Genomic DNA, 113721 nt, shown 5'->3' with positions numbered 1-113721 from the left:
CGGCAAGGCCGGCGCTTTCCGCAGCGACGAGATCCTTGCGGTTGGCGGCGAGGATCGCATCCTTCGAGGCTTCGATGGCGGAGGCCATGGCAAGCAGCGCACGGTTCTTCTGGTCCGTACCGGCAATCGACAACGGTCGCGAAGCAGCTTTCGCCTGAGCGCCGATGGTCAACATCAGCGCGTCAATATCATGGCTCTGCTTCACGGCCTGTTCAGGCATGGACCTCATCCTTCTTTGCATTCTTAACTTTGACGGCAGCGCCCGTCATGACAAGATCGTCACGATGGATCATCGCCGCCCGCCCGACATAACCGAGGATCGCCTCGATCTCGTTGGACTTGTGACCGATGATAAGACGCGCCTCTTCGGCATCGTAACCCGCAAGACCGCGCGCGACCTCACGGCCTTCGGCGCCGATAATGGCGATGGCGTCGCCGCGCCCGAAATTGCCCTTCACCTGCCGCACGCCTGCGGGAAGCAGGCTTTTTCCGGCATAAAGCGCCTTTTCGGCCCCTGCATCCACATGGATTTCGCCGGCCGGCTGCAATTGCCCGGCAATCCAGGTCTTGCGCGCCGTCACCGGCGTTCCCGATGGGGCGAACCATGAGGAGCGCGCGCCGTTTTCAATAGCCTTCAAGGGATTAAGCGTCTTGCCGGAGGCGATGATCATGCCGCAGCCGGCAGCGGTCGCGATCTTGCCCGCGTCGATCTTGGTACGCATGCCGCCGCGAGAAAGCTCGGATGCCGCACCGCCTGCCATGGCCTCGATTTCGGGCGTAATATCGGCGATCGTCTCAAGGAATTTCGCATCGGGATCGAGATGCGGCGGGGCGGTGTAGAGCCCGTCAATATCCGACAACAGCACCAGAAGATCGGCACCCGTCATGGTCGCCACACGTGCCGCCAGACGGTCATTGTCGCCATAGCGAATTTCGGTGGTCGCCACGGTATCATTTTCATTGATGATCGGGATAGCGCCGATCTTCAGCAGCTGGTTGATGGTGGCGCGCGCATTGAGATAACGGCGGCGCTCCTCAGTGTCGGAGAGCGTCAGCAGAATCTGGCCGGCGACGATCTCATGCCGTGACAGGCTTTCCGACCATGCCCGCGCCAGCACGATCTGGCCGACAGCCGCCGCCGCCTGGCTTTCCTCCAGCTTCAATGCGCCGGAAGGCAGGCCGAGCACGGTGCGGCCAAGCGCGATGGCGCCCGAAGAGACGACCTGGACATCCGCGCCGTTTTTCTTGAGCGCGGCGATATCCTCGCAGATGGCATCCAGCCAGTCTTTCTTGAGGCCGGTCTTCCGGTCCACCAGAAGCGCCGATCCGATCTTGATGACGATCCGGTGGTGGCTCGCCAGCGGCTTGCGCGTCAGGCTCATAGACGGTCGTCCTCTTCCTCGGCCTCGCTGTCCTCATGCGGCATGGACCGGTCGGGCAGGGCGGTTTCACCGCCATTGCTCGCCGAGACGATGACATCGCGAAGGGCGCGCAGCGCTTCCGTCATACCGATATGGGCGGCAGCGGATAGCAGGAGCGGAGGACGGCCGCAGGCCTTTTCCAACTCCTTCGCCTTCTTTTTCAATTCTTTTTCATCCAGCACGTCGATCTGCGACAGCGCCACGATTTCCGGCTTGTCGGTCAAGCCGCCGCCATAGGCATCCAGTTCGGCCTTGACTGTTTTATAAGCCTTGCCGACCTTTTCCTCCTGCGCGGAAACGAGGTGCAGCAGCACGCGGGTCCGCTCCACATGGCCGAGGAAACGGTCACCGATGCCCACACCCTCATGCGCACCTTCGATCAGGCCGGGAATATCGGCCAGCACAAATTCACGGCCGTCAATGGTCGCAACTCCGAGGTTCGGATGCAGGGTGGTGAAAGGATAATTGGCGATCTTCGGCCGCGCGCGGGTCACCGTCGCAAGGAAGGTGGATTTGCCGGCATTGGGCAGACCGACCAGACCAGCATCGGCAATCAGCTTAAGCCGCAGCCAGATGGTTTTTTCTTCGCCAGCCAGGCCCGGATTGGCATGGGTGGGCGCCTGATTGGTGGACGACTTGAAGTAGGCATTGCCGAAACCGCCATTGCCGCCGGCGGCAAGACGAAAGCGCTGACCTTCCTTGGTGAGGTCCATGATCAGCGTTTCGTTGTCTTCCTCGAATATCTGTGTGCCGACCGGTACCCTCAGAACCACGTCCGAACCCTTGGCACCGGTGCGGGTTTTGCCCATGCCGTGCTGTCCGATCGAAGCCTTGAAATGCTGCTGGAAGCGGAAGTCGATCAGCGTGTTGAGACCATTGACCACCTCGACCCAGACGTCGCCGCCGCGTCCGCCATCACCGCCGTCAGGACCGCCGAATTCGATGAATTTTTCGCGCCGGAAGGACACGGCACCCGCGCCGCCATCACCGGACTTGATATAGACTTTTGCTTCATCGAGAAATTTCATCGGACTGCCGTTCTATCGGTTTGCGGACGCAACAATCTTCCTGCCGCGTCGAACAAAAATATCGTCGTTTCGAATACAAGCGCTTCTCCACGAGGTCAAAGACTATCGTGCGGGAAGCCCATGTGCGAGACAAGGCCGGTTTGGGGTAAACCGGCCTTGTTTAGGGCATCGGGCCGAAAAGTGTATAGCGGTTTTCGGAAAACCCGATGCTCCTCAATGTCAGCGATGTGGCGGGATGAAATCCTCAGCCGTGATCACCGTATCGATATGCGCCACCATGGCGGCGCGCGCCGTGGCGTAGATCTGGTGGCAACCGGTCACCCGGAAGCCGAGTTTCTCCTGCACCCGTAGCGAGGCGGGATTATCCGCAAACACGCCGGAATGAAGCGTCACCCCCGGCATGCGGCGGAAGAACCGTTCCACCGCACCGGCCACCGCCTCGGTCATGTAACCCTTGCCCCAATAGAAGCGGTTCAGCCAGTAGCCGAGATGCCACTCGCCATGCCGCAACTCCACCGAGACGACACCGATCAGGGTATCGTCACCACTGGTGATGGCGAAATCCCAGTCGGGCAGGGTGCCCGAGGTGCGCAGGACCAGCCATTCCAGCGCATCCTGCTTGTGGTAGGGTGCGGGAACGCGGGCCAGCATTCTGGTCACGGCGAAATCGCCAAGCGATTCCGCAATGCTGCCGGCATCGGAAAGCCGCTGCGGCCGCAACACCAGTCGCCGCGTCTCAATGACGGGGCAGGGGCCGGGCGGCGCCACTGTCGTGGCAGTTCGCCGTCGGGTCAGTTCGAGCGCACTCATCCCATGTCCCCCCAGCTCTTCAGCGAAACCCAGGTCTTGCGGTCCAGCCGGTACCATTCGACCGGCACCATGCCGCCAAGCGCCAGCGAGCCGACCATGCCGGAACCCTGGAACTGGAAACCGCACTTCTGGATGACGCGGCGCGAGGCGATGTTGGTCACCCGGCAGCGGGCATCGATCTGGTCGATTTCACGCGTGCGGAAGGCCATGTCGATCAGCGCATGCGCCGCTTCGGTCATGTAACCCCGGTTCCAGTAGGGTTCCCCCAGCCAGTAACCGATTTCCAGCGTCTTTTCGTCTTCCTGGGGTTCGAGCGCGCAGCAGCCCAGAAATTCGCCATTGTCCATGCGGGTAATCGCATAGACGCACTTGCCAATCTCGCCAGCTTTGGAGCGTCGCACAAAATCCGCGGCGTCTTTGGCCGTGTACGGGTGCGGCATACGCGACACCATGGTCGCAATATTGGCATTGTTGGCAAGATGGGCAAGGGCGTCGATGTCTTCTTCGTGAGGCTTGCGTAAAACCAGCCTCTGCGACAGTAAAACGGGGCAATCGCTCCTCGACCGATCGGGCCTCGGCCGTTCCTCGGGTGACCGTGATTGGTCGACCCTTAACAATTCAGCTTGCATGGTTCAGTCCCTCCATGAGGTTAAAGAAAAAGGGGAGTTGGGTGGTGCCCCATCTCCCCTGTTTTCTTGACTGAACCTGATACGTCTCAGCCGGGTCGATGGGACACCGGCTGCATATGACGCTTACCGGCTTATTCTGCGGCTTCCGCTTTCGGAGCCACGGATACGAACACGCGGCCATTGGCCTTCGTGCGGAAGTTTACATTGCCAGCGGTCAGCGCAAAAATCGTGTGGTCCTTGCCGATGCCGACGTTGGCGCCCGGATGCCACTGCGTGCCACGCTGGCGCAGAATAATGTTGCCTGGAATGACGGCTTCGCCGCCGAACTTCTTTACGCCAAGGCGCTTGGATTCAGAATCGCGACCGTTACGCGAGGAACCGCCAGCTTTTTTGTGTGCCATTGGAGTTCTCCTTTAAACCTTGTTTCCCGTGTCGCGCCGATCAGGCAGCAACGATGTCCGTGATGCGGACGACAGTGTGATGCTGACGATGGCCGCGCGAACGCTTGGAGTTCTGACGACGACGCTTCTTGAAGGCGATGACCTTCTTGCCGCGGTTGTGTTCGACAACTTCAGCCTTGACGATGGCGCCCTTGACGAAGGGTGCACCGAACTTGGCATCAGCGCCTTCGCCGACCACGAGAACTTCGGTGAATTCTACAGTTGCGCCTGCCTCTGCTTCCAGCTTTTCGATGGTCAGCACGGCGTCGGCCGCTACGCGGTACTGCTTACCGCCGGTCTTGATGACTGCGAACATTTTTTATCCTTTCATGTTCGTTCCGGCTCTGCCCGCCAAAGCAAGCTGGCCGTCTTTTTATCAGTCGGAATTTGGTAGAAACCCGTCGGGACAAAATGTCCCTTTGAATATCTGCCGGTGAAGCCGCCTTTTGAGGGGCGGAATAAACGGAAGGCGCACTACGCCATCAATTTGGGTGCCGATTACGCGAGACGCCCATTTATGTCAAGATGACGACGGCCTGAAAAGTAACTGTAACGCCAAGAATTTCATGCTTTTTCGGCGGGTGAAGCAGACGGGTCTCGAAATTTGCCCCGCAAGTGTTTATATGGGCCTTCCAACAAGGAGCAGAAATGGCCCGCATAGACCAGACCGACGATTGGCGGGACCGCCATGCGCCGACACTTTCCGCCTTCGAGTCGCTTGCGATCGAGGCATATGGCCACCTGCCGGAAGAATTTCGCGCATTGACGAAAGATCTCATCATCGAGATCGCCGATTTTCCAACCGATGACGTGTTCGAGGACATGGCGCTCGAAACACCTTTCGACCTTCTCGGTCTCTTCGAAGGGCGCGGCATCTCCGAACGTTTCACCATGGAAACGGGCGAGATGGTGAACCGCATCACGCTCTATCGCCGTCCCATTCTCGACTATTGGGCCGAGAATGAGGAAACGCTTGGTGATATCATCACCCATGTTCTCATCCATGAAATCGGCCACCATTTCGGCCTCTCGGATGACGACATGGAGCGGATCGAGGAAAGCGCCGACGAGGCCGCCGCCGATCGCTGATCGGGGCGGCTACCACCGCTCATTGCTCGCCGAGCTTCATGTCCGGATGATATTCCCTGCCCTCAACCGCCTTGGTCACGGCCTGACCGCAATGCATGACGCCGCTTGCGGCGTTGAAGGCATAGCTGGGTGAGCCCGCAAGTTCCCATCCCTTGTTCAGCGCTTCGGTGACCCGGTGACAGAATTTCGCGTCATCAGGACCGGTTATGAAACGATAGACCTTCACGTCTTTTTTGCCTTTCTTTGTGCGATGATATCGGCCATGGCGACCAGCCTTTCGGCCTGCCCCACATGCAGCCGTTCGATCATGCGACCGTTCATGTTGATGACGTTCAATTCCACAGATTCCGGTTTTGCGAAAGCCGCAATGATCTCACGGGCTTCCGCAACCGCTGCTTCATCCGGGCCGAAGTGCCGGTTGGCCGCTTCGATCTGGGCCGGGTGGATCAGCATCTTGCCATCGAAGCCCATGGCGCGCGCCTGTTCGCATTCAGCTTCAAAAGCCTCGATATCGCGAAAATCATTCGAGACACTGTCGATGACATCCAGCCCATAGGCTCGTGCGGCAAGAACCACCTGCATCATCCACGGCACGAGATAGGTGCGGCCGGGAAGGCGCGGGACACGCGTTTCCTTGCGCAGATCGTTGAGCCCGATGACGAAAGCGGCAAGCCGGGCATTCGGCGTATGGGCCGCGTCGGCAATCGAGGCAGCATTCAGGACGCCGAACGGCGTTTCGATCATCGCCCAGATTTTCAGGTGCTCGGGCACATCAGTTTCGGCCAGAAGATCGGCCAACTCATGAATATCGGAAGGCTGCTCCACCTTCGGCAATAAAACCGCATCCGGCCGGCAGGAAAGCACGAGTTGCAGATCCGCTTTTCCATCCGGTGTCGAAAGCGGATTGATGCGGATAATGGTTTCCCGTCCGCCGAAAGACGGACCTGAGAACAGCTTTTCCAGATTGTCCCGCGCCTTGCCCTTCATATCGGGCGCAACCGAATCCTCAAGATCGAGGATCACGCCATCACAGTCGAGCGCCTCGATTTTTTCGAGTGCCCGGACATTGATGGCCGGAACTGACAGCAAGGAACGACGTGGTCTCACGGAAATATTTTCGGAAAAATTGACGATGCCGCACTTGTGTCAAGCTTTTGTGACATCTGCAAGCCGACAATCCACTGAATCCTCTTGCAAGCCGGAAGAAGAAGGCCCACATTCATCTGGATAGAAAGGTTTGGATCATGCAAGGCATACGTTCGTTTTTCATCGCCGCATCTGGCATTGCAATTCTGGCGATCGTCGCTCTTTTCACCGCGTCGCTTACGGTGGCTTTCATCGGCGTGCTCGCGGTTCTCAGCGCTGTCCGCCTGCTTTCCGCACGCCTGAAACCGGCCCCCATTCCGGTCAAGCCCCGTAACCAGCGCGACATGCGCGTCTGGAACGACGGCAAGGGCACGATTATCGATCTCTGAGGTCGTTTAATCCGGTCAGGATGCGACAACGCCCGACAAGGCGTACCGAAGAACGCGGGTTTGCGCTTCTAAAGCGCCGAGTTTTGCAGTATTTCCCGGCAGAGAACATCCGGCAGGCTTTTGTCAGTGCCGGATTTTGTTCAAGGGAAACACGGGAAGCGACAGATGGAAAAATTCACCAAGCTGACGGGCGTCGCCGCGCCCATGCCGGTCGTCAATATCGACACCGATATGATCATTCCGAAAGATTATCTGAAGACCATCAAGCGCACCGGTCTTGGCAAGGGTCTTTTCGCCGAATCCCGTTATCTCGAAGACGGTTCGCCCAATCCCGATTTTGTGCTGAACAAGCCCGCCTACCAGAACGCCCAGATTCTCGTTGCCGGTGACAATTTCGGCTGCGGCTCGTCGCGTGAACATGCGCCATGGGCACTGCTCGATTTCGGCATCCGCTGCGTGATCTCCACCAGCTTCGCCGACATCTTCTACAATAACTGTTTCAAGAATGGCATCCTGCCTGTTGTCGTCAGCCCCGAGAATCTCGAAAAGCTGCTGGACGACGCGTCGCGCGGATCGAACGCCGTTCTGTCCATCGATTTGGAACGCCAGGAAATCAGCGGTCCCGACGGCGGCACGATTACCTTCGAGATCGACGAATTCAAGCGTCATTGCATGCTGAACGGTCTCGACGATATCGGCCTGACGCTGGAACATTCCGGCGCTATCGACACGTTTGAAAAGGCGAACGCCTCAGTCCGTCCCTGGGCCTGACCCCATTTCCGCTCTTCAAAAAGCCGATCCCGTATCAAACCGTACCGGATCGGCTTTTGCTTTGCTTGAAAAGCCCTTGAGGCGGAGATAAGAAGCCCTCGATCCCGTCCGGCTGCGATACGACCAGGCATGTGCAGGACGGAACGAGTTAGACGCCGCGTTCGCCGCCATCGAAAACCCTTCGTGATGTTTTCCGGCGCGCCGCCCAAGGAGGGTTCTCATGACAGTCCGTTCGCTTTTCCTGCTGCCCGGTGATGGTATCGGCCCTGAAGCCATGACCGAAGTCCGCAAGCTGATCGATTATATGAATAGCGCGACAGGTGCGGGCTTTACCGTTTCGGAAGGCCTCGTCGGCGGCTCCGCTTATAACGCCCATGGCGTGGCGATTTCCGATGCGGACATGGAAAAGGCGCTCGCCGCCGATGCGATCCTGTTCGGCGCCGTCGGCGGTCCGAAATGGGATGGCGTTCCCTATGAGCATCGGCCGGAAGCCGGCCTGCTGCGCCTGCGCAAGGATCTCGAACTTTTCGCCAATCTGCGTCCGGCCATCTGCTACCCGGCGCTCGCTGCCGCTTCCTCGCTGAAGCCGGAACTGGTCGAAGGTCTCGATATCCTCATCGTCCGTGAACTGACGGGTGGCGTTTATTTCGGTGAACCGAAGCAGATCATCGATCTCGGCAACGGCCAGAAGCGCGGCATCGACACACAGATCTACGACACCTTCGAGATCGAGCGTATCGCCAGCGTCGCTTTCGAACTGGCCCGCACCCGCGACAACCGCGTCTGCTCGATGGAAAAGCGCAACGTGATGAAGTCGGGCGTGTTGTGGAATCAGGTTGTCACCGAAACCCATGCCGCCAAGTACAAAGACGTTCAGCTGGAACATATGCTGGCGGATGCCGGCGGCATGCAGCTCGTGCGCAAGCCCAAGCAGTTCGACGTCATCGTGACCGACAACCTCTTCGGCGACATGCTGTCCGACGTGGCCGCCATGCTCACTGGCTCGCTCGGCATGCTGCCGTCTGCCTCGCTCGGTGCACCTGACGCCAAGACCGGCAAGCGCAAGGCCATGTATGAGCCGGTGCACGGTTCGGCCCCTGATATCGCCGGCAAGGGCATTGCCAACCCGATCGCCATGATCGCGTCCTTCGCCATGTGCCTGCGCTACTCGTTCAACATGGTGGATGAAGCCACCAAGCTCGAGGCGGCAATCGCCAACGTATTGGACAAGGGCATCCGCACCGCCGACATCATGGCCGATGGTTGCCGTCAGGTCGGCACCTCTGAGATGGGTGACGCGGTTCTCGCCGAATTCAAGGCGCTTTCGGCGTAACGCTTGACACGGGCTGGGCAGGTGGCACCGCCGTCTGCCCGTCCTCTTTTGGCAGAAGATGCTCGTAACGCCGGTCAGTCAGCGTCTTCAGAAATGCCACAATGGCATCCACCCGCTTGTCATCCAGCGCCGGCGCGGATGTCAGTTCCGTCATGGCAATATTCTCGGGCACCTCGGGCGCATCCCACGTCTTGCCGGTTTCCGGATTGATCTGACGGCTCGGCTTCTTGCTTTTGTATTTCACATAAAACAGCACCACCGTGCGCAAATCCCTGAATACGCCATTGTGCATATAAGGACCGGTCACAGCGACATTGCGCAGCGTTGGCACCTTGAACTTGCCGCGCTGGGCGGCATCGCCGGCCACGGCGGGATTCTGCGCCAATCCGAGATCAACCGTACCCGGCTTGGAACCATTCACGGCCCTCACAGCCGTGTTGGCGGGAACACCGATGTTGAAATATTTATGGTTGGTGAAGAGGCCGTCTTCCAGACCCTTGGCGCCACGGATTTCATGGCACGTATTGCAATTGGTGAACTGCGTCGAAGAGATCAGAACGCGGCCCAGCTCCTCCTGATCGGTCAGCTTTTCTTCGCCGCGCAGGAAGCGGTCATATCTGGAATCGAAGGTGGAAAATTCATCCGAACGCTCGAAGCTCGCCAGCGCCTTGGTCATCGCGGCATAGGCGGTTTCATCGCTCTGGAATACTTCCTTTCCAAACTGCGTGCCGAAGGCTGCAACATAATCCGGGTTTTCTTTGAGCCGTTTGACGACCGAAGCCTCGTCCGGCATGCCCATTTCGAGGGGATTGAGCGGCGGACCGCCAGCCTGATCCTCGAGCAGGGAGGCCCGGCCATCCCAGAATTGCCCGCCGACATACTCTCCCGCCGCATTCCTGCCGAAAGGCGGCGTGAAGCGGGCATAAGCTGCAGTCGGCGCGTTGCGGTCGCCCAGCGAAATGCCGTCATCACCGAGCGATACGTCCCGACCGACCTTGTCGCTCTCCCGCGCATCGGAAAAACCGGCGGCCTGCATATGGCAGGTGGAACAGGCCATTGTACGGTTCATCGAAAGATTGGGATCGTCGAACAGCGCCGCACCGAGCTTTTCCAGCGTCGCATAATCTTCACCACCGTGGGCAGCCGTAGCGTCGACGCCGGCGCCAAAAGGGGCCAGCAGAATGGATGCGGCGAGAGCAGCGGAGACAAAAAATCCGGGTTTCATCATCGATAGGCACGCTCGATATAAAATGCGCGGGAGAGGTTCGGACCGGAAAATATGAAGCGGCTTTCGATCCCGCCGCGCTTCACCGGACATGGATCTTTGGAGACAACTCCGCTCTTCCATGCCCTTTAAAACGATCTATAGCACTTTCCCGTGATCCAGGCCTACAAACTTTCGCAGCTTGGTCCACTTTGCCGCAGGCCCACGGAGAAAACCGGAAACGATCAATCGCCTCTGGCTATGGCATGAAAAAAGGTGCCCGAGACAAAACCTCTCCTGCCGCCCGATGGCCCGAGCGGACGACCTTGCCCGTCAGCAATTTGGGCAAAGGGCTCATCGCGGCCGGGATCGGTAATCCGGGCATAATGAAATTCATGGCCGCGCAGAACATCGCCGGCCGCGCCGAGCGGTCCGCTTGCCGCGATTGTCGCCTGCCGGTAGCCGAGATTCATCTTGCGCGTCGCAAAGCTGGTGGCATGCGACAGAAGCCCGGTCATTGCATGGGTCACCCCATCCGCATCTTCCAGCGCCTCGCCAAGCACCATGTAACCGCCGCACTCGCCATGAACGGGCTTTGTCGAAGCAAAACTGGCGATGCCAGCCTTGAAGCGGGCCGCGGCGGCAAGCTTTCCGGCAAAAAGCTCGGGATACCCGCCGGGCAGCCAGCAAATATCGCAGTTCCCGTCAGGTGCCTCATCCGCGAGCGGTGAGAACGGCACGATCTCGGCCCCGGCCGCCTGCCAATGCTTCTTGAGGTGCGGATAAAGGAAAGTGAACGCCGCATCCTCCGCCAGCGCGATGCGCTGGCCGGGCGGTGCAATCGCCGCATTCGTCGAGCCGGAAGACACATCCACTGGTGCGGCGAGTAAAAGCAATGCGTCGAGATCGATGGATTTTTCCATTGCGTCCGCCAGCCGTTCTATATGCGCATCGATCTCCGGGTGTTCGCTGGCCTGCACCAGCCCCAGATGCCGCTCCGGCAGGATAAGCGACGGATCACGCAACACACAGCCGGCAACGGGGAGGCCGATTTTTTCAATGGCTTCCGTGCACAAGGTCCGGTGTCTTTCGCTGCCAGCCCGGTTCAGCACAGCTGCCGCCATGGTAACGGCAGGATCGTAATGGGCAAAACCATGGGCGATGGCGGCAGCCGTCTGCGACTGGCCGGACACATCCAGCACCAGCAGCACGGGAATGCCGAACAACCGCGCCAGATCCGCCGCCGAACCGGTCCGATTTTCCGCCACCGGAATGCCGTCGAACAGGCCCATGGCGCTTTCGATCAGAACCAGTTCCGCATCCTCGGTCTGCTGCAAAAACAGATGCCGCAGCAATTCCGGCCGCATGGCCCAGCTATCGAGATTAAGACCTGATGTGCCGGTGGCGAAGGCATGGAAACCGGGATCGATGTAGTCAGGCCCCGTCTTGATGCCGCGCACCTTGATACCGCGTCGGGCAAAGGCCCGCAGCAGACCGATGGTCACGCTGGTCTTGCCGGACCCCGAGCGCGGCGCGCCAATGATGATCGCCCGCGCCGTCATGAGCCGGAAACTCCAAGACGCTCCCGCATCGAAACAATCTCGCCGATGACGATCAAAGCCGGCGCTTCGAAATTTTCCCTGATTGCATCGTCAGCTATGCTTTGCAATGTACCGATGAAAATCCGCTCCTGCGCCGTCGTTGCCGACATGATGACAGCGACCGGCGTTTTTCCCGAACGCCCGCCTTGCATCAGAAGACCGGCAATCGTGCCGATATTCTTCAGCCCCATATAAACGACGATGGGTTCCCGTGTTTTCGCCAGCGCGAGCCAGTCCAGATCTTCTTCGGTGCCCGCTGCGTGGCCCGTGGCGAGTGTCACGGCGCGGCTGATCCCGCGCATGGTGGCGGGAATTCGCGCTGAAGCGAGCGCGGTGAACGACGAGGTCATGCCCGGCAATATGCGAAACGGAACGCCGGCATGGACAAGCGCCTCCGCCTCTTCACCGCCGCGCCCGAAAATAAAGGGATCACCGCCCTTCAGCCGCAGCACCTTTTTGCCTTGGCTGGCGAAATCGATCAGCGAAGCGGTAATGTCATCCTGTGTCGCAGACGGCTTGCCGCCCCTTTTGCCCGCAAAAACAATCTCTGCCTGCGGAGCGAGAGCAACGACATCGTCGCTCACCAGCGCATCACGCACGATGATATCGGCCTGAGACAGCGCGAGCGCCACTTCCAGCGTCAGATAACGCACATCGCCCGGCCCGGCCCCCGCGAGCCAGACATGACCGGCCTCGAAGACCGGACCTTTTGCGGCAATGCTGTTCAAAATCTGCGGTATCGACATTCTCTTGGCTGCTTTTTAACGATGACGGAAAAAGCCGTCCCGGCTATAGAAATTCATATGGATACGGATGGAAAGACCCTTCGCCGCGGCTGGACCACGGGTACCTGCGCGGCAGCCGCCACGAAGGCGGCCTGCGCCGCCCTTCTGACCGGCGAGTTTCCTTACCCTGTCGAGGTCGAACTTCCAAGCGGCGCGAGACCGGCATTTTCCCTCGCCACCGAGGAAAAAGGCGAAAACTTCGCCCGCGCCGGCGTCGTCAAGGATGCCGGAGACGATCCGGACGTTACCCACGGTGCGCTGATCGAAAGCACGGTCAGACGGGGCCAACAGGGAAGCGGCATCACCTTCAAGGCCGGAAAGGGCGTCGGCACCATCACGCGGCCGGGCCTGCCCCTGCCGCCGGGAGAACCCGCCATCAATCCCGTACCGCGCAAGATGATCGAAACCGCCATTCGCGAGGTGGCCGGAGAAAGTGCCGATTTCGAAGTCGAGATTTCCGTCCGCGACGGCGAGAAGCTGGCGGAAAAAACCCTGAACGGCAGGCTCGGCATCGTCGGCGGCATTTCCATCCTCGGCACCACCGGCATCGTTATTCCCTTTTCCTGCTCCGCATGGATCCACTCCATCTGGCGTGGCATCGATGTGGCGCGTGCCACCGGCTGCACCCATGTGCTGGGCGCCACCGGCAACACCTCCGAAAAGGCCGGGCAGGCGCTTTATGACCTGCCGGAAACCGCGCTGATCGACATGGGCGATTTCATCGGCGGCATGCTGAAATATCTGCGCAGCCACCCCGTCGAGCGGGTGACGATTGCCGGCGGTGTCGCCAAGATGACCAAGCTCGCCCAGGGCATGCTCGATGTGCACTCCAAGAAGGGGCTGGCCGATCTCGATGCGTTGGCGGCATTGGCGACGGAAGCCGGAGGAGATGAAAATCTCGCCATTGCCATCCGTCAGGCCAACATGGTCGCGCACGCCTTTGAGCTGGCCGAACGTGCGGGAATAGACCTCGGCGCGATCGTGGCGGAAAAAGCCTGGGTAACCGCAGCGGCGGCGCTGAAGACGCCCGCCATTGCGCTGGATATTCTGGTGTTCGATCGTCAGGGCGCGCTCAAGGGGCGCACCGCCTCCACGCCGTCGCATCAACCCTTCGCATCTTCCTTCGGAGACCGGAACCGCCTTACATAGTCGGTGCTATAAAGCGCGCTTTCGCGAAAATCCGTGGATTGAAGTCCACGCCCGACGAAGATCAGGGCCGTCCGCTCCACCGGTTCGGCGGCGAGCTTGTCCTCAATGTCGAACAGCGTGCCGCGAATGACCCGCTCATCCGGCCAGGAGGCACGAACGACGATGGCAACCGGGCAGTCGGAGCCGTAAAGCGGCGTCAGCTCTTCCACCACCTTGCCGATGGCATGAATGGCGAGATGAATGGCGAGCGTCGCACCCGTTGCACCGAAAGCCTTCAGCGTCTCACCGTCAGGCATCTTCGATGCGCGACCGGAAATACGGGTCAACACGAGGCTCTGCGCCACTTCCGGCACCGTCAGTTCCCGCTGCAAAGTGGCGGCTGCAGCGGCAAAGGAGGGCACGCCGGGCGTGACGGTATAATCGAGACCCAGCCGTTCCAGCCGGCGGATCTGTTCACCCATGGCGCTCCAGACGGAAAGGTCGCCGGAATGCAGCCGCGCCACATCCATGCCGGCCTTTGCTGCGGCCACGAATTCCGCCTCGATCTCATCCAGTGAAAGTGCTGCCGTATCGACGATACGCGCACCCGGCGGGCAATAGTCGATCAGCGCCTTCGGAACCAGCGACCCGGCATAAAGACACACCGGGCAGGCGGCGATAAGATCACGCCCGCGCACCGTAATGAGATCGGCGGCACCCGGACCGGCACCGATGAAATGAACCGTCATTCTTGTTCTCCATGTTCGATGACGCAGCCGCTATCATGTGGGGCATCGTCAGTCGTTGCGATGGCCACCGTCACATCACCAACCACAAGACGCGGCGCGACCAGCCTTGCATTCTCTCCAGCAGCGGCCAGCGCCGCCGCTTCGCTCACACTTGGCGATCCGGCATGATCAAGGCTTGCCTGTGAAAATGTCATTGTTTTCGAAGCAGCCGCATCGAGCCGCTCCTGCGATACGATTTCCAGCGAAAGCGACAGGTTTTTCGCCGCCTCCGCAAGACCGGCTTCCTCAGCTTTGAGCGGTGCAGTCGCCAGACAGTCTGCCGTCATGCCTAAAGCCTGCTCTGCGGCGCGCACGGCCAAAATAACCGCATCCGAACCAGTGCCTTTGCGGCAGCCTATGCCAGCCACGGTCACCATGGCTTGGCCCAGCTCCACTGCGTCACCGGCATCGCTGGACGCCAGCCCGACATGGAACCGACAGCCGCCACCCGCGACACGTCCAGACGGATCATCGATCCGCCATGCCGCGCATGGGCGGCATGCAGCACCGCCTCCATTTCCAGTGTTACCGCATTGGCAACCAGCCGCCCGCCCGGTTTCAGCGCGTGCATGGCGCCCTCAAGCACGCCCGCTTCGCTGCCGCCACCACCGATGAAAATCGCGTCCGGCTGGGGCAAGCCTTCGAAAGCCGCAGGCGCTGCGCCAATCATGACCTCAAGCGCCGGAACACCAAAAGCTTCGGCATTGCGGGCGATACGCTCCGCCCTTTCCGGGTGTTGCTCTATGGCGATGGCGCCAAGCGAGGGATGGGACAGCATCCATTCGATACCAATCGAACCCGAACCGGCACCGATATCCCACAGCAACTCGCCCCGCCGTGGCGCCAGTGAGGAAAGTGTCACGGCGCGGATTTCACGCTTGGTGATCTGCCCGTCATGTTCGAACAGGCTGTCATCCAGTCCCTGTGCAAAAGGCAGGATACGGGCGCCCTCGGCCGCGACGACGTCAATCGCCACCACATTCAGCGGGTCGATGTCTTCAAAGGCGAAATCAGCCGCCCTGCCCTGCCGCCGCCTCTCCCGCTCTCCGCCCAGGGCTTCGAGCAAAACGAATTCCGACTGGCCGAAACCCAAATCGGACAATAATTCCGCGATCAAGGCCGGGGCGTGGGCGTCCGAGGTAAGCGCGATGATCCGCGCACCGGCGTGTAGATACGGCCGCAAGAGATCGATGGAACGCCCGTGCAGTGAAACGCATTCGACCGATTGCAGCGCCCAGCCAAGCCGTGCGGCGGCCAGCGAGAAAGCGGAGGGCGAGGGATAACAAGCTGTCTCATCCGCCTCCACATGCCGCAAAAGCGTGACACCGACGCCATAAAAGAACGGATCGCCCGAAGCCAGCACACAAACGTGCCTGCCACGCAACGCCACGACATCGCTGACATCCGTATCGAACGGTACCGGCCAGCGCCGTGCTTCTCCACGAATCGCCGCGGCCGCCAGCTCCAGATGGCGTTTACCACCGAAAACCACCTCAGCCGCCTCTATCGCCTGGATCGCGTTCCGGCCCAGCCCCTCGAGCCCATCCTCACCAATGCCCACGATGGAAAGCCACGGCTTTTCTTTCTTTTCGGTGGAAGTGCTCTTTTCAGTAGAAGGACTGGCCGTTCCGGAATATTCAGACGTCATGACACGCTCCATACTCATCCTTGGCGGCACGGCGGATGCCCGCATTCTGGCCGGCAGGCTGGCCGAAGACTCCGGCTACCGAATTCTGCTCTCCATGGCCGGCCGCACGCTCTCTCCAGTCGAACAGCCGGTGCCAATGCGCAGTGGCGGTTTTGGTGGCGCGGCCGGGCTGGCGGATTTCATTCACACCGGGGGTTTCGATATTCTGGTGGATGCCACCCATCCCTATGCGGCGAAAATTTCCGCCAATGCCATTGAGGCGGCAGGGCTTGCCAGAGTTCCGCTGGTCATACTTTCCCGTGCTGCCTGGCAGCGTCAACCGGGCGACAGATGGCATGAGGTCGACACCGTCGAACAGGCTGTCATCGCGCTCGGCAGCGAAGGCAGGCGCGTGTTTCTGGCTTTGGGACGGCAGGAACTTCTTCCTTTCGAAGCCGCGCCCCAGCATGACTATCTCATCCGCAGCGTCGACCCGGTGGAGCCGCCATTGAAACTGCCCCATGCGCGCTACATGACCGCGCGCGGTCCCTTTGCGCCGGATGATGAAATCCGCATGCTGGAAGAAGGTCGCATCGAGACATTGGTCTCGAAAAACTCCGGCGGCAGCGCCAGCTATGGCAAGATCGAAGCGGCGAGACGACTCGGCCTGCCGGTCATCATGATCGAGCGGCCGCGACAGCGAAACGATGCGCGCCTGAACGACGTGACGGTGCCAGATATTGCAGCTGCGCTCACCGCCATTCGCCATCAGCTCTCTCTTCTTGAAAAACGCGGCGAATAGACCAGCGGTTCTTTGCCGGAACGTTCGATGAGACGGGTTTCAGTCGAACCGACGATGATGCAGGTAGCCATATCCGCCATGTCGCTCGATGCTTCCGAAAGAGGCACGACCCGGATACGTTCATCCGCCCGGCCTGCCGCGCGACCGAAGATCACCGGCACCGAACCGGGCAAATGCACCCGCAACAGATCAAAAGCGGTACCGAGCTGGTGCGGCCGCGCCTTGCTGACGGGATTATAGAAAGCCATCACAAAACCAGCTTCCGCCGCCGCGATCAGCCGTTTTTCAATGATGCCCCAGGGTTTGAGATTATCCGAGAGCGAAATGGCGCAGAAATCATGGCCGAGCGGCGCGCCGGCCTTTGCGGCGACCGCCAGCATGGCTGTCACACCCGGCACGACGGAAAAATCGATATCGCGCCATTCGGAGGGGCCGCTTTCGATCGCCTCGCAAACCGCCGCCGCCATGGCGAAAACGCCGGGATCGCCGCCGGACACCACGCAGACCTTGCCGCCCGAAGCCGCAAGCCGTAGCGCCTGCTCGGCGCGGGAAATCTCTTCGCGATTATCGGAAGCATGGCGGCGCTGGTGCGGCCCGAGCGACAGGCGGTCGAGATAGGGAATATAACCGAAGAAATCCTCCGATGTCTCGACGGCGGCAAGCGCCTCCGGCGTCAGCTGCGCCGCACTGCCCGGACCGAGGCCGACAACAACGAGCCTGCCGGTCATGGCTTCTCACCTGCAGAGGGTCTGGTTTTCCAGCCCGGCACCAGAACCAGCGAAAAATAGGGCGCAGGGGATGCATCGCGTTCGATGAGTCGCACCGCATGGCTGTTGGCCATCGTGCCGCGCTCGACATAAAGCGCGTCTTCAAGCTTGCCGGCCCTTTCCAGCGCCCGGCGAATCTTTGGCAGGTTGCGCCCCACCTTCATGATCACCGCGCCGTCAGTTCCAGACAGACGTTCCGTCAGAACATCTTCGCCGAGCGTACCGGGAAGCACGCTCAAAATATCGTCGCCCTGCACCAGCGGCAGGCCGGCCATGGACCAGCAGCCGGACATGGCCGTGATGCCCGCGACAACCTCCGCCGGATAGGACGGCGCAAGACGCAGATGCAGGTGCATATAGGAACCGTAAAACAGCGGATCGCCTTCCGATAACACGGCAACATTGCGCCCGGCCTCGAGATGCACAGCGATATCCTTCGCCGACTGATCGAAAAAGGCGGCGATGGCATCACGGTAATCGTTGCCGTTCTTGTCGCTTTCGACGGTTACCGGATAGACCAGCGGCATTTCCAGCGTGCCGGGGCGAATGAAGGCTTCGACGATACCGCGACCATTGCCGCTGCCACCCTTCTTGCAGAAGAAGGCGAGCACATCGGCATTTTCAATGGCACGCACGGCTTTCAGCGTCAGAAGCTCTGGATCGCCGGGGCCGGTGCCGACGCCCACGAGTTTACCCTTCGGATGTTCGAAAAGGGCCGCGCTCACAGGCCAGCCCTCGCAACGGCGTTGATGGCGGCAGCCGTCATGGCCGAACCACCCATACGTCCCTTGACGATGGCATAGGGAATGCCAAGCGAACTTGCCTCCAGCGCGTCTTTCGATTCCGCCGCACCGACAAAGCCGACGGGCATGCCGATGATGGCGGCCGGGCGCGGGGCACCTTTTTCCAGCATCTCCAGAAGATAGAACAGGGCCGTCGGCGCGTTGCCGATGGCGACCAGCGCTCCCTCCAGCCTCTCCGCCCAGAGATCGAGCGCGGCGGCAGAACGGGTATTACCGATCTTTTTCGCAATGTCAGGCGTGCGGGGATCGCGAAGGGTGCAGACCACATCATTATCAGCTGGAAGGCGGGCGCGCGTTACGCCATGGGCAACCATTTCCGCATCACAGAGAACAGGCTTGCCGGCTCGTAGAGCACCCCGTGCAGCGGCAACAAAATCCGGCGAAAAGCGGAAATGGCTGGCCGCCTCCACCTGCCCGCAGGCGTGGATCATGCGAATGGCGATATCCGCCTGCTCTTCGGTAAAGGCGGATAAATCCGCTTCTTCGCGAATGATGGCGAAGGAGCGCTCATAGATCGCATTGCCGTCGCGAATATAGTCATAGTCAGTCATCGGTCATCCTGTCGAAGCGCCGCACCGATCGCCTGTTTGCCCAGCCGGGCAAAAAGGGTGGCGGCGGTTTCCCCGGGCTTATGTTCTTTTTCGTAAAGACGGGCAAGCCGCGAAAGCGCCGTTCTCTGATGCTGGAAAGGTAAAACGCCGTCCGGCACGTCACCGGCGCGGCCCGAAATCGAAAAGGCCAGGCCGTCGGCGGTCCCGGACAAAGTGAGAAGCGACGGCGCGGGGTGCGCGCAGCCCTTGCCGCAGCCGGAAATATGCAGCGTGAAGGAGCCATCCAGCAACGGGGCGCATTGCTCAGAAGCAAAGGCAGCCAATTCATGGGTGGGAAGAAAAGCCGAAGCGCAGCCCGGCGCACCGGGACAGACGGCGATGGAAGAGCGTGCATCACCATCCGTCGTGATGAAACCGGACGCCCTTGCAGTATCAAGCAATGCCTCGCAGGCAGATGACGCTCCGAAAAATAGCAGGCTATGATTTGGTGCTGGCCGCAAGGACGTAATGCCCAGCATACCAGCCCGTTCGCAGAGATCTGACAAATCGCAGGCCCGGATTTGCCCGAAAGCAGGCGCAATACCAAGGGCGAAGCCATCCTTTCCCGTTGTCATCAGTCCCCAAGGGGTCGAAGCCGCCGTGGCGTCGTGCACGATCACCCGGTCCAGCAGGCGGTCGCCGCAAACTGCTTTTATCGCCGCGCGGTCCAGATCGCGGCCGCGGGCAAGCGGTCCCTTGCCGGCCAGATGGACGAGCAGCGACAGAACGGCACCCGCCGCCGCGTCCGTCTCGACCAATCCCGCACTCAGCGCCCTGCTTTCCGGCCCACCCACGAGCAGCCGCCAGAAGGTCCGATCGTCCAGAGAGACCGCTTTCAGGCGAATATCGGCCAGCAAATCTCCCATGGAGACACGTCCGCCGCCATCGATGACGACAGACATTTTGGCAGCAAGCTTTTCATGGAGAATGAGCCTTTCGGCCTCTTTGCGAATATCCTCCGCGAGGAAACGGCCGTCAGCAATTTCCGCGTCATCCCGACCGGCAAGAGGCGACGTCTCGACTGCCAGCCCCTCACGAAGCCGCAAATCCAGCGCGAGAACATCTTTTTCCAAGACGCAGGCGCTTTCCAGCGTCAGGCCGCGAAATTGCAGGCTGCCGCGGGCGGTGATGTCGATCAATCCGTTGCCATGCCGCTCGGCAAGATGGCAAAGCGCGACCATGTCACGCGGGGCGATATCAGCCTCGAAAGCGATCCGGGATAAAAAACCGTCTCCGGTACGCATGGGGGCAGACAGGGCCGGGCAAAGGCCGCGGCGGCCAAATGGCTGAACGGGATCGGCAGCGGCCATCATCACGCCTCCACCCTTTCAGAAGGTGGCAGGATCAACATTTCCAGTTCCGCGTCCACCGCATTGCGGCGGCTATGCCACAAGCCGCGACGGCGGGCGGATAAAAACCGTTCGGCCATCACCTGCGCCGCTTTCGGGTTTTCCCGCAGGATGAAATCGCGCACGTCCTCATTACCGAAATAGGCATCGTAAAGCGCCTCGATCAACGAGGGGGACACCGCATGGGTGGTTTCGGCAAAGCCGATCAGCCGATCCACCGTCTCGACGAATTCCGCCGCGCCGCGCGGACCGTGCCGCATCTGTCCGGCGATGAAGCGGGGATTGACGGCGCGCGCGCGCACCACCCGCGTCAGCGCCTGCGTCATCGACCTTGCGCGCGGGCGCGCCGGATCTGTCGTATCCAGCGCGACAATATCGGCGACGCCGCCAAGCACAGCCTTCGCGGCGGAAAAACCGCCGATGAAGGCGACATCGGAAGAACCGTCCAGAAGGTCGCGGCCCGGATCGTCGCCGCTATGAACCAGAAGATCGGCGCGCCTGACCTGTTCCACAAAACCGGTATCTTCGAAAATCTCCAGCCCATCCCCACCGCCGAAAGCGTGGCTCGCCGCATCGAGATAGGCCTGGCCCAACTCCTCGCGTTCCTCCCATTTACCGCTTGCAAGCTTTTCTTCGATACCGGCGCCATAAGTACCGGGCGCGGAGCCGAAAATGCGCGCCGGAATATACCCGAGCGTGGCGGCCTCTTCCGCCAGAGGGTTGTCGCCCGGCGCTTCCTCCCGCCGCGCAACGGCCTTGGCGGCGGCGTCAAGAAGCGCGATCAGCGCCGGAAACATATCGCGGAACAGGCCGGAAATGCGAAAGGTGACGTCGACACGGGGCCGCCCCAGGCTCGCCGGCGGCAGAACCTCGATGCCGGTGACGCGGCCTGTGGCGGGGTAGTGAATCGGTCTCGCCCCCATCAGATGCAGCGCCTGCGCCACATCCTCACCACCATTGCGCAGGCTGGCGCTGCCCCACAGATCGAAAACCAGATGTTTCGGCCAGTCGCCATGGGACTGCAGATGATGGCGCAGCACCTCTTCGCCCGCCATGCGCCCCAGCTCGAATGCCGTCGGTGTTGGAATGGTGCGCGGATCGGCGGAATAGAGATTGCGGCCGGTGGGCAGCACGTCGAGACGTCCGCGCGCAGGTGCGCCGGAAGGGCCGGGGACGATATGCCGACCGTCAAGCGCAGCAAGCAGGGCAGCCTTTTCCGCTTCGGCGCTTTCAAGCCGCAGAAGATCGGTCTCGCCCTCGGCGCAGCGGCCAAAAACATGCTGACCGTCCTTGATGGCGAAATCCTTGAGGTCGCAGAGAAAGGCGTCAATGCGCGACAGCGCCGCATCGGCATCGTCCTTCGCAGCCACGCCCGCCTCAGCCGCAAGCCCGGTCTCCCGCGCTTTTTCGACGATCAGCTTCGCCAGCCGGTCACGGCGGCGGCGATCCAGCCCATCCGCCTGCGCATATTCGTCGACCAGCTGTTCCAGCGCCGACTGCTCCGGCGAAAGCCCGGCATTCACCAGCACCGGCGGAACATGGCCAATGGTCACGGCCGCGATACGCCGCTTGGCGACCGCCGCCTCGCCCGGATTGGAAACGATGAATGGATAGACCACCGGCAGTGGACCGGTGACGATTTCGGGAAAACAATCGCGGGAAAGCGCTACCGTCTTGCCGGGCAGCCACTCCAGCGTTCCATGCGCGCCAACATGCACGATGGCATGCGCACCCGCAATCCGCTGCATCCATGCACCGAAGGCAATCAAAGCATGACGAGGTGGCAGGGCAGGGTCGTGATAATCCACCCGACGATCCTCGTTACGACCCCGGTCCGGCGCGAGCGCCACGAACACGTCGCCGAAACGGGCGGCGCGGAACCGGAACGCGCCGTCAACGAGTGCGTCGTCATCCGTTGCCACACCCCATGTCGCGTTTACGGATGCGGCGGCAGCCGGCGGCAAGGCGGAAAAATGAGCGTCATAAGCGGGAAGATCAATTGCCGCTCCCTGCTGTTCGATACGCTCGAGCAAAGCCCGTGCGGTTTCAGGAATATCCTCGACCGCATAGCTGGCCCCGGCCAGATCGCGCAGCATTTCGAGCACGCTTTGCGGCACGTCGAGGCCGACGGCATAACCGGTTCGCCCGGGTGCCGCACCGGGATAATCCGGCATCAGAATGACGATGCGGCGATCTCGAGGAGGCGCATTCCGCAGCCGCAGGAAAGCGGCGATACGATTTGCCACTTGCTCGACACGGTCAGGCTCTGGCACATTCAGGAGACTGACGCCGCCATCCATTCGCGTCTGTTTGAACGAGATCGCACCGGCGAGAATCCGGCCATCCAGCTCCGGCAGGACGACATGCATGGCAAGATCGGAGGGATTGAGGCCACGGGCATTTTCCGCCCAGCCATCGCGTCGCGTCGTCGCCATCACCACCTGAAACACCGGCACGCCGAGACGGTCGAACAGTGTTGCGCCGCCGTCATCCGTCTGGCTGGCAAAGGCTGTAGCGGTTATGATGGCGGCGGGCTTCAGATCGGGCAGCGCCGTTTCGAGGAACCGGACCGCCTCGCCATCCTTCAGGCCGCTGACAAAAATCGGCAAGGGCGCAAAGCCGCGCTGCGAGAGCGCCTCGAAAAGCGCCTCCACAGGCGCGGCATCCGCCGCCAGAAGCATGGAGCGGTAAAAGAGAATAGTCAGAACCGGCGCATCGGCGGGAAAACCCGCACAGGCTTCCAGCCGATCCACAACGCCCATACCGGGCCGGTAAAAACCGGCTTTCGGTAGCGGTTCGGCTTGGATATCCGGCCATGCCTCGCCCGTTGCAAGAGCGGCAAGACCAAAAGCAAGCCGGTCCATATTTTCCTGCCCGCCCTCGCGGAAGAAGGAGAGGACCGAGCCCAAAATCCGCCGATCGACGGTCGAGGCCGCTTCAAGCTTCTCGTCCCTTTCGCTGCACTCACCCGGCAAAAGTAGAAGCCTGATACCGCGCCTGCGGGCAAGAATGGAAAGCTGATCGACGCCGTACCGCCAGCGTTCCGCACCGCCGAGAATCCGGATAAGGATAACGCTGGCATGTTCCGCTGTCTTTTCGATCCAGAGATCGACCGACATGGGATGCCGAAGCTCGGACAGGTTGGCGGCTGACAGGGAGGGGAGTGCGCCCTCTGTTTTCCGCCACGCCTGTTCCACCCCTGCCAGATCGCTTGCCGAAAAGGACAGCATCACCACATCCGACCGGGGCTGGTTGAGATCAACCGGCTCTATCAGATCGTCCAGAGACGAGGACGTGGTGGCGAGAATATGCATCGTCAGGCGGCCAGCATCTGTTCGATCTTTTCGCGGTTCAGACCCTTTTCGCCGATGACGACGAGGCGGCTGCGGCGCTCTTCACCCGCCGCCCAGGGCCGGTCGTAATAGTGGTTGACGCGGCTGCCGACAGCCTGCACCTGCAGGCGCATCGGCTTTGCGGAAACCTCGATGAAGCCCTTGATGCGCAGGACATTTTCCGCAGCAGCCGTTTCGGCGATACGGGCTGCCAGCGCTTCCGGATCGGTCACGGCCGGCAGGTCGATGACGAAGCTGTCGAAATCATCGTGTTCATGGTCAAGTTCACCATCATGATGGGTGCGGCGGTTTTCGATATCCTCTTCCACTGCAAGGCCGAGACCGATCAGAACGGCGGGGTCGATGGCGCCATTCGAGGCCACGACGATCTTTGCCGCCTTCGGCAGATGTTCGAGAACATGCGCCCTGGCCTTGTCCAGACCGGCATCGTCAAGAAGATCGGCCTTGGTCAGCACGATAAGATCGGCGCAAGCGACCTGATCCTCGAAAACCTCTTCGACCGGGTCATCGTGATCGAGTGCCTCGTCATTGGCCCGCTGGGCGACGAGTGCTTCCACGTCATGCGCCACTTGACCTTCGGCAAGGGCGGCGCCGTCCACCACCGCCACGACGGCATCCACCGTCACGCGGCTCTTGATCGCCGGCCACTGGAAGGCCTGCACCAGCGGCTTCGGCAGGGCAAGGCCCGAGGTTTCGATGAGAATATGCTCCACCTTGGGCTGGCGGCTTAGAATCTGTTCGATGGCGGGCTGGAAATCATCCGCCACCGTGCAGCAGATGCAGCCATTGGCCAGTTCGACGATGTTTTCTTCCGGGCAGCTCTCAATACCGCAGCCTTTGAGAATTTCGCCATCGATGCCGATATCGCCGAATTCATTGACGATGATCGCCAGCCGCTTGCCATCCAGCTTTTCTAGAAGACCGCGCAGCAGCGTGGTTTTTCCCGCCCCCAGAAAGCCGGTAACAATCGTGCAGGGAACGCGGTCCAGAAGGGTGCTCATGATTTCTCCTCGGTAAAATCGAATGGGGGAATGCGCGCCACCATGCCGCGCTTTAAGGGTTCGGGGCGGCCGCGCCAAGGCATCAGGCCATCGGGGGCAACGGCCAGCAGCCGCGCGCCGGTCAGCAAATCTTCCGCATCACCGGGGGTCAGCCCGCCGAAAACATAGGACCAGCCGTTGGCACTGCGCAGTACGGCACTAAGCCCGCGCTTGCAATTGGCAAGGCAGTTGACGGAACGGACGGTGATACCCGTTTCCTCCGCCTTTGCGATGACGGCATTGACAAGATGCGAGCCGGGGCGCGGTTCGGCATTGGGATCGGCTTCATCGCGACAGCTTCTGCAAACGAAGACGGTCACGCCGGGCGCCGTTTCGTCCGGCGTGTTTCCGCCTGCAGATGAAGATGTCGCTGAAATATCCAAACCGTATCGTTTCCCGCGCCTTGCAAAAAATATCTCGGGGTGCGGATATCGAAAACGGCAGGCGGACAGGCGCAAACCGGATGTTCGATCTAACCGACTGACCGGAGCACCCCGCCCGACAGACGTTTTTCCTGAAACGGCAGGTCTCCTGGCTCGCGGCTTTACACCCTGACACCGCCTTCCCGAACCATCTTAGAGGTCCAGTGGCTTTACGGTGCGGGCTTACCGCTTACAGTTGCGGGGGCAGCCACGGAATGACCCGGTAATCGGGTTGGAACCGTGTTCCCTCTTAGCTTTTCCCGTTGCCGCGAAAAGACCGTCAGTTCGCTACCATTAGGCTGAACGGGCGTAAGGGTCAATGCCGCGGCCCCGTGGCCGGCGCATTGCCGGGTGCGGCAAATTGGGTATAGTCGCCGCTCCGAACGGCGGGTGGCAGCGGATCCCGCGCCACTGGATGAAAAGGAAAATGCAATGACACGCGACATCAGCGACAGCGAAGCCGAACGCCACCGGCAGAAAATGGTCAACCGCAAGACGGTGCAGGATGCCGAAGTTGCGGCAAAGACCATCGAAAAAGGCCTGCTGATGATCAATACCGGTCCCGGCAAGGGCAAGTCCACGGCCGCTTTCGGCCTTGCCCTGCGCATGCTCGGCACCGGACGGCGGGTCGGCGTCGTGCAATTCATCAAGGGCGCATGGTCGACGGGCGAACAGCAGGCGCTGACTTTGTTCGGCGACAAGGTTGTCTGGCGCACCATGGGCGAGGGTTTCACCTGGGACACGCAGGATCTGAAGCGCGATGTTGCGGCGGCCACAAAGGCCTGGGAAGAAGCCAAGCTCCTGATGGCCGACGAGACTATCGGTCTCCTGATCCTCGACGAGCTGAACATCGCGCTGCGTTACGACTACCTGCCGCTGGAGGAGGTGGTGGAAACGCTTTCTGCCCGCAGGCCCGATCTGCATGTGATCGTCACCGGCCGCAATGCTAAGCAGCCGCTGATCGACGCCGCCGACATGGTGACGGAAATGACCCTCGTGAAGCATCACTTCAAGGCGGGCGTAAAAGCGCAGGCGGGGATAGAATTCTGACATGGCGGCACGGGTGCTGATGTTTCAGGGAACCGGCTCGGATGTCGGCAAGTCGCTGATGGTGGCGGGGCTTGCCCGCGCCTTCGTCAGGCGCGGCCTCTCCGTCATGCCGTTCAAACCGCAGAACATGTCGAATAATGCGGCCGTCACCGCCGATGGCGGGGAGATCGGCCGCGCACAGGCGCTGCAGGCGCGGGCGGCGGGCGTGCCGCTCTCCGTTCACATGAATCCGGTACTGCTGAAGCCGCAAAGCGAGACCGGCGCGCAGGTGGTGGTGCAGGGCAAGATCGCCGGCAATGCCAGGGCAGCCGATTATCAGCACATGAAGGCCGGGCTGATGCCGCGCGTGCTGGAAAGCTTCGACCGCCTGAAACAACAGGTCGATCTGGTTCTGGTGGAAGGGGCGGGCAGCGCATCCGAAATCAACCTGCGTGCCAATGACATTGCCAATATGGGTTTTGCCAGAGCTGCGGACGCGCCCGTCATCCTGATCGGCGATATCGACCGGGGCGGTGTCATCGCCAGCCTCGTCGGCACGAAAGCAGTGCTCGAAAACGATGACGCGGCGATGATCGAAGGTTTCATCGTCAACCGCTTTCGCGGTGATCCGACCCTGTTTTCGGACGGCATGCGGATAATTGCCGAAAAGACCGGCTGGACCTCGATCGGGCTTCTGCCGCATTTTGCCGACGCCGCAAAATTGCCGGCGGAAGACGCTCTCGGGCTTTCCGGCCCGGCTGAGCGAAAACCGGGCGCGAAGATCCGCATCGCCGTGCCGATCCTTCCGCATATTTCCAACTTCGATGATCTCGATCCGCTGGATATGGAACCGGATGTCGAACTGATCCGCGTGCGGCCGGGCGAAACCGTTCCCGCCGATTGCCGGCTGGTCCTGCTTTGCGGTTCGAAATCCACCATCGCCGATCTTGCCGTGCTGAAAAACGCTGGCCTCGACATCGATATCAAGGCGCATGTGAGACGCGGCGGCTATGTCCTGGGCCTCTGCGGCGGATACCAGATGCTTGGAAGAACCATTGCCGATCCTGACGGTATCGAAGGTCCGCCAGCGACGGTCGACGGGCTCGGCCTGCTGGATGTCGACACTATTCTGACGGGTGACAAGAGACTGGTTTCCGTTACAGGGAAAAGTTTCGACGGAATTGATTTATCCGGCTATGAAATGCATGTCGGTGAAACCAATGCCGGACCCGACAACCTGCCTTTTTCGAAAATTGACGGGCATGAGGACGGCGCCATATCACCTGATGGCCGCATCTTCGGCACCTATATCCATGGCCTTTTTTCAGATGACCACCAACGCGGCGCGTGGCTTGAGCGGCTTGGCGGACAGGGCACGGCACTGAACTACGATGCGCAGGTGAACACCGTTCTTGATCGCCTTGCGGCGCATATGGAACAACACCTCGATCTCGACAGGCTGCTTGCTATAGCGCGATAAGGATTGCCGGCAATCCGAACAGGCCGATCAACAGCAGGTCGGCAACCCGCGCCAGCCTCAGCGCCGTGCGAATATCCCCCGCAACCAGCGCCGCCCTTCCGCCTTCGCCCATGAAACGCGCCTCGATCATCTGCCCGCCATAGGAGCGAGGCCCGGCAAGCGCAAAGCCAAGCGCGCCGGCCAGTGCCGCCTCCGGCCAGCCGGCATTGGGGGAACGGTGATGACGGGCATCGCGACGTATCGCGGCAACCGCCCCACTGGGCGACGCGCCCTTGACGAAAAATGCGGCGACCACGAAAAGACCGCCGCTGAGCCTCGAGGCTGGCAGATTGACCAGATCGTCCAGCCGGGCAGAGGCCCATCCGAAGGCCTCATGACGCGGCGAGCGATGGCCGATCATGCTGTCGGCCGTATTGATCGCCTTGTAGGCCGCGCCGCCCGGCAAGCCCATGAGTGCAAGCCAGAGGGCGGGGGCGACGATGCCATCGGAAAAATTCTCGGCCAGACTTTCGATCGCCGCCCGGCAGATCGCCGCCTCATCCAGCTTTTGCGGATCGCGGCCGACGATCATCGATACCGCCTTTCGGCCACCTTCCACCCCTTCGCGCTCCAAAGCGGTGGCGACAGCCTCGACATGCTGCTCAAGACTTTTCTGGGCCGGAAGCGAAGCGCCCAGCACGGCAACCAGCAAAAGACCGAAGGGGAAGAGAAGCAGAGCGGATTGCGCAAACCACGCAACAAGCAGCGTCAGCCCGACAAAAACGGCCAGAGCGGCCACACCTGCCGTCTTGCGCTGTGAAAATGACGCGCTCTCCCGGTTCCATTTTTTATCCAGCAGCGCGATAAGCGAACCGATCCAGGTGACGGGATGGCCGATGCGTTTGAACAGCCAGTCCGGATAGCCGGTCAGGCGTTCGATCACGAGCGACAGGAAAGCGAGAGCAAAGAACATGGGCGAGACAGTATCAGAAAAGGCGAAGGCTGCGATCCGTCACGGCGGCAATCTCGGCGGGGCGCGGCTGATGTTTCCGGAAGCGCCTGAACCGTGGATCGACCTTTCGACCGGGATCAATCCGCACTCCTACCCGCATTCGCCCATTCCCGCCAGCGCATTCGCCCGCCTGCCGGAACCGGATGCCGCCGAAGAATTGAAACATCTGGCGGCAACCCATTTCGGTGCACCCTCCGCCCGGCATTTGGCTCTTTCCCCCGGCACCCAGATGCTGATGCCATTGCTGGCTCAGATCGCTCTCGGCCGCGGGGCAAAAAGCAGTGCCGTGCTTTCGCCCGCCTATGCGGAACATGCCCGCACGGCGCGCATGGCCGGACTGGCTGTGACCGAAGTAGAAAACATCAATGAACTGTCGGCCCATGACTATGCTGTGGTCGTCAATCCCAATAATCCCGACGGCCGCATCGCCGATCATGCCGCATTGTTGTCGCTGGCCGAAGCCATGCACCGGAAGGGCGGGCTGCTCGTCGTGGACGAAGCCTTCATCGAGACGGGACTTGCCGAAAGCCTCGCAAATGCCGCCGGTCAGGACGCGCTGGTGGTCCTGCGCTCCTTCGGCAAATTTTATGGCATGGCGGGGGTTCGGTTGGGTTTTGCTATTACGGAGCCCGATATCGCGGCCGAACTGGAGGCAAGGCTCGGCCCCTGGGCAGTTTCCGGCCCGGCGCTTTTTATCGCGACGCAGGCTCTAGCGGACGGGGAATGGCAATCGTCCATGCGTCTGCGTCTTGCCGAGGAGGCCCGGCGCGTGAATGACATGCTGCAAAAGGCAGGGCTGGCGATTGCCGGCGGCACGTCGCTATTTACTCTGGTGCGGGATCCCCGCGCCGCAGACCTCTTCAGCCATCTTGGCCGACGCGGCATTCTGGTGCGCATTTTTGATGAAAGGCCGAACGACATGCGTTTCGGCCTTCCCGGGAGCGAAACGGAGTGGCTGCGCCTCGAAGAGGCGCTGTCATCCTTCGATTATTCCTCGAACGTATAAGTCTCGATCGACTCCGGCTTCATTTCGATGGAAAAGCCCGGCAGTTTCGGCGGCATGTAAGCGGCATTTCTGATATCGCAGGGCTCGATAAAGTGCTCATGCAGGTGGTCGACATATTCGATGACGCGACCTTCCTTGGTACCGGAAACCACCAGATAGTCGATCATCGACAAATGCTGCACATATTCACAAAGCCCGACGCCGCCGGCATGCGGCCAGACCGGCAGATTGTATTTGGCGGCGATCAGCAGCACCGCCAGCACCTCGTTCAGACCGCCCATGCGGCAGCTGTCGATCTGCACCACGTCGATGGCGCCTTCGGCGATGAACTGCTTGAACATGATACGGTTCTGGCACATTTCACCGGTCGCCACCTTCACCGGGCCGATGGCGGCGCGGATCTTGCGATGGCCGGCGACATCGTCCGGGCTCGTCGGCTCCTCGATGAAGAAGGGCTTGGCGAAGGCGAGCTTCTTGACCCAGTCAATTGCCTGATCCACTTCCCATACCTGATTGGCGTCGATCATCAGATAGCGGTCGGGACCGATCACCTCACGGACAATGGTGAGACGGCGGATGTCGTCTTCCAGATCGCGGCCGACCTTCATCTTAACATGGTTGAAACCGGCATCGATGGCTTCCTGGCAAAGACGGCGCAGCTTGGCGTCGTCATAACCGAGCCACCCGGCCGACGTCGTATAGCAGGCGTAGCCTTCGTTCTTCAGCGTCTCGATCCGCTCCTTCTTACCGCTTTCGGCTTTCTTTAGGATCGCAAGCGCCTCGTCACGGGTCAGCACATCGGTCAGATAACGATAGTCGACGATATCGGCGATTTCTTCCGGGCTCATATCGGCAACAAGCTGCCAAACAGGCTTGCCCGCCTTCTTGGCCAGCAGATCCCAAACCGCATTGACGACCGCGCCGGTGGCGAGATGCATCGCGCCCTTGTCCGGCCCGATCCAGCGCAGCTGGCTGTCGCTGGTCAGATGCCGCCAATATTTGCCGGGGTTCTCAGTGACGGTGGCAAGATCGGTGCCCACCACCAGATGGCGCATCGCCTCGATGGCCATGCAGCAGATGTCGTTGCCGCGCCCGATGGTGAAGGTCAAACCATGGCCCTTCAGGCCCGGCTCGTCGGTGTCGAGAATAACGTAAGCCGCCGAATAATCCGGGTCGGGGTTCATCGCATCCGAACCGTCGAGGCTCTGGGATGTGGGAAAACGCAGGTCGAAAACACGCAGATCTGTAATTTTGGTCATGGCCGGTCACTCACGGTCAGTGTCAAAGGAAATCATTCAATCGTGGTGGAAGGTTTCTTCCATCATCGCCCACCACTCGCCTTCCTTTCGGCTTTCGAGCGGTTGCTGGCAGGGAATGGTGAAAGACCACCATTCCTGATTCTTGGGGCTCGCGGCCATCTTCGCCATATCGGCGCCGAAATCGCTGCCGTGATATTCCCAATAGCCGAAGAGCAGATTTTCCGGCTCGCGCAGGAATATCGTGTAATTGCGGATATTGCAGTCGCTGATGAGCGCCAGAACTTCCGGCCAGACGGCGGCGTGCAACCTTTTATATTCTGCGATCATGTCAGGCTTGACGCCAATGACCATGCCCATGCGCTGCATGACGAACTCCATTATTGCTTGATGGTGGCAAGCGCCGCACGCAGCCGGCGCTGTGGCAGGTTCAATCCCAGCCGTTCCGCAGCAGCGATGATCGGGATGAATCGGCGACGCTTCTTTTCATCGTGATTGCCGGCGATATCGGCCAGCCGATGCGCGAGAAAGGGATTGCGCAAACGTTCGCGCAACACTCCGATATAGGCCTCAGCCTCATCTCCCATACCTTCAGCCGCAAAGACCGGCAGAACCTCATCCCGCCAGAGCGTTTCCAGATCCGCAACCAGCGCATCATCGGCCATTGCCTGACGCACCGTCTCATCCTTCGCACGCGCATCCTGCGACCAGCGTTCCGCCAGATAGGAATGGCCAAGATTGAGCAGGAAAAGCTTCAGCTTTTCATAGTGATCGAGATCGTCCGTCAGCACCACGGCAGGGTGCGTGCAGGGAAGGACAAGCGCGTCCTGCTTTTCGATCGCCCATAGCGCATAGGGCTCCGCCACCGCGCCCACCGGGTCGATAGGCTCGGAAACGATGCGATCCACCAGACTGTTGGCGAAACGGCACTTCTCATTCAGATAAAAGGCAAAGCCCGCCGGCAATTGCCATTCATCGGCAAGCTGGCGAATGATCTGTTTCAACTTTTCGCCGTTGCGCGGCACGAGCTCACAGGGGAAGATCGACACAGGCGCTTCCGGATTGGACGTGAAGCGCTCGAGCAGCAACATGCACAGCTTGGCCGGAAAGCTTTTCGGTAAGATCGTGAAATCGCCAGCAAGCCCGGCATTATCAGTCGAATCCAGCTCATAACCGCTATCGCCCGTATTGGATAGAATGACCTCGGCCTCGCAGGCAAGGCGGCGCACCTCGACCCAGTCGGTCGCAGCCGTCAATGCCCGCGCGACGGCCTTGCCTTGAATTTCCTCGTCCACCTCCTGCCCATCGCTGATACCGCGAATACGCACGGGGTAGGGTGCACCGCTGTTCAACGCCGCAACGCGCTTCAGGCTCTCCGCATTGCCCGTGGTCTGGACAATTGCAATGCGCCCGAGAGCCTCGCCTTTATCCAGCGCCTGCGAAACGAACAAGTCCGCATGTGCCAGAAGAAAGCGGCTGGTTCCGAATTGCAGAATAGGCGTATCGGGCGTCATGCGACCTCCACCATGCCCTTGATGACGCCGGCTTTCGGATCCGTCAGTCCGGCGAATTTGGAAGGCACATCGGCAAGTGTCATGCGGTGGGTAATCAGCGCTTCCGGTACCTTGCCTTCCCGCAGCGCCTGCAACACCCGTTCGAAATCCTCCGGCGTGGCATTGCGGCTGCCGAGCAGCGTCGTCTCACGCTTGTGGAACTCCGGATCGTTGAAGCTGATATCGCTGGCGACGATGGAGACCAGCACGTAGGAACCACCATGGCCGACGAAGGAGAAGCCGCGCTCCATGGCTTTCGGGTTACCGGTCGCATCGAAGACTGCATCGAAGAAATCGCCGTCGGTGATGTCGGAAAGACGGTCCCTGTCACCTTCGCCAAGTGCGACCGTATACGCGACGCCAAGATGTTTCCTGCAGAAATCCAGCCGGTCGGTGCGCCCGTCGATCATGGTCACTTCGCCGCCATCGAGAACCGCGAAAACGGCAACCGCCATGCCAATCGGGCCGGCGCCGACGATCAGAACCTTCTGCCCCTTCTCGACTGCGCCACGGCGCACCGCATGCGCACCGATAGCCAGAAATTCGGTCATGGCTGCCTGATCGAGGCTCAACCCCTCCGCCTTCAGCACGAATTGTTGTGGCACGCTCAGATATTCGACCATACCGCCATCGCGGTGAACGCCGAGAACGCCGATATTGCGGCAGCAATTGCTCTTGCCCTTCAGGCAGGCGCTGCATTTGCCGCAGGAGATATAGGGAATGACGGTGACCACGTCGCCGATGGAAAGATGGCTGCCTTCCGGCGCGTCTTCCACCGTGCCGGAAAGTTCGTGACCCATGATGCGCGGATAGGAAAGATAGGGCTGGTTGCCGGTAAAGATGTGCAGATCCGTGCCGCAGACGCCGATGCGGCGAATGCGCACCAGCACTTCACCTTCACCGCACACAGGCTTGGGCAGGTCCTTGGCGGTGAGTTGACCGGGAGTGTCGCAGAAAATCGCCAGCATGCATCACCTGTCGGAAAGGGAATAAAAACGGATGGCGTTGCCGCCGAAAACGGCCTCATGGTCCTCTGCCGGCACGACATCGCGGCAAAAATCCAGCCATGCCTGATAATCGCCCGCCAGCCGCAACACCGGCCAGTCGCTGCCGAAAATCACGCGGTTTGCGCCGAACAGTTCCAGAATGGTTTCGGCATAGGGCCGCACCGCTTCCGGCCGTTGATCGCCGCGTTCGGTCAGAAGACCGGAGAGCTTGCAATGGACATTGGAAAGAGCCGCCAAAGCGGCCATATCCCTGCGCCAGTCGCTGTAGTGACCGGTAGCAATCAGCGGCTTCGCACCATGATCGATGACAACGGGCAATTGCGGATGGCGGCGGGCGAAGGTGAGGAGATGCGGCAGATTGGGCGGCAAGACCAGCGCATCGAACGCCAAGCCTTGGTTCACCAGCGCCGCCACGGCGGGATCGAGTGCCGGATCATCGATCCAGGCGACATCCTCCTTACCCTGCAACATCGGACGCACGGCTTTGAACGCCTGATGTTTCGCCCGGCGGGCGATTTCACTCGCTGCATCGGCGGATTTCATATCCACCCAACCGACAACACCCTTGATGAAATCGGTCTTTTCCGCCAGCTCCAGCATGAAATCCGTGTCGGCCGCGGTCTCCATCGTCTGCACCAGCACCGTGCCGGAAACCCCGACGGCGGCCAGCAACGGCGACAGATCGGCCGGAAGAAAGTCCCGATAGATCGCGGCAAGCAATGGCGGCGGCCATTGCCCGGCGCGATCCTTCATCAGCCAGAAATGCTGGTGGGCGTCGATAATCATCGCCTCAGGCCTTTCCGCCGGGCACAGGCGCGCCTTCGGCGATCAGGCCGCGCTTGTGCAGCTCGGACCAGAATTCACCCGGGATCGACTGCTCGAACCATTCGATATTGGCGGCAAGCTGCTGCGCATTGCGCGCGCCTGATACGACCGTGACCGAAGCCGGATGGGCAAGCGGAAACTGCAGCGCGGCCGCCTGCAGCGAGACGCCCAGCTCCTCGCACACGCCCTGCAGCGCATCGACGCGGGTGAGGATATCGGCAGGCGCATCGGCATAGTTGAACTTGCGGTTGCCGGCCAGAATGCCCGAATTGAACGCGCCGGCCACAACGATGCCGACGCCGCTTTCAGCGCAGCGGTTCATGAAGGCGAGGCTCTGCTGTTCGAGAAGCGTATAACGACCGGCAAGCATGGCGACATCGATATCGAAGACATCCATGGCGTCGCTGACGATTTCCCACTCATTGACGCCGAGGCCGACGGCGCCCGTCGATCCTTCCTCACGCAGCTTGCCAAGCGCCCGGAAACCGCCGCCGGTGGTCAGCTGCTCCCAATAATGCCGGTGCTTTTCGCCATGGGTATAGGAGCCGATATCATGCACATAAAGAATATCCGGCTTCAGAACGCCAAGCCGCTGCTGGCTGGCCTCGAAGGAGCGCAAAATACCGTCATAGGAATAATCATAGACCGGGCGGAAGGGCAGCGGTGCAATATAGGCGTCTTCCTCCGGGCCGACGGTTTCATCGGGAACCATCACACGGCCGACCTTGGTGCTGAGTGTGTAGTCGCCCCGCTCATGCTCCGTCACCATGGTACCGAGACGACGTTCCGACCGCGTATAGCCGTAAAAGGGCGCGGTATCGAAATAACGCATGCCGCTTTCCCATGCCTTGTCGAACGCGCCTTTGGATTCCTCATAGGGCGTGACCCGGTAGAGATTGCCCATCTGGGCGCAGCCGAGGCCCATGACCGTGACATCAACGGCGCGGCGCGGCAATTTACGTGTATCGGAGACTTTCATCGCAGGGACTTTCCAGCTGGCCTTTGGAAGGACGCGCCGCCGCATAGCGGCGCGTCATCACGCAATCAGTAAAGCACGTTCTTGGCTTCCGGCTTCTCGATATTGTCCTTGGTGACAACAACGACGCCGGTATCAACGAACTTCTCGACCTTTTCCTTGTTGATGAGCTTGGAAATGGTCTCTACGCCCTTTTCACCCATCTGGTAGGAGCCCTGAACCACGATGCCAGCAAGCGTGCCGTCCTTGACGAAGCCCTGAAGGTCCTGATTGCCATCGAAACCGATGGCGACGACCTTGCCGGCCTTGCCGCTCTGGGCAAGCGCACGTCCGACACCGATGGCCGTCGGCTCATTGGCGCCGAAAATGCCCTTGAGGTCGGAATTGGCGGCCAGAACGTCGGTGGTCTGGTTCAGCGCGGTCGCCATCTGCGACTGCGAATAGAACGGGCCGACGATCTTCAGGTTAGAGTTCATCTGGATGTAATCGGTGAAACCGCCAACGCGGCCGATTTCCGAACCGGCACCGGCGACATAGGACATGACGGCGATCTTGCCTTCCTTGCCCACCTTGTCGATCAGCGCCTGTGCGGCCAGTTCGCCGGCTTTCTTGTTATCGGTCGCGAGGAACGACTGGTAATATTGCTCCGAGCCGCTCGCCAGCTGCGAGTCGATCAGCACCACGGGAATACGGGCCTCCCAGGCCTTCTTGACGGCAGGCACCAGCGCGTCCGGATCGGAAGGCGCAAGCACGATGCCTGCGACCTTACGGTTGATGGCGTTTTCAACCATGTTGACCTGGTCGGCAATGGCGGATTCGGCTGCCGGACCCTGGAAGGTCATGGTGTTGCCGGAAGAGGTCTTCATCGCCGCATCGGCGCCCTTCTGGACGTTCTGCCAGAAGGTGGAATTGACGGTCTTGACGATGACGGCGATTTCGCCGGCCTGCACGGTGGAAACGCTCCACAGCGCGATTGCGGATGTCAGAAGGGCAGTCGCAATTTTCTTCATTTCTTCCTCCGTGATGTCGGCATATCGGGCCTCCCCTTGCCGATCTTTTTGCGGAAAGGGTCCGCAGGCCCTTGATCAGCGGCGGTTGCGCAACTGGTCGATCCAGACGGTGACCAGAATGACGAGGCCGATGATGATCTGTTGCGTGAAGGCGGACACGCCGTTCATGTTGAGACCGTTGCGCAGGATGCCGATGACGAAGGCGCCGATGGCCGTGCCGGAAATCGTGCCCACGCCGCCGATCAGCGATGTACCGCCGATAACCGCGCTGGCAATCGCATCCAGCTCATACATCACACCCTCATTCGGCTGGGCGGTGACGAGGCGCGACATCAGCACGCAGCCCGTCAGGCCGGCGAGCGTGCCGGACAGGATGTAGGTGAAATTGGTGACGCGGGCGACATTGACACCGGACAGGCGCGCAGCATCCGCATTGGAGCCGACGGCATAGATGTGACGGCCGAGGATCGAGCGGTTGAGCATGAAGGAGACCGCAAGCGCAATCACCACCATCAGGATAACGGGGTAGGGGATGCCGGGAAACACCACATTCGGAAAGCCGTCGTCACCGATATTGACGATGCGGAAAAGGGCGCCATTGCCGAGTTCGCCGAAGGATTCGCCAAGACCGGAGACGGCGCGCGCACCGGTGATCTGCAGCGCCACGCCACGGGCGATCAGCATCATGCCGAGGGTGGCGATAAAGGGTGGCAGCTTGAAACGGGTGACCAGAAGGCCGTTGATGAGGCCGCAGAGCGACCCCGTCAGAATGCCGAGCAACATGCCGACCGGCACGGGCATACCGAGTTCCTTCACGGCAAGCGCGGCAACGACGCCGGCAAGCGCCAGCACCGAGCCGACGGAAAGATCAATGCCACCGGTGATGATGACACAGGTTGCGCCAATACCGAGAAGCGCGATGGATGTCACCTGCAGCGCGATCGTCATGCCATTATTGACGGTGAAGAAAGCGCTGCTAGTTGCGGAGAAGACCGCGACAAGGGCAAAGAGGCTACCGAGCGCCGCAAACTTCTGGATAATATCCTTCTGCCGGTCACTGACAGCAAAGCTCTTCTTGGGTTCTGCAATATTGGCCATGTCGTTCCTCACTGCGCGGCCCGGCCGTAACCGGACGCATACCGCATGATTTCTTCCTGATTGGTCTTGGCGGTTTCGAGCACGCCCGTGATACGGCCCTGATGGAAAACGGCGATACGGTCAGTCAGCCCCAGAATTTCCGGCAGTTCCGAACTGATGAGAATGACACCGATGCCCTGCGCGGCCAGTTCGTCCATGATCTTGTAGATCGCGAATTTCGCGCCAACATCGATGCCGCGTGTCGGCTCATCGAAGAACAGCACGCGCGACTGCCGGAACAGCCATTTGCCGATGATGATTTTCTGCTGGTTGCCGCCCGAAAGCAGCCGCACCGTCTGTTCGATCGAGGGGGTGCGGATATTCAGGAGATCGACGTAACGCTTCGCCACATCGTCATGTTTCTTGAAGTCGATCAGGCCGAAACGGTTGGAAACCTCGCCGAGATTGGCAAGGGTCGTATTGGCTGCGACCGACATCTTGATGGCAAGACCATCGCTTTTGCGATCTTCCGAGAGATAGGCAATACCTTCCCGGATGGCGTCCTGCGGCGAACTGATCGAAAGTTCGCGCCCGTTGAAAACGATCTTGCCCGCGTCGAGCGGATCGGCCCCGAAGATAGCCCGGGCGACTTCGGTGCGCCCCGCACCCATCAGCCCGGCAAAACCGAGGATTTCACCACGCCGCAGCGAAAAACCGACGTCATGGAACAGGCCACTGCGCGTCAAGCCTTCAACGGAGAAGATAATGTCGTCCGTCGGACGGGACGTGCGTTCGGGGAACTTGTCTTCCAGCGAACGCCCGACCATTCGTGTGACGATGTCATCGACGGTGATCGATGCGAAATCGTCGGTCGAAATATAACGCCCATCGCGCAAAACCGTCACCCGGTCGACGATTTCAGCCATTTCATCGAGACGATGGGAAATATAAACGATCCCGACACCGGATGCCTTGAGATCGCGGATGACCTTGAACAGGAGCCGTGTTTCCTGCTCGGTCAGCGAGGAGGTCGGCTCGTCCATGATGAGCACTTCGGCGTCAAGAGAGAGCGCTTTGGCGATTTCCACCATCTGACATTGCGCGACCGAAAGGCCACGCACGATCTGGTCGGGATCGATATCGACGCCCAGCCGGTCGAGACAGCGCTTGGCGTCAAGCCGCAGCTTTTTGCGGTCAACGAGGAAACCGCGGCGCGGCTCGCGTGCAAGATAGATGTTTTCGGCGACGGTAAGATGCGGAACGAGGTTGAGTTCTTGGTGAATGATGGCAATGCCGGCGGCTTCGGATTCCAGCGGCGATGCATATTGCACCTTCACGCCCTTGTGCAGGATGGTGCCGTCGCTCGGCTGATAAACGCCGCTGATGATTTTCATCAGCGTCGATTTTCCCGCGCCATTCTCGCCGCAGACGGCATGCACTTCGCCGCTCAGCAGATCGAAATGCACATTCGACAGCGCCTTGACGCCCGGAAATTCCTTGCTGATGTTTTCGAGACGCAAAAGCACCAAACGCTCCGCGTGCGCCATCTCCCCAGGCGAAAATTCGCCCCGAATTGTCGATGCGCCCTGCGACATCAAAAAAACCTCCACCCGCACTCCCCGCTCCACCGGGGGTCATGAACAGGCCAAATGGTTAGGCCGGTTTTGGAGGATGGTCAAGCCAATTAGCTCAAAAAGTGAAGAAGCACATTCAAGAGGAAGGATGACTGTCAAAGAAATATTTAAAATAATTACGTATTTTCAGTTATTTGAGTAAGTTCTTGCGTATTGCTGCACTTGGCGTTACGGTAAGGCCAAATACCAGCATCACAAAGGCGTCAGCAAAAAACACATGAGTGGTCAGGCCAAAATAGCGGAACCGCGCCGGCTTTATCAGCAGATTGCGGACCAGATACGCGAACTCATCGATCTCGGTGAATTCCTGCCCGGCACACGGCTCCCCGCCGAGCGGGAACTGGCCCAGAAGCTGGGTGTATCGAGACCCTCGCTGCGCGAGGCGCTGATTGCGCTTGAAATCGATAATACCGTCGAAATTCGCATGGGTTCTGGCGTCTATGTATCGGCCGAAGCGCTTCAGACGACCCATCACACCAAGTCGATGGGCGACAGCCCCTCCGAGCTGATGCAGGCGCGGGCTGCGCTGGAGGGTGCTACCATCGTTCTGGCGGCAAGCCGGATGACCGATGAAACGATCGCGACCCTCCGTCAGATACTTAATACCATGCAGAGGGAAATCGAGGCCGGTCGTAAACCTCTCGATCAGGATCGCCTGTTTCACGTCACCATAGCCGAACAGTCCGGCAACAGCGTCCTGGCGCGATTGGTGGCAAACCTGTTCGATGAGCGCCACAGCCCCATTTCGGCGCAGCTTCGCGTGAAATTCGAAGACCGCGACACCTGGACCTATGCGCTTCAGGAACACGAAGCGATTCTGGCAGCGCTGGAACTCAAGGACCCGCTGCTGGCGCAGGCGGCCATGCATACCCATCTCGAAGGCTCGAAGAGACGCTGGGTGGAAAGCTGATTTCAAAACATAGCAGGCGATATATATATCGGGAGGAGGAAAACCCGTGAGTGAGAATTCCGAGGCAACCATTTTGCTGAACGCCAACGACAATGTCGCGGTGGCGCGCCGGTCTATTCCGGCCGGCGGCGCGACGGGCAGGGGCAATCTGGCGGCGCTGGAGCTGATCGGGCGTGGTCACAAGGTAGCCCTGAAGTTCATCAAATCCGGAGACGAGGTGCTGAAATACGGGCAGGTGATCGGCATTGCGACTCAGGACATCGAGCCTGGCCGGCATGTGCACCTGCACAATCTCGCCATGGTGCCCTCCGAACACGCGCATCAGTTCAGCGTGGACATCGAGGAAAAGGGCATGGTGCCGGAAGCCGCACGCCGTACTTTCATGGGTTATGACCGTGGTCTCGGCGGCGTTGGCACACGCAACTATATCGGCGTCATCGCCTCGGTAAACTGTTCCGCCACCGTCTCGCGCTACATCGCCGATTATTTCAACAGGCAGGGCGGCCTTGACGGCTTCGACAATGTCGATGGCGTCGTGGCGCTGACCCATGGCGGCGGCTGTGCGCTGAATACCAAGTCGGAAGGTTACCGCCTGCTGATCCGCACCATTCAGGGCTACGCCCGCCATCCGAATTTCGGCGGCATTCTGTTGATCGGCCTCGGCTGCGAAACCAACCAGATCGCGCCCATTCTCGAACATTACAAGATGGAAGAGGGTGAACGGCTGCGCACCATGACGATCCAGCAGCACGGCGGCACCCGCAAGACGATCGATGCGGCGATTGCCGAGATCAAGGCCATGCTGCCGATGGTCAATGCCGCCCGCCGCACGGAGCAGCCGCTCTCCAAGCTGAAGGTGGCCCTGGAATGCGGCGGTTCGGATGGTTATTCCGGCATTTCCGCCAATCCGGCTCTGGGTTATGCGTCCGATCTCATCGTCCGCAATGGCGGCACCACCGTCCTCTCGGAAACGCCGGAAATCTACGGTGCCGAGCATCTGTTGACGAAGCGTGCCGTCACCCCCGCCGTCGCCGAGAAGCTCTTGCAGCGCATCGACTGGTGGCGGGATTACACCGCCCGAAATGGAGATGAACTCAACAACAATCCCTCCCACGGCAACAAGCTCGGCGGCCTGACCACCATTCTGGAGAAATCGCTTGGCGCAGTCGCCAAGGGCGGCTCCATGCCGCTGAAGGCGGTTTATGAATTCGCAGAGACCGTGACGGAACAGGGTTTCGTTTTCATGGATACGCCCGGCTATGACCCGGTTGCCGTCACCGGCCAGGTCGCCGGCGGCTGCAACGTCATCTGTTTCACCACCGGGCGCGGCTCGGTTTCGGGCTTCAAACCGGCGCCCTGCATCAAGATCGCCACCAATTCCGAAATGTATGAACACATGAAGGAAGACATGGATATCAATTGCGGCGAGATCGTCACCGGTGCCGAAACCATCGAAGAATCCGGCAAACGAATTTTCGAGCATATTCTGGCCGTGGCTTCCGGCGACAAGACCGTCAGCGAGATCTACGACTACGGCGACAATGAATTCGTGCCTTGGCAGGTTGGGGCAGTGACCTGAACCTGCAGCCGCACCAAGATTGTCCCACGTGAAACAAAAGGCCCGGAAATCGCTTTCCGGGCCTTTGTTATTCCTGACTATTTCCGCGCTTAGTGGCGGAAGTGGCGCATGCCGGTAAAGACCATTGCCACATTATGCTCGTTTGCAGCATCGATCACTTCCTGATCGCGCATCGAGCCACCGGGCTGGATAACAGCGGTGGCACCCGCGGCAATCGCAGCGAGCAAGCCGTCGGCAAAGGGATAGAAGGCCTCTGAAGCGACGGCGGAGCCGCGTGTCAGCGGTTCGGCAAGGCCAAGAGCCTTGGCAGCATCTTCCGCCTTCTGGGCTGCGATACGGGCCGAATCCACGCGGCTCATCTGGCCGGCGCCAATGCCTGCGGTCTGACCATCCTTGGCATAAATGACGGCATTGGATTTCACATGCTTGGCGATCTTGAAGGCGAACTTCATGTCCTCAAGCTCCTGCGCCGTCGGTGCACGCTTCGTGACGACCTTGAGATCGAGATCCTCGACCATGCCATTGTCACGGCTTTGCACAAGCAGGCCGCCAGAAACGGTCTTCGCCGTAATCCCGGCCGCGCGCGGGTCGGGCAGGCCGCCAGCGGTCAAAAGGCGCAGGTTCGGCTTGCGAGCGATGATGGACTTGGCTTCTTCGGTCACATCAGGCGCGATGATGACTTCGGTAAAGAGCTTGACGATCTCTTCCGCCGTTTCCGCATCAAGCGTGCGGTTCAAGGCGATGACACCCCCGAAAGCGGAAACGGAATCACATGCCAGCGCCCGCCGATAGGCTTCGGCAAGTGTCGGGCCAGTCGCAACGCCACAGGGATTTGCGTGTTTGATGATGGCGACGGCCGGCGCATTTTCCGGCAGGAACTCCGCCACCAGCTCATAAGCCGCATCCGTATCATTGATGTTGTTATAGGAAAGCTGCTTGCCCTGAAGAAGCGTCGCCGTTGCGACGCCGGGGCGCCTTTCGCCGGTCAGATAGAAACCGGCGCTCTGATGGGGGTTTTCGCCATAACGCATCTTTTCCTTCAGCGCGCCGCCGATGGCGCGATAATCAGGCGTCTCGATCGCCAGCGCTTCGGCAAACCAGTTGGAAATGACAGCGTCATAAGCGGCGGTGCGGGCATAGGCCTTGGCAGCGAAACGCTGGCGCAGCGCATAGGATGTCTGGCCGTCATCAGCCTGCAGCGCTTCAACCAGGTCAGGGTAGTCGGAAGGATCGGTAACGACAGTGACATAGGCATGGTTCTTGGCAGAAGCGCGGATCATCGCCGGGCCGCCAATATCGATATTCTCGACCGTCGTCGGATAATCGCCGCCCTTGGCGCGGACTTCCTCGAAGGGATAAAGATTGATGACCGAGAGATCGATCGCCTCGATGCCGTGCACCTTCATCGCCTCGACATGCTCCGCATCGTCCCGGATCGCCAGAAGCCCGCCATGTACATTGGGATGCAGGGTCTTGACGCGGCCATCCATGATCTCGGGAAAATTGGTCACGTCGGAAACATCCGTCACCGGCAGGCCAGCCTCGGCAATGGCTTTCGCTGTTCCGCCGGTTGACAGGAGCTTGACGCCAAGCTTCGACAGAACCGTCGCCAGCTCGATAATGTCGGTCTTGTCGGACACGGAAAGAAGCGCCGTACGGATTTTGACCTTATCGGGGGCGGGAATTTTTTTGGACACAACAGCCATCAGGCATACTCCGTTTAACGGGGAGGACAGGCTGGAATGGGATTGATCCAGCAATTGCCGCCGCGTTAACACAGCTTACCGGATTAATAAACAGCGGGGACGCCGAACGGTTAAAACTATGGTGGTTTTTGCCCTGCGCCGCCGGAATTTGTCTAAGCCTGGCGTTCGATCAGCCAGCGGATTTCCCGCGTATTCGCAAGATTGAAGGGGAGCTCGATCTGCTGCGACGGGCGCATACCGGATGCATCGGCCATGAACACATCCTCGGTGACGAAAAGCTCCAATCCCGGCGCAGAAAACAGCCAGACGGTTCCGTCCGCTGCTTCCAGATAGACCGACTCCTCATCCCGCTGGTGCAGCTGAATGTGGGGATGAATGTGGAAACGCGAAACCGCCGTGACCGACTGCAATTGCGTTTTTACCACAGTCGCATCAGCCCGAAGCAGATCCCGGCCCTTTATCTTGGTACCGGCCGCATTCAGTTCTATTTCCCGTTCGTGATAGCAGCCGAAATTCTGCAAATAACCATCATGGGACGCCCATAGAACGTCGTTGCCATTTGCGTCCATTCCACGTCGGCTATCGACATGACTGACGCCCGATACCATGATCGGGCCAAGCAGCCTTGAGCGCGACAATCTGCAGGATGATGTGTCGGCAAGTGTGACGGTGGAATGCGCCGCCGTGGAACGGCTGGCCCGCTGATATTCCGGCGCCGCGTTTCGCGGAAAACCGGAATTGACGATGAAGCGGTTCTTGCCGCACGACATTTCGAAAGACAGGCAACCGGAATGGGCATTGCGTGAAAGCTCCGCCGACCCGGGATACCCCGTATCAACGATGATGACCGTGTCGTCCGTCGCAAGCCGGTGGTAATTCACATCCGGCAGGACTTTGGAAGGCCGGCCGGCCGTTTCGTCATAGCGAAGCACGGAAACAAGTTCGTTAGCGAGCGTGGCTGTCGCACCGTTGAACAGCGCGAGATCGCCACCCTGATGCCGGAAAAACCGGATCGCCGGAAACATGCGGTCTATCGCCGGCACCAGGCCGGAGGGCAGATCATGGCCGAGATTGATATAACTTTGCCGAAGAGGCAGAAGATCGAGCAGCAGGTCCAGCATGACCCGTGGATTGCGGGAAATATGCCCGCCATCGGGAAGAATCTGGCGTTCCATTTCCTGCGCCAGCTTCATTCCGTTGCGGCTAATCCGCGACAAACGCGCAGGCATGGCGATGGAAGCCATGGCAAGTGCGATCCTGATCCTCAGTCGCGCTTCACCATCCGGCGCGTGTTTGACGATCCGCTCGAGATAACGCACATGAAAGGCGAGGCTTTTCAGGAAGCGGCGATAAAAACCGGCGTCGGCCTCGTATAAAACCACCGGGGAGTGCGAGAGCCAGGCAATCAGCCTCTGCGCCGCGATTTCCGGCGACCAGGCGGTGCCCGTAACGCGCTTGCCATGCAACACCATCCATTCGGCGACGATGCGACGCGCGCGTTTGCAGGCCTCGCTCGATTTATCGGAGCGAATATGCCGCAGCCAATTGAATGCGTGCAACCGTTCTTCAAAAACCGCTGAGGGATAATCCACCTGGAACGGCGAAGCACCGCCGGTTTCAACGACCTTTCCAGCCAGCGCGATGCGACCGCGCAGCAATTCCTCGGCAAAATAGGGATCGATCGCCCTCAGATCGGTCGGCGCCGCCACCAGACCGTCGGGCACGCGGTTGGCAAATCGCGATACATGCAGGCGCAAAGGCGTGAGGCCGACACACAGATGACGATACGCCATCCGCGAAAGAAGACCGGCGGCATTCATGCTGCCTGCAAAGGACCCTAACAAGCTGTGTTTCCCGTTTCACATGTTTTGTTTTTATCAGTGAACCGCGACGACCGGAACGTTTTCGATAAATATCTAATGATTCGCGAGAGCTTGGCTTTTTTCTACTTCTTACGCAAGACACTGCTAAAAAACCCATCGACGCCACCGAACATGTCCGGCGTCGTGCGAAGATCGCCATCAGCGCTGATAGCCGCTTCCATTCCTGGCCAATCCTCGCGGCGCACGGCAACACGCTCCACATCTGGGTTTTCCGCCAGAACCGCGGCAATCATCGCTTCGCCTTCGGAAGGATCGAGCGAGCAATTGGAGAAGACCACGAGGCCACCGGGGCCAATAAGGGTCAGCGCGTGCCGCAGCATCTGGCCCTGAAGAGCCGCCAGTTTGGCAATATCGGTCTCATCCTTGGTCCAGCAGACATCGGGATGTTTGCGAAGTGTCCCGGTGGAAGAACAGGGCGCATCGAGGAGAACCGCGTCAAAAAGCTGCTCCGGCTGGTACTTCAGCATATTCGCCTCCACCGTTTCGGCACGCAGGCCAAGCCGGTCGAGATTTTCCCGGAGACGACGCAGACGGTTGCCAGACTGATCCAGCGCCGTCACCCTGGCGCCCGCCAGCGCCAGCTGGGCAGTCTTGCCGCCCGGAGCCGCACAGAGATCGGCAACGCGCTTGCCGGCGATGTCACCCATAAGCCTGACGGGCATGCTGGCCGCGAGATCCTGCACCCACCAGGCACCTTCAGCAAAGCCTTCGAGCGATGGGATCTGCCCCTCGAATTCACCCAGACGCACGCTGCCATTCGGCATGAGCGTGCCACCCAGTTTTTCCGCCCAAAGAGCGGGATCAGCCTTGATTGTCAGATCAATGGAGGACGGCGTCAGCTGCGCCTGCGAAATCCTTTGAGCAACCTCGTCCCCGTAAGCTGAAACAAGCCGGGCGTAGAACCAGTCCGGCAGCACGGGGACCTCGGCGACAGCCTTTTCGATCTCCGTTTTTTCACGGCCAAGCCTTCTGAGAACGGCATTCACCAGTTTGACGAAACGCCGGTTACGCGGATCGCGATGAGCCTGTTCCACGGCGATATCGACAGCGGAATGATCCGGCACATCGAGATAAAGCATCTGCGCTACACCGACGACAAGAACGTGATGCAGCGATCGCGCGCCTTGCGGCAACGGCCCGTCAAGCAGCATTGACAGTGCCGTTTCAATCCGGGGGAGGTGGCGAAGCGCGCTGTTGACGATGGCTCTCACCAGCGCCCGGTCGGCAAGCGATAAAGCCCGATAGACAGGATTGCCGTTTTCACTATCGAGCATCCCATCCAGCGAGGTTTTCTTCTCCAGAACGGCCGCCAGAATGCGGGTCGCGGCAATGCGGGCGGCAAGGCCCGGCTTATCCTGGAAAGACGAAGGGCCGTCTTCACGGCCCCTCCCATTTGCCGGCTTCGGTTTTTTGGACCGCGCCGGCTTATTCTGAATATCGGATGTCAAGACCACGGCCCCTTGCGCTCGTTTTCATTGCCTCGTCCCCAGCCTGTTTTGGGAACCGAGCCTGATTTGCGCAGAGGTCTATCACCCGATGGCTGCGGCGTCGATCCTCGCGGGGAAAACTCCTGCGCCATGGCGTGCAGCGCCGCCACACGGTTTTCCGTGTTCGGATGGGTGGAGAAGAGATTGTCCATACGCTCGCCGGAAAGCGGATTGATGATGAACATATGCGCCGTCGCCGGGTTACGCTCGGCATCGTCATTGTGAATGCGTTGCGCCATGCCCGAAATCTTCTGCAGGGCGGAGGCGAGCCAGAGCGGGTTGCCGCAGATTTCCGCACCGCGCCGGTCGGCGGAATATTCCCGCGTACGGCTGATTGCCATCTGCACCAGCATCGCTGCCAGCGGCGCTACAATCATCGCAACCAGTACACCGATAAAGCCCAGCGGGTTATTGTTGTTCTCCCGGTTGCCGCCGAAGAAAAAGGCAAAATTACCGAGCATGGAGATGGCACCCGCCAGCGTGGCGGTGATTGTCATCGTTAGCGTATCCCGGTTCTGCACGTGCGCGAGTTCATGCGCCATGACACCCGCCACTTCTTCCGGTGTCAGCCGCTCCAGCAGTCCAGTCGAAGCGGCAACAGCTGCGTTCTGTGGGTTTCGACCTGTCGCGAAGGCATTCGGCTGCGGGCTGTCGTAAATATAGACCTTCGGCATTGGCAGGCCGGCATTCTGCGACAGATCGCGGATCATGTGAAAAAACTCAGGCGCATTCGCCTCATCGATCTCCCGCGCATGATAGGCGGAGAGGACCATCTTGTCAGAATTCCAGTAGGAGAAAAGATTCATGCCGGCCGCAATGAGCAGGGCAATCATCATGCCGCCCTTGCCGCCGATCAGAAAACCGACACCCATGAACAATGCGGTCATGAAGGCCAGAAGCATTGCCGTGCGCATCATGTTCATCCGTTAAATTCTCCTTGTAACTCACCGGGAATATTCCGGGTTTATAAAGCCTGTCAGATTATATAATCTGGTAAGCGGCAAACGTATTTCAATATCCCGTCATAGGGAGGATTTCATGCAGAATGCAGATAATGACAACGCGACAGACGGAACGGAAAGCGTGAAGCGACTTTCGCCAGCGGCGGAACGAGCGTTGAAGGAAGCAGAAGAACGGCGCAGGCAACAGGCCGATCTTCAGTTGCCGCCGGAAACCGGCGGTCGCGGCGGTGCGGAACCCGTGCGTTTCGGTGATTACGAAATAAAAGGTCGGGCCATCGACTTTTGAGCGCCGCAAATAAAAATACCCGCTTTCGGCGGGTATTTTTATTATAAAACAAATAGTTACTTATTTCTGCTCGAGAAGACGGCATACCGCTTCGAGCTGTTCCAGCGTCCGATAACCGATACGGATTTGCCCCGATCCACCCCTATGGTTGATTTTTACATCCAGTCCGAGAGCATCGGACAGGCTGCGCTCAAGCGCGATCGTATCGGAATCCTTCTCCGCAGCGGGTCGCTTCTCCGCGACATCCCCTTGCGATTTGATGTCGTTCTGCGCCAGACGCTCGGCATCGCGCACCGAAAGCCCCTTGGAGACGATTGTTTTCGCAAGCGTGGCCGGATCGGATGTGGAAACAAGTGCCCGCGCGTGACCTGCCGAAAGCGAACCATCCGCCAGCATATCACGCACCGGATCGGGAAGCTTCAGAAGCCGAAGACTGTTGGCAACGTGGCTTCGGCTCTTGCCGATGATTTCGCCGAGATCGTTCTGGGTATAACCGTGTTCGGCGATCAACTGTTCATATCCCATCGCTTCTTCAAGCGGATTGAGATCGGAGCGCTGCACGTTCTCGACAATGGCCAGTTCCAGTGCCGTGCGGTCATCGACATCGCGAACAATGACAGGGACATCGGTAAAGCCCGCAAGTTGCGCAGCACGCCAGCGCCTCTCACCCGCAATAATCTCGTAGTGGTTGACTCCAACCGTTCGCACGACCACAGGCTGAACTATTCCATGCTGACGAATGGAGGCCGCAAGATCCTGAAGCTCATTTTCATCGAAATGGCGCCGCGGGTTTCTTTGGCTGCGAGCGATGAATTCGATCGGAATGGTGCGATCGGCGTTAACAGCGCGCTGAGGCTCACCCACCGGCACCGGTTGATCCATTTCGCCAATCAATGCGGCAAGACCGCGCCCCAGCCGACGCTTGGAAAGATCATCACTCATAAGATATTACTCCATACATTCCGGCAAACGTCAGGCGGCTTTACGCAGACGCTCTCTCTGGATCACTTCCGACGCCAGCTGCAAATAGGCCTGACTGCCAGCGCATTTCAGATCGTAAAGAATTGCCGGTTTACCATAAGAAGGCGCTTCGGAAACACGCACGTTGCGCGGAATGAGCGTATGGTAAACCTTTTCTCCGAGATGCGTGCGCACATCCGTAACCACCTGTTGCGCAAGATTGTTTCGCGCATCGAACATGGTGAGAACAATGCCCTGTATATCCAGCTGCGGATTGACCGAACCACGGATCTGACTGACCGTATCCAACAGCTGGCTAAGACCCTCCAGCGCAAAGAACTCGCATTGCAGCGGAACCAGAACAGAATGTGCCGCCGTCATGGCATTCATGGTCAAAAGATTAAAAGAAGGAGGGCAATCGACGAGAATATAGGAATAACCTCTAGCCTCCTGGGTTTCCATTGCCGCGCGCAACAGGAAAACGCGGTTTGAAACATTCGCGACCTGCATCTCGAAACCGAGCAGATCCATCGTGGAAGGCACGATGTCGAGGTTAGGAACCGCCGTGGGAACAGCGACTTCCGCGATTCCATGATCTCCCACCAGAAGATCATAGGACGAAAGCTTGCGTTCCTTGCGGTCAATTCCAAGTCCGGTACTGGCATTACCCTGCGGATCCAGATCCACAATCAGCACGCGCTCACCAATAGCCGCCAGCGCGGTCGCCAGATTGATGGCGGTTGTTGTTTTGCCAACGCCGCCCTTCTGGTTTGCAACTGCGATAATCCGGTTTTTTTCAAAAGTCATGCCGCACCTGGCCAGCTTGTCAGCGCCTCAGAGCGAGGTTACTGATTTCAAGAACAACAGAATCTGCCTCAATGGCACTCTGATGTTTTACCAGATCAAACTCCCAGCGACCATGTGCTTTCTGCACTTCGGAATCATAATCCCGGCCTTTATTAAAATAGGCCTTGAGATTTGGATTATTTTGCGCCCATGGGTGAATATAATCAAAAAGCAGATCGAGCTCGGCAAGCGCACGGGCTGAAACAGCGTCGCAATTTTTGACAATTTCCGGCGCCGTCTCGATTCTGACGGGGTGGACCGTGCCTCTAGCACCGGTTTCCTTGAGAGCAATTCGTAAGAATGCCGCCTTTTTATTGTTACTTTCGATCAGATCGACCCAGCCGTCGCCGAGCTCCGCGAGAAAGATCGCGGTGACAACGCCGGGGAATCCACCGCCGCTTCCAAGATCGATCCATTTTCTTGGCTGAGGAGAGAGTTGGAATATTTGCGCGCTGTCGGCCACATGCCGATTCCAAAGCTCGGCCAGAGTGGAAGGCGCTACCAGATTTGTGGTTCTATTCCACTTCTTGAAAAGCTCGACAAAATGTTCGAGCCTTTCCTGTGTTTCACGTGAAACACTCTGGCCGTTTATCTTCATAATCCGACTCGCTATTGGTGCATGCGTAATTTTTCACTTCGCGTTGCGGAATCCTTCCGCAGAAGTGCGAGTAGCAGCGATATCGCAGCCGGTGTCATGCCGTCAACACGAGCGGCTTGAGCAATATTCTCAGGACGAGCTTTTTCCAACTTTTGTTTAAGTTCATTGGAGAGACCGGACAGACTTTTAAAATCAAAGTCGTCAGGGATTTTCCTGTCTTCGTCCCGTTTGATATCGACGATATCAGCGCTCTGCCTCTGCATATAGACCGCATAACTTGCCTCGATCTGCAAGACTTCGGCAACTTTCCCGCCAAGAGTACGCAATTCGGGCCAATGTTCAGTAAGGACTTCGAGAGTCATGTCCGGATAGGCCAGCAATTCATAGACAGACCGGCGTTGACCGTCCTGATTGAGTTTCAACCCCTGCTTGGCCGCCTGGGATGGGCTGATGGAAATCGCCTTCATCAACTCTCGACCGCGATCCAGATCGGACAAGAAATTTGCGAAACGCTCTTGCCGCTCACGACCGATAATACCAGCCATCTGGCCGAGCGGCGTAAGTCGCAGATCCGCATTGTCCACGCGCAGCGAAAGGCGATACTCCGCCCTCGACGTAAACATGCGGTAGGGCTCGCTGACACCCTTCGATGTCAGGTCATCAATCATGACGCCGATATAGGACTCGGTTCGGCTGAAATAGACCGGATCGGCATCGCCCGCATAAAGCGAAGCGTTCAACCCGGCAACGAGCCCCTGGGCGCCCGCTTCTTCATATCCCGTCGTGCCATTAATCTGCCCGGCTAGAAACAATCCCGGAATCTTGCGGCATTCCAGCGACGGCTTTAGCTCACGCGGATCGACATAGTCATATTCGATGGCGTAACCCGGCTGCAGGATCGCAACCTGTTCAAGGCCGGGTATCGTTCGAATAAATTGCTCCTGAACAGAGGCGGGAAGGGACGTCGATATGCCATTTGGGTAGATAGTGTGATCGTCGAGACCTTCCGGCTCGAGGAATATCTGATGACCGTCCCGTTCACCGAAACGGGTGATCTTATCCTCTATGGACGGGCAATAACGCGGACCGACTCCTTCGATCTGGCCGGAATACATCGCCGACAGATGAATATTGTCCTGAATGATCTTATGGCCGGCTGGAGTGGTGCGCGTTACGCCACATTCGATTTGTGGATTTAGAATATAGTCCGTCATGAAGGAAAAGGGGACAGGATCTTCATCAGCTGCCTGCCGATCCACGGCATTCCAGTCAATCGTGCGTCCATCGAGCCGGGCGGGGGTGCCGGTCTTCAGGCGCCCCATAACCAGACCAAGCCGCGAAAGTGTTTCCGAGAGACCGAGAGAGGGCATTTCTCCCACGCGACCGGCCGGAATCTTTTCGGAGCCGATATGAATGAGGCCACGCAGGAAGGTACCACTTGTCAGCACGGCGGCGCCACAGGGAATCCGGCTACCATTATTTAAGATAACGGCGGCAACCCGATCATTGGCCATTTCAATATCGAAAGCATCGCCCTCGATAATGGTGAGATTTTCAATGGCAGCGATTTCGTGCTGCATGGCTTCACGATAAAGCCGCCGGTCGGCCTGCGTGCGCGGCCCGCGGACAGCCGGCCCCTTTTTGCGATTGAGCATACGGAATTGAATACCTGCCGCATCGGCAACCCGGCCCATCAAGCCATCCAGCGCATCGATCTCACGAACCAGATGTCCCTTGCCGAGACCGCCAATGGCGGGATTGCAGGACATGACGCCAATCGTCTCGCGTTTATGCGTCACAAGAGCGGTTTTTGCACCGTGCCTTGCTGCAGCAGCCGCAGCTTCGCTGCCGGCATGACCACCGCCAATAACAATGACATCATATGACTGGTGCATATCCTTGCGCCCTTTGCTGTCCGCGTCCACATCGCCGCCATCGACCGCCGATGTTTCACGTGAATCATTTTCCTATGCAGAATTCCGAGAAAATCACGCCAAGCAAATCTTCCACATCAACACGGCCGGTGATCCGTCCAAGCGATGTCGCGGCGAGCCTTAAATATTCCGACCTTATAGCAAGGTCCAGGGCCCCGGAATCGAGCGCATCACTAACATAGTTCAGCGTCTCTTCAAGTCGTTTTTTATGACGGGCACGGGCAGGAACCAAAGTCTGGCCGGCACCGACCCGTTTTTCTATCTCCCGCTTCAGCACCGAACGCAATTGGTTCAAGCCTATCCCTTCCTTGGCTGAGATAGACAGATCAAATCCATCCTCCGAAGCGAGAGAATGAAGTGCTGTTTTTGTCCTGACCCGCAAATGGCGCTGGTTTTCGAATGATCCGAGAGATTGTTTCGGAAACGAATCCTTATCTTGCAATAGCAGGATAAGATCCGCCGTCTCTGCCGTGAGAACCGCGCGCCGTACGCCTTCCAGTTCCACGACATCCTGTGTTTCCCGAATTCCCGCCGTATCAAATATTCGGACCAGATATCCGTCCAAATTGATATCGACGCTCAAAACATCTCTCGTCGTGCCGGCTATATCGGTAACGATCGCCACGTCGCGACCACTTAGGGCATTCAGAAGAGTGGATTTGCCGGCGTTCGGTTCACCGACAAGCGCAACCTTGAACCCATCACGAATGATCTCACCACTGCTGCCCTGCAGATGAGCGCGGATTTCATCCCTCAATTGCGTCATTGCATCCCAAACCTGGGCCGCTACGGAATCGGGGACATCTTCCTCGTCGGCAAAGTCCAGTTCGGCTTCGATGAGAGCGCGAGCCCGTGTCAGGCGACTGGCCCAGCCATCATAGAGTGCCGACAATTTGCCCGTGCTTTGTTCCACCGCCAGCCGCCGCTGCATTTCCGTTTCGGCCTGCAACAGATCGGCGAGACCCTCGACCTCCAGCAGGTCCATCTTGCCATTTTCGAAGGCCCTACGGGAAAATTCGCCAGCGTCAGCGGGCCTCACTCCTTCGAGATTTTCAAGTTCGATAAAAATCGAAGCCACGACCGCGCGACTGCCATGGCTATGAATTTCAACGCAATGCTCGCCGGTGAAGGAATTCGGAGCTGGAAAGACCATCACCAGCGCTTGGTCGATAATCTCATCATTTCGATTCCGAATCGAGCAGAGCGTGGCCTTTCGTGGTGACGGAAGCTCCCGGCCCGTCAGCATCTGCAGGGCATCAAAAGCTTTGGGGCCACTGATCCTGAGAACAGCCACCCCCGCCGGCAAGGCACCGCTGGAAAGCGCATAGATCGTATCGGCGGAAGCTCGCATCACTACCTCGGTCTAAAACAGTCAAGCCGCATCCGAATAAACGGATACGGCTTTAAAGCTCTCAAGATGAATCCGGCTAAAGTTCGGATCAGGTATTCATCGATTCGAAGAAATCTGAATTGTTCTTGGTCTGCTTCAGCTTGTCGATCAGGAACTCGATGGCATCCATCGTCCCCATCGGTGCCAGAATACGGCGAAGAACGAAAATCTTCTGCAGATCCTGACGCGGCACCAGCAGATCTTCCTTACGCGTACCGGATTTAAGAATATCCAGCGCCGGGAAGATGCGCTTGTCGGCCACCTTGCGGTCGAGCACGATTTCCGAGTTACCTGTACCCTTGAACTCTTCAAAGATGACTTCATCCATGCGGCTGCCGGTATCGATAAGCGCCGTGGCGATGATCGTCAGCGAACCGCCTTCTTCGATATTACGCGCCGCGCCGAAGAAACGCTTCGGGCGTTGCAGGGCGTTGGCATCCACACCACCGGTCAGAACCTTGCCGGAGGAGGGAACGACCGTGTTATAGGCGCGGCCAAGGCGCGTGATGGAATCGAGCAGAATGACAACGTCGCGGCCATGTTCAACCAGGCGCTTCGCCTTTTCGATGACCATTTCAGCGACCTGCACGTGACGAACGGCCGGTTCGTCGAAGGTGGAGGATACGACCTCACCCTTCACGGAACGCTGCATGTCGGTCACTTCTTCCGGACGCTCGTCGATCAGAAGAACGATCAGGTAACATTCCGGATGGTTTGCCGTGATGGAATGGGCGATGTTCTGCAGCAGAACCGTCTTACCGGTGCGCGGCGGCGCCACGATCAGTCCGCGCTGGCCTTTGCCGAGCGGCGCGACGAGATCGATGACGCGCGACGACAGATCCTTGGACGTCGGAACATCCAGTTCCATCTTGAAGCGCTCATTCGGGTAAAGCGGCGTCAGATTGTCGAAGTGAACCTTGTGACGGATCTTTTCCGGATCGTCGAAATTGATCGTATTGACCTTGAGAAGCGCGAAGTAACGTTCGCCTTCCTTGGGGCCGCGGATCGGGCCTTCAACGGTATCGCCGGTCTTCAACGAGAAGCGGCGGATCTGCGAGGGCGAGATATAAATATCGTCCGGACCGGGCAGATAGTTTGCATTTGCGGATCGCAGGAACCCGAAACCGTCCTGCAGGACTTCAACGACGCCTTCGCCGATGATTTCAATGTCCTGGCTCGCGAGAACCTTGAGGATTGCGAACATGAGCTCCTGCTTGCGCATTGTGCTCGCATTTTCAACTTCCAGGGATTCGGCAAAAGTCAGCAAGTCGGTAGGCGATTTGCTCTTAAGTTCCTGAAGCTTCATTTCAGCCATGAAGAGAAGACCGTTTGATAATGTAATGTCGGGGGAGGGCGTGTTCGCGAATCAGATGCTGTGGGAGATACCGCAGATGACTGAATAATTCACATGCCACGAAGATGAGTGGTCCGAAAATAGCGATTGAACACGGCCGCTGCAAGAGGAAAGCACGAATTCCGCGAAATTTATCGTCGCACCGTCTTAACCGAAGGGTTTCACAACCACAAGTATGACGATGAGGATCATCAACAGCGTCGGAACCTCGTTCATCAACCGCCAGTGACGGGCTGGCCGCGTATTTTCATCCCGCGCGAACCGTTTTGCACTGCGCGTGAAATAAACATGGGTCGCGGTCAGAAGCACCACCAGCGCGATCTTGGCGTGCAGCCAGCCACCGGAAAAACCATAGACCGACCAGGCGAGATAAAGTCCCAATATCCAGGATATCATCATCGCCGGGTTCATGATCACCTTGATCAGCCGCTGCTCCATCACCTTAAAAGTTTCGGATTGCTGCGAACCGGCGGGTGCATCGGTGTGATAGATGAAGAGCCTCGGCAGGTAAAAAATCGCTGCCATCCAGGAAATGACGGCGATGATATGCAGCGCCTTGATCCAGAGATAGAGATCGGCCGGATCGGCATAAAATAACAGGGCGACGAAAGCAGCAAAAACACCGAGTGCGATGCCGGCGCGCAAAGCGGCCCGGTTTCCGGAACGGGCGGAGGTCTGTTTTTCGTCGCTCATGCTCCCGCTCCGCCGGCACGCACCCGCTCCACAAGCCGGGTGACGTTTTCCGGGTCGGCCTGCGGGGTGATGCCATGGCCAAGATTGAAGATCAGGGGACCCTCTCCCAGAGCCTGCAGCACGGCATCTATACCATCCTGCAGCGCCTTGCCGCCGGCCACCATCAGCATGGGGTCGAGATTGCCCTGCACGGGTCCTTCTTTCTGCAAGTCCCTGGCAAAGCTCAGGGGCACCGACCAGTCGAGCCCGATGGCGTCTGCGCCCGTCTTGCGGCGATAATCCTTGAGAAGATAACCGGCCCCCTTGGCGAAGGCGATGATCTTTGCCGAAGGCCGGCGGGCGCGCACCGATGCGATAATGCGGGCAACGGGTTTTATCGCATAATTCTCAAATTCCTTCTCACCGAGCACGCCGGCCCAGGAATCGAAGATTTGAACCGCGTCGGCTCCGGCGTCGATCTGCGCCACCAGATAATCGGCGGAAACATCCGCCAGAAAAGCGAGCAGCTTTTCCATGGCGGCCGGCTCCTGATAACCGAACAGCCGCGCCGGGGCCTGATCCGGCGTTCCGTGTCCCGCAATCATATAGGTCGCAACCGTCCAGGGCGCGCCGCAAAAACCGAGAAGCGTCGTTTCATCGGGCAAAGAGGTGCGCAGACGGGAAACGGTTTCAAAAACGGGAGAAAGATGCGCCATGACATTTGCGGCATCCAGCGTCTCGATACCGCTGACATCGATCGGGTCCATGGCCGGACCCTTTCCTTCGCTGAAAGACACGTTGCGGTGAAGCGCGTCGGGTATCACCAGAATATCGGAAAAGAGAATGGCGGCATCGAGCCCGAACCGACGAATGGGTTGGAGAGTGACTTCCGTCGCCAGTTCGGGATTATAACAGAGATCGAGGAAACTACCGGCGCTCTTGCGCGTTTCCCTGTACTCGGGAAGGTAACGACCGGCCTGCCGCATCAGCCATATGGGCGGCGGTGTGACCGTCCGCCCGTTCAACACCGTCATAACCTTGCGTTCGCTCATGGCACCCAGCTTCTAAAAAATAAAATCAAAGAGATTTAAAAGATTTTCTATTTCTTAGAGTCTGTGGGTAGCAAGGATTAAAATCATTCCAGTCGAAATGCCGCAGCCACAAAGTTTGGAACTCGCCTGCGGATATCATTGGCGGACTTGTTCCGGAATAATCTGGAAAACCAAAATTTTATCAATGATTTCATTTATTTATGTAATAACCGGAAAACGGTATACCTGTGGATAGTCCGGGGAAAATTTTGGACGGTTTTCCATTCTTCCAACAATTCACAGTCGCGCCAGGGACGATTGAAGCCACTTGCGGATTGTGGAAAAACACCACCTTATTCACGTCGCGGTTTGGCCCGCAGGACAATTCGGGAATTTGTCCCGGTTTATCAACAGCGGGAGAAAAACAGCGTGGAGAACAAAAAAAGCTTCTTCCATCTGCACCTGATTTCGGACTCAACGGGAGAGACTCTGATGTCAGCCGGCCGCGCGGTCTCGGCCCAGTTTCACGCTTCCATGCCGGTGGAACATGTCTATCCGATGATCCGCAACCAGAAGCAGCTCGCGCAGGTCGTTGATCTCATCGACAAGGAACCGGGCATCGTTCTCTATACAATCGTCGATCAGCAGCTCGCGGAGTTTCTGGACCTGCGGTGCCATGCGATTGGCGTACCCTGCGTCAATGTCCTGGAACCGATCATCGGCATCTTCCAGACCTATCTCGGAGCGCCTTCCAGACGGCGGGTAGGTGCGCAGCATGCGCTGAATGCGGATTATTTTGCCCGGATCGAGGCGCTCAATTTCGCCATGGATCATGATGACGGGCAAATGCCGGAAACCTATGACGAGGCGGATATCGTCATCATCGGTATCAGCCGCACCTCAAAAACGCCCACCAGCATCTATCTCGCCAATAGGGGAATAAAGACGGCCAATATACCGGTCGTTCCCAATGTGCCTCTGCCCGACAGCCTCTATGCCGCCACCCGGCCGCTGATCGTCGGTCTCGTCGCAACATCGGATCGCATATCCCAGGTGCGCGAAAACCGGGAACTGGGCGCAACGGGCGGATTTGACAGTGGCCGCTACACGGATCGCGCCACCATCATGGAAGAGCTGAAATATGCACGTGCGCTCTGCGCCCGTAATAATTGGCCGCTGATCGATGTCACGCGCCGCTCCATCGAGGAAACGGCTGCAGCCATCCTTGCCCTCCGCCCAAGGACACGATAATCCGAATCGCATCATTCGGAGCAGACAGTCGATGAAACAGGAACTGATCCTCGCCTCGTCCAGCGCATCCCGCCAGATGTTGATGCGCAATGCGGGGCTGACATTTTCGGCCATCCCGGCGGATATTGACGAGCGCGCGCTCGACGAGAAGCTGGAGAAAGACGGAGCCAGCCCGGAAGAGGTGGCACTGGAACTCGCCAAGGCCAAGGCTCTCGCCGTCGGCGCGCTTTACCCGGATGCGCTGGTTCTCGGCTGCGACCAGACCATGGCGCTTGGCGCCCGCGTCTATCACAAGCCGAAAACCATGGCGGAGGCGCAAGAGCATTTGCTGTCCTTGTCCGGCGAGATCCATCGCCTGAACAGCGCTGCCGTTCTCGTCCGACATGGCGAGGTGGTGTGGCAGATCGTTTCCAGCGCCGAGCTAAGCGTTCGGGCCTTGAGTGCCGAATTTGTCTCCCGTCACCTGCAACGGGTGGGAGAAAAGGCCTTGAGCAGTGTCGGTGCGTACCAGCTCGAAGGGGAAGGAATCCAGCTATTCACCTCGATCGAGGGCGATTATTTCACGATTCTCGGCCTACCGCTTCTACCGCTTTTATCGAAACTGCGCGACATGGATGTCATCGATGGCTGATTCACGTGAAACATTAACCATAAATGCCTTCGTTGTCGGCTACCCGATCAAGCATTCGCGATCGCCTATTATCCATTCCTACTGGTTGAAGAAATTCGGCATTGCCGGTTCCTACAAGGCCGTGGAAGTTGCCCCGGATGATTTTGCGAATTTCATCGCAACGCTGAAGCAGGGCAAACCGGGCACGGCCATCGGCGGCAATGTCACCATTCCCCATAAGGAAGCGGCTTATCGGCTGGCAGACAGGCCCGATGCCCTGGCGGAAGAACTCGGTGCCGCCAACACTGTGTGGATGGAGGAGGGCGAACTCCACGCCACCAATACGGATGGTTATGGTTTCGTCTCCAATCTCGATGAGCGGCATCCGGGCTGGGACAGGACCGACAGGGCAGTGGTTCTGGGCGCCGGCGGTGCAAGCCGGGCGATCATTCAGTCGCTGCGTGATCGCGGTATTGCCGAAATCCATGTCCTCAATCGTACGGTTGAACGGGCGCGCGAACTGGCCGACCGTTTTGGACCGCGGGTCTTTTCCCATCCCCAGGCAGCGCTTCATGAGGTCATGCAGGGTGCCGGGCTTTTCGTGAATACGACATCGCTCGGCATGGATGGAACGGAAGCGCCGCATCTTGATTTTTCGCCGTTGGCCGCTCAGGCCGTCGTGACGGATATCGTTTATGTGCCGTTGAAAACCCCGATCCTGAAAATGGCGGAAGAGCAGGGCGTCGCAACCGTCGACGGGCTCGGCATGCTGCTTCATCAGGCAAAACCCGGTTTCAAGCGATGGTTCGGCAAAACGCCTGATGTCGATGAGGCCCTGCGTTCTCTCATCATCGAGGATATGGAGAAACATTGATGATCGTCATCGGTCTCACCGGCTCGATTGGAATGGGAAAAACGACGACGGCGAAGTTGTTCGCGGGAGAAGGGGTTCCGGTTCTCGATTCGGACGAGGTCGTGCACGGGCTTTACCGGGCGGAAGCCGTTCCGCTGGTCGAAGCAGCCTTTCCGGGTACGACCGTTTCCGGGGCAGTGGACAGGCAGAAACTCGGTGAGGTCTTGCGGGAGAATCCGGCTAATTTCAGCAGACTGGAGGAGATCGTGCATCCGCTGGTGCGTGGAAGGCAGGAGGCTTTTCTGGCGCAGGCGAGGAAGGACGGTCTGCAATTCGCCCTCCTCGATATTCCGCTGCTGTTCGAAACCGGGGCGGAAAGCCGCGTCGATAAAGTCGTGGTGGTCAGTTGTGCACCGGAGATTCAGCGAGAGCGGGTTCTCTCCCGTCCCGGCATGACGGAAGAGAAATTCGAAATGATCCTGGCCCGGCAGATGCCCGATGCAGAAAAGCGCCGGCGTGCGGATTTTATCGTCGATTCCGGAAATGGTGTCGAAGCGGCACGGGATCAGGTAAGAGAGATTTTGCAGAAACTGGCCGCTGAGTCGCGCCGCGGAGAGATGAATGCGTGAGATCATTTTCGATACGGAAACCACGGGCCTGGAATCGAAGCTGGACCGCGTGATTGAAATTGGTGGTATCGAACTGATCAACCACTTTCCTACCGGTCGCACGCTGCATCTCTACATCAGCCCGGAAGACCGCAAGGTTCATCCTGATGCGCTTGCCGTTCACGGCATTACCGACGAGTTTCTGAAAGACAAACCCAAATTCGCCGAGGTCGTCGACCAGATTCGTGACTTCTTCGATGGCGCGCGCTGGGTGGCGCATAATGCCACATTCGACATGGGCTTCATCAACGCGGAATTCGCCCGTCTCGGTATTGAGCCCGTTGCCGCCGATCTTGTGACGGATACGCTTTCGCTCGCTCGCCGCAAGCACCCCATGGGACCGAACTCGCTGGACGCGCTCTGCCGACGTTACGGCATTGACAATTCCCACCGTACCAAGCACGGCGCGCTTCTCGACTCCGAGCTGCTTGCCGAGGTTTATATTGAAATGATCGGCGGGCGCCAGACGGCGCTCGGTTTCGGTTCGGCGGCCAAGCAGGAAACCATCATCGTCGAGGAAGACGTGCCGCTTGAGCCGCTGCAAAGGCCGCGGGCTTTGCCCTCGAGGCTGGATGCGGAAACGGTCGCGGCCCATGGCAAACTCGTTCTCGGCATGGGCGACAAGGCGATCTGGAACCGTTACCAGAATTGATGCCGGTCCAGGCACCTGAAATGATAAGCGCTGTCAAAGAAAAACCCGGGCATGAACCCGGGTTTTGTTTTGTCTGAATTCTGCAGCGTAGAGCCGCGTCATTTAGTTCGGTACGGCCTGAACCTTGGCCTTGGCCTGTTCCTCGGCAACGCGCTGGGCGAACATCTGCGCGAAATCGATCGGATCGATCATCAGCGGCGGGAAGCCGCCATTGCGGGTAACGTCCGCAATGATCTGGCGCGCGAAGGGGAACAGCAGGCGCGGGCATTCGATGAACAGCACCGGCAGCATATGCTCCTGCGGGAAGCCGGCAATGCGGAACACGCCGCCATAAACCAGCTCGGCCGCGAACAGCACCTTGTCGCCATCCTTGGCTTCCGCGTTCAGCGTCAGGACAACATCGAAATCCGAACCGGAGATCGGGTTTGCGTTGACGTTGACATTGATGTTGATCGAAGGCGCATTGTCACGGGCCTGAAGCGAGCGAGGAGCACCCGGATTTTCGAAGGAAAGATCCTTGATGTACTGGGCAAGAATATTGAGGGAAGGACTTACTGCGCCCTGTGCACCATTTTCAGCGGTCATTACGTTTCCTCACGGCGTGAATTCGTGGAAGGCGGTCTATCATTTCGACCGGGGCCTTACAACCCTTCGTGATCGGCTCATCGTCACCCATTCCGCCCGGGGTCAGGGTTTGGGCAGGTCGCGATCGTCAGGTTTATGCGACCATGGGGAGCCCTTCGGCTCCTCGCGGTGAAACTCCTCTTCGTCCAAGTCTACCACCTTCGAATTGCCCGCTTGTCCCGGGCCGTTGCGAAAGCCGGAAAAGTCACCGGGCTTAGGACCGGATTGCTGGTTGGATTGCCGAAACGAACCCGCCACGACGACACGCGGTCCGAAGGCTTTCCAGATAAACCGCCGCACGGCCGGCGACAGAAGCAGAAGGCCGAGAATGTCGGTAATGAAGCCCGGGATGAAAAGCAGGATTCCGGCAACGACACGCATGGCGCCATTCACCAGCTCATCCGCCGGCTGCGCACCGCTGCGGCCCGCATCCTGAAGGTTTCTTACCATGCCGATGCCGCCCAGCCGCAGGATGAGCAACCCCAGAAACGAGGTGAACAGGACAAGCGCCAATGTCAGCCACAAGCCGATCGCCTTGCCGACGATGATGAAACCGGCAATTTCGAGGATGGGCATCATCAGGATGACGATGGGGAGAAAGGAAAAACGCATCTTCTAGCCTTGCGTGTGCATCTCTGGCAGATTGCCGGTTCCCGGGACACCGATGATTGAATCTGCACATTTGAATGATGATAAGATGCAGACTATATGAGGGTGTGGTTTTCGAATTTAAATGGCGGTTTTGGTAAAAGATGGGCTTCAGCGACTTTATCACATTGTTTTTTCTCGTTGCAGCGGTGCTGATCTTCTTTCAGCTGCGCAGTGTCCTCGGCCGTCGCACAGGCAATGAAAAGCCGCCATTCGACCCCTATAGCCCGCGCGACGTGGCAAAAGGCCCCGTCACGGAGGATAACAAGGTCGTGACCCTGCCGCGGCGCAATGAGGCCGACGACGAAAATCGTTTCGCCGAGGCGGATGCGCTTGCGCCCGTCGATACGCCGCTCAACGCTTCGCTGCGTGAGGTGATGACCAGGGATCCGTCCTTCGGGCCGAAGGAATTCCTGAACGGTGCGCGTATGGCCTATGAAATGATCGTCATGGGTTTTGCCGATGGCGACCGCAAGACGCTCAAGAACCTTCTGTCGAAGGAGGTCTTCGATGGTTTCGAAGCGGCGATTTCCGAGCGGGAAGGTCGCGGCGAGGTGGTGAAGTCCACCTTTGTGGGCATCGAGAAGGCAGATATTACCCAGGCCGGTGTGCGCGATTCCGAAGTGCAGATCACGCTGAGGATCGTCAGCCAGCTGATTTCGGCCACCTATGACAAGGATGGCAAGCTGGTGGATGGCGATCCGGATGCGGTTGCGGAGGTGGACGACATCTGGACCTTCTCGCGCGATATTCGCTCGCGCGATCCGAACTGGAAGCTGATCGCTACCGAATCCGAGCAATGACCGCGCCCTTTTCGATCGAAGAAGTTTCTTTCAGCGACCTGCCCGGATGGCGGCAAGACGATCCGGGCAAGCTTTTTCCGGCGATGGCGACGATCCTGTCGCATCTTCGGAGCGCAAAACCTTACAGGACCGGCGCGCTCGGGGTCACGGCGGCGGAACTGGTCTCGCTTCTGGAAGTCGCTGAGAAGAGCGATGCAAACAGTCCTGAAATGGCGCGCCGGTTTTTTGAAACCAATTGCGTGCCTTTCAGGATTTCTCCATCTGAGGGAAAAAGCGGTTTCGTGACCGCCTTTTACGAACCCGAACTGGAAGTATCGTCTAAGCCCGACGACACCTGGCGTTATCCTATTTACCGCCGGCCGCCGGAACTGGTCGATGTCGACGATGCCAATCGGCCCGCCGGCTTCGATACGTCCTATGCTTTCGGCAGGGCGGATGAAAACGGTATTTCCTATTTTCCCGACCGCCGGGAGATCGATGAAGGGTTTCTGGAGGGCAGGGGCCTTGAGATTGCCTGGGCAAGATCGAAGGTCGACCTGTTTTTCGTTCATGTCCAGGGTGCGGCGCGCCTGGTGTTTCCAGACGGTGCGGTAAAGCGCATCACCTATGCGGCCAAGGCCGGACATGCTTTTTCGCCGATTGGCCGTCTGCTGCTCGATCGTGGCGAACTCGATCCGAAAACCGTGTCGATGCAGACGATCCGCAAATGGCTTGCCGAACACCCGGACGAGGTGGATGGGGTGCTATGGCATAACCGCTCCTACATTTTTTTCCGGGAGGCGGATGTCGCCGATCAGGATATGGGACCGATTGCCGCCGCCAAGGTGCCGCTTGTCGCCGGGCGAGCGCTTGCCGTGGACCGGCTCATTCATACGTTCGGGCTTCCCTTCTTCATCCATTCACCGTCGCTCACCCATCTGGACGACGGAAAACCTTTTGCCCGGCTGATGTTGGCGCTCGATACGGGGTCGGCGATCGTCGGCCCGGCGCGTGGTGATATTTTCACCGGCTCGGGTTTCGAAGCGGGAGAGCTTGCCGGTACGGTGCGCAATGAGGCCGAGTTTTATATATTGATACCGCGGGTTGCTGCGCAGAGGTATCGGTGATGAAGGGCAGTCGCAAGCTCGGTAAGGAAGAACGCATTCTGTGGGGAAAGGTCGCAAAAACCACGCGTCCGATCTCCGGCAGGCTGGAAGACTTGCTGGCTTTCGATGGCATGGAGGAACCTCTGGCGGAATCCAAGGTTCTGCAGGAAGGCAAAAGCACATTTCCGCGCATGCTTGTGGAGCCGGCCGAACCAACGCCGCCAGCGCCGGACAAAAAGCCGAAAATTCATCAGCCGATGGAAAAACCGGTCAAGCGCAAGCTCACCCGTGGCCGGCTGCCGCTGGAAGGGCGGATCGATCTGCACGGCATGTTCCAGAGCGAAGCCCATGCGGTGCTGCTTGATTTTCTGTTGCGTGCGCATGAACGCGGTTTGCGGCATGTACTCGTCATAACGGGCAAGGGGCGTTCCATCGGCAGCGACGGCGCCTTGAAAAGGGCGGTGCCCATGTGGTTCTCCAAACCGGAATATCGTCACCTGATCTCGTCCTATGAGGATGCCTCGGCCAATCACGGCGGCGACGGCGCGCTTTATGTGCGGCTTTCGCGGCGGCGGAGTGAAAAATCATGACGCCCTTTGCGGAGGCCGTGCGGCAACTGCGGGAACGCAAGGGCGTGACGCAGAGGGAAATGGCCGCCGCCATCGGCGTTTCGCCCGCCTATCTCTCGGCGCTGGAACATGGCAAGCGCGGCAAGCCGAGCTTCGATCTGCTTCAGCGCATCGCCGGATATTTCAACATCATCTGGGACGAGGCGGAGGAATTGTTCTTTCTGGCCGGCTCATCGGACCCGAAAGTGGTGATCGACACCATCGGCCTGCCGCCGCAATATACCGCTTTCGCCAACCGGCTGGCACGGGATATTCGCAAGCTGCCGCCGAGTGTGGTAGAGGAACTGTCAGCCGTGCTGCAAAAAAGCCGTTCTTGCGATTGAAACCCCTCTATCCCCTGCTTTATGCAGCATCCTGAAGCATGCGGCCTTTGGGATTGGGTGTAGAATTTCTATAGTCGCATGTCGGATTTGAGTGATTCGCTGGCTTCAGGCCCTCTCACTGGAAACCTGGCCCGAGAAAACTTTGGAAAGAATATTTATGACCGAAACATCGTCAAGCGAAGTCGGCGCGAACGCGGAATATGGAGCCGATTCGATCAAGGTCCTCAAGGGCCTTGATGCCGTGCGCAAACGGCCCGGCATGTATATCGGCGATACCGATGACGGTTCCGGCCTGCACCACATGGTCTATGAGGTCGTCGACAACGCCATCGACGAGGCGCTTGCCGGTCATGCCGATCTGGTGACGGTGACGCTGAACGCCGACGGATCGGTGACGGTGACGGATAACGGGCGCGGCATTCCGACCGACATCCATTCTTCCGAAGGCGTTTCCGCCGCCGAAGTCATCATGACCCAGTTGCATGCGGGCGGCAAATTCGACCAGAACTCCTATAAGGTGTCGGGCGGCCTGCATGGCGTGGGTGTCTCGGTGGTTAATGCGCTTTCCGTCTGGCTGAAGCTCAGGATCCGCCGTAACGGCAAGCTGCACGAAATCGGCTTCACCCATGGTGTCGCCGATGCGCCGCTTTCCGTCATTGGCGAATATGAAGGCCGCTCGGGAACGGAAGTGACCTTCCTGGCGAGCCCGCAGACCTTCACCATGACGGACTATGATTATGGAACGCTGGAGCATCGCCTGCGCGAACTCGCATTCCTGAATTCCGGCGTTCGCATCCTGCTCACCGACAAGCGCCATTCTGATATCAAGCAGGAAGAGCTGCTGTATGATGGCGGCCTCGAAGCTTTCGTCCGTTATCTCGACCGCGCCAAGAAGCCGCTGGTCGACAAGCCTGTCGCCATCAAGGGTGAAAAGGATGGCATTACGGTTGAGGTCGCGCTCTGGTGGAACGACAGCTACCACGAGAACGTGCTTTGTTTTACCAACAACATTCCACAGCGCGATGGCGGCACCCATATGGCCGGTTTCCGCGCGGCGCTGACCCGTCAGGTAACTTCCTATGCCGAAACCTCGGGCATCCTGAAAAAGGAAAAGGTGAGCCTGCAGGGTGAGGACTGCCGTGAAGGTTTGACGGCCATTCTTTCCGTCAAGGTTCCCGACCCCAAGTTTTCCTCGCAGACGAAAGACAAGCTCGTTTCGTCCGAAGTGCGTCCCGTCGTGGAAAGCCTTGTCAACGAAGCGCTTTCCACCTGGCTGGAAGAACATCCTTCCGACGCAAGAATCCTCGTCGGCAAGGTGGTCGAAGCGGCAGTGGCCCGCGAAGCTGCCCGCAAGGCACGCGAGTTGACGCGCCGCAAGGGCGCTCTCGATATCGCCTCTCTGCCCGGCAAGCTTGCCGATTGCTCAGAGCGCGATCCGGCGAAATCCGAACTCTTCCTCGTCGAGGGTGACTCCGCCGGTGGTTCGGCCAAGCAGGGCCGCTCGCGCGAAACTCAGGCCATCCTGCCGCTGCGCGGCAAGATCCTCAATGTCGAACGCGCCCGCTTCGACAAGATGTTGTCCAGCCAGGAAATCGGCACGCTGATCACGGCGCTCGGCACCTCCATCGGCAAGGACGAGTTCAACGCCGACAAGCTGCGTTACCACAAGATCATCATCATGACGGATGCTGACGTCGACGGCGCCCACATCCGTACCCTGCTCCTGACCTTCTTCTTCCGCCAGATGCCGGAGCTGATCGAGCGCGGCCATCTCTATATCGCCCAGCCGCCGCTTTATAAGGTCACGCGTGGCAAATCCGTGCAGTACCTCAAGGATGAAAAGGCGCTGGAAGAGTACCTGATTTCCATGGGTATCGAGGAAGCGTCGCTGACGCTCGGTTCCGGAGAAGTGCGCATCGGCGCCGATCTTCGCGAAGTCATTCTCGATGCGGTGCGCATGCGCTCGCTGATCGATGGGCTGCATTCGCGTTACAGCCGCTCTATCGTGGAACAGGCCGCCATTGCCGGTGCGCTGAACCCCGAGCTTTCGGCCGACGCCGCCCGCGCCGAGGAAACCGTTGCCGAAGTGGCGCGGCGTCTTGATATGATCGCGGAAGAAACCGAGCGCGGCTGGTCCGGCACGGTGCTGCAGGATGGCGGCTTGCGCTTCGAGCGCATGGTGCGGGGCGTCAAGGAAGTCTCGACGCTGGATATGGGCCTGCTCGGTTCGGCTGACGCCCGCCATATCGATCAGCTCGCAGCCCGCACGCGCGATATCTATGCCACTTCGCCGGTCCTGCAACGTAAGGATGGCACCATGGAGCTTGCCGGTCCGCGCGCGCTTCTGGATGCGATTTTCGCCGCGGGCCGCAAGGGTCTTTCCATGCAGCGCTATAAGGGCCTCGGCGAAATGAATGCGGAGCAGCTTTGGGAAACCACGCTCGACGCCAACGTTCGCTCCCTGCTTCAGGTGAGAGTGAGCGACGCGACGGATGCCGACGGCCTGTTCGCCCGCCTGATGGGCGATGAAGTGGAGCCGCGCCGCGACTTCATCCAGGAAAATGCGCTGAGCGTTGCCAACCTCGATATTTAATCTCGTGGAGCGTTTCGCGAAACGATTCACGTGAAACGAAAATTTAACAAAAGGCCCGGCGGTTCATTTCCGCCGGGCCTTTTGTCATTCGGAGAATATCAATCAACCTTGCCGGTGAAGCGTCCTTCGAAGGCCACATCCGCCAGGGGCAGTCGTTTACTCGGCACTTCCCGCTCCGCCAGATCATCAGGGAGAACGGATTTGTCGGTCAGTGTGCCGATGGCAACCCCGGCCTCCACCTTGTAACCTTCCGGCACGTTCAGTTTCTCAACAATCTTGTCCTTCAATATACCGGCCATGCCGTGGGCGTGGTAACCAAGCAGGTGGGCCTGCATGGCAAGCGAAAACCAGGCAGCACCTGCATCGAAGGAATGGGTCGCCGAAGGTTTTTTCTCGCCTTCGCGCGAGATGTTGTAGTCGCGGGAAATGACGAAGAGCAGCACGGAGGCGTTTTTTGCCCAGCGCTGGTTTCCTTCCATCAGCAGTTCCACGAAGAGCGGCCAGTCTTCGCTTTCCTTATGCGCATAGACAAACCGCCATGGCTGATAGTTGGAGGCGGAGGGCGCCCAGTGCGCCGCATCCAGAATGGTCATCAGATGCTCTGCCGGCATGGGGCTGCCATCAAAGGCACGCGGAGACCAGCGGTTGAGGAAAAGGGGATCGACGGGATATTCGGATTGCCTGTTATTGCTGTTCGTCACGGGCCGTGTCCTTTTGATTGCCGGGAAGGAAAAGGTATTTTTCGAAACTTGGCGCAGTCAAGGGGTGACAAGTATGAATGCATCGTTCATATATGCATCACCTTGTCTGACAACCGGGAGAGAGTTCCATGAAATTGATGCGTGTTGGCCAGCCCGGCCAGGAAAAACCAGCAATCCTCGACGCGGAAGGAAAAGTCCGCGATCTGTCCGCCCACGTGAAAGATATCGGCGGCGACGCGATTTCTCCGGAGGGTCTCAAGAAGATCGCCGCAATCGACCTCGCCACCCTGCCGGTCCTGAGCGATGAGCGCATCGGCGCCTGCGTTGCGGGTACCGGAAAATTCATCTGCATCGGCCTCAACTTCTCCGACCATGCCGCCGAAACGGGTGCCACCGTACCGCCGGAACCGGTCATTTTCATGAAGGCGACCTCGGCCATCGTCGGTCCGAACGATAACGTCACCATTCCGCGCGGCTCTGAGAAGACCGACTGGGAAGTCGAGCTCGGCGTCGTCATCGGCAAGACTGCCAAATACGTCTCTGAAGCAGATGCTCTCGACTACGTCGCCGGTTATTGCGTTTCGCATGATGTGTCCGAGCGCGCCTTCCAGACGGAGCGTGCCGGCCAGTGGACCAAGGGCAAGTCCTGCGACACCTTCGGCCCCATCGGCCCCTGGCTGGTGACGAAGGAAGAAATCGCCGATCCGCAGAACCTCGGCATGTGGCTGAAGGTCAATGGCCAGACCATGCAGGACGGTTCCAGCAAGACCATGGTGTACGGCGTCGCCCATGTGGTTTCCTATCTCAGCCAGTTCATGTCGCTGCACCCCGGCGATGTCATTTCCACCGGCACACCTCCGGGCGTCGGCATGGGTTTGAAGCCGCCGCGTTACCTGAAGGCTGGCGATGTGGTGGAACTCGGCATCGAGGGTCTCGGTTCCCAGAAGCAGACTTTTGTCGCCGACATCTGATCGCCACGGCGTTCAACGGAAAGTGAGGCGCTGGCGGGAAACCGCTGGCGCCTTCGATTTTGTGCACCTGCGAAAAGCTGCTATGGTCAAAAAAAGAGCGTGATCGCGAGGGAGGCGTCATCAGTGTTCTACCACCTCTATGAAATGAACCACGCGGCCATGGCGCCGCTGCGCGCCGGTGCCGACATGATGCGCCAGGCCTGCAATAATCCGCTCAACCCGCTTTCCAGCACGGCGTTCGGGAGAAGCCTCGATGCCGGCTTCGAGGTTTTCGAGCGTCTGACGCGCCGTTATGTCAAACCGGAATTCGGCCTTGGCACGACGATTGTCGATGGCCAGACCGTCGCCGTTGCCGAAGAGATCGTCTGGTCGCGCCCGTTCTGCAATCTCGTTCATTTCCAAAAACAGCTTGATCCTGCCCGCCAACCAGATCCGAAAGTGCTGCTCGTGGCGCCGATGTCCGGCCACTATGCCACCTTGCTGCGCGGCACCGTGGAGGCGTTGCTGCCTTCGGCGGATATTTACATCACCGATTGGGCCGATGCCCGCATGGTGCCGGTGAGCGAGGGCACTTTCGATCTCGATGATTATATCAGCTATGTCATCGAGATGCTGCGCGCGATCGGGCCGCGGACGCATGTGGTCGCCGTCTGTCAACCATCGGTGCCGGTATTGGCCGCCGTCTCGCTGATGGAGGCGGATGGCGACACGTTTGCGCCGGCATCCATGACGCTGATGGGCGGACCGATCGATACGCGCATCAACCCCACCGCCGTCAACGGTCTTGCCAAGGCGAAACCCATTGAATGGTTCCGCGACAATGTCGTCATGCAGGTTCCATGGCCGCAGCCTGCGTTTGGCCGCAATGTCTATCCCGGCTTCCTGCAGCTGTCCGGTTTCATGTCCATGAACCTCGACAAGCACATGACGGCGCACAAGGATTTTTATCTGAACCTTGTCAAGAATGACGGCGACTCCGCTGAAAAACACCGCGAATTTTACGATGAATATCTGGCTGTGATGGACCTGACGGCGGAATTCTATCTGCAGACGGTAGAAACCGTGTTCATCGACCATGCGCTTCCGAAGGGGAAGATGCTGCATAGGGGCAGGGCGGTTGATCCCGCCGCCATCCGCAATGTCGCATTGTTCACCGTCGAAGGGGAGAATGATGATATTTCCGGCGTCGGCCAGACAAAGGCGGCCCATGATCTCTGCCGGAACATCCCTGAAGACAAGCGCGCTCACTATATGCAACCGGATGTGGGGCACTATGGCGTCTTCAATGGTTCGCGCTTCCGCAGGGAAATCGTGCCGCGCATGCTGGACTTCATCCGCAAGCATCAGGCTGCTTAGGGTTAGGCGGCGGGCGAGGTCATGCATTTGCGTGGCCAAGCAACCGACGAATCGGCTATGAAGGGCTCATGTTTTCGCTCCTGAGAAAATCCCTGAAGTCGCCGGCGCCCAAGAAGGCCGCGCCGAGCCAGCGCACCGTTGCGGTGGCGGGCCGGCAGATACCGATCAGCGTGAGGGAAAACCCGCGGGCCACGCGCATCACCTTGCGCATTGAGCCGGGCGGACGGGCGCTGAAGCTGACGATCCCGCTGGGACTGCATCACCGTCAGGTGGATGATTTTCTCGAAAGGCATCAGGGCTGGCTGGAAGGCAAGCTTCTGAAGTTCAGCCCTGATGACGGTCTGCGTCCCGGTGCGACCATCGATATTAGAGGCATCTCCCATCGCATCGAACATACGGGCAGCCTGCGGGGCCTGACCCACATCGCGAAAGATGCTGATGGAGGGGTCGTCCTGAAAGTCAGCGGCGCGCCCGAGCATTTGAGACGACGGATCGCGACCTTCCTGAAAAAGGAAGCAAAGGCCGATCTGGAACGGCTGGTTGTCATTCACGCCCGCGCTGCCGGCCGGCCGGTGCGGTCCATCAGCATGAAGGATACACGCAGCCGGTGGGGTTCCTGTTCCCACGATGGAAATTTGAGTTTTTCCTGGCGTATCGTCATGGCCCCGGAAAGGGTCATCGACTATCTCGCCGCCCATGAGGTCGCGCATCTGAGCGAAATGAACCACGGCCCGAAATTCTGGGCGCTGTGCGAAAAGCTCTGCCCGCACACAAATGAAGCCAAGGACTGGCTGAAACGTCACGGCTCCAAACTTCACGCCATCGATTTCGATTGAAACAGGCGGCGTGCATCGCCATCTGGATTCACGTGAAACATTCCATCAATAAGGGATGCGATTTGGCTCGACTCTTGTCGCATTTCATGTCAGGTCGCGGGTATGAAACCGGATATCAAGATTTGCGGATTGAAGACACCGGAAGCGCTGGAGCGCGCCGTCCGGCGTGGCGCGTCCCATGTCGGTTTTATCTTCTTTGAGAAAAGCCCGCGCAACATCGAGCCCGATATTGCCGGCAGGCTGGCGGAAGCCGCCCGCGGTGCTGCCAAGGTAGTCGCCGTCACCGTCGATGCCGATAATGATTATCTCGATGAAATTGTCGATCTCGTAAAGCCGGATATCCTGCAACTGCATGGCAGCGAAAGCCCGGAGCGGCTGCTGAACATCAAGGCGCTTTACGGCCTGCCTGTGATGAAGGCGATTTCCATCCGCGATGCCGCTGATCTTGCCAAAATCGAGCCTTATATCGGCATAGCCGACCGTTTCCTGCTCGATGCCAAGGCGCCTGCCGGTTCGGACCTGCCGGGCGGCAACGGCGTCTCGTTCGACTGGACGATCCTGCGCTCACTTGACGAAAGTGTGGATTACATGCTTTCCGGAGGGCTGAACAAGGATAATGTCGCCGAGGCCTTGGCGGAAACCAGAGCAAGCGGGCTGGATTTGTCGTCCGGTGTGGAAAGCGCGCCGGGCGTCAAGGATTTGTCCAAGATCGATGCTTTTTTCGATGTGGTGAATGATTGGTCGAAAGGCCCAAAGGGAGCTTGAAGTGAACGACGCGCCAACACCCAATTCTTTTCGTGCTGGTCCCGATGAGGACGGCCGTTTCGGCATTTACGGAGGCCGCTTCGTTGCCGAAACGCTGATGCCGCTTATCCTGGATTTGCAGGCGGAATGGGACAAGGCCAAGAGCGATCCCGAGTTTCAGGCCGAACTGAAATATCTCGGCGCGCACTACACCGGCCGCCCGAGCCCGCTTTATTTCGCGGAGCGTCTCACGGCGGAACTCGGCGGCGCGAAGATTTATTTCAAGCGCGAAGAGTTGAACCATACCGGCTCGCACAAGATCAACAATTGTCTCGGCCAGATCCTGCTTGCCAAGCGCATGGGCAAGACCCGCATCATTGCCGAAACCGGTGCCGGCCAGCATGGCGTCGCCTCGGCAACGGTTGCTGCACGCTTCGGCCTGCCTTGTGTCGTTTACATGGGCGCCACTGACGTCGCCCGTCAGGCCCCGAACGTATTCCGCATGAAGCTTCTGGGCGCCGAGGTAAAGCCGGTCACGGCCGGCCATGGCACGCTCAAGGACGCGATGAACGAGGCGCTGCGCGACTGGGTCACCAATGTCGAGGATACCTATTACCTGATCGGTACCGCAGCCGGCCCGCATCCCTATCCGGAAATGGTCCGCGATTTCCAGGCGGTCATCGGCGAGGAAGCCAAGGCGCAGATGCTGGAGGCGGAAGGTCGCCTGCCGGATCTGGTCGTTGCCGCTGTTGGCGGTGGCTCCAACGCCATCGGCATCTTCCATCCTTTCCTCGACGACAAGAATGTCCGCATCGTTGGCGTCGAAGCCGGCGGCAAGGGTCTTTCGGGAGACGAGCATTGCGCCTCGATCACCGCCGGTTCGCCGGGCGTGCTGCATGGCAACCGCACCTATCTGCTGCAGGATGAGGACGGCCAGATCAAGGAAGGCCATTCGATCTCCGCAGGCCTCGATTATCCCGGCATCGGGCCTGAACATTCCTGGCTGAACGATATCGGCCGCGTGGAATATGTGCCGATCATGGACCATGAGGCGCTGGACGCCTTCCAGATGCTGACCCGCCTCGAAGGCATCATTCCGGCGCTGGAACCGAGCCACGCCTTGGCCGAGGTCATCAAGCGTGCACCGAAGATGGGCAAGGATGAAATCATCCTGATGAACCTTTCCGGTCGCGGCGACAAGGATGTCCACACCGTCAGCAAGTTCCTTGGAATGGATGTATAAGATCATGACTGCACGTATGGACAAGCGCTTTGCCGATCTGCGCGCTGAAAATCGCCCGGCCCTGATCACCTATTTCATGGGCGGTGACCCGGATTTCGAAACCTCGCTTGGCATCATGAAGGCACTGCCGGAAGCAGGCGCCGACGTTATCGAACTCGGCATGCCGTTTTCCGACCCCATGGCGGATGGCCCGGCCATTCAGCTGGCCGGCCAGCGCGCGCTGAAGGGCGGACAGACGCTGAAGACCACGCTCGATCTCGCCCGCGAGTTCCGCAAGCAAGATAATGCAACGCCGATCGTGATGATGGGCTATTACAATCCGATCTATATCTATGGCGTCGAAAAGTTCCTGGACGACGCGCTTGCCTGTGGCATCGATGGCCTGATCGTGGTCGACCTGCCACCGGAAATGGACGATGAACTCTGCATTCCGGCGCTCGCGCGCGGCATCAACTTCATCCGCCTTGCCACACCGACGACGGATGGCAAGCGTCTGCCTGCCGTCCTTAAAAATACCTCAGGTTTCGTGTATTACGTCTCGATGAACGGTATCACCGGTTCAGCACTTCCCGATCCCTCGTTGATCTCGGGCGCTGTCGGTCGTATCAAGGCGCATACGGAACTGCCGGTCTGTGTCGGTTTCGGCGTCAAGACGGCCGATCATGCCAAGGCGATCGGCGCCGTGGCGGATGGCGTGGTGGTGGGTTCCGCCATCGTCAACCAGATTGCGGGCAGCCTGACCAAGGACGGGCAGGCGACCGCCGATACTGTGCCGGCTGTTACGACGCTGGTAAAAGGACTTTCAACGGGCGTGCGTGCATCGCGCCTCGCCGCTGCGGAATAAGCGCGCGGCCCAGTCAGGAGTAGACAGTTGAACTGGATCACCAATTACGTTCGGCCGCGGATCAATTCCATGCTCGGCCGCCGCCCGGAGGTTCCGGAGAACCTGTGGATCAAGTGCCCGGAAACGGGCGAGATGGTCTTCCACAAGGATCTGGAAGACAACAAGTGGGTCATCCCGGCTTCCGGTTACCACATGAAGATGCCGGCCAAGGCACGCCTTGCCGATCTTTTTGATGGTGGTATTTATGAGGCCTTGGCCCAGCCGAAAGTGGCGCAGGACCCGCTGAAATTCCGCGATTCCAAGAAATATACCGATCGCCTGCGCGACAGCCGCGCAAAGACCGAGCAGGAAGATACGATCCTTGCCGGCGTTGGTCTTCTGAAAGGCCTGAAGATCGTTGCCGTTGTGCATGAATTCCAGTTCATGGGCGGCTCGCTCGGCATTGCCGCCGGCGAGGCTATCGTCAAGGCTTTTGAGCGCGCCATCTCCGAGCGTTGCCCGCTCGTCATGTTCCCGGCATCCGGCGGTGCCCGCATGCAGGAAGGCATTCTTTCGCTGATGCAGCTGCCGCGCACGACGGTTGCAGTAAACATGCTGAAAGAAGCCGGCATGCCCTATATCGTGGTTCTGACCAACCCGACCACGGGCGGCGTCACGGCCTCCTACGCCATGCTGGGCGATGTGCATATTGCCGAACCCGGCGCGGAAATCTGCTTTGCCGGCAAGCGCGTTATCGAGCAGACCATTCGCGAAAAGCTGCCGGAAGGCTTCCAGACCTCGGAATATCTGCTGGAACACGGCATGGTGGATATGGTCATCGATCGTCGCGAAATCCCGGACACGCTGGCCAATCTGCTCAAGATCATGACCAAAGCGCCTGCTGACAATGCAAACGCCGTCATTCCGCTGGCCGCTTCGGCCTGAGGAAAAAAATATGTCGCCCGGAGGCATAAACTGCCTTCGGGATGATGCTATAACGTTGCCTGATTTCATTTTTGGGGCGGCGGACAAATGGCAGGCAAAACGCCTGAAAGGCGAACGGAAGACATGACGAAGCCCGCGATCGGTGAGGCCGAAAAGATCATTGAAGAGCTGATGCAGCTCCACCCCAAGGGGTTTGATCTTTCACTCGACAGAATTTCCCGTCTTCTCGAAAAACTCGGCAATCCACAAAACAGAATGCCGCCGGTGATCCATGTGGCGGGCACCAATGGCAAGGGCTCGGTCACTGCATTCTGCCGTGCGCTGCTGGAAGCCGCAGGACTTTCCGTCCACGTTCATACATCGCCGCACCTTGTGAACTGGCACGAACGATATCGTATCGGCGTGGCGGGCGATAAAGGCCGTTATGTCGAAGACGAGATATTTGCGGATGCGCTGCGCCGCATTGAAGCTGCCAATGCTGGCCAGACGATCACTGTTTTCGAAATTCTGACTGCGGCGATGTTCGTGCTTTTCGCGGAACAGCCCGCCGATGCCGCCGTGGTGGAGGTTGGCCTGGGCGGCCGTTTTGATGCAACCAATGTCATCAATAACCCCGCGGTTTCCGTCATCATGCCGATCTCACTTGATCATCAGGCCTATCTCGGTGACCGCGTGGAGCTGATCGCCGCCGAAAAGGCCGGCATCATGAAAAAGGGCTCGCCCGTCGTCATCGGCCACCAGGAATATGATGCGGCGCTGGATACGCTTGTTGCCACGGCCGAACGTATCGGTTGCCCCGTTTCCGTCTATGGACAGGATTTTTCCGCCCACGAAGAATTCGGCCGCATGGTTTATCAGGACGAGTTCGGACTGACGGATGCGCCGTTGCCGCGTCTTCCCGGCCGCCACCAGCTCGCCAATGCCGCCGCTGCCATCCGCGCCGTGAAAGCAGCCGGTTTCGAGGTGACGGAACGGATGATCGAAAAGGCCATGACTTCAGTGGAATGGCCCGGCCGTCTTCAGCGCATCCTGACCGGCAAAATCGCTGAGATCGCCCCGAAGGGCGCCGAAATCTGGATCGATGGCGGTCACAACCCCGGCGCGGGTGAGGTGATTGCCGAGGCTATGGCAGGTTTTGAGGAAAAGACGCCGCGCCCGCTCTTCATCATCGCGGGCATGATCAATACCAAGGATCCGGTGGGTTATTTCAAGGCTTTCGCCGATATCGCCGAATATGTCTTCACTGTACCGATCGGCGGCACGGATGCGGCGATCGACCCCGTCGTGCTTGCCCATGCCGCCTTTGACGCCGGTCTGGTGGCAGCGCCCACATCGTCGCTCACCCATGCTCTGGAGGAGCTGTCGCGCCGTGTGGATCCCGAAGGACCACCGCCGCGCATCCTGATCGGCGGATCGCTTTATCTTGCCGGAAACGCCCTTGCCTTCAACGGCACAGTTCCCCAATAAAAAAACCCGGCGATGATGCCGGGTTTTTCATTCCATCATATGATCTTTAGGCGGCGCTGGAAATCCAGGCGGAAAGCGCTGTCTTGGGAGCAGCGCCAACCTTGATATCAGCCACTTCGCCGCCCTTGAACATGGCGAGCGTCGGGATCGAGCGAACGCCGAACTGGGCGGCCAGTTCCGGGTTTTCGTCGATGTTGAGCTTCGCGACCTTGACCTTGCCGGCGAGCTCGGAGGAAATTTCCTCAAGGCTCGGCGCGATCATCTTGCACGGACCACACCATTCGGCCCAGAAATCCACCACGACGGGTTCGGCGGATTCGAGGACTTCGGACTGGAAGTTGGCGGCATCGACTTTTACGGTAGCCATATCTGGCTCTCCTTTCAGCTAATCTTTTCCGCTATCGATGTGATGCGGGCGCGTCGAAATTTCAATGCCCCGGTATCTCACTTTGTCTTTATTGCGGCAAGGGCCTCTGCCATGGCATCGTCGCCAACCCGCACAAAAGCGGCATTTTCCGTATAGATCAGCGCACAGACAAATTCCTTGCCGGGATAAAGCGGCGCCAGAATTTCGCGATAAATGGCAAGCTGCGCGACGTGCGAGAAGGGGATCTCGCGCGCTTCGCGCGGCGGCACGCGGTTCGTTTTGTAGTCGACCAGGATGACCCGATCACCCTCCACCGCCAGCCGGTCGACGCGGCCGGAGACGGCATAGTGCTGCCGGCCGAGGGTCATCGTGCCCATGATCGATACTTCCGCACGGCTGTTGGCGGAAAAGGCGGGTTGCACTGCCGGTTCGGACAGAACTCGTAAAACCGCCTGGATCAAATGTTCGCGCTCAGCTGCGGGCCAGAAACGCGCTGCGCGCTCGGCATAACGTCGAGCCGCCTCTTCGCGCTCGCTTTCCGCAAAATCCGGCAGGGCCTGCAACATGCGATGCACCAGCCTGCCCCTTTGCAGGGCAAGGCTGGAAGCGTCGGTCTTTTCCCCGAACAGCGGTGAACGCACGGCCAGATCGTCCGCACCGTCATCAATGATCGTCCCAGCACCGGAAGGGCTGAGTGGCCTCGGCAGGGAGGGTAGGGCAGGCAACGGTGTGAGGAGGCCGGCGGGAAGCGCGTGGTCTACTTCCTGCTGGGGTTCCGCCGGCTTTTGCGGGGCGGGCGCCGCGCGTGCTTCGGACTTGCGCCAGACAAGCCCTTGCCATTCCTCGCCATCGGCACTGAACAGCTGCGGCTGGCAGTGATCCTGATTATCAGCCAGCGCGGCCTTGACGATAGCATGCCAGCATTCGGGGTTTTCTTTCTGGCCACGATAACCGCAAACGACCAGATGATCGGCGGCACGCGTCATCGCCACATAAAGCAGCCGGCGATATTCATCTTCCGCCGCCGTCTTCAGGCGTTCCTCATCCGAGCGAATGAGATGATTGGAAAAACCGCTGCCGGGCAGCCAGACCGGAAAGGCATCGCCGTCCGCTTCCACGAAGCGCAGTTTCGGCACATGGCTGTGGTTAAAGGCTTTCGAGCCGCCATCGACGACAAAAACCACCGGCGCTTCCAGCCCCTTGGAGGCGTGCACGGTCATGATGCGCACTTCGCCGCGATCCTTGTCCTGCTCGCGCTTCACTTCCGGTGAATCGGTCTCCAGAACGGAAAGAAAGGCCTGAAGGCCGGGCAGGCCGGTTCTTTCGTGATCCAGCGCAAAGGACAGGAACTCGTCGAGAACGTCGCTCGCCTCGTTGCCAAGCCGGCCGAGGAATTTTTTGCGTCCGTCGTGCAGGGTCAAAACCGCCGCGAAGAAATCATGTACCGTGGCCGTTTTCGAAAGTGATATGAAATGCCGAAGCTTGTCAGTGACGATGGATAGACGGCTGGTCTCTTCCTGCGAAAGGACTTGCAGCCTTTGCCACACACTATCCGTCTCGGCTCGCGTCGCGGCTATCTCGAAGACATCGTCTTCCGTCAGGTTGAAAAGCGGGCTCTTTAGCAGCGCCGCCAGCGAAAGATCGTCCTCCGGCAGCACCACGAACCGGCCGAGCGCCAGAAGGTCCTGTACGGCGATGTGATCGGTCAGGCGGAGGCGGTCGGCACCGGCGACGGGAATGTTCTTGCGCCGCTTCAACTCGCGGGTCAGCGCGTTGACGAAGGCAGCACGTTTTCTGACAAGCACGAGAATATCGCCGGGTTCGACGGCGCGCTCCACGCCCTTTTCAATGATGGTTTCATTGCCGATCATATCGGCAATGCGAGCGGCGATGCGGCGGGCGACGATGGTAGCCGGCGCGCTTTCCCGCAGCGCATCGAAGGGGGCCGTCCAGTCCTCTTCATCTTCGGTGGTTTCCGGTGCCACCATATCCCACACTTCCACGGTACCGGGATGACCGGCGCGGTTGGAGCGGTGCTCGACAGGCTCATTGTCGGCGCTGAGGCCGCTCGCATTTTTCGGGTCCGAAAAGACTTGGTCGACGGCGGCCAGCACATCTTCGGTGGAGCGGAAGGAGAGCGGCAGGCGGATGCGGTGGAAGGCCTGCTCCACCTGATCGACACGCCTTTTGGTCTCGTCACGTTCCTGCGAGAACCGTTCCGGCCGCGCGCCCTGAAAGGAATAGATCGACTGTTTTTCATCACCCACGGCAAACAGGGTGCGCCGCCCCATACGGGCGCTTTCACCGTTGAAGAAATCCGCCGCCAGCGACTGGATGATCGACCATTGCACCGGGCTGGTATCCTGCGCCTCGTCGACCAGAATATGGTCGATGCCCTGATCCAGCTTGTAATGCACCCACGCACCTGCCGTATCGCGATTGAGCAGATTGGCGGCGCGCTCGATCAGGTCCTCGAAATCGAGCTGGCTACGTTGCTTTTTCAGGTCTTCGAAATCGCCGATCAACCGCTCGGCCAGCACAAGGGCACTTTTTGTTGCCGCCAGCATGCGCACCAGACGATAGCGATTGCGGCAGGCCACGACATGGTCCCGCGCCAGCGTCAGCGCGTCAACGAGATCGGGCGCGGATTTCTGCATGCCCTTGTTGATGACATAGGCATCCGATTTCTTCTCACCCTTGGCCGTCAGCAGCGCGGCTTCGATGAATTCCATCCGCCGCACCGGGTCCACCTGCCGCTTTGCTTCCCTGAGCGCATAAGCGACCTCGATGACACGCGATCCGCCCACCTCATCGGCAAGCGTGAGATAGGTGTCGAGCGCCAGCCCGGAAAGGCCGGGCAGGGGCCAGAAGGCCGCCGCTGCGGTCTCCTCGGTCTCCCCGGCAGCAATCTGCATATCCTGCCGCAAACGGGCATCGAGGCCGCCCGACTGTTTTGCCTCGTGCAAAAAGGTGCGAAGCGCGCTGCGATTGGCGATGATGGCGGAAAGCAGTGCTTCCAGCCCGCTTTCGTCGGCGATATCGAGCACATAGGCGAGCGCCTGCGCCAATTCCCCGTCGCCCTCGGCGGAAACCGCCGTCAGAAGCGAACGGCGCGCCTCGGCCAGAAGCGTGGTGGCGGCGCGGTCGTCGAGAACCGAGAAATGGCCGGCGACATTGGCCTCTAACGGGAATTGGTGCAGCAGGGCTTCGCAGAAAGCGTGAATGGTCTGGATTTTCAACCCGCCCGGCGTCTCCAGCGCCTTGGCGAACAGCCGCCGCGCTTCAGCTAGCTTGATACGATCGGGCACCTTGCCTTCGATGGCGGTGATGCGATCCTTGAGATCGGAATCCGGCAAAGTTGCCCATTCCGCCAGCCGGTCGAACACGCGGCTCGACATTTCCGATGCTGCGGCCTTGGTATAGGTAAGGCAGAGGATAGCCGAGGGGCGGCATCCGGCCAGAAGCAGGCGAATGACGCGCTGGGTCAGCACATGGGTCTTGCCGGAGCCGGCATTGGCCGACACCCAGGCGGAACTTGCGGGATCGGAGGCGAGCCGCTGCCGGGCGCTGGTCCAGTCGATCCAGCTTTCGGGCGTATCGGCAGCGGGTCCGGCGTCGAAGGGATCAATCGTCATCGCCGTCTCCCGGTTCTGCGGTCGACCATTCTGAAACGCGGGCGAGATGATCATATTCCCCGCCATAGGATTGCTGCTCTTCCGGCACCAGCCGTGAAGCGAAGCCGTTTTCACCGTCGCGCAGCGAGCGCACGAATTTGGCGAGCTGGTCGATCGATTCCGTCGCCAGTTCGATAGCGGATTTCGACGGTCTTTTGCCGCTTCGACTGGAATGTTCGTTATTCACCTGATCGGCAAAAAAACGCTCGCCGGGCCGCAGGCGCACATAGATGAGATTGTCAGGCGTGGGTGAACCCGTTTCGCGGAAGGCGCCGCGCATCAGTGCCGCTGCTTCCAGCGCCAGCTGCGGGTCGAGTAGCGCCCGCGCCTGATTGACGGAAGGCGCAAGACCGGTCTTGTAGTCGATAATATCCGCCTGGCCGCCGGTCTTGATGTCGATGCGATCAGCGACGCCGGTCAGCCGGATGCCCGCCTCGGCGATTTCCTGCCCAGCCCGCGCTTCGAAAAAACTGTGGCGGATGGAGGGGTGCCGTTCTTTCTCCCAATCGATGAAGGCGCGGGCCACCGCCGCAAAACGCGGACGCCAGATGACATCCACATGCACAGGCAGGTTTTCTGCGTCGAAACAGTCGTCGAGAATGCGTTGCATCGCCTCAAGCGAGGCCGGTGTGCCGGGAATATGCGCCTCACGGGAATAGCGCTCGATAATCCTGTGATAAAGCGTACCGCGATCGGCAGCGTTCGGGTCGCGATTGAACGGGTCGAGCGGATCGAGCTTCAGGATACGTCGGGCATAGATCGCATAGGGATCGCGCCGCAGCCGCCCCACTTCGCTGAAGGAGTAGCTCTTCGGCTGCAGATCGGCCGGCGGTTTCGGGGCAGGGCGCTTTGCAGTCTCCTGATCGATGCTTTCATCCATCAGACCTGCCCAATGGCGATAGGTCTCGCCGCGTTTCCTCAGTTGTTCGGCGAAATTCTCGCCCCCCAGAGCCAAGAGCCTTTGCAGCCAGCGGGAGGCGACGGCGGGAGTGGAGCCCTGCCTCAGCGCCCGGGCGTAAAAGATTTGCCTTGTACCGTTCGCCATCTCGAAATCATGCGCGAGCTGGCCGATGCGCCGTTCCGGCGGCTCCAGCCCGATGGCGGTCTTCATGCTGCGGGACAGAAACGGATTATTCGCCGTCTGGCCCGGCCAGAGCCCTTCATTGAGGCCGCCAATGACGACGGTGTCGACGCTTTGCAGCCGTGCCTCCAGCGCGCCGAAGATGAAAATGCGCGGATGGCGCATGGATCGCGGCTTGATCGATTCGCCCGCCACCAGCGCTGCAAAAATATCGATCCATTGCGGCCCGTCCGCGTCGAGGATGTCGCCGCTCTCCATGAGTTCTGCAAACAGGCTAGAGAGTTTGTCTCCCGCCTCGCCGGACCACAATGCGGCCAGATCATTACTGTCGTCGGCGCAGATGGCTTCGATCACCCGGCCTGTCCGCTCCGCCCAATCGGAAAGCGGCAATTTATCGGTGAAGGCGCGGCCGGAACGGTCACGACGGATGAAGGCGGAGCCGAGCGGCTCCGTTGCAGTCGCGATCCGCCGCGCGATATCGCGGGCCGCATCAACGCTCCCCTCTGGCAGCGCCACCCGCCAGGCGGGCGGGTGCCGATCATCGCGCTGGGCCACAAGCTGCGCGTCCAGAACTGCTTCAAGATTGCTTATTTCGGTTTCGACACGGCCGCCGCGCAGGGCAATCAGCTCCAGCGCTTTCGAGGCCTTGGTAAAAGCGTCACCGGAAAGCCCGAAGCGGGCGAGGGGATGCTTCAGAAGCGAAATGATCGGCACCGGGTCTCCGGGCCTCAGGATGGCTTCCAGCGCCAGTTGTGTCAGCCCTGCCTGCGGCGTGGCGGAAAGCGGCGTACCGGCCGAATCGTCTGCTTCGATGCCAAAACGTTGCAACTCTGTCGCGACCCGCCGCGCAAGTCCGCGGTCGGGCGTTATCAGCGCCGCCTGGGACGGCCGGCCAGGACCCGGAGCCTCCAGCGCCAGCCGGAGCGCCACCGCGATGGCGGTCGCCTCTTCACGCTCGTTCGCGGCCTCGATCAATGTGGCCGCCGAAAAGGCTTCGTCGAAAAAGCCGGGATCCCTGTCTTCGCGCCAGCGGTTCCAGTCGCTCGTGGACTTGGCGGGCGCGAGTGCGGCCGAAAATACGGCCGCCCGTTTTTCCAGATCACGATCGAGAGCGCCGATCTGAACCACCTCGTCCCGGAACATGCCGAGCTTCTGCAGCAGCATATAAAGCCCATATTGCGAGTGCGTGCGGCTGGAAGGATCGGTGGGGTCCTCGGCAACCGCCTGCCACTGTTCTTCCGGCATGGCAAGATCGAGCCCGGGAAGCACCACAGTACCTTGCGGCAGGGCGGCAACGGCGGCGATGAGATCGGCGGCGGCCGGAATGGAGCCGGTCGAACCCGCCACGATGATCGGCCCCGTATCCGGCAAATTGGCTAGCCGGTCCGCCTCCGCCCGCAGGATGGCGTTGCGATGCCGGCCCGCGGAGGAACGGTTGAGTTCGGCAAGCCGCGCCGGCCAGAAGACGCTGGCGATCTTCAGGAAATCCGCCGTCAGCTGCCACCATTGCGCATGTTCGCCGGTATCGAGATGCTGAAGCGCCTCCCAGTCCTTTTCTTCGGTATCCATCGCGTCGATCACCTCGCCGAGCGCACGCGCGAGCCAGATGGCGTCGGCGGGGCTGGCGGGGGCGACGAGCGGTGAATCCGAATGGATCGCCCGGATGGCGTCGGGCAGGCTGTTGCGCCAGGCGAGGATGAGGCGCGCCAGTTCGATCAGCCGGCCGGTGCCGGAAATCGGTGGCGCGAGATCCATGATCTCAGGATTTTCGATATCGAAGAAACCGCTATCGTCGTCCGTTTCACCAAGAGGCCGGATTAGCGGCAGAATGGCGGATCGACCGCCGAGAATATCGACGAATTCGGAGCGCAGCACGCGGGCAGAGCGCCGCGTCGGCACATAAATCGTCACGCTCGCAAGCGAAAGAGGATCGGCCGGATCATATCTATAGCCGGCTGTCAGCCGCCCGTCACACAGCGTTTCCGCGAGCGTCTTGAGGAACGGTGTTCCCGCAGCGATCGTCAGGACGCGCTTTGCGTGGTGGGTGAGCGTCATGCGAAACGTTTTTCCCCGAATTGCCGGATGATGCTTTCTGCGTCGTCAATCGCGTCAGGTGTTCCCACGGTGATCCAGTGGCCATCCAGCGACAGCCCGAAAAGCCGGTCTTTTTCAATGGCTCGGTCGAAATAGATATTGAGGTTGAAAGCATCCGCCGGCGCGTCGTCAAGCAGCCGCGAATCCATGGCGATGGCGCCAGCATAAACCACCGGGTTAGCGCCACCGTCGCGATACCGCGCCAACTTTCCGTCACCACCAAGGTTGAAATCCCTCTTGCCATTGTGGCCGGTGGTGCGATCCATGTCGACACAGAGCAGCGCCATATCCATGCCGGCCGGGTCGAAGAATTGTGCAAGCTTGCGCAGATTGCTGACGGCGTTCAATTGCTCGCCGATCCAGAAAAGATCGGCGTTCATGACGAAGACCGGGCCGGGCTCCAGAAGCTTCAGGCCCTTGGCGAGCCCGCCGCCGGAATTCATCAGTTGCGTACGTTCATCCGAGATCAGAATTTCCGCATCGGTGCGATGTCCAAGGTGGGCGATCATCTGTTCGGCATGGTGATGCACATTGACGACGATGGTCTCAGCCCCGGCTTCGACAAGGGCGTCGAGTGCGTAATCAATCATCGGCTTGCCGGCGATCTTGACGAGCGGCTTCGGGATCGTGTCGGTGATCGGGCGCATCCGCGTGCCAAGCCCGGCGGCCAGCACCATCGCGTTTTTGATCGTCATTATGGTCAACCGTGTTAGTCGTTAAAGTCCATGCCCATGCGGACACACCATTCTCGGAGTGGCGCGAGTTCGGGATGCGAAAGCGCGTCAGCGAGATAACGGAACGTCCTCGGCATATGTTTCATATAACCGGGTTTCTTGTCCCGTTCCAACAGCCTCACCCAGATGCCGGCAAGCTTGCAGTTGCGCTGCGCCGACATGATGGCGAAAGCCTTGAGGAATGAGGTCTCATCGAAAGAGGGCGTCGCATTTCTGCTGCCGAGATAGTGCGAAAGCAGGCGGGTTTGCAATTCGGGGGAGATGGTGACCCGCGCATCCTGCACGATGGAAGCGAGATCATAAGCGGTGGGGCCAATCATCGCATCCTGAAAATCGATCAGGCCGACCTGACGGATGCCGCTGTTCTCAGCCTGCCAGAGAATGTTCGGCGAATGAAAATCGCGCAGCAGAAGCCCCGTTTCGCAGCCGGCGAGGGCATCGATCAGGCCATCCCAGATGGCGTAATATTCCCGTTTCTCGCCATCGGTGAGCGCTCCGCCGCGCTTATGGGGCAGATACCACTCCACCAGTAGCGAGACCTCGGTCTTCATCGCCTGCCGGTCGAAGGGAGGAATGTCGTAGGTGCTGCCATCGCGCATCGGCAACGACGCCCGGAGTGGTGTCCGATGAAGGGCGGCGAGACAGGCGACGCTTTGAAGATAACGTTCTTCTATCGGTGTACCATCCGGCTGAAGCACACCCTCCCGCCCGAGATCCTCCAAAAGGAGAATGCCCTGATCGATATCAGCGGCCAAAATCTCCGGCGCGCAGAAACCGCTGTTTCGCAGATAGTCACCGATTGCCACGAAGGAACGAGCATCCTGGGCAAGATGGACGATTTCCGCGTAAGTCTTGCCATCCGCAACGATTGCTCCCCTCATGGGGCGCCGCCAGTCCATCAGGATAAGGTCGGGGCCATCGGTGGAAATCGTTTCATAGGCGCGTGTGGAGGCATCGCCGCTCAGGAAACGGCGGGTCGCATCGCCTCTGCCGTTTTTCGCCAGGAATTCACGAATGGCGAAAACACGGTCGAGCCGTGCTTTCTGTTGGGCGGGAGCCTCTATCACGGCCACGCGACCTTCACCCGAATGCGTCAACCGCAGGGTGATCGTCTGTTCCGGCGGCAGAACCTCGGCGGCGATATCAGGCCATTCGATCAGGCAGATGCCGTCCTCCAGCATCTCGTCGATGCCGAGTTCATCCAGCTCGGAAACATCCGAAAGCCGGTAGAGATCGAGATGGGCGACTGGAATGCGGGTGGCATAGGTCTGGATGATGGTGAAGGTGGGGCTTGGAACCTCAAGATCGGGTTCATACGCCATCGCCCGGATGAAGGCGCGGGCGAGCGTTGATTTGCCGGCGCCGAGATCGCCGATCAACGCCAGGCAATCGCCGGGTTTCAGGGCCAGGGCAAGGTCTTCACCGAGCCTTATGGTGTCCTTTTCTCCCGCCAGCGAAATGGTGATCGGCAAGATGTCTTCGCTCATTCTGCGGCGATGGAATGCGGCCGTGTGCCGGAGGGAATACGGCAGGTGACGATGGTGCCGTTGCCGGGCCGGCTGTCGATGCTGACGGTGCCGTGATGCAGGCTGACGAAGCTTTCGACAATGGAAAGGCCAAGCCCCGCACCGGTCCGCCGCCCCCCATTGCCACGCGTCGCAAAGCGGTCGAACACCGATTTCAGCATGTCTTCGGGAATGCCCGGTCCCTTGTCCGCAACGGAGAACACGAAGTCACCCTCGCTGCGCTGGCAGGAAAGCTGAACCGAGGAGCCCTCCGGCGCGAAGTTGATCGCATTGGTCAAGAGCTTGATGAGAATCTGCTTCAGCCGTTGATGGTCAGCCACCAGACTGCCGAGATGGGCAGGCGCGACGATCTCCAGCGAAATGCCGCTCTCCTGCAGCCGGTCGGCGATCTGCACCGAAACGTCGTCAAGCAGCTCGTTTAGATCATTATCCGAATAATTAAGCTGCATGATGCCGGCATCAACCGTCGCGAGATCGAGAATATCGTTGACGATGGTCAGGAGAACGGAGGACGAGGTGGAAATATGGTCGAGATATTCCGCCTGCCGTTCCGTCAATTGGCCGATGCCGGGCGTCTTCAGGAGATCGGTGAAGCCGATGATATTGGTCAGCGGCGAGCGCAGCTCGTAGGACACATGCTGCACGAAATCGTTCTTCAGCTCGTCCGCCTTCAGGAGCGCGTCGTTCTTTTCCTTGAGCGCCCGCTCGGCGCGCACGCTGTCCGTCATGTTGACGAAGGTCAGCATGGTCTGCGCATCCGGCAGCGGAATGATCGCATAATCGAGCACGAGGCCTGAAAGCAGTTCTAGCGTGCCCTGCCGCGACGGCCGTTCGTCATCGAAGCTGGTGATGAACTGGCTGAAGGCGCGCCAGCCGTCCGGCCCGTCATAGGATTGAGTGCAGGCGGTTTCGATGGCGCGGATATGTGTGCCCGTTTCCGCCTGTTCGGCGGTCACGCCCCAGAGCGCCCGGAATGCCGGGTTCGACAGGCGAATGCGCCCATCTGCGCCGAACACGGCGACACCTTCGGCCAGATGATCGATGGTTTCGCCCTGCACCTTGACCAAGGTGTTGTAGCGCATCTGCAGGTCGACCTGCTCGGTCAGGTTCTCGAAAACCCAGGTCGCGCCACCCTGCGGATGGGCCGTCGCGATGACCCGCAGTGTCTGGCCGTTGGGCAGGTGCCACAGATCGGTCTTGGTATCGAGCGAACGGTAGACGGAAAGCGCCGTCTCCTTCCAGTTCTTCCAGTTCAGCTGCTCGGGCAATTTGCCGGCGCTGCGCAGCCTGTCCAGAAGCTCGGAATTGTCAGGGCCCGATTCCAGAAAAACCAGATCGAAACCCCACAGGCTGGCAAAAGCCTGATTGTAGAATTGCAGCCGCTGCCGGCCATCGAAAATGGCAACGGGCGTTGCCAGATGATCGAGTGTTTCGGCGTGGCTTTTCAGAACCCGCTTGAGTTCCTCGCTGATCGTTTCAGCCTCGGTGGCATCGATGGCGATCCCGGCAGATCCGCCCGCCGTCTTGATATCGACGACGTCGAAGAAGCTGCGATTGCCGGAGACGACGGTCGAAATGCGATCGTGATAGGGTGATTCCGGCGTCGCGGCCGCGCGTATCTTCTGTCGCGTGACGGTGTTCAGAAGTTCGCGCTTCTCCTGAATGGCCTGCTCGGCATCGCGCGCATCCACCGCATGGGCATAAGCGTGGTTGACCCAGGTGAGTTCACCTTCGCCATTGCGACGCCAGACGGGCTGTTCGATGGAATCGAGAAGTTCCTGAAATGTCGATACGGAGGCAAGCAGACGCTCACGCTCCACCTGCAATTCGGCGAGTTCGGCGCGCAGATTGTTGAGCGCGATGAAGCGCGCAAAGGCATTGCCGCCGGAAACGCGTCCCTGAACTTCAATGACTTCACCGCGCTGCGTCTCGATGGTGAGATCAAAACTCTGGGCGTGGCTGCGCAGTTTTTCGATGGATTTTTCAAGCTGGCTTGCGGAAGCCGGTTTCAGCCAGCGGCCGAATGCCAGAAAATCCTGATCGGCCTGCGGCACGCCGGTCTCGGCCGGCAACTGTCCCAGAAATTCCGGCCGCTTGTCCGCGCCGTCCCAGATGACGATGCGGCGGCTCCTGTCGGAAATCAGCGCCTCGTATTTGGCGATCTTGTGGTGGGATTGCGCAAGCGCCTGTCGGTATTCACTGCTCTCCGCCTCGATATTGCCGCGCTGGCGCACCAGCCAGACGACGGAAAACAGCGTTGCCGACAGCATGCCGACGAAAAGCGAATAGGTGATGGTTTCTCCGGACGAGAACAGCCGCGCGCCGGTCTTTGCCACAAGGCCGTCCTGCGCCATCGCAACGGTCGTCGAGCCGGTGAGAACCGTGCCTGAAAGCAGGACATGCGCCCGCGAAAAGCCGGTCCGGATCGCACGGATTGCCAGCCGGCAACGTGCCAAAGCATTTCCAGAAAAAGTGGAGGCCGGTTTTCCATCCGGAAAGGCGCAGAAATGCTCCGACGCCTGCGCGCTCAATGCCACGCCCGCATGCGTGTTTTCAACGCGTTGAACTGTCTGCTCGCGCAGATCCGAATTGTGAACCGTCATCCCCGGTCTGTCTCCGTCCTATGTGCCGCATCTTCGACAAGACATCCCATTTCGTCCCCGCCGCCCTTTGGCGTGTCCGAATCAAGTCTGATGACAATACCGTCTTCATAAATCTGCGGAAAGGGAGCGCGCAAAAAAGATGCCGCGCGCTTTGTCAAGCGCACGGCATCTAGATATTGTGTAATTTCAGTGGATATTAACTATGATATTAATATCTGTAGTGTTCAGCCTTGAACGGACCTTCCTTGGAGATGCCGATATAATCTGCCTGCAGGTCGGAAAGTTCGGTTAGCCGCACACCGAGCTTCTCAAGGTGGAGGCGCGCGACCTTCTCGTCGAGGTGCTTCGGCAGCACGTAAACTTCGTTCTTGTATTCGCCCTGCTTGGTGAAGAGCTCGATCTGGCCAAGCACCTGGTTGGTGAAGGAGGCCGACATAACGAAGGACGGGTGACCAGTGGCGTTGCCGAGGTTCAGCAGGCGGCCTTCGGACAGGAGAATGATGCGGTTGCCCTTCGGGAACTCGATCATATCGACCTGCGGCTTGATATTCGTCCACTTGAGGTTACGCAGCGATGCGACCTGAATTTCGTTGTCGAAATGGCCGATATTGCCGACAATGGCCATGTCCTTCATCTCGCGCATATGCTCGATGCGGATCACGTCCTTGTTGCCGGTGGTGGTGATGAAGATATCGGCGGAGGAAACCACGTCCTCCAGGCGAACGACCTCGAAACCATCCATGGCGGCCTGAAGCGCGCAGATCGGATCGATCTCGGTAACCTTGACGCGGGCGCCGGCGCCCTGCAGCGAAGCGGCAGAACCCTTGCCCACATCACCGTAACCGCAGACGACGGCGACCTTGCCGGCCATCATCACGTCGGTTGCGCGGCGAATGCCGTCGACGAGCGATTCCTTGCAGCCGTATTTGTTGTCGAACTTCGACTTGGTGACGCTGTCATTGACGTTGATCGCCGGGAAGGGCAGCAGGCCCTTCTTGCTGAGATCGTAAAGACGGTGAACGCCTGTCGTCGTTTCTTCGGTCACACCCTTCAGTGCGTCGCGCTGCTTGGTGAACCAGCCCGGCGAAGCCTTGAGGCGCTTGTTGATCTGCGCGAAGAGGATTTCCTCTTCTTCCGAACCGGGGTTGGAAAGCACATCCTCACCGGCTTCAGCGCGTGCGCCGAGCAGGATATACATGGTGGCGTCGCCGCCATCGTCGAGGATCATGTTGGAGAGGCCGCCATCGGTCCACTGGAAGATCTTGTCGGTATATTCCCAATATTCCGTCAGGGTTTCACCCTTGACGGCGAAGACCGGAATGCCGGCTGCCGCAATGGCTGCTGCCGCATGGTCCTGGGTCGAAAAGATGTTGCAGGAGGCCCAGCGGATGTCCGCACCGAGTTCCCTCAGCGTTTCGATGAGAACGCCGGTCTGGATCGTCATGTGAAGCGAACCGGTGATGCGTGCGCCCTTCAGCGGCTTGCTTTCGCCGAATTCCTTGCGGCAGGACATCAGGCCCGGCATTTCGGTTTCGGCGATGTCCAGTTCCTTGCGGCCGAATGCGGCAAGGTTGATATCGGCGACGATGTAGTCCTTCTCAAGGCTCATGAGGTTCTCCAGATCAGAAACGCCACGCCTTGCGGCCCGGCTCTTAAACGTAGCAGCGGTTTAGCAGGCCACGAACGATCTGGCAATGATGATATAAAGAAGTCTTTATGTCTTTATATGGTTCTGGCTCAGGCTTCTTCGCCGAAGCGGTCGGCGACCAACGCCTCCAGTGCGGCCAGCGCCTCTTCCGCCTGGTTGCCGCTCGCCTCGACATAAACACTGCAGCCGGGGCTGGCCGCCAGCATCATCAGACCCATGATGGAGGTGCCGCCAACGGTCATGCCATCCTTGGAAACCGTGATCGTCGCGTCGAAGCCCTCGACCATCTGCACGAATTTCGCAGAAGCCCGGGCGTGAAGACCGCGTTTGTTGATGATCGGTAGTTCCCGGGAGAATGGCGACATGGGCTGACTTCTTATTTGCCGCTCAAAACGCGGCTGGCGACATTGATATATTTCCGGCCGGCATCGGATGCGTCCTGAAGGGCCTTGTCCATATTATCTTCGCTGCGAACGCCGGCAAGCTTGATCAGCATGGGAAGATTGACCCCGGCGATGACTTCGACATTGCCGTTATTCATGACGGAGATCGCGAGATTGGAGGGCGTACCGCCGAACATATCAGTCAGAATGATGACGCCATTGCCATCATTGGCGCGTGCGACCGCGTCGATAATGTCCTGCCTGCGCTGATCCATGTCGTCTTCGGGACCGATACAGACCGTCTCGATCAATTTCTGGGGACCGACGACATGCTCCAACGCATGGCGAAACTCCTCAGCCAGCTTGCCATGGGTGACAAGCACTAGTCCGATCATGAAATGCTCCCTTGCACACGCACTCTCATTGCCGACTATCGCAACGCGGCAATCCTGTCCATCGGTGGGATTTCATCTTGATGAGGAAAATGCGAATCGCAAGCCTAAAATCGCCCGAATCATCGTCACTTCACATTCGTTTTAAAAAGATTCTGAGCAAGTGCAGCAAATTTTCCATAGGGCGTAAGACTTGCAAGCGGAATGCGCAGAAGTGGAAGATGCCCACCGCAGGGCAGAAAAAACATTTCATCATCTTCGGGAAGTCTTGGATTTTCCGGTGAAAGAACTGTCGTGACGGCGAAATCTAGTGGCGCGCGCGCAATGCTTTTCACCGAAACAATGCCGCTGCCGCGCAGTTCCAGCAGGCCGGCGATCGTTTCCGGTCGCTCGGCGATGATCCTCTCATCCTCGCGATACACGAAAATCTGATCGTCCGCGATCAGTGCCGCCGGCAATCCGCACCGTTCAGCCTCCGTCAGAAAGCTGAAGGCAAGCTCGCTTTTGCCACTGCCGGAGGGGCCGGTGAAGAGGATGCCGGTATTTTGAACGACGATGGCCGTGGCGTGCAGGTTGAAGCGTTCAGCGTTCATGGGTTTCAGCCGCCGGCAGCGACAGGGTGAAGCGCGCGCCTGATATCACGCCATATTTGTCGACCACGTTTTCCGCCCGGAGGCTGCCGCCATGGGCTTCGGCGATCTGGCGGCTGATGGAAAGGCCAAGACCGGAATTCTGGCCGAACCCTTCGCTGGCCGGCCGGTCGGTATAAAAGCGCTCGAAGATACGGTCGATATCTTCGGCCTGAATGCCGGGACCATTGTCTTCCACCTGTACGAGGCAGCGATCCTTGTGGCGGGAAAGGCGCACCGTGATACGACCGCTTTCCTCGGCAACGAAAGAGCGGGCATTCTCGATGAGGTTCGTGACGATCTGGCCGATGCGTAGGTCGTGGCCATTCACCACGAAGGAGGTTTTGCCGCCCGCTTTCCGGTCGGCAACATAGTCGATCGTCACGCTTTTCTTTTTGGTGCTTATCTGGCGGGATATATCCACGAGACCCTTCATCAGCACATCGAGATCGAGCGGTGAAGCATCGGCGCGCGCCAGTTCCGCATCGAGCCGCGACGCATCCGAAATGTCGCTGATCAGGCGGTCGAGGCGGCGCACATCGTGGAAGATGATCTCGGTCAGGCGCTGTTTCGACTCTTCGGTCTTGGCGCGCGGCAGGGTTTCCACGGCGCTGCGCAGCGAGGTCAGCGGGTTCTTGAGTTCGTGGCTGACGTCTGCCGCGAAACTTTCGATGGCGTCGATACGGTCGTAGAGTGCCGTCGTCATTTCACGCAGCGCAATCGAGAGATTGCCGATTTCATCCTGGCGCGCCGAGAAATCCGGGATCTCCTCACGCGTTCTCGCTCCGCGGCGCACGCGGATCGCCGCCGCCGAAAGCCGCCGGAGCGGGGTGGCGATGGTGGAGGACAGAAGCAGCGACAGCACGATATTCACAAGCGTGGCGATGCCGAAGACGCGCATGATGGCCAAGCGCTCTGCATGCACGATCTTGTCGATATCGCCCGCCTGCGTGGAGAGCAGCAGAACGCCGAGCACGGCCCGGAAGCGCTGCACCGGCACGGCGACCGATACGATCAGTTCACCCTTTTCGGTGACGCGCACGACTGCACCGCGAACACCCGTCAGCGCATTCATCACTTCCGGATAGATCGATCCGTCACCGCCAGGCGCTTCCTTGTATTGCGGCAAACTGCTCGGCTGCAGCATGCGGTTGAACATGCTGGTGAACCAGTCGCCCCAGGTCTGTGTCTCCGGCGTTACCGGCGGCAGATCGAAGCGCAGAACCTGTCCGCGCGAATAAAGGTGGCGGGAATCAAGTAGTAGGTTGGCATCGGCATCGAACAGCCGTGCGCGGGTGCGTGTCGGTGAAATCAGCCGCCGCAGCACCGGCGCCACCCGCTCGGGATTGATCGGGAAACTCAAGTCCTCATCATTGGGGGCAGGGGTGATGCTCTGCCCCGCCTGCAATTCGAGCAGCTTTTCCGGATTGATGGTGATCGAATTGGTGTCAACCGATGCAGAAGCGGAGACCGCGCCGGCGATGATTTCACCCTGCGTCAACAGGCTTTCCACGCGCGCGTCGATCAGCCCTTCGCGGAACTGGTTGAGATAGAGAATGCCGCCGACCAGAACCACGGTTGCGGCGACATTGAAGAAGAGGATACGGCGCGTGAGGCTGGAAAATACCGCATTGCCGAAAATGCGCCGGATGATCGTCAGCGGATGGATACGATGGCGGCGTTCGCTGCCGCGTTCTTCGGCATCGTCGCTGTCCGAGACGGTTTCCGGCGTTTTCTTCAACACGTATTCAAGTCCTCACCACCCCGGTTCGGGCGGTCCCTTCTGCTCGATTCGGCTTGTTCAAGCCGCTTCGCGGAAGCGATATCCTACGCCATAAAGCGTTTCAATCATATCGAAGTCGCCATCGACGAGTTTGAACTTCTTGCGAAGACGCTTGATGTGACTGTCAATGGTGCGGTCATCCACATAGACCTGTTCGTCATAGGCGGCATCCATCAGCGCGTCGCGGCTTTTCACCACGCCCGGACGCTGTGCCAGCGAATGCAGGATGAGGAATTCCGTGACCGTCAGTGTCACCGGCTCACCCTTCCAGGTGCAGGTGTGGCGTTCCTGATCCATGGCGAGCTGCCCGCGTTCCAGCGTGCGCGCCTGCTGATCGGCGGTCGGCTTCAGCACGCTGCCGGTTGCGGCGGACGCCTCACGGCTGCTGGCGCGGCGCAGGATCGCCTTGACGCGTTCCACCAGAAGGCGCTGCGAGAACGGCTTGGTGATGAAGTCGTCGGCGCCCATCTTCAGGCCGAACAATTCGTCGATCTCCTCATCCTTGGAGGTGAGGAAGATCACCGGCAGGTCCGACTTCTGGCGAAGGCGCCGCAAAAGCTCCATGCCGTCCATGCGTGGCATCTTAATATCGAAAATGGCGAGCTGCGGCGGACGGGCGATCAGCCCGTCAAGCGCGGAGGCGCCGTCCGTATACGTTTCGACCCGGTAGCCTTCGGCTTCGAGCGCGATCGATACCGAAGTGAGAATATTCCGGTCATCGTCGACAAGCGCGATCGTCTGCATGTAGTTGGTCTCCATCGTCATTTTCTCGTAACTCCCGACATTCACCCAGCCAGGTTGTGCGCCGCGAGCCACTCTCTTGAGTATAAAGGTGGAACAAATTGTGGCAAAGGAAAACTCGCCCTGAAATCGCGGGGGCGAGGCGAGAGGATTTCGTAAAGAGGCTGCGGCTGGATTTTAATGCGCCTTCAACCGATTTAAAAAGAAATAAAATCTTTTAAATCGATTAATATATTGAAATCACTAAGTTTTTTAAAGTTCGGCTCTTGCGTTTCCAAAAGCTGCCACGTATTTTCCGTGAAAATTTCAACGGCCTTATCGTCATTAACAAGGAACGCGTCATGAACGAGCTTGGGGTTCATAATCCTGCCAATGGAGTTGCGGAACTCGGACTGGGCGAGGCCTCCCGCGTCTTTTATAACCTCAACGAGAGCGAATTATACGAACACGCGATCCGTAACGGCGAAGCCGAACTGACCATCGATGGCGCGCTGCGCGCCGTCACCGGCCAGCATACGGGCCGCTCGCCGAAGGATAAATTCGTCGTTCGTGATGCTTCCACCGAAAACACCATCTGGTGGGACAACAACAAGCCGCTGTCGCCGGAAAATTTCGAGCTGCTGCGTCAGGACATGCTGGCCCATGCCGCCGGCAAGACGCTTTACGTGCAGGACCTGATCGGCGGCGCCGATGAAGAAAATGCGCTGCCGACCCGCGTCGTCACCGAGCTTGCCTGGCATTCGCTGTTCATCCGCAATCTGCTGATCCGGCCGAAGCGGGAGACGCTGTCGGGCTTCAGCCAGAAGCTCACCATCATCAACCTGCCAAGCTTCAAGGCCGATCCGGCTCGCCACGGCGTACGGACGGAAACCGTCATCGCCTGCGATCTGACGAATGGCCTCGTGCTCATCGGTGGCACGTCCTATGCCGGCGAAAACAAGAAGTCGGTCTTCACGGTGCTGAACTACCTGCTGCCGGCCAAGGGCGTGATGCCGATGCATTGCTCGGCCAATGTCGGTCCCGAGGGTGATTCCGCCGTGTTCTTCGGTCTTTCCGGCACCGGCAAGACCACGCTCTCCGCCGACCCGGCACGCACGCTGATCGGCGATGACGAACATGGCTGGGGCGAACACGGCATCTTCAATTTCGAAGGCGGCTGCTATGCCAAGGCGATCAAGCTTTCGGCGGAAGCCGAGCCGGAAATCTACGCCGCGACCAATCGTTTCGGTACGGTTCTCGAAAATGTCGTGCTGGACGAAAAGCGGGTTCCTGATTTCAACGACAATTCGCTGACGGAAAACACCCGCAGCGCCTATCCGCTGCACTTCATTCCGAATGCATCGGAAACGGGCATTGCCGGCCATCCGAAGACGATCATCATGCTGACGGCCGATGCCTTCGGCGTGCTGCCGCCGATCGCACGGCTGACGCCGGAACAGGCCATGTACCACTTCCTCTCCGGCTACACCGCAAAGGTTGCCGGCACGGAAAAGGGCGTGACCGAGCCGGAAGCCACTTTCTCCACCTGCTTCGGCGCACCCTTCATGCCGCGCCATCCGGCGGAATACGGCAATCTGCTGCGTGAGCTGATTGGCAAGCACGGCGTTGATTGCTGGCTGGTCAATACCGGCTGGACCGGCGGTGCTTACGGCATCGGCAAGCGCATGCCCATCAAGGCGACGCGTGCGCTTCTGACCGCAGCCCTGACCGGCGACCTGAAGAATGCGGAATTCCGCACCGATGCGAATTTCGGTTTCGCCGTGCCGCTGTCGCTTGATGGTGTCGACAGCGCGATCCTCGATCCGCGTTCGACCTGGACCGATGGAGCAGCTTACGACGCGCAGGCGAAGAAGCTGGTGTCGATGTTCGTTACGAACTTCACCAAGTTCGAAGATCACGTCGACAGCAAGGTTCGCGATGCAGCCCCGGGCCTTCTGCTCGCGGCAGAATGAACAAAGCCTCATTCGTGAGGAGGAGGGGACCCGGCCTAGTGCCGGGTTTCTTTTTGTCGGGTTCTTTCATTTTGTCCGCTGTTTTCATTTTTCGCGTTCTGTGGCATCACCGGCGCGGAGAAACATCATGGCCAGCGACCCGCTTTATATCAGCAATCGTATCACCATCGCCGGCTGGGAGCTGACGGAGCAATTCGTGCTGGCCGGCGGACCGGGTGGCCAGAACGTCAACAAGGTCTCGACGGCGGTTCAGCTGTTTTTCGATATTGCCAATTCACCGTCTTTGACGGATCGGGTGAAAACCAATGCGATCCGCCTTGGTGGCAGGCGGGTTTCGAAAGACGGCGTGCTGATGATCGAGGCAAGCCGGTTTCGCAGCCAGGAGCGCAATCGTGAGGATGCACGCGAGCGGCTGAAGGGCCTGATCCTTGAAGCTGCCGCCCCGCCGCCACCTGTGCGCAAGGCCACCAAACCCACCAAGGGTTCAGTCGAACGCCGCCTCAAGGCAAAGTCCGGTCGCTCCGATATCAAGAAAATGCGTGGCAAGCCCTCGGGCGATTAGGCCTCGGCGAGGTGGCGAATCTTTCGCCCTTGTCATAGAGCTTCAAATATCGTCTGGTAATCCTCCCTACAACCAAGGAGGGTGCTATGGGTCTGTTCAATTTCATCAAGGAAGCGGGAAAGAAGCTTGGTATCGGCGGTGATGATGCCCCCGATGTCGAGGCGGTAAAGAAGGAACTCGCTTCCCACGATCTCGGCACGGACAAGGTTCAGGTCGAGGTGGTGGATGACAAGGTCGTTCTGAAGGGCGAAGTGGCCGATCAGTCGGTGTTCGAAAAAGCGGTCATCGCAGTCGGCAATACGCTCGGCATTTCCAAGGTCGAAGCCGGTGAGCTGAAAGTAGCCGAAGCGCCGGCGAAGGAACCGGTTTTCTATACGGTCAAAAAGGGCGACAATCTCTGGAAGATTGCGGAAGCCCAGTACGGCAAGGCCAATGGCGCGAAGAACAACATCATCTTCGAAGCCAACAAGCCGATGCTGACCCATCCCGACAAGATTTATCCCGGTCAGGTTCTGCGCATTCCTGAGCTTGCGTAAAACGGATTTTAACAACAGGAGATGCCGCCATGCGCGGCATCTTTACAACTTGCGAAGCGCCACCGTGTCGATCAGGTGGTTTTTGCCCTTGCGCAGGATAAGGTCGGCGCGCGGGCGCGTCGGCACGATGTTCTGGCGCAGGTTCTTCAGGTTGATGTTCTGCCAGAGGCCTTCGGCAATGCTGAGCGCCGCTTCTTCACTGATCGAGGCATAACGGTTGAAGAATGAGTTGGGATCGCGGAAGGCGGTTTTTCTCAGATTCATGAACCGGTTCACATACCAGTTGTGAATGAGGCCCTCGTCGGCGTCGATATAGATAGAGAAATCGAAGAAGTCGGAAACGATTGGAACGATCCGCCCGCCCGCCGGCAGATCGCGCGATTGCAGCACGTTGATGCCTTCGAAGATCAGAATATCCGGCTGGTCGATGACAGTGAACTCATTCGGCAGAACGTCATAGGTCAGGTGCGAATAACGCGGCGCTTTAACATTCGGTTGGCCCGCCTTGATAGCGGACAGGAAACGTAAGAGCGCACCGATATCGTAGCTTTCCGGAAAGCCCTTGCGCTCCATAAGGTTTTCACGCCTTAGAACCTCATTCGGGTAAAGAAAGCCGTCTGTCGTGATGAGATCGACCTTGGGGCTGGAGGGCCAGCGCGCCAGAAGCTCCTTCAGGATACGCGCCGTCGTCGATTTCCCAACCGCCACGGAGCCGGCAATGCCGATGACGAAGGGCGTCTTGTTGACATCCGCCATATTGAGGAAGCGGTTGCGCTGTTCGAACAGCAGCTGCGACGCCTCCACATGGGAAGACAGAAGGCGCGACAGCGACAGATAGATGCGCCGTACTTCGTCCAGATCGATCGGGTCGTCCAGCGAGCGCAGCCGTTTGACCTCGTCGGCGGAAAGCGTCAGCGGCGTATCGGCGCGAAACTTCGCCCATTCTTCCGAACTGAAGAAGTGGTAGGGCGAATATTCGTCCGGTCGGAAATGATCGAGTGTGCCTGGCATGCCTCTCTCCCCGCTGCCTGCCTCGACCTTCATGAGTTAGGCCTCGCTGCCTTTTCCGCAAGGCCGGTTTGCCCGGTCCGTCGCTCCAGCTCGGCAAAAACCTCGCTCAAGGGAATGTCGGCGATCTTCAGCACCACCAGCAGGTGGTAAAGCAGGTCGGCGGCCTCGTTCTTCAGTCCGTCGCGATCCTGCGCGATGGCAGCGATGACGGCTTCGACCGCCTCTTCGCCGAGCTTTTTCGCCGCGCGTTCCTGGCCGGCGGCGACGAGCTTGGCTGTCCAGGATTCGTCGGGAGAGGCAGCGGCACGGGTCGCGACGATGAGTTCCAGATCGGAAAGGGAAAATGCGCTCATGGGATGTTCCTGCAATCAGTCGAGACGCATGGCAATGCCATGTTCGGCCATGTAGCTCTTGGCTTCACCGATCGAATAGGTGCCGAAGTGGAAGATGGAGGCGGCAAGCACCGCAGTGGCATGGCCGTCACGAACACCCGCCACCAGATCGTCCAGCGTGCCGACGCCGCCAGACGCGATGACGGGTACGCGAACCTGATCGGCAATGCTGCGCGTCAGGCCGATATCGTAACCGCTCTTGGTGCCGTCGCGGTCCATTGAGGTGACGAGCAATTCGCCGGCGCCGCGTTCCACCATCTTGATGGCGAATTCCACAGCATCGATGCCCGTCGGCTGGCGTCCGCCATGGGTAAAGATTTCCCAGCGGCCCTCTTCCCCTTCCATCGACACCCGCTTGGCGTCGATGGAGACGACAATGCACTGGTTGCCGAACTTGTCGGCCGCCTGCGCCACGAAATCCGGATCTTTGACGGCTGCGGAATTGATCGAGACCTTGTCCGCGCCGCAGAGGAGCAGCTTGCGGATGTCCGCGACGCTGCGAACCCCGCCACCGACCGTCACCGGCATGAAGCAGTGGTCAGCGGTGCGCGAGACGACATCGAAGATCGTGTCGCGATTGTCCGAGGAGGCAGTGATGTCGAGGAAGCAGAGTTCATCCGCACCCGCCGCATCATAGGCTTTTGCAGCCTCGACGGGATCGCCGGCGTCGATCAGGTCGACAAAGTTCACGCCCTTGACGACACGGCCGTCTTTCACATCGAGGCAGGGAATAACGCGGGCTTTGAGGGTCATGCGTTTACCTCCTTTGCGGCCTTGATGAGGGAAAGCGCCTCGGCGGGGTCTATGCGGCCGTCATAAAGCGCCCGACCCGAAATCGCGCCTTCGAGCTTGGCAGCATCCGGCTGCAGCATGCGCTTGATGTCATCGATGGAGGCAAGGCCGCCTGAGGCGATGACCGGGATGGAGACGGCATCCGCCAGCTCCAGTGTCGAAGCCCAGTTGATGCCGGCCAGAATACCGTCACGATCGATGTCAGTATAGATGATGGCGGCGACGCCGGCACCTTCGAAACGCTTGGCAAGTTCGATGACGCCGAGTTCGGACGCTTCCGCCCAGCCTTCCACGGCAACCTTGCCGCCCTTGGCATCGATGCCGACGGCGACCTGGCCGGGAAAACGCTTGCAGGCTTCGATGACCAAAACCGGATCGCGCACTGCCACGGTGCCGAGAATGACACGGGCAAGCCCGCGGCTCAGCCAGGCCTCGATATGATCGAGCGTGCGAATGCCACCGCCCAGCTGCACCGGGTTTTTCGTGGCTTTGAGAATGGCATCGACCGCCGCGCCATTGACCGTTTCTCCGGCAAAGGCGCCGTTGAGATCAACCACATGCAGCCATTCAAACCCCTGGTCCTCGAAGGCCTTCGCCTGCGCGCCGGGGTCGGTGTTGTATACGGTGGCCTGGTCCATATCGCCGAGTTTCAGGCGAACGCACTCACCGTCCTTGAGATCGATTGCGGGAAAAAGAATCATGTCAGGGCTTCCAGCGCAGGAAATTGGAAATCAGGGCGAGGCCGAGCGTCTGGCTTTTTTCCGGATGGAACTGCGCGCCCGCCATATTGTCGCGGCCGACGAAAGCCGTCATCGCGCCACCATAATTCGTGGTGGCGATGACGTCCGTCGAGTGCTTGGCCGCCAGATGATAGGAATGCACGAAATAAGCATGCAGGCCATCCGCGCCGGTCTTGATGCCGTCGAACAGCGGGTGGGCGTGGCGAATTTCCAGCGTGTTCCAGCCGATCTGCGGGATCTTGAGGCTGGGATCGGATGGCGTCATTTCAACGACGTCACCTTCGATCCAGCCGAGCCCGGTACTGACGGTCTTTTCCAGCCCGCGCGAGGACATCAGCTGCATGCCGACGCAGATGCCGAGGAAGGGGTGGGCTTTTTTCTCCACGGCTTCGATGAGCGCCTCATGCATGCCGGGAACGGCATCGAGGCCCGCACGGCAATCCGCGTAGGCGCCAACGCCCGGCAGGACGATGCGGTCTGCCGAAGCGACGTGATCCGGCTTGTCGGTCAGGTCGATGGTTGCGTTGATGCCGGCCTCGCGGGCGGCACGCTCGAAAGCCTTGGTGGCCGAACGCAGATTGCCCGAACCGTAGTCGATAATCGCGACACGCATGTCAGCGCCTTCCATTCAAGTCGAAAAGAAACGATCCGGCGGGATCGTTGACGAAGTTTTTGCCGCCGCTCTTTTGCGGCGAAGTGGTCCAGACCGGCTGCGACAGCTGTTCCGCCGCTTCTGCGGTTTCGGAGAGGCTGGAGAAATATATGTCTTCCGCACTCGAAAGATCAGGGGCGGAAACGACTGACGTCAGCGTCCAGCCTTTGCGGATCAGGTGCCGGACGAGAAAATCGCGTCCCTCCAGCGCCGTGATAAGCCCGATGGCGAAACCGCAGAGAATGCCAACGGGCTCGAATCCGGCTAACATCGAGATTTGCCCGGCGAGAAGCGTGGCGATGACAACGAGAGCCGTCGCCAGCCACAGCCGGTTGACGGCGAGCCATAACCAGGGCGCAATCAGGGCCAGCCAGACGAAACGGTCTGCGATGAAGCGGGTCGTCTTGTGGTCCCTGTCCGGCCCGTTGGGGGCTTCCAGAACGAGATAGCTTGTCATGGGCTTCCTGACAGCTTTGGCGTCAGGCCAGCATGCCCTTCGTGGAGGGAACGCGGCCTGCCTGCCGGGGGTCGATCTCGGTTGCCGTGCGAAGAACGCGGGCAACGGCCTTGAAGCATGTTTCGGCGATATGATGGTTGTTGGCGCCGTAATGGTTCAGGATATGCAGCGTGATGCCGGCATTCTGGGCGAGCGCCTGGAAGAACTCACGCACCAGCTCGGTATCAAAGGTGCCGATCTTCGGCGCGGAAAAATTGACGTTCCAGACAAGGAAAGGCCGGCCGGAAATATCGACGGCAGCCTTGGTCATCGTCTCGTCCATGGCGAGATCAAGCGAAGCGTAACGGGTAATGCCACGCCGGTCGCCGAGCGCCTTGGCAATGGCCTGACCTATGGCGATGCCGGTATCTTCCACGGTGTGGTGGTCGTCGATATGCAGGTCGCCCTGAACCTCGATGTCCATGTCGATCAGCGAATGGCGGCTGAGCTGGTCCAGCATATGGTCGAAAAATCCCACGCCGGTGGAAATTTTCGATTTGCCGGTGCCGTCGATATCCACGCGCACCGAAACCGAGGTTTCGTTGGTCTTGCGGATAATCTCGCCTTTACGTTCTGCCATTTTGGCCGCTCCGTGAAAATGTTGCCGTTCCTTATCAGCACGGGACACAAATATCCAGTTGTTCCATCGTCTTGCATGACAAGTCGAAAACGGCCTGCCGCCCCGAAGATTGCAATCGTGAAAAGCAAACTTACATAGAACCGCAGAGGGCCGCATCCCGGCCCGTTAACCCCAGGCCCGTGAGGGCAGACAGGTGTTTGATGACAACAATTATTACAGTCAGGAAGGGCGGCAAGGTCGTCATGGCTGGCGACGGGCAGGTAAGCCTTGGCCAGACCGTGATGAAAGGCAATGCCCGCAAGGTTCGCCGCATCGGCAAGGGTGAGGTGATTGCCGGTTTTGCCGGTGCGACGGCGGATGCCTTCACGCTGCTCGACCGACTCGAAAAGAAGCTTGAGCAATATCCCGGCCAGCTCATGCGTGCCGCCGTGGAACTCGCCAAGGACTGGCGCACGGACAAATATCTGCGCAATCTCGAAGCCATGATGCTGGTGGCCGATAAATCCACCACGCTTGCCATTACCGGCAATGGTGATGTGCTGGAACCGGAACATGGCGCGATCGCCATCGGCTCCGGCGGCAATTATGCCTTTGCTGCCGCCCGCGCCATGATGGACACGGACAAGTCGGCCGAAGAGGTAGCGCGCCAGTCGCTCGATATTGCCGCCGATATCTGCGTTTATACCAACCACAATCTCGTCGTCGAAACGCTCGACGCCGAATAAGCATATTTCTCACCAATGGGTCCTGCGGGCCGGGCCGGTATGGCCGGCCGGAACAGGAAAGCCGAGAGGATAGAATGACCACTTTTTCTCCCCGGGAAATCGTCTCGGAACTCGACCGTTTCATCATCGGCCAGCATGAGGCCAAGCGTGCGGTCGCGATTGCGCTGCGTAACCGCTGGCGCCGCCAGCAGCTCGATGAGAGCCTGCGCGATGAAGTCATGCCCAAGAATATCCTGATGATCGGGCCGACCGGTGTCGGCAAGACGGAGATTTCCCGCCGCCTCGCCAAGCTGGCAGGCGCGCCCTTCATCAAGGTGGAAGCGACAAAATTCACCGAAGTCGGTTATGTCGGTCGCGATGTCGAGCAGATCATCCGCGATCTGGTCGAGATCGGCATCGGCCTCGTGCGTGAAAAGAAGCGTGCCGAAGTGCAGGCGAAGGCGCATCAGAGCGCAGAAGAGCGGGTACTCGATGCGCTGGTTGGCGCAACCGCATCGCCTGGCACGCGTGAAAGCTTCCGCAAGAAGCTGCGAGACGGTGAGCTCGACGACAAGGAAATCGATATCGAAGTGGCCGACAGCGGCTCGGGCATGCCCGGTTTTGAAATTCCCGGTATGCCGGGCGCCAATATCGGCGTGCTGAACCTGTCGGAAATGTTCGGCAAAGCCATGGGTGGACGCACCAAAAAGGTCCGGACCACGGTGTCGAAATCCTATGCCGATCTCATCCGCGACGAATCCGACAAGCTGCTCGACAACGAAATGATCCAGCGCGAGGCGGTGAAGTCGGTCGAAAATGACGGCATCGTCTTCCTCGATGAGATCGACAAGATCGCCGCCCGCGATGGTGGCATGGGCGCCGGCGTCTCGCGCGAAGGCGTGCAGCGCGATTTGCTGCCGCTGGTCGAAGGCACGACTGTTTCGACGAAATACGGACCGGTGAAGACGGACCATGTCCTCTTCATCGCATCGGGCGCCTTCCATGTGGCGAAGCCTTCGGATCTCCTGCCAGAGCTTCAGGGCCGTCTGCCGATCCGCGTCGAACTGAAGCCGCTGACCAAGGAGGATTTCCGCCGTATCCTGACGGAGACGGAAGCAAGCCTCATCCGCCAGTACAAGGCGCTGATGGCGACGGAAGAACTGGACCTCGATTTCACCGATGATGCAATCGATGCGCTGGCCGATGTGGCCGTTCATCTCAATTCGTCGGTCGAAAATATCGGTGCACGCCGCCTGCAGACCGTGATGGAGCGCGTTCTCGACGAAATCTCCTTCAACGCCCCGGATCGCGGCGGCTCGGCCGTCAAGATCGATCAGGAATATGTCCGCAAACATGTCGGCGATCTCGCCGCCGATACGGATCTGTCCCGCTATATTCTCTGAGAATTTCGGAGATCGACAAAAGAAGAGTGCGGCCATATTTGCCGCACTCTTTTATTTTATCTGCCTCATCTCGCATTCAGCCCGCATTTTGTTTATGGGAAGGGCTGCATTCCGGTTGGAACCGCTTTCGTGGAATGATCCGGTTTTCCGCTTGTCATGCCGGTAATGGCCGGCTCGAGAAAAGGCAGTCGCTCGTGCGCAAAACTCTTCTGGCATTTGCCGTGGCTCTGGCGGTTTCCGCCGTTTCGTCTTCTTATGTCGAGGCCGCGACGGTTGTTCCACCGGGCAATCGCAATGCCGAACAGCCGGGCGTTCCCGGCGCCTCCGCAAAAAGAACCAAGGCATCCAACACCTCCTTCGAGCGCAAATACCAGAAGGTCATCGACCTTTTGTCGTCCGACAAGGCACTGATCGCCAAAATCAAGTCGACGGCCGGGCGTTATGGTATCGATCCGATCCACATGATCGGCGCGATCGTCGGCGAGCACACCTATAATGTCGACGCCTATGACAGGCTGCAATCCTATTACGTCAAGGCGGCCTCCTATGCCGGCAACAGCTTCCGTTTCGGCTACAAGGACGAAACCATCGCGCAGTTTCTGACCCATTCGCAATTTGCCAAATGCCAGTCGAAGAAGGATTCCTACAGCCTGTGGAACTGCCGTGAAGACGTCTGGGAAGACAGTTTCCGCGGCAAGACCGTCGATGGTGTGGCCTATCCGAACAACCGCTTCAGCGCCGTCTTCTTCCAGCCCTTTTATGCCGGGCAGACCTTTGGTCTCGGTCAGATCAACCCGCTGACGGCGCTGATGTTGTCCGACATGGTGTCGAGAACCTCCGGCTATGAGAAGCTGGATGAGAACGATGCGGGTGCCGTTTATACCGCGATCATGGACCCGGATCGTTCGCTTGCCTTCATGGCGGCCTCGATCCGCAAGTCGATCGATGATTACCGGTCGATCGCCGACATGGATATTTCGAAAAATCCGGGCGTCACCTCCACACTCTATAATGTAGGCGGTTCGCAGCAGCGCGCGGCGGCCCTTGCCCAGAAGAACCGCCAGCGCGCCGCAGGCGATCAGCCCCTGTTGCCGGAAGAAAATTATTACGGCTGGCTGGTGAATGACCGCATCAGGGATCTGCAGGCGCTTTTGTAGAAAAAGACGACTATCGGCCGCATTATTTCCAAAACGGAAATAATATTTGGCTGCCTGTCGCAATTGACGAGCGACCGTATCAGCGTCCAATCTGTGCCTTCAGAATATAAGGAGGCGCATGTGAGCCGCACGGATAAATTCGGTCTTTCCATCGACGACAGGCTGTATGCCTTTTTGACGGACGAGGTGCTGCCGGGCACGGGTCTTGATAGTGAGACCTTCTTTGAGGGTTTCTCGGCCATCGTCCATGAGCTTTCCCCGAAGAACCGTGAGTTGCTTGCCAAGCGCGATGCGCTGCAGGAAAAAATCGATGGCTGGTACCAGCAGAACGGTGCGCCCTCGGATTTCGACGCCTATGAGGCCTTCCTGAAGGAGATCGGTTATCTGCTGCCGGAAGGTCCCGCCTTCAAGGTGGAAACCAGCAATGTCGACCCGGAAATTGCCGTCGTCGCCGGTCCGCAGCTCGTTGTTCCCGTCATGAACGCGCGTTATGCGCTGAATGCTGCCAACGCCCGCTGGGGTTCGCTTTATGACGCGCTTTACGGCACGGATGCCATTTCCGATGCTGATGGCGCGGAAAAGGGCAGGGGCTACAATCCGAAGCGCGGCGACAAGGTCATCGCCTGGGCGCGCAACTTCCTTGATCAATCCGCACCGCTCGAGACCGGAAGCTGGTCCGACGTGACAGGCTTCGAGATCGTTGACGGTCTGCTGCAGCTTGCCATCGGTGGTGCCACGACTGGCCTCAAAGATGCAGCCCAATTCAAGGGTTTCAGCGGTGAAGCGGCAAAGCCCGCCACGATCCTGCTCGGCAAAAATGGTCTGCACACCGAGATCGTCATCGATCCCTCGACCGAAATCGGCAAGGGTGACAAAGCGGGCATTTCCGACGTCATTCTCGAATCGGCACTGACGACCATCATGGATTGCGAGGATTCGGTCGCTGCCGTCGATGCCGAAGACAAGGTGCTGGTCTATGGCAACTGGCTTGGCCTGATGCGTGGTGATCTGACGGAAGCCGTCTCCAAGGGCGGGAAGACCTTTACCCGCCGCCTCAACCCGGATCGTTATTATACCGCTCCCAATGGTTCCGCGCTCACGCTGCCGGGCCGTTCCCTGATGCTGGTGCGCAATGTCGGTCATCTCATGACCAATCCGGCGATCCTCGACCGCGATGGCCGCGAGGTGCCGGAAGGCATCATGGATGCCGTGGTCACGGCATTGATCGCGCTCTACGATGTGGGCCCATCCGGGCGACACCAGAATTCCCGTGCCGGTTCGATGTATGTCGTCAAGCCGAAGATGCATGGGCCGGAAGAAGTCGCCTTCGCCAACGAAATCTTCAGCCGGGTAGAAAAGCTTGTCGGCATGGCGCCCAACACCATGAAAATGGGCATCATGGATGAGGAACGCCGCACCACGGTCAACCTCAAGGAAAGCATTCGCGCCGCGAAGGATCGCGTCGTCTTCATCAATACCGGCTTCCTCGATCGCACCGGCGACGAAATCCACACCTCGATGGAAGCGGGCCCGATGATCCGCAAGGGCGACATGAAGCAGGCCGCCTGGATCGCGGCTTATGAAAACTGGAACGTCGATATCGGCCTCGAATGCGGTCTTTCCGGCCATGCGCAGATCGGCAAGGGCATGTGGGCCATGCCGGATCTGATGGCGGCGATGCTGGAGCAGAAGATCGCCCATCCGAAGGCCGGCGCCAACACGGCCTGGGTGCCTTCGCCGACGGCGGCGACGCTGCACGCCACGCATTACCACAAGGTCGATGTTGCGGCCGTTCAGGAAGGGCTGAAAAGCCGCGGCCGTGCGAAGCTCTCCGATATCCTGTCGGTGCCGGTCGCGCCGCGCCCTAACTGGACGCCGGAGGAAATCCAGCGGGAGCTTGATAATAACGCCCAGGGCATTCTCGGTTATGTCGTGCGCTGGGTCGATCAGGGTGTCGGCTGCTCCAAGGTGCCGGATATAAACAATGTCGGCCTTATGGAGGATCGTGCCACGCTGCGCATTTCCGCGCAGCACATGGCAAACTGGCTGCGCCATGGCGTGGTGACAGAGGCTCAGATCATCGAGACCATGAAGCGTATGGCCGCCGTGGTGGACACGCAGAATGCCGGCGATCCGGCCTATCTGCCGATGGCCTCCAATTTCGACGGATCGGTGGCTTTCCAGGCCGCTGTCGAGCTGGTGCTGAAGGGGCGCGAACAGCCGAATGGCTACACAGAGCCGGTTCTGCACCGTCGTCGTCTGGAACTGAAAGCGAAACAGGCGGCGTGAGCCGCCGCCCAGTATTTCCATAAACAAAAAAGCCGCCGGGAAAATCCTCGGCGGCTTTTTCTTGATCTGGTGTAACCCTTACTGGATCACGACGACCTTGGTGCTGCGGCCGGGACGGACCCGGCTGTAGAGATCGATCACATCCTGGTTGATCATGCGGATGCAGCCGGAGGAGGCGGCGGTGCCGATCGAAGCCCATTCGGGTGAACCGTGGATGCGGAACAGCGTGTCCTGTCCCTTTTCGTTGAAGAGATACATGGCGCGTGCGCCGAGCGGGTTGCTGAGGCCCGGGCCCATGCCGGCCTCGACATATTTCGCAACTTCCGGCTTGCGGTCCGCCATTTCCTTCGGCGGATGCCACATCGGCCATTCCTGCTTCCAGGCCACATAGGCTTCACCGGCCCAGGCGAAACCAGCCTTGCCGACGCCGATGCCGTAACGCACAGCGCGGTTGCCGGAGAGAATATAATAAAGATAACGCTCGCGCGTATTGACGATGATGGTTCCGGCGCGTTCGGACGTCTGGAATTCGACGATCTGGCGGCGGTACTTCTCGTTGACGCGGTTGATCGGAATGGCCGGCAGCGCATAACCCGCATCGGTCACGGGACCGTAGACATCGTTGAAGATTTGGACCGTTTCGACCTTCGCCGGAACAGGGTCAGCAACCGGTACTGACGCTGCGATCTTGCCGGAGGTCGGAGCGGAGGATTGGGAGGTAGTTTCGGCGCAGCCGGCCAGAGCCAGTGCTGCCGTCAGACCGAGTGCGGTCAATGGGGTACGGATGCGCATGTCGTTCTCGCGGAAAATTCGCCAAATTGTGCGAAAGAGTAGGCTTAATTGGATAAATCGGTTATTTTCCATTCAGCCGCTCTTGGCAAGCCGTTGCGCCGCCGCGAAACGGTCGGGCATTTAAAATTGCCGGTTGATTGCCTTTTTGCAACAATAGGCCAAACGCTTCAGCAGCCTTTATCCATGACTATTCTTTCCGTTACCAACAATAATCCGTTAATAGATGGCCGCCAGTCGGACAAGGCGATGCTGGTGCGCCGCGGCGTGCAGGTGCTTCTGCACGAGATGCGCCATTCGGTGCTGCCCGAATTGCCGCTTGCAAGCGGGCGGCGGGCCGATCTCATCAGCCTTTCGGTCAAGGGTGAGATCTGGATCATCGAAATCAAATCTTCGATCGAGGATTTCCGCGTCGATCGCAAATGGCCGGAATACCGGCTGCATTGCGACCGGCTGTTCTTCGCAACCCATCCGGAGGTGCCGACCGACATATTTCCGGAGGAATGCGGGCTCATCCTGTCAGATGGTTACGGAGCCCACATGCTGCGCGATGCGCCGGAGCATAAATTGCCGCCGGCGACCCGCAAGTCGGTGATGCTGGATTTCTCGCGAACCGCCGCGACCCGGCTGATGCTGGCGGAATGGACGACCGGCCGCAGCTTCGGAGAATGATTTCCGTTATTTCGGGGCGCGTTTGGCGAGAATGCGCTGTAGCGTTCGCCGATGCATGTTGAGACGGCGTGCCGTTTCCGAAACATTGCGCTCGCACATTTCATAAACCCGCTGGATATGTTCCCACCGAACCCGGTCTGCCGACATCGGGTTTTCGGGTACTTCGGTCTTTTCGCCCTTGCGCTGCGTCAGTGCATTGAACACATCGTCCGCATCGGCGGGCTTGGCCAGATAGTCCAGTGCCCCAAGCTTCACGGCAGTAACGGCGGTGGCGATATTGCCATAACCGGTCAGAACGACGATCTGCGTATCGTCCCGGTTCTGCCTGATGGCCTCGATGACTTCCAGACCGTTGCCATCCGCAAGCCTCAGGTCGACAACCGCATATTTCGGCGGTGCAGCCCTGGACCGGGCAATGCCGTCGCTGACCGTCTCGGCGGTGTCGACGGCAAAGCCGCGCGTTTCCATCGCCCGGGCAAGCCGGCGCAGAAACGGCCCGTCATCATCGACGATCAGCAGCGATCTGTCGGGCCCGATCGGGTCGACATCGTCCGTTGGTGTTGGTGCGCTGGTGGAGTTGTTCTGGTCTTCTGTCTTCATGTTTCCGGCCTTCCGGCAACTTCGTCGGCTTGGTTTTCTTCTTCTTATCGCCGCTTCAATGTGGATGGTAAAGTCAATGGCTTCTTTTATCGTCCATAAGCGCCCGAGGCCAGACGATTGTGACCCGTGCTCCGGTTCCGCTCGACCCTCGGTTCTGGAAGGTGACGGCTGCGCCGGATCGCTCCAGCAGGGTCTTTGCTATAAAAAGCCCGAGCCCGAGCCCACCGGCGCGCATATCGTTGTGACGTTCGGTCACATAGGGCTCGCCGATTCGGGCCAGCACGTCATGGGCATAACCCGGCCCGTCGTCCTCGATGAGGACGGTGACATTCTGCTGATCGTGACCGACAGTCACGGTCACCTTTTCCCGCGCATAGTCCACGGCATTTTCGATGAGATTGCCCAGCCCGTAGATAATGCCAGCATTGCGGATGCCGACCGGCTCCTCGGCGCGATCGTTCTTTTCGACGAGTTCCAGGCGAATGCCGAATTCCCGATGTGGCGCCATCACCTCCTCGATCAGCGAGGAAAGCGGCAGACGGCGCATATGCTCCTCATTGTCGGCGGAAAGCGAGGTGAGCCGGCGCAGAATATCGCGGCATCTTTCGCTCTGGCTGCGCAGTAGCGCTATGTCTTCTCCGTATTTCTCATCATGCCCGAGTTCCCTCTCCATTTCCTTGGCGACGACGCTGATGGTGGCGAGCGGCGTGCCCAGTTCATGCGCCGCGGCGGCCGCCAGCCCGTCCAGCTGCGAGAGATGTTTTTCCCGCTCCAGCACGAGTTCGGTTGCGGCCAGCGCATCGGCCAGCTGATTGGCCTCATGCGAAACGCGATAGGCATAAAAGGCCGCGAAAGAGGTCGTCGCGATGATTGCCACCCAGGTGCCGACATGCAGCAGGAGCTGGATCGGCAACGCTTCGCCGGGATACCAGGGAACCGGAAACGGCGAAAAGGCGATCGCCGTCGAGCATATGACGGCAAAGCCGAGCAGGATGAGCGAATGCCGAAGCGGCTGCGAGGCGAAGGCGATGATGACCTGCACGCAGATCAGCGGTGCGAAGGGATTGGAAAGACCGCCGGTAATATAGATCAGCGCTGTCAGTTGCAGCAGGTCGAAGGCCAGCAGCAATGTCGCTTCCCAGGGTTCCAGACGATAGGTAGAGGGAAAACGGGCGGTGAGGAACAGATTGGCAAGCGCCAGCGCTGCAATGAGAAGGCCGCAGGCGAGAAGCGGCAGGGGAAAATTCAACCCGAAAGCGACGAACAGGATCGTTGCCGTCTGTCCGGCAACCGCCAGCCAGCGTAGCCAGACAATGGTTTGTAACCTTATCCTGCGGCTGGCACGGCCAAGCCTCGTGGTTTCGATCGGATGGCCAGCCACCGTCTTCTCCTTTACCCTGTTCATCATCGTCATGTTCCGCGCGGTTTAGCGCGGCTGGTCGGCAGGGCCGATGCCGGGTCCTCCGGCCAGGGATGGCGCGGATAACGCCCGCGCATATCCGCCCGCACATCCTTCCAGGACCCCGCCCAGAAACCGGGAAGATCGCGTGTCGTCTGTATCGGCCTGTGTGCCGGCGAGGTCAATTCCAAGAGCAGCGGCAATCGCCCCTGCGCGATGGACGGGTGGGCTCTCAGCCCGAAAAGCTCCTGCACACGAATGGAAAGCGTCGGTTCGCTGGCGTCGTAGCGGATGGGATGCCGCTGGCCGGTCGGTGCTTCGAAATGCGTCGGCGCCAACCTGGCGAGATCGCGCGCCACCTCATGGGGCACCAGAGACAGGATCCCTTCGGAAAGGCTGCCGGGCCGGATATCCTGCAGGCTGCGCGCCCCGTGTTGGAACGGAACGAACCATTCGTCCAGCCGCGAAAGCAAAGCCTCATCGCTGACATCCGGCCAGGGCTCCCCGATACTGGCATTCAGAAAACCGATCCTGTCGCGCAACTGCAGCGTCTCTTTCGAAAAAGGAAGAATGCCGATGCCGAATTCCCGAACGCCATTGGCGAGCGCCTGTGCCGCCTGTTCACCCTCGGGTCTGGGCAGGGGCGTCTCATCGAGGATGATGGCGCCAAGGCGTGTCACCTTTCGCGCACGCGCCTGACCACTCGCCTTGTCGAACAGCAGCTGGTCCTGCTGAACAATAAGGTGCGGCATCCGCTCCTCTATATCCGTCCTCTCTATGCCTGCCGCCGCAAGGATGCGCGGCTGCGCCGCCCGTCCGGTAATATCGGCCACCACCAGCATTCTGTTCGCCGCCAGCCGCTCCGTATCGGCAAGCTCCGCGCCCCGCCCGTTGGCCATTACATAACGTCCCCGCGCACCCCGCTGGAGCGCGATCCTGTCCGGATAGGCATGCAGCAGCAGCGGACCGGCCTCACCCGGCAACTCGGCTGCTGTCGTTTTATCGCCGATTGCGTCGAACAGCCTCGATGCCAGCTTGCGTGCCGCCTGCGCCCTTTCGCTCCTGTCGGAAAGAAAGCGCCGCAGCCGTTCATCGAGATCGATGTCGTTTCCGCCGAGCCCCTGTTCCGTCAGCACGACGGCGAGCATCGCCGCCTTTTTGCCGGCACCCTCGGTTGCCGCCGCAATCACCATGGCCGCCAGCCGCGGCGGCAGCGAAAGGCCGCGCATCAGATGGCCGCGTTGCGTCAGCGCTCCGCTTTTGTCGAGCGCGCCCAGATTTTTAAGAAGCGCCACCGATTCTTTGAGTGCGGCTTCGGGGGGCATATCCAGAAAGGCAAGAGAGGAGGGATCTTGAACACCCCAATGGGCGAGATCAAGCGCAAGACCGGCAAGATCGCTCGCCAGAATCTGCGGTGGCGTGAAGGCGTTGAGCGCCGCCGTCTGCCCCTGATGCCACAGGCGGATCGCAACGCCAGGTTCCGTTCGCCCGGCGCGCCCCGCCCGCTGGTCGGCGGAAGCGCGCGACACCCGCACCGTCTCCAGCCTCGTGATTCCCGTTGCCGGTTCGAACACCGGTAGTCGCTGCAATCCGCTGTCGATCACCACACGTACACCATCGATGGTAATGGATGTTTCGGCAATCGAGGTGGCCAGTACGATCTTGCGTCGGCCAGTCGGCGCCGGCTTGATCGCCGCATCCTGCTCCTTCTGTGAAAGGTTTCCGTAAAGCGGGATGATATCCGTATCATCGGGAAAACGTCCCTCCAGCCGCGTGGCCGTTCGGGTAATTTCCGCCTGCCCCGGCAGAAAGGCGAGGATGGAGCCCGTTTCCGACCCATGGGCTTCAGTAATCGCCCTTGCGACTTTCTCTTCTATCGGGACACCCTGCCAACGATCCTCATAGTGGACGTCGATCGGAAACGTCCGGCCAAGGCTCTGAATGACCGGGGCGTCCCCCATGAGCGCGCTGATGCGTTCGACATCGAGTGTGGCGGACATAACGAGGATTCGTAGATCGTCACGCAGCCCACCCTGTACGTCGAGTGCAAGCGCCAGTCCGAAATCGCCGTCGAGCGAACGTTCATGAAACTCGTCGAAAATTACCGTTGAAACACCGGCGAGTTCTGGATCGTCCAGAACCATCCGGGCAAACACGCCTTCGGTCACCACCTCTATCCGGGTTTTCGAGGAGACACGATTGTCGAGCCGCATGCGGTAACCGACAGTTTGCCCGACATCCTCGTGAAGCAGCTCCGCCATGCGCCCGGCTGCTGCCCGGGCGGCAAGCCGGCGTGGTTCGAGAAGAATGATCTTGCCGTCCCCCCGCCAGTCCTGCCGCAAAAGATGAAGCGGCACCAGCGTCGTTTTACCCGCGCCCGGGGGGGCCGAAAGAACGGCATGCTTCGCCTCGGCCAACGCCTCGGCGATATCGCCCAGAACGGCACTGACGGGAAGTTCGGGGAATTCGGTCTTTATAAAGACGGGCATTCTGGTCATGCAAACAGGCCTGCGGCGATTGGGGTGGTTAAGCGCTTCATATGTCGTTTCTAATGCACGGCCCTGCGCTTTGACAGTCATACGTAAGGACCGGCCAGATGCTCCGCCGGCAGAATTACGGTTCCCTTGCGTGCTGTTTGCAAAGAGGCATGCAAAGGAGGGCGTCGGGTGGATGGCGAAATGTCGGGAGATTCCGCCCGTTTCCTCAATTTCAGGGGCGGTTGGCGAAACTATCTAAGAAAATCAGCAAGTTAGTAAAAATGTCAGTTTTTTGACGGAGGGTGTGTTGACTTGATTGAGGGGATGGATTTATAAGTCCG

At 59.4% G+C, this 113721-nt stretch carries 108 protein-coding genes and 1 riboswitch (1 of these 109 only partly in view); of the genes, 38 read left to right on the top strand and 70 right to left on the bottom strand.

The window, feature by feature from the left end; translation table 11 throughout:
• From ACIQUH_RS17910 to rplU, 7 genes are all read right to left on the bottom strand, one after another.
• A protein-coding gene (locus tag ACIQUH_RS17910) for a glutamate-5-semialdehyde dehydrogenase (protein ID WP_400817435.1) crosses the window boundary here: on the bottom strand, positions 1-220 show its 5' portion. The gene continues 1067 nt to the left of window position 1, outside the view; 220 of the gene's 1287 nt are visible here — the first part of the coding sequence; it begins with the start codon at positions 218-220; its stop codon lies off the left edge, out of view.
• The gene (gene proB, locus ACIQUH_RS17905) at positions 213-1382 is read right to left on the bottom strand and encodes a glutamate 5-kinase (protein ID WP_400817433.1); all 1170 of its coding nucleotides are present in this window, start codon (positions 1380-1382) and stop codon (positions 213-215) included. Before proB ends, ACIQUH_RS17910 begins: the two co-directional genes overlap by 8 nt.
• On the bottom strand, positions 1379-2449 hold the full coding sequence (gene obgE / locus ACIQUH_RS17900; protein WP_400817431.1) for a GTPase ObgE: 1071 nt from the start codon (positions 2447-2449) through the stop codon (positions 1379-1381). Before obgE ends, proB begins: the two co-directional genes overlap by 4 nt.
• 219 nt (positions 2450-2668) lie before the next feature.
• A complete protein-coding gene (locus ACIQUH_RS17895) occupies positions 2669-3259 on the bottom strand; it encodes a GNAT family N-acetyltransferase (protein ID WP_400817429.1) in 591 nt (196 codons plus the stop codon).
• On the bottom strand, positions 3256-3888 hold the full coding sequence (locus ACIQUH_RS17890) for a GNAT family N-acetyltransferase (protein WP_003505256.1): 633 nt from the start codon (positions 3886-3888) through the stop codon (positions 3256-3258). The genes ACIQUH_RS17895 and ACIQUH_RS17890 overlap by 4 nt, the downstream gene beginning before the upstream one ends.
• A 131-nt stretch (positions 3889-4019) precedes the next feature.
• On the bottom strand, positions 4020-4289 hold the full coding sequence (gene rpmA / locus ACIQUH_RS17885; RefSeq protein WP_003492686.1) for a 50S ribosomal protein L27: 270 nt from the start codon (positions 4287-4289) through the stop codon (positions 4020-4022).
• Between the two features lie 40 nt (positions 4290-4329).
• Positions 4330-4644 carry a 50S ribosomal protein L21 gene (gene rplU / locus ACIQUH_RS17880; protein WP_003492690.1) on the bottom strand — a complete coding sequence of 105 codons (315 nt, stop codon included), beginning with the start codon at positions 4642-4644 and terminating at the stop codon, positions 4330-4332.
• 332 nt (positions 4645-4976) lie between these two features.
• Between rplU and ACIQUH_RS17875 the strand changes: the two genes are divergently transcribed.
• Positions 4977-5417 carry a metallopeptidase family protein gene (locus ACIQUH_RS17875; protein ID WP_003520258.1) on the top strand — a complete coding sequence of 147 codons (441 nt, stop codon included), beginning with the start codon at positions 4977-4979 and terminating at the stop codon, positions 5415-5417.
• Positions 5418-5436: 19 nt separating this feature from the next.
• Here the strand turns inward: ACIQUH_RS17875 and ACIQUH_RS17870 are convergent, their stop codons facing one another.
• Positions 5437-5643: a DUF1737 domain-containing protein gene (locus ACIQUH_RS17870; protein ID WP_400817425.1), complete on the bottom strand. Its 207-nt coding sequence runs from the start codon at positions 5641-5643 to the stop codon at positions 5437-5439.
• Positions 5640-6551: an HpcH/HpaI aldolase/citrate lyase family protein gene (locus ACIQUH_RS17865; RefSeq protein ID WP_400817519.1), complete on the bottom strand. Its 912-nt coding sequence runs from the start codon at positions 6549-6551 to the stop codon at positions 5640-5642. Before ACIQUH_RS17865 ends, ACIQUH_RS17870 begins: the two co-directional genes overlap by 4 nt.
• A gap of 110 nt (positions 6552-6661) precedes the next feature.
• On the opposite strand from ACIQUH_RS17865, the gene ACIQUH_RS17860 reads away from it, so the two are divergent.
• The 3 genes from ACIQUH_RS17860 (at position 6662) to leuB (ending at position 8996) form a co-directional block, all read left to right on the top strand.
• A complete protein-coding gene (locus tag ACIQUH_RS17860) occupies positions 6662-6892 on the top strand; it encodes a hypothetical protein (RefSeq protein WP_269828549.1) in 231 nt (76 codons plus the stop codon).
• Positions 6893-7057: 165 nt separating this feature from the next.
• The gene (leuD, locus tag ACIQUH_RS17855; RefSeq protein WP_065114390.1) at positions 7058-7663 is read left to right on the top strand and encodes a 3-isopropylmalate dehydratase small subunit; all 606 of its coding nucleotides are present in this window, start codon (positions 7058-7060) and stop codon (positions 7661-7663) included.
• A gap of 220 nt (positions 7664-7883) precedes the next feature.
• A complete protein-coding gene (gene leuB, locus ACIQUH_RS17850; protein ID WP_400817422.1) occupies positions 7884-8996 on the top strand; it encodes a 3-isopropylmalate dehydrogenase in 1113 nt (370 codons plus the stop codon).
• On the opposite strand, the gene ACIQUH_RS17845 is transcribed toward leuB, so the two are convergent.
• The 3 genes from ACIQUH_RS17845 to cobA all read right to left on the bottom strand — a co-directional run bounded on the left by ACIQUH_RS17845 (position 8977) and on the right by cobA (position 12547).
• The gene (locus ACIQUH_RS17845; RefSeq protein WP_400817419.1) at positions 8977-10224 is read right to left on the bottom strand and encodes a cytochrome-c peroxidase; all 1248 of its coding nucleotides are present in this window, start codon (positions 10222-10224) and stop codon (positions 8977-8979) included. The two genes, leuB and ACIQUH_RS17845, sit on opposite strands and share 20 nt — an antisense overlap.
• Before the next feature lie 221 nt (positions 10225-10445).
• Complete coding sequence (locus tag ACIQUH_RS17840; protein ID WP_400817417.1) at positions 10446-11762, bottom strand: cobyrinate a,c-diamide synthase; 1317 nt, start codon at positions 11760-11762, stop codon at positions 10446-10448.
• A complete protein-coding gene (gene cobA / locus ACIQUH_RS17835; protein ID WP_400817415.1) occupies positions 11759-12547 on the bottom strand; it encodes a uroporphyrinogen-III C-methyltransferase in 789 nt (262 codons plus the stop codon). Before cobA ends, ACIQUH_RS17840 begins: the two co-directional genes overlap by 4 nt.
• A 57-nt stretch (positions 12548-12604) precedes the next feature.
• Here cobA and ACIQUH_RS17830 point away from each other — a divergent pair, with 57 nt between their 5' ends.
• On the top strand, positions 12605-13735 hold the full coding sequence (locus tag ACIQUH_RS17830; protein WP_400817413.1) for a cobalt-precorrin-5B (C(1))-methyltransferase: 1131 nt from the start codon (positions 12605-12607) through the stop codon (positions 13733-13735).
• On the opposite strand, the gene cobM is transcribed toward ACIQUH_RS17830, so the two are convergent.
• Genes cobM through cbiE form a run of 3 tightly spaced genes read right to left on the bottom strand, consistent with a single transcriptional unit; the run spans position 13690 to position 16150 of the window.
• Positions 13690-14463, bottom strand: coding sequence for a precorrin-4 C(11)-methyltransferase (gene cobM / locus ACIQUH_RS17825; RefSeq protein ID WP_400817410.1), 774 nt, complete (start codon positions 14461-14463; stop codon positions 13690-13692). The two genes, ACIQUH_RS17830 and cobM, sit on opposite strands and share 46 nt — an antisense overlap.
• Positions 14460-14879 (bottom strand): cobalamin biosynthesis protein, encoded by a 420-nt coding sequence (locus ACIQUH_RS17820; RefSeq protein ID WP_400817408.1) that lies wholly within the window; start codon positions 14877-14879, stop codon positions 14460-14462. Before ACIQUH_RS17820 ends, cobM begins: the two co-directional genes overlap by 4 nt.
• On the bottom strand, positions 14873-16150 hold the full coding sequence (gene cbiE / locus ACIQUH_RS17815; RefSeq protein WP_400817406.1) for a precorrin-6y C5,15-methyltransferase (decarboxylating) subunit CbiE: 1278 nt from the start codon (positions 16148-16150) through the stop codon (positions 14873-14875). The genes ACIQUH_RS17820 and cbiE overlap by 7 nt, the downstream gene beginning before the upstream one ends.
• On the opposite strand from cbiE, the gene ACIQUH_RS17810 reads away from it, so the two are divergent.
• Positions 16149-16931, top strand: coding sequence for a cobalt-precorrin-6A reductase (locus tag ACIQUH_RS17810; RefSeq protein ID WP_400817404.1), 783 nt, complete (start codon positions 16149-16151; stop codon positions 16929-16931). The two genes, cbiE and ACIQUH_RS17810, sit on opposite strands and share 2 nt — an antisense overlap.
• Here the strand turns inward: ACIQUH_RS17810 and ACIQUH_RS17805 are convergent.
• From ACIQUH_RS17805 to ACIQUH_RS17775, 7 genes are read right to left on the bottom strand one after another with little or no spacing between them, the layout of a single operon-like run.
• Complete coding sequence (locus ACIQUH_RS17805; RefSeq protein WP_400817402.1) at positions 16898-17659, bottom strand: precorrin-3B C(17)-methyltransferase; 762 nt, start codon at positions 17657-17659, stop codon at positions 16898-16900. The genes ACIQUH_RS17810 and ACIQUH_RS17805 overlap by 34 nt on opposite strands.
• Positions 17656-18423, bottom strand: coding sequence for a precorrin-2 C(20)-methyltransferase (locus ACIQUH_RS17800; protein ID WP_400817400.1), 768 nt, complete (start codon positions 18421-18423; stop codon positions 17656-17658). The genes ACIQUH_RS17805 and ACIQUH_RS17800 overlap by 4 nt, the downstream gene beginning before the upstream one ends.
• Complete coding sequence (locus ACIQUH_RS17795) at positions 18420-19052, bottom strand: precorrin-8X methylmutase (protein ID WP_400817398.1); 633 nt, start codon at positions 19050-19052, stop codon at positions 18420-18422. Before ACIQUH_RS17795 ends, ACIQUH_RS17800 begins: the two co-directional genes overlap by 4 nt.
• Positions 19049-20404: a precorrin-3B synthase gene (gene cobG, locus ACIQUH_RS17790; RefSeq protein WP_400817396.1), complete on the bottom strand. Its 1356-nt coding sequence runs from the start codon at positions 20402-20404 to the stop codon at positions 19049-19051. Before cobG ends, ACIQUH_RS17795 begins: the two co-directional genes overlap by 4 nt.
• Positions 20404-23754 (bottom strand): cobaltochelatase subunit CobN, encoded by a 3351-nt coding sequence (cobN, locus tag ACIQUH_RS17785; protein ID WP_400817394.1) that lies wholly within the window; start codon positions 23752-23754, stop codon positions 20404-20406. The genes cobG and cobN overlap by 1 nt, the downstream gene beginning before the upstream one ends.
• 2 nt (positions 23755-23756) lie before the next feature.
• Positions 23757-24794, bottom strand: coding sequence for a cobalamin biosynthesis protein CobW (cobW, locus tag ACIQUH_RS17780; RefSeq protein WP_400817392.1), 1038 nt, complete (start codon positions 24792-24794; stop codon positions 23757-23759).
• On the bottom strand, positions 24791-25216 hold the full coding sequence (locus ACIQUH_RS17775) for a DUF1636 family protein (RefSeq protein ID WP_400817390.1): 426 nt from the start codon (positions 25214-25216) through the stop codon (positions 24791-24793). The genes cobW and ACIQUH_RS17775 overlap by 4 nt, the downstream gene beginning before the upstream one ends.
• Positions 25217-25336: 120 nt before the next feature.
• Positions 25337-25552, bottom strand: a riboswitch (cobalamin riboswitch).
• A gap of 135 nt (positions 25553-25687) precedes the next feature.
• Between ACIQUH_RS17775 and cobO the strand changes: the two genes are divergently transcribed.
• Together cobO and ACIQUH_RS17765 are read left to right on the top strand one after the other, a co-directional pair.
• On the top strand, positions 25688-26305 hold the full coding sequence (gene cobO, locus ACIQUH_RS17770) for a cob(I)yrinic acid a,c-diamide adenosyltransferase (protein ID WP_400817388.1): 618 nt from the start codon (positions 25688-25690) through the stop codon (positions 26303-26305).
• Between the two features lies 1 nt (position 26306).
• The gene (locus ACIQUH_RS17765) at positions 26307-27764 is read left to right on the top strand and encodes a cobyric acid synthase (protein WP_400817386.1); all 1458 of its coding nucleotides are present in this window, start codon (positions 26307-26309) and stop codon (positions 27762-27764) included.
• Here ACIQUH_RS17765 and cbiB read toward each other — a convergent pair.
• Positions 27751-28716, bottom strand: coding sequence for an adenosylcobinamide-phosphate synthase CbiB (gene cbiB / locus ACIQUH_RS17760; protein WP_400817384.1), 966 nt, complete (start codon positions 28714-28716; stop codon positions 27751-27753). The two genes, ACIQUH_RS17765 and cbiB, sit on opposite strands and share 14 nt — an antisense overlap.
• Between cbiB and cobD the strand changes: the two genes are divergently transcribed.
• Positions 28715-29761, top strand: coding sequence for a threonine-phosphate decarboxylase CobD (gene cobD / locus ACIQUH_RS17755; RefSeq protein WP_400817382.1), 1047 nt, complete (start codon positions 28715-28717; stop codon positions 29759-29761). The genes cbiB and cobD overlap by 2 nt on opposite strands.
• Here cobD and ACIQUH_RS17750 read toward each other — a convergent pair.
• From ACIQUH_RS17750 to ACIQUH_RS17710, 9 genes are all read right to left on the bottom strand, one after another.
• Complete coding sequence (locus ACIQUH_RS17750) at positions 29743-31020, bottom strand: L-fuconate dehydratase (RefSeq protein ID WP_400817380.1); 1278 nt, start codon at positions 31018-31020, stop codon at positions 29743-29745. The genes cobD and ACIQUH_RS17750 overlap by 19 nt on opposite strands.
• 36 nt (positions 31021-31056) lie before the next feature.
• On the bottom strand, positions 31057-31386 hold the full coding sequence (locus ACIQUH_RS17745; protein WP_400817378.1) for an L-rhamnose mutarotase: 330 nt from the start codon (positions 31384-31386) through the stop codon (positions 31057-31059).
• An 11-nt stretch (positions 31387-31397) separates the two neighbouring features.
• Positions 31398-32531, bottom strand: coding sequence for a mannitol dehydrogenase family protein (locus tag ACIQUH_RS17740; RefSeq protein WP_400817376.1), 1134 nt, complete (start codon positions 32529-32531; stop codon positions 31398-31400).
• Entirely contained in the window at positions 32528-33538 is a 1011-nt protein-coding gene (locus tag ACIQUH_RS17735) for a zinc-binding alcohol dehydrogenase family protein (RefSeq protein ID WP_400817374.1), read from the bottom strand. The genes ACIQUH_RS17740 and ACIQUH_RS17735 overlap by 4 nt, the downstream gene beginning before the upstream one ends.
• Before the next feature lie 3 nt (positions 33539-33541).
• Positions 33542-34363 carry an amidohydrolase family protein gene (locus ACIQUH_RS17730; protein ID WP_400817372.1) on the bottom strand — a complete coding sequence of 274 codons (822 nt, stop codon included), beginning with the start codon at positions 34361-34363 and terminating at the stop codon, positions 33542-33544.
• 4 nt (positions 34364-34367) lie between these two features.
• Positions 34368-35381, bottom strand: a complete 1014-nt coding sequence (locus ACIQUH_RS17725; RefSeq protein WP_400817370.1) for an aldo/keto reductase — start codon at positions 35379-35381, stop codon at positions 34368-34370.
• Positions 35382-35446: 65 nt separating this feature from the next.
• Positions 35447-36388 (bottom strand): ABC transporter substrate-binding protein, encoded by a 942-nt coding sequence (locus tag ACIQUH_RS17720; RefSeq protein WP_400817368.1) that lies wholly within the window; start codon positions 36386-36388, stop codon positions 35447-35449.
• Between the two features lie 75 nt (positions 36389-36463).
• Complete coding sequence (locus ACIQUH_RS17715) at positions 36464-37486, bottom strand: ABC transporter permease (RefSeq protein WP_065114417.1); 1023 nt, start codon at positions 37484-37486, stop codon at positions 36464-36466.
• Between the two features lie 8 nt (positions 37487-37494).
• Entirely contained in the window at positions 37495-39060 is a 1566-nt protein-coding gene (locus ACIQUH_RS17710) for a sugar ABC transporter ATP-binding protein (RefSeq protein ID WP_400817366.1), read from the bottom strand.
• Positions 39061-39316: 256 nt separating this feature from the next.
• Between ACIQUH_RS17710 and ACIQUH_RS17705 the strand changes: the two genes are divergently transcribed.
• Both ACIQUH_RS17705 and ACIQUH_RS17700 read left to right on the top strand, forming a co-directional pair.
• Positions 39317-40009 carry a FadR/GntR family transcriptional regulator gene (locus ACIQUH_RS17705; protein ID WP_400817364.1) on the top strand — a complete coding sequence of 231 codons (693 nt, stop codon included), beginning with the start codon at positions 39317-39319 and terminating at the stop codon, positions 40007-40009.
• 46 nt (positions 40010-40055) lie between these two features.
• Positions 40056-41588 carry a UxaA family hydrolase gene (locus tag ACIQUH_RS17700; protein ID WP_400817362.1) on the top strand — a complete coding sequence of 511 codons (1533 nt, stop codon included), beginning with the start codon at positions 40056-40058 and terminating at the stop codon, positions 41586-41588.
• 89 nt (positions 41589-41677) lie between these two features.
• On the opposite strand, the gene purH is transcribed toward ACIQUH_RS17700, so the two are convergent.
• The 4 genes from purH to htpX form a co-directional block, all read right to left on the bottom strand.
• A complete protein-coding gene (gene purH / locus ACIQUH_RS17695) occupies positions 41678-43294 on the bottom strand; it encodes a bifunctional phosphoribosylaminoimidazolecarboxamide formyltransferase/IMP cyclohydrolase (protein WP_400817360.1) in 1617 nt (538 codons plus the stop codon).
• 152 nt (positions 43295-43446) lie between these two features.
• Positions 43447-45114, bottom strand: a complete 1668-nt coding sequence (locus ACIQUH_RS17690) for a heparinase II/III family protein (RefSeq protein ID WP_400817517.1) — start codon at positions 45112-45114, stop codon at positions 43447-43449.
• 125 nt (positions 45115-45239) lie between these two features.
• Positions 45240-46625, bottom strand: coding sequence for an RsmB/NOP family class I SAM-dependent RNA methyltransferase (locus ACIQUH_RS17685; RefSeq protein WP_400817358.1), 1386 nt, complete (start codon positions 46623-46625; stop codon positions 45240-45242).
• Positions 46622-47587 (bottom strand): zinc metalloprotease HtpX, encoded by a 966-nt coding sequence (gene htpX / locus ACIQUH_RS17680; protein WP_400817356.1) that lies wholly within the window; start codon positions 47585-47587, stop codon positions 46622-46624. Before htpX ends, ACIQUH_RS17685 begins: the two co-directional genes overlap by 4 nt.
• Before the next feature lie 115 nt (positions 47588-47702).
• Between htpX and ACIQUH_RS17675 the strand changes: the two genes are divergently transcribed.
• Positions 47703-47912 (top strand): DUF1674 domain-containing protein, encoded by a 210-nt coding sequence (locus ACIQUH_RS17675; RefSeq protein ID WP_400817354.1) that lies wholly within the window; start codon positions 47703-47705, stop codon positions 47910-47912.
• Positions 47913-47972: 60 nt separating this feature from the next.
• On the opposite strand, the gene ACIQUH_RS17670 is transcribed toward ACIQUH_RS17675, so the two are convergent.
• The 8 genes from ACIQUH_RS17670 to hemE form a co-directional block, all read right to left on the bottom strand.
• Positions 47973-48854 carry a ParB/RepB/Spo0J family partition protein gene (locus ACIQUH_RS17670; protein WP_400817352.1) on the bottom strand — a complete coding sequence of 294 codons (882 nt, stop codon included), beginning with the start codon at positions 48852-48854 and terminating at the stop codon, positions 47973-47975.
• Positions 48855-48884: 30 nt separating this feature from the next.
• On the bottom strand, positions 48885-49679 hold the full coding sequence (locus ACIQUH_RS17665; protein WP_400817350.1) for a ParA family protein: 795 nt from the start codon (positions 49677-49679) through the stop codon (positions 48885-48887).
• Between the two features lie 19 nt (positions 49680-49698).
• Positions 49699-50316 carry a 16S rRNA (guanine(527)-N(7))-methyltransferase RsmG gene (gene rsmG / locus ACIQUH_RS17660; protein ID WP_400817348.1) on the bottom strand — a complete coding sequence of 206 codons (618 nt, stop codon included), beginning with the start codon at positions 50314-50316 and terminating at the stop codon, positions 49699-49701.
• An 11-nt stretch (positions 50317-50327) separates the two neighbouring features.
• Positions 50328-52211, bottom strand: coding sequence for a tRNA uridine-5-carboxymethylaminomethyl(34) synthesis enzyme MnmG (gene mnmG / locus ACIQUH_RS17655; protein ID WP_400817515.1), 1884 nt, complete (start codon positions 52209-52211; stop codon positions 50328-50330).
• Between the two features lie 64 nt (positions 52212-52275).
• Complete coding sequence (gene mnmE, locus ACIQUH_RS17650) at positions 52276-53601, bottom strand: tRNA uridine-5-carboxymethylaminomethyl(34) synthesis GTPase MnmE (RefSeq protein WP_400817346.1); 1326 nt, start codon at positions 53599-53601, stop codon at positions 52276-52278.
• Positions 53602-53689: 88 nt separating this feature from the next.
• Positions 53690-54955 (bottom strand): transcription termination factor Rho, encoded by a 1266-nt coding sequence (rho, locus tag ACIQUH_RS17645; RefSeq protein ID WP_004444236.1) that lies wholly within the window; start codon positions 54953-54955, stop codon positions 53690-53692.
• Between the two features lie 186 nt (positions 54956-55141).
• The gene (hemJ, locus tag ACIQUH_RS17640) at positions 55142-55687 is read right to left on the bottom strand and encodes a protoporphyrinogen oxidase HemJ (RefSeq protein WP_400817343.1); all 546 of its coding nucleotides are present in this window, start codon (positions 55685-55687) and stop codon (positions 55142-55144) included.
• The gene (gene hemE / locus ACIQUH_RS17635; protein WP_400817341.1) at positions 55684-56718 is read right to left on the bottom strand and encodes a uroporphyrinogen decarboxylase; all 1035 of its coding nucleotides are present in this window, start codon (positions 56716-56718) and stop codon (positions 55684-55686) included. Before hemE ends, hemJ begins: the two co-directional genes overlap by 4 nt.
• A gap of 408 nt (positions 56719-57126) precedes the next feature.
• Here hemE and ACIQUH_RS17630 point away from each other — a divergent pair, with 408 nt between their 5' ends.
• Genes ACIQUH_RS17630 through dnaQ form a run of 5 tightly spaced genes read left to right on the top strand, consistent with a single transcriptional unit; the run spans position 57127 to position 60731 of the window.
• The gene (locus tag ACIQUH_RS17630) at positions 57127-57948 is read left to right on the top strand and encodes a pyruvate, water dikinase regulatory protein (protein ID WP_400817339.1); all 822 of its coding nucleotides are present in this window, start codon (positions 57127-57129) and stop codon (positions 57946-57948) included.
• Positions 57949-57979: 31 nt separating this feature from the next.
• Positions 57980-58579: a Maf-like protein gene (locus ACIQUH_RS17625; protein WP_400817337.1), complete on the top strand. Its 600-nt coding sequence runs from the start codon at positions 57980-57982 to the stop codon at positions 58577-58579.
• Positions 58572-59432, top strand: a complete 861-nt coding sequence (locus ACIQUH_RS17620; RefSeq protein WP_400817335.1) for a shikimate dehydrogenase — start codon at positions 58572-58574, stop codon at positions 59430-59432. The genes ACIQUH_RS17625 and ACIQUH_RS17620 overlap by 8 nt, the downstream gene beginning before the upstream one ends.
• Positions 59432-60040 (top strand): dephospho-CoA kinase, encoded by a 609-nt coding sequence (gene coaE, locus ACIQUH_RS17615; RefSeq protein ID WP_400817333.1) that lies wholly within the window; start codon positions 59432-59434, stop codon positions 60038-60040. The genes ACIQUH_RS17620 and coaE overlap by 1 nt, the downstream gene beginning before the upstream one ends.
• On the top strand, positions 60033-60731 hold the full coding sequence (dnaQ, locus tag ACIQUH_RS17610) for a DNA polymerase III subunit epsilon (protein ID WP_400817331.1): 699 nt from the start codon (positions 60033-60035) through the stop codon (positions 60729-60731). Before coaE ends, dnaQ begins: the two co-directional genes overlap by 8 nt.
• 102 nt (positions 60732-60833) lie before the next feature.
• On the opposite strand, the gene secB is transcribed toward dnaQ, so the two are convergent.
• A complete protein-coding gene (gene secB / locus ACIQUH_RS17605; RefSeq protein ID WP_003521154.1) occupies positions 60834-61316 on the bottom strand; it encodes a protein-export chaperone SecB in 483 nt (160 codons plus the stop codon).
• Between the two features lie 102 nt (positions 61317-61418).
• On the bottom strand, positions 61419-61967 hold the full coding sequence (locus tag ACIQUH_RS17600) for an FxsA family protein (protein ID WP_400817329.1): 549 nt from the start codon (positions 61965-61967) through the stop codon (positions 61419-61421).
• Between the two features lie 140 nt (positions 61968-62107).
• On the opposite strand from ACIQUH_RS17600, the gene ACIQUH_RS17595 reads away from it, so the two are divergent.
• The 5 genes from ACIQUH_RS17595 (at position 62108) to gyrB (ending at position 67436) form a co-directional block, all read left to right on the top strand.
• A complete protein-coding gene (locus ACIQUH_RS17595) occupies positions 62108-62806 on the top strand; it encodes a Tim44/TimA family putative adaptor protein (RefSeq protein WP_400817327.1) in 699 nt (232 codons plus the stop codon).
• Positions 62803-63912 carry a murein transglycosylase A gene (locus ACIQUH_RS17590; protein ID WP_400817325.1) on the top strand — a complete coding sequence of 370 codons (1110 nt, stop codon included), beginning with the start codon at positions 62803-62805 and terminating at the stop codon, positions 63910-63912. Before ACIQUH_RS17595 ends, ACIQUH_RS17590 begins: the two co-directional genes overlap by 4 nt.
• Positions 63912-64481 (top strand): Smr/MutS family protein, encoded by a 570-nt coding sequence (locus ACIQUH_RS17585; protein ID WP_400817513.1) that lies wholly within the window; start codon positions 63912-63914, stop codon positions 64479-64481. Before ACIQUH_RS17590 ends, ACIQUH_RS17585 begins: the two co-directional genes overlap by 1 nt.
• Entirely contained in the window at positions 64478-64843 is a 366-nt protein-coding gene (locus tag ACIQUH_RS17580) for a helix-turn-helix domain-containing protein (RefSeq protein ID WP_400817323.1), read from the top strand. The genes ACIQUH_RS17585 and ACIQUH_RS17580 overlap by 4 nt, the downstream gene beginning before the upstream one ends.
• A gap of 157 nt (positions 64844-65000) precedes the next feature.
• On the top strand, positions 65001-67436 hold the full coding sequence (gene gyrB, locus ACIQUH_RS17575) for a DNA topoisomerase (ATP-hydrolyzing) subunit B (protein ID WP_400817321.1): 2436 nt from the start codon (positions 65001-65003) through the stop codon (positions 67434-67436).
• 98 nt (positions 67437-67534) lie between these two features.
• Here gyrB and ACIQUH_RS17570 read toward each other — a convergent pair whose 3' ends face one another.
• Positions 67535-68137: a nitroreductase family protein gene (locus ACIQUH_RS17570; RefSeq protein ID WP_400817319.1), complete on the bottom strand. Its 603-nt coding sequence runs from the start codon at positions 68135-68137 to the stop codon at positions 67535-67537.
• A 128-nt stretch (positions 68138-68265) separates the two neighbouring features.
• Here ACIQUH_RS17570 and ACIQUH_RS17565 point away from each other — a divergent pair, with 128 nt between their 5' ends.
• From ACIQUH_RS17565 to ACIQUH_RS17530, 8 genes are all read left to right on the top strand, one after another.
• The gene (locus tag ACIQUH_RS17565; RefSeq protein WP_400817317.1) at positions 68266-69108 is read left to right on the top strand and encodes a fumarylacetoacetate hydrolase family protein; all 843 of its coding nucleotides are present in this window, start codon (positions 68266-68268) and stop codon (positions 69106-69108) included.
• 123 nt (positions 69109-69231) lie between these two features.
• On the top strand, positions 69232-70464 hold the full coding sequence (locus ACIQUH_RS17560) for a polyhydroxyalkanoate depolymerase (RefSeq protein ID WP_400817315.1): 1233 nt from the start codon (positions 69232-69234) through the stop codon (positions 70462-70464).
• A gap of 68 nt (positions 70465-70532) precedes the next feature.
• The gene (locus ACIQUH_RS17555) at positions 70533-71300 is read left to right on the top strand and encodes a M48 family metallopeptidase (RefSeq protein WP_400817313.1); all 768 of its coding nucleotides are present in this window, start codon (positions 70533-70535) and stop codon (positions 71298-71300) included.
• Between the two features lie 102 nt (positions 71301-71402).
• A complete protein-coding gene (locus tag ACIQUH_RS17550; RefSeq protein WP_400817311.1) occupies positions 71403-72065 on the top strand; it encodes a phosphoribosylanthranilate isomerase in 663 nt (220 codons plus the stop codon).
• A gap of 1 nt (position 72066) precedes the next feature.
• Complete coding sequence (gene trpB, locus ACIQUH_RS17545; protein WP_269708418.1) at positions 72067-73287, top strand: tryptophan synthase subunit beta; 1221 nt, start codon at positions 72067-72069, stop codon at positions 73285-73287.
• Positions 73288-73291: 4 nt separating this feature from the next.
• Positions 73292-74131 (top strand): tryptophan synthase subunit alpha, encoded by an 840-nt coding sequence (gene trpA, locus ACIQUH_RS17540; protein WP_400817308.1) that lies wholly within the window; start codon positions 73292-73294, stop codon positions 74129-74131.
• 27 nt (positions 74132-74158) lie between these two features.
• Positions 74159-75055 (top strand): acetyl-CoA carboxylase, carboxyltransferase subunit beta, encoded by an 897-nt coding sequence (accD, locus tag ACIQUH_RS17535; RefSeq protein WP_400817306.1) that lies wholly within the window; start codon positions 74159-74161, stop codon positions 75053-75055.
• 87 nt (positions 75056-75142) lie between these two features.
• Entirely contained in the window at positions 75143-76522 is a 1380-nt protein-coding gene (locus ACIQUH_RS17530; protein WP_400817304.1) for a bifunctional folylpolyglutamate synthase/dihydrofolate synthase, read from the top strand.
• A 46-nt stretch (positions 76523-76568) separates the two neighbouring features.
• On the opposite strand, the gene trxA is transcribed toward ACIQUH_RS17530, so the two are convergent.
• From trxA to chvI, 12 genes are all read right to left on the bottom strand, one after another.
• Positions 76569-76889 carry a thioredoxin gene (gene trxA, locus ACIQUH_RS17525; protein WP_269347108.1) on the bottom strand — a complete coding sequence of 107 codons (321 nt, stop codon included), beginning with the start codon at positions 76887-76889 and terminating at the stop codon, positions 76569-76571.
• A gap of 77 nt (positions 76890-76966) precedes the next feature.
• Positions 76967-80524 carry a double-strand break repair helicase AddA gene (addA, locus tag ACIQUH_RS17520; protein WP_400817302.1) on the bottom strand — a complete coding sequence of 1186 codons (3558 nt, stop codon included), beginning with the start codon at positions 80522-80524 and terminating at the stop codon, positions 76967-76969.
• Positions 80514-83699, bottom strand: coding sequence for a double-strand break repair protein AddB (addB, locus tag ACIQUH_RS17515; protein WP_400817300.1), 3186 nt, complete (start codon positions 83697-83699; stop codon positions 80514-80516). The genes addA and addB overlap by 11 nt, the downstream gene beginning before the upstream one ends.
• Entirely contained in the window at positions 83696-84433 is a 738-nt protein-coding gene (locus tag ACIQUH_RS17510) for a nucleotidyltransferase family protein (protein ID WP_400817298.1), read from the bottom strand. Before ACIQUH_RS17510 ends, addB begins: the two co-directional genes overlap by 4 nt.
• Positions 84434-84447: 14 nt before the next feature.
• The gene (gene tsaE / locus ACIQUH_RS17505) at positions 84448-85959 is read right to left on the bottom strand and encodes a tRNA (adenosine(37)-N6)-threonylcarbamoyltransferase complex ATPase subunit type 1 TsaE (RefSeq protein WP_400817296.1); all 1512 of its coding nucleotides are present in this window, start codon (positions 85957-85959) and stop codon (positions 84448-84450) included.
• Positions 85956-88601 carry an ATP-binding protein gene (locus ACIQUH_RS17500; RefSeq protein WP_400817294.1) on the bottom strand — a complete coding sequence of 882 codons (2646 nt, stop codon included), beginning with the start codon at positions 88599-88601 and terminating at the stop codon, positions 85956-85958. The genes tsaE and ACIQUH_RS17500 overlap by 4 nt, the downstream gene beginning before the upstream one ends.
• A 208-nt stretch (positions 88602-88809) precedes the next feature.
• Positions 88810-90210 (bottom strand): adenosylhomocysteinase, encoded by a 1401-nt coding sequence (gene ahcY / locus ACIQUH_RS17495; protein ID WP_400817292.1) that lies wholly within the window; start codon positions 90208-90210, stop codon positions 88810-88812.
• A gap of 128 nt (positions 90211-90338) precedes the next feature.
• Positions 90339-90614: an HPr family phosphocarrier protein gene (locus ACIQUH_RS17490; RefSeq protein ID WP_003492846.1), complete on the bottom strand. Its 276-nt coding sequence runs from the start codon at positions 90612-90614 to the stop codon at positions 90339-90341.
• Between the two features lie 11 nt (positions 90615-90625).
• On the bottom strand, positions 90626-91027 hold the full coding sequence (locus ACIQUH_RS17485) for a PTS sugar transporter subunit IIA (protein ID WP_003505374.1): 402 nt from the start codon (positions 91025-91027) through the stop codon (positions 90626-90628).
• A 125-nt stretch (positions 91028-91152) separates the two neighbouring features.
• Positions 91153-91617: an HPr kinase/phosphorylase gene (locus ACIQUH_RS17480; RefSeq protein WP_400817289.1), complete on the bottom strand. Its 465-nt coding sequence runs from the start codon at positions 91615-91617 to the stop codon at positions 91153-91155.
• The gene (gene chvG, locus ACIQUH_RS17475; protein WP_400817287.1) at positions 91607-93397 is read right to left on the bottom strand and encodes a two-component system sensor histidine kinase ChvG; all 1791 of its coding nucleotides are present in this window, start codon (positions 93395-93397) and stop codon (positions 91607-91609) included. The genes ACIQUH_RS17480 and chvG overlap by 11 nt, the downstream gene beginning before the upstream one ends.
• Positions 93398-93454: 57 nt before the next feature.
• Complete coding sequence (gene chvI, locus ACIQUH_RS17470; RefSeq protein WP_003505377.1) at positions 93455-94180, bottom strand: two-component system response regulator ChvI; 726 nt, start codon at positions 94178-94180, stop codon at positions 93455-93457.
• A gap of 338 nt (positions 94181-94518) precedes the next feature.
• On the opposite strand from chvI, the gene ACIQUH_RS17465 reads away from it, so the two are divergent.
• The 3 genes from ACIQUH_RS17465 (at position 94519) to lysM (ending at position 97227) form a co-directional block, all read left to right on the top strand.
• Positions 94519-96129, top strand: coding sequence for a phosphoenolpyruvate carboxykinase (locus ACIQUH_RS17465; protein ID WP_400817285.1), 1611 nt, complete (start codon positions 94519-94521; stop codon positions 96127-96129).
• Between the two features lie 127 nt (positions 96130-96256).
• Positions 96257-96691, top strand: coding sequence for an alternative ribosome rescue aminoacyl-tRNA hydrolase ArfB (gene arfB / locus ACIQUH_RS17460; protein WP_400817283.1), 435 nt, complete (start codon positions 96257-96259; stop codon positions 96689-96691).
• Positions 96692-96777: 86 nt separating this feature from the next.
• Complete coding sequence (gene lysM / locus ACIQUH_RS17455; protein ID WP_279656440.1) at positions 96778-97227, top strand: peptidoglycan-binding protein LysM; 450 nt, start codon at positions 96778-96780, stop codon at positions 97225-97227.
• Positions 97228-97269: 42 nt separating this feature from the next.
• Here lysM and coaA read toward each other — a convergent pair whose 3' ends face one another.
• The 7 genes from coaA to hisB are packed head-to-tail and all read right to left on the bottom strand — an operon-like array spanning position 97270 to position 101890.
• A complete protein-coding gene (gene coaA / locus ACIQUH_RS17450; RefSeq protein WP_400817281.1) occupies positions 97270-98271 on the bottom strand; it encodes a type I pantothenate kinase in 1002 nt (333 codons plus the stop codon).
• Positions 98268-98591, bottom strand: a complete 324-nt coding sequence (locus ACIQUH_RS17445; protein ID WP_400817279.1) for a phosphoribosyl-ATP diphosphatase — start codon at positions 98589-98591, stop codon at positions 98268-98270. The genes coaA and ACIQUH_RS17445 overlap by 4 nt, the downstream gene beginning before the upstream one ends.
• 15 nt (positions 98592-98606) lie before the next feature.
• Entirely contained in the window at positions 98607-99383 is a 777-nt protein-coding gene (hisF, locus tag ACIQUH_RS17440) for an imidazole glycerol phosphate synthase subunit HisF (protein WP_400817277.1), read from the bottom strand.
• The gene (gene hisA, locus ACIQUH_RS17435) at positions 99380-100123 is read right to left on the bottom strand and encodes a 1-(5-phosphoribosyl)-5-[(5-phosphoribosylamino)methylideneamino]imidazole-4-carboxamide isomerase (RefSeq protein WP_400817275.1); all 744 of its coding nucleotides are present in this window, start codon (positions 100121-100123) and stop codon (positions 99380-99382) included. The genes hisF and hisA overlap by 4 nt, the downstream gene beginning before the upstream one ends.
• Position 100124: 1 nt before the next feature.
• Positions 100125-100775: an imidazole glycerol phosphate synthase subunit HisH gene (gene hisH / locus ACIQUH_RS17430; protein ID WP_142174379.1), complete on the bottom strand. Its 651-nt coding sequence runs from the start codon at positions 100773-100775 to the stop codon at positions 100125-100127.
• 1 nt (position 100776) lies between these two features.
• Positions 100777-101271, bottom strand: coding sequence for a DUF2628 domain-containing protein (locus ACIQUH_RS17425; RefSeq protein WP_400817272.1), 495 nt, complete (start codon positions 101269-101271; stop codon positions 100777-100779).
• A gap of 22 nt (positions 101272-101293) precedes the next feature.
• The gene (gene hisB / locus ACIQUH_RS17420; protein WP_010970622.1) at positions 101294-101890 is read right to left on the bottom strand and encodes an imidazoleglycerol-phosphate dehydratase HisB; all 597 of its coding nucleotides are present in this window, start codon (positions 101888-101890) and stop codon (positions 101294-101296) included.
• A gap of 200 nt (positions 101891-102090) precedes the next feature.
• Here hisB and hslV point away from each other — a divergent pair, with 200 nt between their 5' ends.
• The 4 genes from hslV to ACIQUH_RS17400 all read left to right on the top strand — a co-directional run bounded on the left by hslV (position 102091) and on the right by ACIQUH_RS17400 (position 107443).
• On the top strand, positions 102091-102615 hold the full coding sequence (gene hslV / locus ACIQUH_RS17415) for an ATP-dependent protease subunit HslV (protein WP_003521197.1): 525 nt from the start codon (positions 102091-102093) through the stop codon (positions 102613-102615).
• Positions 102616-102689: 74 nt separating this feature from the next.
• Positions 102690-103997, top strand: coding sequence for an ATP-dependent protease ATPase subunit HslU (gene hslU / locus ACIQUH_RS17410; protein WP_003521199.1), 1308 nt, complete (start codon positions 102690-102692; stop codon positions 103995-103997).
• Positions 103998-104191: 194 nt separating this feature from the next.
• Entirely contained in the window at positions 104192-105154 is a 963-nt protein-coding gene (locus ACIQUH_RS17405; protein ID WP_400817269.1) for a DUF1402 family protein, read from the top strand.
• A 120-nt stretch (positions 105155-105274) separates the two neighbouring features.
• The gene (locus ACIQUH_RS17400; protein WP_400817267.1) at positions 105275-107443 is read left to right on the top strand and encodes a malate synthase G; all 2169 of its coding nucleotides are present in this window, start codon (positions 105275-105277) and stop codon (positions 107441-107443) included.
• 78 nt (positions 107444-107521) lie between these two features.
• On the opposite strand, the gene ACIQUH_RS17395 is transcribed toward ACIQUH_RS17400, so the two are convergent.
• Positions 107522-108235, bottom strand: coding sequence for a L,D-transpeptidase (locus ACIQUH_RS17395; RefSeq protein ID WP_269347083.1), 714 nt, complete (start codon positions 108233-108235; stop codon positions 107522-107524).
• 183 nt (positions 108236-108418) lie between these two features.
• Between ACIQUH_RS17395 and ACIQUH_RS17390 the strand changes: the two genes are divergently transcribed.
• Complete coding sequence (locus tag ACIQUH_RS17390; RefSeq protein WP_004444350.1) at positions 108419-108904, top strand: MmcB family DNA repair protein; 486 nt, start codon at positions 108419-108421, stop codon at positions 108902-108904.
• A 6-nt stretch (positions 108905-108910) separates the two neighbouring features.
• On the opposite strand, the gene ACIQUH_RS17385 is transcribed toward ACIQUH_RS17390, so the two are convergent.
• The 3 genes from ACIQUH_RS17385 to hrpB all read right to left on the bottom strand — a co-directional run bounded on the left by ACIQUH_RS17385 (position 108911) and on the right by hrpB (position 113401).
• A complete protein-coding gene (locus ACIQUH_RS17385; RefSeq protein ID WP_400817264.1) occupies positions 108911-109504 on the bottom strand; it encodes an ActR/PrrA/RegA family redox response regulator transcription factor in 594 nt (197 codons plus the stop codon).
• 73 nt (positions 109505-109577) lie between these two features.
• Positions 109578-110885 (bottom strand): two-component system sensor histidine kinase ActS, encoded by a 1308-nt coding sequence (gene actS / locus ACIQUH_RS17380; protein WP_400817511.1) that lies wholly within the window; start codon positions 110883-110885, stop codon positions 109578-109580.
• Between the two features lie 29 nt (positions 110886-110914).
• The gene (gene hrpB, locus ACIQUH_RS17375; RefSeq protein WP_400817262.1) at positions 110915-113401 is read right to left on the bottom strand and encodes an ATP-dependent helicase HrpB; all 2487 of its coding nucleotides are present in this window, start codon (positions 113399-113401) and stop codon (positions 110915-110917) included.
• Positions 113402-113721: the final 320 nt, after the last annotated feature.

The organism is Agrobacterium sp. NPDC090283 (assembly GCF_044769685.1).
Taxonomy (GTDB): Bacteria; Pseudomonadota; Alphaproteobacteria; order Rhizobiales; family Rhizobiaceae; genus Agrobacterium.
Note: the sequence above shows the minus strand (reverse complement) of the source record. Positions and strands in the feature narration are given on the sequence as shown.

Bases quoted from the DNA above. Each gene is read 5' to 3' on its own strand.
- proB (WP_400817433.1), bottom strand. From the start codon at position 1,382: ATGAGCCTGACGCGCAAGCCGCTGGCGAGCCACCACCGGATCGTCATC.
- obgE (WP_400817431.1), bottom strand. From the start codon at position 2,449: ATGAAATTTCTCGATGAAGCAAAAGTCTATATCAAGTCCGGTGATGGC.
- ACIQUH_RS17895 (WP_400817429.1), bottom strand. From the start codon at position 3,259: ATGAGTGCGCTCGAACTGACCCGACGGCGAACTGCCACGACAGTGGCG.
- ACIQUH_RS17890 (WP_003505256.1), bottom strand. From the start codon at position 3,888: ATGCAAGCTGAATTGTTAAGGGTCGACCAATCACGGTCACCCGAGGAA.
- rpmA (WP_003492686.1), bottom strand. From the start codon at position 4,289: ATGGCACACAAAAAAGCTGGCGGTTCCTCGCGTAACGGTCGCGATTCT.
- rplU (WP_003492690.1), bottom strand. From the start codon at position 4,644: ATGTTCGCAGTCATCAAGACCGGCGGTAAGCAGTACCGCGTAGCGGCC.
- ACIQUH_RS17875 (WP_003520258.1), top strand. From the start codon at position 4,977: ATGGCCCGCATAGACCAGACCGACGATTGGCGGGACCGCCATGCGCCG.
- ACIQUH_RS17860 (WP_269828549.1), top strand. From the start codon at position 6,662: ATGCAAGGCATACGTTCGTTTTTCATCGCCGCATCTGGCATTGCAATT.
- leuD (WP_065114390.1), top strand. From the start codon at position 7,058: ATGGAAAAATTCACCAAGCTGACGGGCGTCGCCGCGCCCATGCCGGTC.
- leuB (WP_400817422.1), top strand. From the start codon at position 7,884: ATGACAGTCCGTTCGCTTTTCCTGCTGCCCGGTGATGGTATCGGCCCT.
- ACIQUH_RS17845 (WP_400817419.1), bottom strand. From the start codon at position 10,224: ATGATGAAACCCGGATTTTTTGTCTCCGCTGCTCTCGCCGCATCCATT.
- ACIQUH_RS17840 (WP_400817417.1), bottom strand. From the start codon at position 11,762: ATGACGGCGCGGGCGATCATCATTGGCGCGCCGCGCTCGGGGTCCGGC.
- cobA (WP_400817415.1), bottom strand. From the start codon at position 12,547: ATGTCGATACCGCAGATTTTGAACAGCATTGCCGCAAAAGGTCCGGTC.
- ACIQUH_RS17830 (WP_400817413.1), top strand. From the start codon at position 12,605: ATGGATACGGATGGAAAGACCCTTCGCCGCGGCTGGACCACGGGTACC.
- cobM (WP_400817410.1), bottom strand. From the start codon at position 14,463: ATGACGGTTCATTTCATCGGTGCCGGTCCGGGTGCCGCCGATCTCATT.
- ACIQUH_RS17820 (WP_400817408.1), bottom strand. From the start codon at position 14,879: ATGGTGACCGTGGCTGGCATAGGCTGCCGCAAAGGCACTGGTTCGGAT.
- ACIQUH_RS17810 (WP_400817404.1), top strand. From the start codon at position 16,149: ATGACACGCTCCATACTCATCCTTGGCGGCACGGCGGATGCCCGCATT.
- cbiE (WP_400817406.1), bottom strand. From the start codon at position 16,150: ATGACGTCTGAATATTCCGGAACGGCCAGTCCTTCTACTGAAAAGAGC.
- ACIQUH_RS17805 (WP_400817402.1), bottom strand. From the start codon at position 17,659: ATGACCGGCAGGCTCGTTGTTGTCGGCCTCGGTCCGGGCAGTGCGGCG.
- ACIQUH_RS17795 (WP_400817398.1), bottom strand. From the start codon at position 19,052: ATGACTGACTATGACTATATTCGCGACGGCAATGCGATCTATGAGCGC.
- cobG (WP_400817396.1), bottom strand. From the start codon at position 20,404: ATGATGGCCGCTGCCGATCCCGTTCAGCCATTTGGCCGCCGCGGCCTT.
- cobN (WP_400817394.1), bottom strand. From the start codon at position 23,754: ATGCATATTCTCGCCACCACGTCCTCGTCTCTGGACGATCTGATAGAG.
- cobW (WP_400817392.1), bottom strand. From the start codon at position 24,794: ATGAGCACCCTTCTGGACCGCGTTCCCTGCACGATTGTTACCGGCTTT.
- cobO (WP_400817388.1), top strand. From the start codon at position 25,688: ATGACACGCGACATCAGCGACAGCGAAGCCGAACGCCACCGGCAGAAA.
- ACIQUH_RS17765 (WP_400817386.1), top strand. From the start codon at position 26,307: ATGGCGGCACGGGTGCTGATGTTTCAGGGAACCGGCTCGGATGTCGGC.
- cobD (WP_400817382.1), top strand. From the start codon at position 28,715: ATGGGCGAGACAGTATCAGAAAAGGCGAAGGCTGCGATCCGTCACGGC.
- cbiB (WP_400817384.1), bottom strand. From the start codon at position 28,716: ATGTTCTTTGCTCTCGCTTTCCTGTCGCTCGTGATCGAACGCCTGACC.
- ACIQUH_RS17750 (WP_400817380.1), bottom strand. From the start codon at position 31,020: ATGACCAAAATTACAGATCTGCGTGTTTTCGACCTGCGTTTTCCCACA.
- ACIQUH_RS17745 (WP_400817378.1), bottom strand. From the start codon at position 31,386: ATGCAGCGCATGGGCATGGTCATTGGCGTCAAGCCTGACATGATCGCA.
- ACIQUH_RS17740 (WP_400817376.1), bottom strand. From the start codon at position 32,531: ATGACGCCCGATACGCCTATTCTGCAATTCGGAACCAGCCGCTTTCTT.
- ACIQUH_RS17735 (WP_400817374.1), bottom strand. From the start codon at position 33,538: ATGCTGGCGATTTTCTGCGACACTCCCGGTCAACTCACCGCCAAGGAC.
- ACIQUH_RS17730 (WP_400817372.1), bottom strand. From the start codon at position 34,363: ATGATTATCGACGCCCACCAGCATTTCTGGCTGATGAAGGATCGCGCC.
- ACIQUH_RS17725 (WP_400817370.1), bottom strand. From the start codon at position 35,381: ATGAAAGTCTCCGATACACGTAAATTGCCGCGCCGCGCCGTTGATGTC.
- ACIQUH_RS17720 (WP_400817368.1), bottom strand. From the start codon at position 36,388: ATGAAGAAAATTGCGACTGCCCTTCTGACATCCGCAATCGCGCTGTGG.
- ACIQUH_RS17715 (WP_065114417.1), bottom strand. From the start codon at position 37,486: ATGGCCAATATTGCAGAACCCAAGAAGAGCTTTGCTGTCAGTGACCGG.
- ACIQUH_RS17710 (WP_400817366.1), bottom strand. From the start codon at position 39,060: ATGTCGCAGGGCGCATCGACAATTCGGGGCGAATTTTCGCCTGGGGAG.
- ACIQUH_RS17705 (WP_400817364.1), top strand. From the start codon at position 39,317: ATGAGTGGTCAGGCCAAAATAGCGGAACCGCGCCGGCTTTATCAGCAG.
- purH (WP_400817360.1), bottom strand. From the start codon at position 43,294: ATGGCTGTTGTGTCCAAAAAAATTCCCGCCCCCGATAAGGTCAAAATC.
- ACIQUH_RS17690 (WP_400817517.1), bottom strand. From the start codon at position 45,114: ATGAATGCCGCCGGTCTTCTTTCGCGGATGGCGTATCGTCATCTGTGT.
- htpX (WP_400817356.1), bottom strand. From the start codon at position 47,587: ATGAACATGATGCGCACGGCAATGCTTCTGGCCTTCATGACCGCATTG.
- ACIQUH_RS17675 (WP_400817354.1), top strand. From the start codon at position 47,703: ATGCAGAATGCAGATAATGACAACGCGACAGACGGAACGGAAAGCGTG.
- ACIQUH_RS17670 (WP_400817352.1), bottom strand. From the start codon at position 48,854: ATGAGTGATGATCTTTCCAAGCGTCGGCTGGGGCGCGGTCTTGCCGCA.
- ACIQUH_RS17665 (WP_400817350.1), bottom strand. From the start codon at position 49,679: ATGACTTTTGAAAAAAACCGGATTATCGCAGTTGCAAACCAGAAGGGC.
- rsmG (WP_400817348.1), bottom strand. From the start codon at position 50,316: ATGAAGATAAACGGCCAGAGTGTTTCACGTGAAACACAGGAAAGGCTC.
- mnmG (WP_400817515.1), bottom strand. From the start codon at position 52,211: ATGCACCAGTCATATGATGTCATTGTTATTGGCGGTGGTCATGCCGGC.
- mnmE (WP_400817346.1), bottom strand. From the start codon at position 53,601: ATGCGAGCTTCCGCCGATACGATCTATGCGCTTTCCAGCGGTGCCTTG.
- rho (WP_004444236.1), bottom strand. From the start codon at position 54,955: ATGGCTGAAATGAAGCTTCAGGAACTTAAGAGCAAATCGCCTACCGAC.
- hemJ (WP_400817343.1), bottom strand. From the start codon at position 55,687: ATGAGCGACGAAAAACAGACCTCCGCCCGTTCCGGAAACCGGGCCGCT.
- hemE (WP_400817341.1), bottom strand. From the start codon at position 56,718: ATGAGCGAACGCAAGGTTATGACGGTGTTGAACGGGCGGACGGTCACA.
- ACIQUH_RS17625 (WP_400817337.1), top strand. From the start codon at position 57,980: ATGAAACAGGAACTGATCCTCGCCTCGTCCAGCGCATCCCGCCAGATG.
- ACIQUH_RS17620 (WP_400817335.1), top strand. From the start codon at position 58,572: ATGGCTGATTCACGTGAAACATTAACCATAAATGCCTTCGTTGTCGGC.
- coaE (WP_400817333.1), top strand. From the start codon at position 59,432: ATGATCGTCATCGGTCTCACCGGCTCGATTGGAATGGGAAAAACGACG.
- dnaQ (WP_400817331.1), top strand. From the start codon at position 60,033: ATGCGTGAGATCATTTTCGATACGGAAACCACGGGCCTGGAATCGAAG.
- secB (WP_003521154.1), bottom strand. From the start codon at position 61,316: ATGACCGCTGAAAATGGTGCACAGGGCGCAGTAAGTCCTTCCCTCAAT.
- ACIQUH_RS17600 (WP_400817329.1), bottom strand. From the start codon at position 61,967: ATGCGTTTTTCCTTTCTCCCCATCGTCATCCTGATGATGCCCATCCTC.
- ACIQUH_RS17595 (WP_400817327.1), top strand. From the start codon at position 62,108: ATGGGCTTCAGCGACTTTATCACATTGTTTTTTCTCGTTGCAGCGGTG.
- ACIQUH_RS17590 (WP_400817325.1), top strand. From the start codon at position 62,803: ATGACCGCGCCCTTTTCGATCGAAGAAGTTTCTTTCAGCGACCTGCCC.
- ACIQUH_RS17585 (WP_400817513.1), top strand. From the start codon at position 63,912: ATGAAGGGCAGTCGCAAGCTCGGTAAGGAAGAACGCATTCTGTGGGGA.
- ACIQUH_RS17580 (WP_400817323.1), top strand. From the start codon at position 64,478: ATGACGCCCTTTGCGGAGGCCGTGCGGCAACTGCGGGAACGCAAGGGC.
- gyrB (WP_400817321.1), top strand. From the start codon at position 65,001: ATGACCGAAACATCGTCAAGCGAAGTCGGCGCGAACGCGGAATATGGA.
- ACIQUH_RS17565 (WP_400817317.1), top strand. From the start codon at position 68,266: ATGAAATTGATGCGTGTTGGCCAGCCCGGCCAGGAAAAACCAGCAATC.
- ACIQUH_RS17555 (WP_400817313.1), top strand. From the start codon at position 70,533: ATGTTTTCGCTCCTGAGAAAATCCCTGAAGTCGCCGGCGCCCAAGAAG.
- ACIQUH_RS17550 (WP_400817311.1), top strand. From the start codon at position 71,403: ATGAAACCGGATATCAAGATTTGCGGATTGAAGACACCGGAAGCGCTG.
- trpA (WP_400817308.1), top strand. From the start codon at position 73,292: ATGACTGCACGTATGGACAAGCGCTTTGCCGATCTGCGCGCTGAAAAT.
- ACIQUH_RS17530 (WP_400817304.1), top strand. From the start codon at position 75,143: ATGGCAGGCAAAACGCCTGAAAGGCGAACGGAAGACATGACGAAGCCC.
- trxA (WP_269347108.1), bottom strand. From the start codon at position 76,889: ATGGCTACCGTAAAAGTCGATGCCGCCAACTTCCAGTCCGAAGTCCTC.
- addA (WP_400817302.1), bottom strand. From the start codon at position 80,524: ATGACGATTGATCCCTTCGACGCCGGACCCGCTGCCGATACGCCCGAA.
- addB (WP_400817300.1), bottom strand. From the start codon at position 83,699: ATGACGCTCACCCACCACGCAAAGCGCGTCCTGACGATCGCTGCGGGA.
- ACIQUH_RS17510 (WP_400817298.1), bottom strand. From the start codon at position 84,433: ATGACGATCAAAAACGCGATGGTGCTGGCCGCCGGGCTTGGCACGCGG.
- tsaE (WP_400817296.1), bottom strand. From the start codon at position 85,959: ATGAGCGAAGACATCTTGCCGATCACCATTTCGCTGGCGGGAGAAAAG.
- ACIQUH_RS17500 (WP_400817294.1), bottom strand. From the start codon at position 88,601: ATGACGGTTCACAATTCGGATCTGCGCGAGCAGACAGTTCAACGCGTT.
- ahcY (WP_400817292.1), bottom strand. From the start codon at position 90,210: ATGAGCCTTGAGAAGGACTACATCGTCGCCGATATCAACCTTGCCGCA.
- ACIQUH_RS17490 (WP_003492846.1), bottom strand. From the start codon at position 90,614: ATGTCGCCATTCTCCCGGGAACTACCGATCATCAACAAACGCGGTCTT.
- ACIQUH_RS17485 (WP_003505374.1), bottom strand. From the start codon at position 91,027: ATGATCGGACTAGTGCTTGTCACCCATGGCAAGCTGGCTGAGGAGTTT.
- ACIQUH_RS17480 (WP_400817289.1), bottom strand. From the start codon at position 91,617: ATGAACGCTGAACGCTTCAACCTGCACGCCACGGCCATCGTCGTTCAA.
- chvI (WP_003505377.1), bottom strand. From the start codon at position 94,180: ATGCAGACGATCGCGCTTGTCGACGATGACCGGAATATTCTCACTTCG.
- ACIQUH_RS17465 (WP_400817285.1), top strand. From the start codon at position 94,519: ATGAACGAGCTTGGGGTTCATAATCCTGCCAATGGAGTTGCGGAACTC.
- arfB (WP_400817283.1), top strand. From the start codon at position 96,257: ATGGCCAGCGACCCGCTTTATATCAGCAATCGTATCACCATCGCCGGC.
- lysM (WP_279656440.1), top strand. From the start codon at position 96,778: ATGGGTCTGTTCAATTTCATCAAGGAAGCGGGAAAGAAGCTTGGTATC.
- coaA (WP_400817281.1), bottom strand. From the start codon at position 98,271: ATGAAGGTCGAGGCAGGCAGCGGGGAGAGAGGCATGCCAGGCACACTC.
- ACIQUH_RS17445 (WP_400817279.1), bottom strand. From the start codon at position 98,591: ATGAGCGCATTTTCCCTTTCCGATCTGGAACTCATCGTCGCGACCCGT.
- hisF (WP_400817277.1), bottom strand. From the start codon at position 99,383: ATGACCCTCAAAGCCCGCGTTATTCCCTGCCTCGATGTGAAAGACGGC.
- hisA (WP_400817275.1), bottom strand. From the start codon at position 100,123: ATGATTCTTTTTCCCGCAATCGATCTCAAGGACGGTGAGTGCGTTCGC.
- hisH (WP_142174379.1), bottom strand. From the start codon at position 100,775: ATGCGTGTCGCGATTATCGACTACGGTTCGGGCAATCTGCGTTCGGCC.
- ACIQUH_RS17425 (WP_400817272.1), bottom strand. From the start codon at position 101,271: ATGACAAGCTATCTCGTTCTGGAAGCCCCCAACGGGCCGGACAGGGAC.
- hisB (WP_010970622.1), bottom strand. From the start codon at position 101,890: ATGGCAGAACGTAAAGGCGAGATTATCCGCAAGACCAACGAAACCTCG.
- hslV (WP_003521197.1), top strand. From the start codon at position 102,091: ATGACAACAATTATTACAGTCAGGAAGGGCGGCAAGGTCGTCATGGCT.
- hslU (WP_003521199.1), top strand. From the start codon at position 102,690: ATGACCACTTTTTCTCCCCGGGAAATCGTCTCGGAACTCGACCGTTTC.
- ACIQUH_RS17395 (WP_269347083.1), bottom strand. From the start codon at position 108,235: ATGCGCATCCGTACCCCATTGACCGCACTCGGTCTGACGGCAGCACTG.
- ACIQUH_RS17390 (WP_004444350.1), top strand. From the start codon at position 108,419: ATGACTATTCTTTCCGTTACCAACAATAATCCGTTAATAGATGGCCGC.
- ACIQUH_RS17385 (WP_400817264.1), bottom strand. From the start codon at position 109,504: ATGAAGACAGAAGACCAGAACAACTCCACCAGCGCACCAACACCAACG.
- hrpB (WP_400817262.1), bottom strand. From the start codon at position 113,401: ATGACCAGAATGCCCGTCTTTATAAAGACCGAATTCCCCGAACTTCCC.